Source organism: Flavobacterium sp. UW10123 (assembly GCF_040538975.1).
GTDB lineage: Bacteria > Bacteroidota > Bacteroidia > Flavobacteriales > Flavobacteriaceae > Flavobacterium.
In genome coordinates, this window is the sequence record NZ_JBEWQE010000014.1 from 57672 (window position 1) to 173014 (window position 115343).

General features: G+C 34.1%; 77 protein-coding genes (2 of these 77 cut by a window edge). 54 read left to right on the forward strand and 23 right to left on the reverse strand.

What is annotated here, in order from left to right; all coding sequences use genetic code 11:
• Together mgtE and proC are read left to right on the forward strand one after the other, a co-directional pair.
• A protein-coding gene (gene mgtE, locus ABXT06_RS16935; protein ID WP_354591789.1) for a magnesium transporter crosses the window boundary here: on the forward strand, window positions 1-614 show its 3' portion. Its footprint begins 736 nt before the window's first position; only the last 614 of its 1350 coding nucleotides appear in the window; its start codon lies off the left edge, out of view; its stop codon occupies window positions 612-614.
• A gap of 111 nt (window positions 615-725) precedes the next feature.
• Complete coding sequence (proC, locus tag ABXT06_RS16940; RefSeq protein WP_354591790.1) at window positions 726-1502, forward strand: pyrroline-5-carboxylate reductase; 777 nt, start codon at window positions 726-728, stop codon at window positions 1500-1502.
• A 62-nt stretch (window positions 1503-1564) separates the two neighbouring features.
• Here the strand turns inward: proC and ABXT06_RS16945 are convergent, their stop codons facing one another.
• Together ABXT06_RS16945 and nhaA are read right to left on the reverse strand one after the other, a co-directional pair.
• Window positions 1565-2146, reverse strand: a complete 582-nt coding sequence (locus tag ABXT06_RS16945; RefSeq protein ID WP_354591791.1) for a hypothetical protein — start codon at window positions 2144-2146, stop codon at window positions 1565-1567.
• 119 nt (window positions 2147-2265) lie between these two features.
• Window positions 2266-3405, reverse strand: a complete 1140-nt coding sequence (gene nhaA / locus ABXT06_RS16950; protein ID WP_354591792.1) for a Na+/H+ antiporter NhaA — start codon at window positions 3403-3405, stop codon at window positions 2266-2268.
• Window positions 3406-3649: 244 nt separating this feature from the next.
• On the opposite strand from nhaA, the gene ABXT06_RS16955 reads away from it, so the two are divergent.
• From ABXT06_RS16955 to ABXT06_RS16970, 4 genes are all read left to right on the forward strand, one after another.
• A complete protein-coding gene (locus ABXT06_RS16955) occupies window positions 3650-4600 on the forward strand; it encodes a 2-hydroxyacid dehydrogenase (RefSeq protein ID WP_354591793.1) in 951 nt (316 codons plus the stop codon).
• A 190-nt stretch (window positions 4601-4790) separates the two neighbouring features.
• Entirely contained in the window at window positions 4791-5168 is a 378-nt protein-coding gene (locus ABXT06_RS16960; RefSeq protein ID WP_354591794.1) for a DUF4234 domain-containing protein, read from the forward strand.
• On the forward strand, window positions 5143-5607 hold the full coding sequence (locus ABXT06_RS16965) for a DUF2752 domain-containing protein (protein WP_354591795.1): 465 nt from the start codon (window positions 5143-5145) through the stop codon (window positions 5605-5607). Before ABXT06_RS16960 ends, ABXT06_RS16965 begins: the two co-directional genes overlap by 26 nt.
• Window positions 5608-5682: 75 nt before the next feature.
• Window positions 5683-5955 carry a TM2 domain-containing protein gene (locus ABXT06_RS16970; RefSeq protein WP_354591796.1) on the forward strand — a complete coding sequence of 91 codons (273 nt, stop codon included), beginning with the start codon at window positions 5683-5685 and terminating at the stop codon, window positions 5953-5955.
• 68 nt (window positions 5956-6023) lie between these two features.
• On the opposite strand, the gene ABXT06_RS16975 is transcribed toward ABXT06_RS16970, so the two are convergent.
• The gene (locus ABXT06_RS16975; protein ID WP_354591797.1) at window positions 6024-7826 is read right to left on the reverse strand and encodes a GNAT family N-acyltransferase; all 1803 of its coding nucleotides are present in this window, start codon (window positions 7824-7826) and stop codon (window positions 6024-6026) included.
• 118 nt (window positions 7827-7944) lie between these two features.
• Here ABXT06_RS16975 and ABXT06_RS16980 point away from each other — a divergent pair, with 118 nt between their 5' ends.
• From ABXT06_RS16980 to ABXT06_RS16990, 3 genes are all read left to right on the forward strand, one after another.
• Window positions 7945-8706, forward strand: a complete 762-nt coding sequence (locus ABXT06_RS16980; protein WP_354591798.1) for an exodeoxyribonuclease III — start codon at window positions 7945-7947, stop codon at window positions 8704-8706.
• Window positions 8707-8822: 116 nt separating this feature from the next.
• Window positions 8823-9767: an OmpA family protein gene (locus ABXT06_RS16985; protein WP_354591866.1), complete on the forward strand. Its 945-nt coding sequence runs from the start codon at window positions 8823-8825 to the stop codon at window positions 9765-9767.
• Between the two features lie 169 nt (window positions 9768-9936).
• Window positions 9937-10974, forward strand: coding sequence for an aldo/keto reductase (locus ABXT06_RS16990; RefSeq protein WP_354591799.1), 1038 nt, complete (start codon window positions 9937-9939; stop codon window positions 10972-10974).
• 312 nt (window positions 10975-11286) lie between these two features.
• Here the strand turns inward: ABXT06_RS16990 and ABXT06_RS16995 are convergent, their stop codons facing one another.
• From ABXT06_RS16995 to panC, 5 genes are all read right to left on the reverse strand, one after another.
• Entirely contained in the window at window positions 11287-13251 is a 1965-nt protein-coding gene (locus tag ABXT06_RS16995) for a transglycosylase domain-containing protein (RefSeq protein WP_354591800.1), read from the reverse strand.
• A 20-nt stretch (window positions 13252-13271) separates the two neighbouring features.
• The gene (gene radA / locus ABXT06_RS17000) at window positions 13272-14633 is read right to left on the reverse strand and encodes a DNA repair protein RadA (protein ID WP_354591801.1); all 1362 of its coding nucleotides are present in this window, start codon (window positions 14631-14633) and stop codon (window positions 13272-13274) included.
• The gene (locus ABXT06_RS17005; protein WP_354591802.1) at window positions 14633-15787 is read right to left on the reverse strand and encodes an alpha/beta hydrolase; all 1155 of its coding nucleotides are present in this window, start codon (window positions 15785-15787) and stop codon (window positions 14633-14635) included. Before ABXT06_RS17005 ends, radA begins: the two co-directional genes overlap by 1 nt.
• Window positions 15788-15990: 203 nt before the next feature.
• Window positions 15991-16341: an aspartate 1-decarboxylase gene (panD, locus tag ABXT06_RS17010; RefSeq protein WP_008465481.1), complete on the reverse strand. Its 351-nt coding sequence runs from the start codon at window positions 16339-16341 to the stop codon at window positions 15991-15993.
• A 14-nt stretch (window positions 16342-16355) separates the two neighbouring features.
• Window positions 16356-17234, reverse strand: coding sequence for a pantoate--beta-alanine ligase (gene panC, locus ABXT06_RS17015; RefSeq protein WP_354591803.1), 879 nt, complete (start codon window positions 17232-17234; stop codon window positions 16356-16358).
• A 77-nt stretch (window positions 17235-17311) separates the two neighbouring features.
• On the opposite strand from panC, the gene ABXT06_RS17020 reads away from it, so the two are divergent.
• The 15 genes from ABXT06_RS17020 (at window position 17312) to ABXT06_RS17090 (ending at window position 40929) form a co-directional block, all read left to right on the forward strand.
• Entirely contained in the window at window positions 17312-18118 is an 807-nt protein-coding gene (locus tag ABXT06_RS17020) for a glycogen/starch synthase (RefSeq protein WP_008465476.1), read from the forward strand.
• A gap of 21 nt (window positions 18119-18139) precedes the next feature.
• On the forward strand, window positions 18140-19804 hold the full coding sequence (bamH, locus tag ABXT06_RS17025) for a BamH family beta-barrel-assembly machinery protein (RefSeq protein ID WP_354591804.1): 1665 nt from the start codon (window positions 18140-18142) through the stop codon (window positions 19802-19804).
• Between the two features lie 9 nt (window positions 19805-19813).
• The gene (gene glmS, locus ABXT06_RS17030; protein WP_354591805.1) at window positions 19814-21664 is read left to right on the forward strand and encodes a glutamine--fructose-6-phosphate transaminase (isomerizing); all 1851 of its coding nucleotides are present in this window, start codon (window positions 19814-19816) and stop codon (window positions 21662-21664) included.
• A gap of 144 nt (window positions 21665-21808) precedes the next feature.
• Window positions 21809-22255, forward strand: coding sequence for a T9SS type A sorting domain-containing protein (locus ABXT06_RS17035; protein ID WP_354591806.1), 447 nt, complete (start codon window positions 21809-21811; stop codon window positions 22253-22255).
• Window positions 22256-22261: 6 nt separating this feature from the next.
• The gene (locus ABXT06_RS17040; protein ID WP_354591807.1) at window positions 22262-28528 is read left to right on the forward strand and encodes an RHS repeat-associated core domain-containing protein; all 6267 of its coding nucleotides are present in this window, start codon (window positions 22262-22264) and stop codon (window positions 28526-28528) included.
• A gap of 552 nt (window positions 28529-29080) precedes the next feature.
• Window positions 29081-29905: a hypothetical protein gene (locus ABXT06_RS17045; RefSeq protein ID WP_354591808.1), complete on the forward strand. Its 825-nt coding sequence runs from the start codon at window positions 29081-29083 to the stop codon at window positions 29903-29905.
• A 1-nt stretch (window position 29906) separates the two neighbouring features.
• Entirely contained in the window at window positions 29907-30335 is a 429-nt protein-coding gene (locus ABXT06_RS17050; protein WP_354591809.1) for a hypothetical protein, read from the forward strand.
• Window positions 30336-30505: 170 nt separating this feature from the next.
• Window positions 30506-31072 (forward strand): REP-associated tyrosine transposase, encoded by a 567-nt coding sequence (locus tag ABXT06_RS17055; RefSeq protein WP_354591810.1) that lies wholly within the window; start codon window positions 30506-30508, stop codon window positions 31070-31072.
• A 149-nt stretch (window positions 31073-31221) separates the two neighbouring features.
• On the forward strand, window positions 31222-32085 hold the full coding sequence (locus tag ABXT06_RS17060; protein WP_354591811.1) for a hypothetical protein: 864 nt from the start codon (window positions 31222-31224) through the stop codon (window positions 32083-32085).
• A 304-nt stretch (window positions 32086-32389) separates the two neighbouring features.
• Window positions 32390-35218 (forward strand): TonB-dependent receptor domain-containing protein, encoded by a 2829-nt coding sequence (locus ABXT06_RS17065; RefSeq protein ID WP_354591812.1) that lies wholly within the window; start codon window positions 32390-32392, stop codon window positions 35216-35218.
• Between the two features lie 83 nt (window positions 35219-35301).
• Window positions 35302-36780, forward strand: a complete 1479-nt coding sequence (locus ABXT06_RS17070) for a G-D-S-L family lipolytic protein (RefSeq protein ID WP_354591813.1) — start codon at window positions 35302-35304, stop codon at window positions 36778-36780.
• 241 nt (window positions 36781-37021) lie between these two features.
• Window positions 37022-38533 (forward strand): F0F1 ATP synthase subunit beta, encoded by a 1512-nt coding sequence (gene atpD, locus ABXT06_RS17075; protein ID WP_177211683.1) that lies wholly within the window; start codon window positions 37022-37024, stop codon window positions 38531-38533.
• An 82-nt stretch (window positions 38534-38615) separates the two neighbouring features.
• Window positions 38616-38897 (forward strand): FoF1 ATP synthase subunit delta/epsilon, encoded by a 282-nt coding sequence (locus ABXT06_RS17080; protein WP_008465464.1) that lies wholly within the window; start codon window positions 38616-38618, stop codon window positions 38895-38897.
• Between the two features lie 188 nt (window positions 38898-39085).
• On the forward strand, window positions 39086-39724 hold the full coding sequence (locus ABXT06_RS17085; RefSeq protein ID WP_354591814.1) for an NAD(P)-dependent oxidoreductase: 639 nt from the start codon (window positions 39086-39088) through the stop codon (window positions 39722-39724).
• Between the two features lie 68 nt (window positions 39725-39792).
• Window positions 39793-40929, forward strand: a complete 1137-nt coding sequence (locus tag ABXT06_RS17090) for an aminotransferase class I/II-fold pyridoxal phosphate-dependent enzyme (protein ID WP_354591815.1) — start codon at window positions 39793-39795, stop codon at window positions 40927-40929.
• A 64-nt stretch (window positions 40930-40993) separates the two neighbouring features.
• On the opposite strand, the gene ABXT06_RS17095 is transcribed toward ABXT06_RS17090, so the two are convergent.
• Window positions 40994-45190: a RemA C-terminal-like gliding motility protein gene (locus ABXT06_RS17095; RefSeq protein ID WP_354591816.1), complete on the reverse strand. Its 4197-nt coding sequence runs from the start codon at window positions 45188-45190 to the stop codon at window positions 40994-40996.
• Window positions 45191-45597: 407 nt separating this feature from the next.
• Entirely contained in the window at window positions 45598-46080 is a 483-nt protein-coding gene (locus ABXT06_RS17100) for a regulatory protein RecX (protein ID WP_354591817.1), read from the reverse strand.
• 280 nt (window positions 46081-46360) lie between these two features.
• Between ABXT06_RS17100 and ABXT06_RS17105 the strand changes: the two genes are divergently transcribed.
• From ABXT06_RS17105 to ABXT06_RS17115, 3 genes are all read left to right on the forward strand, one after another.
• The gene (locus ABXT06_RS17105) at window positions 46361-52135 is read left to right on the forward strand and encodes a RemA C-terminal-like gliding motility protein (protein WP_354591818.1); all 5775 of its coding nucleotides are present in this window, start codon (window positions 46361-46363) and stop codon (window positions 52133-52135) included.
• A 96-nt stretch (window positions 52136-52231) separates the two neighbouring features.
• Window positions 52232-56158 carry a RemA C-terminal-like gliding motility protein gene (locus tag ABXT06_RS17110; RefSeq protein ID WP_354591819.1) on the forward strand — a complete coding sequence of 1309 codons (3927 nt, stop codon included), beginning with the start codon at window positions 52232-52234 and terminating at the stop codon, window positions 56156-56158.
• Window positions 56159-56622: 464 nt separating this feature from the next.
• Window positions 56623-61413: a RemA C-terminal-like gliding motility protein gene (locus ABXT06_RS17115; RefSeq protein WP_354591820.1), complete on the forward strand. Its 4791-nt coding sequence runs from the start codon at window positions 56623-56625 to the stop codon at window positions 61411-61413.
• Window positions 61414-61457: 44 nt separating this feature from the next.
• Here ABXT06_RS17115 and ABXT06_RS17120 read toward each other — a convergent pair whose 3' ends face one another.
• The 3 genes from ABXT06_RS17120 to ABXT06_RS17130 form a co-directional block, all read right to left on the reverse strand.
• On the reverse strand, window positions 61458-62324 hold the full coding sequence (locus tag ABXT06_RS17120; RefSeq protein WP_354591821.1) for a cupin-like domain-containing protein: 867 nt from the start codon (window positions 62322-62324) through the stop codon (window positions 61458-61460).
• Between the two features lie 134 nt (window positions 62325-62458).
• On the reverse strand, window positions 62459-62896 hold the full coding sequence (locus ABXT06_RS17125; protein WP_354591822.1) for a hypothetical protein: 438 nt from the start codon (window positions 62894-62896) through the stop codon (window positions 62459-62461).
• 98 nt (window positions 62897-62994) lie between these two features.
• Window positions 62995-63942, reverse strand: coding sequence for a bifunctional riboflavin kinase/FAD synthetase (locus tag ABXT06_RS17130; protein WP_354591823.1), 948 nt, complete (start codon window positions 63940-63942; stop codon window positions 62995-62997).
• 193 nt (window positions 63943-64135) lie between these two features.
• On the opposite strand from ABXT06_RS17130, the gene ABXT06_RS17135 reads away from it, so the two are divergent.
• Window positions 64136-66811, forward strand: coding sequence for a zinc-dependent metalloprotease (locus tag ABXT06_RS17135; protein WP_354591824.1), 2676 nt, complete (start codon window positions 64136-64138; stop codon window positions 66809-66811).
• Window positions 66812-66828: 17 nt separating this feature from the next.
• Here the strand turns inward: ABXT06_RS17135 and ABXT06_RS17140 are convergent, their stop codons facing one another.
• Complete coding sequence (locus ABXT06_RS17140; protein ID WP_354591825.1) at window positions 66829-67509, reverse strand: ComF family protein; 681 nt, start codon at window positions 67507-67509, stop codon at window positions 66829-66831.
• A gap of 98 nt (window positions 67510-67607) precedes the next feature.
• On the opposite strand from ABXT06_RS17140, the gene ABXT06_RS17145 reads away from it, so the two are divergent.
• From ABXT06_RS17145 to ABXT06_RS17165, 5 genes are all read left to right on the forward strand, one after another.
• Window positions 67608-69149 carry a glycine--tRNA ligase gene (locus tag ABXT06_RS17145; RefSeq protein ID WP_308067987.1) on the forward strand — a complete coding sequence of 514 codons (1542 nt, stop codon included), beginning with the start codon at window positions 67608-67610 and terminating at the stop codon, window positions 69147-69149.
• A 270-nt stretch (window positions 69150-69419) separates the two neighbouring features.
• Entirely contained in the window at window positions 69420-70238 is an 819-nt protein-coding gene (locus ABXT06_RS17150; RefSeq protein ID WP_354591826.1) for a LytR/AlgR family response regulator transcription factor, read from the forward strand.
• A gap of 177 nt (window positions 70239-70415) precedes the next feature.
• Window positions 70416-70661 (forward strand): hypothetical protein, encoded by a 246-nt coding sequence (locus ABXT06_RS17155; RefSeq protein WP_354591827.1) that lies wholly within the window; start codon window positions 70416-70418, stop codon window positions 70659-70661.
• A 101-nt stretch (window positions 70662-70762) separates the two neighbouring features.
• Entirely contained in the window at window positions 70763-72814 is a 2052-nt protein-coding gene (locus ABXT06_RS17160) for a tetratricopeptide repeat-containing sensor histidine kinase (protein WP_354591828.1), read from the forward strand.
• Window positions 72804-73502 carry a response regulator gene (locus tag ABXT06_RS17165; protein WP_354591829.1) on the forward strand — a complete coding sequence of 233 codons (699 nt, stop codon included), beginning with the start codon at window positions 72804-72806 and terminating at the stop codon, window positions 73500-73502. Before ABXT06_RS17160 ends, ABXT06_RS17165 begins: the two co-directional genes overlap by 11 nt.
• A gap of 146 nt (window positions 73503-73648) precedes the next feature.
• On the opposite strand, the gene thiL is transcribed toward ABXT06_RS17165, so the two are convergent.
• Entirely contained in the window at window positions 73649-74695 is a 1047-nt protein-coding gene (thiL, locus tag ABXT06_RS17170; protein WP_354591830.1) for a thiamine-phosphate kinase, read from the reverse strand.
• A 218-nt stretch (window positions 74696-74913) separates the two neighbouring features.
• Here thiL and ABXT06_RS17175 point away from each other — a divergent pair, with 218 nt between their 5' ends.
• Window positions 74914-75393 (forward strand): DinB family protein, encoded by a 480-nt coding sequence (locus ABXT06_RS17175; RefSeq protein WP_354591831.1) that lies wholly within the window; start codon window positions 74914-74916, stop codon window positions 75391-75393.
• A gap of 47 nt (window positions 75394-75440) precedes the next feature.
• The gene (locus tag ABXT06_RS17180) at window positions 75441-75938 is read left to right on the forward strand and encodes a DinB family protein (protein ID WP_354591832.1); all 498 of its coding nucleotides are present in this window, start codon (window positions 75441-75443) and stop codon (window positions 75936-75938) included.
• Between the two features lie 39 nt (window positions 75939-75977).
• Here the strand turns inward: ABXT06_RS17180 and ABXT06_RS17185 are convergent, their stop codons facing one another.
• The gene (locus ABXT06_RS17185) at window positions 75978-76937 is read right to left on the reverse strand and encodes a helix-turn-helix transcriptional regulator (protein ID WP_354591833.1); all 960 of its coding nucleotides are present in this window, start codon (window positions 76935-76937) and stop codon (window positions 75978-75980) included.
• Window positions 76938-77108: 171 nt separating this feature from the next.
• Between ABXT06_RS17185 and ABXT06_RS17190 the strand changes: the two genes are divergently transcribed.
• Genes ABXT06_RS17190 through ABXT06_RS17200 form a run of 3 tightly spaced genes read left to right on the forward strand, consistent with a single transcriptional unit; the run spans window position 77109 to window position 79436 of the window.
• Entirely contained in the window at window positions 77109-77852 is a 744-nt protein-coding gene (locus ABXT06_RS17190) for a prolipoprotein diacylglyceryl transferase (RefSeq protein WP_354591834.1), read from the forward strand.
• Window positions 77842-79233, forward strand: coding sequence for a radical SAM protein (locus ABXT06_RS17195; RefSeq protein WP_354591835.1), 1392 nt, complete (start codon window positions 77842-77844; stop codon window positions 79231-79233). The genes ABXT06_RS17190 and ABXT06_RS17195 overlap by 11 nt, the downstream gene beginning before the upstream one ends.
• A gap of 5 nt (window positions 79234-79238) precedes the next feature.
• The gene (locus tag ABXT06_RS17200) at window positions 79239-79436 is read left to right on the forward strand and encodes a hypothetical protein (RefSeq protein WP_354591836.1); all 198 of its coding nucleotides are present in this window, start codon (window positions 79239-79241) and stop codon (window positions 79434-79436) included.
• A gap of 57 nt (window positions 79437-79493) precedes the next feature.
• Here ABXT06_RS17200 and ABXT06_RS17205 read toward each other — a convergent pair whose 3' ends face one another.
• The gene (locus tag ABXT06_RS17205) at window positions 79494-80123 is read right to left on the reverse strand and encodes an outer membrane beta-barrel protein (RefSeq protein WP_354591837.1); all 630 of its coding nucleotides are present in this window, start codon (window positions 80121-80123) and stop codon (window positions 79494-79496) included.
• Between the two features lie 329 nt (window positions 80124-80452).
• On the opposite strand from ABXT06_RS17205, the gene ABXT06_RS17210 reads away from it, so the two are divergent.
• On the forward strand, window positions 80453-81592 hold the full coding sequence (locus ABXT06_RS17210) for a M12 family metallopeptidase (RefSeq protein WP_354591838.1): 1140 nt from the start codon (window positions 80453-80455) through the stop codon (window positions 81590-81592).
• 152 nt (window positions 81593-81744) lie between these two features.
• On the opposite strand, the gene lepA is transcribed toward ABXT06_RS17210, so the two are convergent.
• The 3 genes from lepA to ABXT06_RS17225 form a co-directional block, all read right to left on the reverse strand.
• A complete protein-coding gene (gene lepA / locus ABXT06_RS17215) occupies window positions 81745-83541 on the reverse strand; it encodes a translation elongation factor 4 (protein ID WP_274254687.1) in 1797 nt (598 codons plus the stop codon).
• 162 nt (window positions 83542-83703) lie between these two features.
• On the reverse strand, window positions 83704-84405 hold the full coding sequence (locus tag ABXT06_RS17220) for an NUDIX hydrolase (protein WP_354591839.1): 702 nt from the start codon (window positions 84403-84405) through the stop codon (window positions 83704-83706).
• Window positions 84406-84440: 35 nt separating this feature from the next.
• Window positions 84441-85157 carry an NUDIX hydrolase gene (locus ABXT06_RS17225; protein ID WP_354591840.1) on the reverse strand — a complete coding sequence of 239 codons (717 nt, stop codon included), beginning with the start codon at window positions 85155-85157 and terminating at the stop codon, window positions 84441-84443.
• Window positions 85158-85768: 611 nt separating this feature from the next.
• Between ABXT06_RS17225 and ABXT06_RS17230 the strand changes: the two genes are divergently transcribed.
• The 11 genes from ABXT06_RS17230 (at window position 85769) to ABXT06_RS17280 (ending at window position 109190) form a co-directional block, all read left to right on the forward strand.
• Window positions 85769-88858 carry a SusC/RagA family TonB-linked outer membrane protein gene (locus tag ABXT06_RS17230; RefSeq protein WP_354591841.1) on the forward strand — a complete coding sequence of 1030 codons (3090 nt, stop codon included), beginning with the start codon at window positions 85769-85771 and terminating at the stop codon, window positions 88856-88858.
• A 12-nt stretch (window positions 88859-88870) separates the two neighbouring features.
• Window positions 88871-90466: a RagB/SusD family nutrient uptake outer membrane protein gene (locus ABXT06_RS17235; RefSeq protein ID WP_354591842.1), complete on the forward strand. Its 1596-nt coding sequence runs from the start codon at window positions 88871-88873 to the stop codon at window positions 90464-90466.
• A 17-nt stretch (window positions 90467-90483) separates the two neighbouring features.
• Window positions 90484-91338: a hypothetical protein gene (locus tag ABXT06_RS17240; RefSeq protein ID WP_354591843.1), complete on the forward strand. Its 855-nt coding sequence runs from the start codon at window positions 90484-90486 to the stop codon at window positions 91336-91338.
• A gap of 138 nt (window positions 91339-91476) precedes the next feature.
• Complete coding sequence (locus ABXT06_RS17245) at window positions 91477-93963, forward strand: glycoside hydrolase family 2 TIM barrel-domain containing protein (RefSeq protein WP_354591844.1); 2487 nt, start codon at window positions 91477-91479, stop codon at window positions 93961-93963.
• A gap of 139 nt (window positions 93964-94102) precedes the next feature.
• The gene (locus ABXT06_RS17250) at window positions 94103-96502 is read left to right on the forward strand and encodes a glycoside hydrolase family 31 protein (protein WP_354591845.1); all 2400 of its coding nucleotides are present in this window, start codon (window positions 94103-94105) and stop codon (window positions 96500-96502) included.
• Window positions 96503-96704: 202 nt separating this feature from the next.
• Complete coding sequence (locus tag ABXT06_RS17255) at window positions 96705-98711, forward strand: glycoside hydrolase family 97 protein (RefSeq protein WP_354591846.1); 2007 nt, start codon at window positions 96705-96707, stop codon at window positions 98709-98711.
• A 273-nt stretch (window positions 98712-98984) separates the two neighbouring features.
• The gene (locus tag ABXT06_RS17260) at window positions 98985-100541 is read left to right on the forward strand and encodes a GH39 family glycosyl hydrolase (protein ID WP_354591847.1); all 1557 of its coding nucleotides are present in this window, start codon (window positions 98985-98987) and stop codon (window positions 100539-100541) included.
• Between the two features lie 87 nt (window positions 100542-100628).
• Entirely contained in the window at window positions 100629-102866 is a 2238-nt protein-coding gene (locus tag ABXT06_RS17265; RefSeq protein ID WP_354591848.1) for a glycoside hydrolase family 3 C-terminal domain-containing protein, read from the forward strand.
• A 96-nt stretch (window positions 102867-102962) separates the two neighbouring features.
• Window positions 102963-104453: a cellulase family glycosylhydrolase gene (locus ABXT06_RS17270; protein ID WP_354591849.1), complete on the forward strand. Its 1491-nt coding sequence runs from the start codon at window positions 102963-102965 to the stop codon at window positions 104451-104453.
• A gap of 114 nt (window positions 104454-104567) precedes the next feature.
• Window positions 104568-106514: a sialate O-acetylesterase gene (locus ABXT06_RS17275; RefSeq protein ID WP_354591850.1), complete on the forward strand. Its 1947-nt coding sequence runs from the start codon at window positions 104568-104570 to the stop codon at window positions 106512-106514.
• Window positions 106515-106793: 279 nt separating this feature from the next.
• On the forward strand, window positions 106794-109190 hold the full coding sequence (locus ABXT06_RS17280) for a glycoside hydrolase family 95 protein (RefSeq protein WP_354591851.1): 2397 nt from the start codon (window positions 106794-106796) through the stop codon (window positions 109188-109190).
• A gap of 255 nt (window positions 109191-109445) precedes the next feature.
• On the opposite strand, the gene ABXT06_RS17285 is transcribed toward ABXT06_RS17280, so the two are convergent.
• Window positions 109446-109991, reverse strand: coding sequence for a CvpA family protein (locus ABXT06_RS17285; protein WP_354591852.1), 546 nt, complete (start codon window positions 109989-109991; stop codon window positions 109446-109448).
• Window positions 109992-110234: 243 nt separating this feature from the next.
• On the opposite strand from ABXT06_RS17285, the gene ABXT06_RS17290 reads away from it, so the two are divergent.
• The 4 genes from ABXT06_RS17290 (at window position 110235) to ABXT06_RS17305 (ending at window position 112887) form a co-directional block, all read left to right on the forward strand.
• A complete protein-coding gene (locus ABXT06_RS17290; protein ID WP_354591853.1) occupies window positions 110235-110591 on the forward strand; it encodes a hypothetical protein in 357 nt (118 codons plus the stop codon).
• 172 nt (window positions 110592-110763) lie between these two features.
• Window positions 110764-111213 carry a hypothetical protein gene (locus ABXT06_RS17295; RefSeq protein ID WP_354591854.1) on the forward strand — a complete coding sequence of 150 codons (450 nt, stop codon included), beginning with the start codon at window positions 110764-110766 and terminating at the stop codon, window positions 111211-111213.
• An 84-nt stretch (window positions 111214-111297) separates the two neighbouring features.
• Entirely contained in the window at window positions 111298-112317 is a 1020-nt protein-coding gene (locus tag ABXT06_RS17300) for a phenylalanine--tRNA ligase subunit alpha (RefSeq protein ID WP_198855280.1), read from the forward strand.
• Window positions 112318-112479: 162 nt separating this feature from the next.
• Window positions 112480-112887 (forward strand): hypothetical protein, encoded by a 408-nt coding sequence (locus ABXT06_RS17305; protein WP_111365565.1) that lies wholly within the window; start codon window positions 112480-112482, stop codon window positions 112885-112887.
• A gap of 142 nt (window positions 112888-113029) precedes the next feature.
• Here the strand turns inward: ABXT06_RS17305 and ABXT06_RS17310 are convergent, their stop codons facing one another.
• Window positions 113030-114025, reverse strand: a complete 996-nt coding sequence (locus ABXT06_RS17310; protein ID WP_111365567.1) for an NAD(P)H-dependent glycerol-3-phosphate dehydrogenase — start codon at window positions 114023-114025, stop codon at window positions 113030-113032.
• 308 nt (window positions 114026-114333) lie between these two features.
• On the reverse strand, window positions 114334-115343 hold the 3' portion of the coding sequence (locus ABXT06_RS17315) for an iron-containing alcohol dehydrogenase (RefSeq protein WP_354591867.1). 148 nt of this gene lie beyond the right edge of the window; 1010 of the gene's 1158 nt are visible here — the last part of the coding sequence; its start codon lies off the right edge, out of view; its stop codon occupies window positions 114334-114336.

Consider the following 115343-nt stretch of genomic DNA (forward strand, 5'->3'; position numbering starts at 1 on the left):
CTATCGATGACATCGTTGACGTAATCAAGGAAGAAGCTGATAAAGATTACCAGTTAGCTGCGGGTATTACGCAAGACGTTGAATCGAATGACAGCGTTTACGAATTAACCAAAGCGCGTTTGCCTTGGCTTTTAATCGGAATGGTAATTGAAATTGTAGCTTCTTTTGTTTTGAAAGGAAACGAAGGAACCTTTCAGAAATATTCTACTTTAATCATATTTGTGCCTTTACTTTCTGCAACTGCAGGAAATATTGGGGTTCAGGCTTCGGCAATCGTGGTACAAGGTTTGGCAAACGGAACGCTGAAAGATTTCAGTCGTGCTTATTTTACTAAAGAGATTACTGTATCGATGATTTCAGGAAGTATTATTTCTCTGCTTTTATTGGGATATCATTCTATTATGTATCAGCAGTATTTGGTAGGATTTGCTATCTCAATTTCTATGATTGTTGTAATCCTTTTTGCTGCTACTTTAGGAACTTTAGTGCCACTTTTTCTGAACAAAAACAAAATTGATCCCGCGATCGCGACTGGTCCGTTTATTACAACGACTAATGACGTATTCGGAATCATGTTATACTTTGGTGTAGCAAATCTGATTCTTGGATTCTAGATTTTTGCCACAAATTAGCCTTTTACAGTGATTTAAAATCTCTAAAATCTGCGTAATTTGCAGGCGGTAAATGCTGTTTACCAGCTAGAAATAAATTAAAGCCAAACCAAAATGAAAGTACACATTATTGGAGGAGGAAACCTTGGGGTTTCTATTGCCTTAGGAATTGCTAAATTCTCGAAAAACAACCAAGTTACTGTTACTAGAAGAAACATTGCAAGTATTCAATATTTATCTGAGTACGGAATTACCGTTTCTAACGATAATAAACACAATATTCAGGAAGCTGATGTTGTAATTTTAACTATAAAGCCTTATCAGGTTGATACAGTTTTAGCCGAAATTCTGCCTGTTATTCAAAACAAAACCATTGCCTCGGCAGTAAGCGGATTGTCTTTGGATATGCTTCAAACAAAAACAAATTTTGAATATCCAGTGGTGCGCATTATGCCAAATATTGCAGCGCAGTTTGGCGAATCGGCAACCTGTATTTCTTTTCCAGAAAAATATGCAGTAAATGCTTCGCCAGTAGTTGATTTATTCCAGGATTTAGGAACGGCACCTGTAATTGACGAAAAATTAATGGATGCAGCGACTGTTTTGGGAGCTTGCGGAACTGCATACGCATTGCGTTATATTCGTGCTTCTATGCAGGCAGGAATCGAAATTGGATTTGATTCTAATACTGCACTTGCAATTGCTGCTCAAACCGTAAAAGGAGCAGCTAAAATGCTTTTAGAAGAACGAGTACACCCAGAACAATTAATCGACCGTGTAACAACGCCACAAGGCTGTACAATTGTTGGTTTAAATGAAATGGAGCACAATGGCTTCAGTTCATCTTTAATCAAAGGAATTAAGACTTCTTTGAAACAAATCAAAGGATAGATTTTAAAAAAAATCAATATTTTAAATTCCAAATTCCAATTCTTGCTGGAGTTTGGAATTTTTTATTTTTTGTTTAGTTTGATTTCTGTCCAATCGTTATTTGTTTTATAATTTTCAATTATTTCAATAAACTTTTGATTTTGTTCATCTGTAAATTCTATTATGTTTTCTCTGTATGAATCTTCAATCCATTTTTTTGGTTGTTTGTCTACATAGAATTCTCTAAATTGTTCTTCTAACTTATCTTTTGCAAACCATTGATATAGAACTTCAGAATTTGGGTTTTCTAGAAATTCGGTTGCCACTAGTTCTCTTTCCCAAAAACCATAACTATCTATAATTTCACCATTAAAAAATTTAATGATTCCAGCAGGACCCAGAATGAAATCAGGGGAACTGGCTATTGCAGTAAAATATTTTCCAGTATATTTTAGTGATACCTCTTTAATTGTCCAGTAAGGTAAGTATTTGCGACGTTCGTATGTGAAAATTATTGCTTTAGTTCCATCGCTACAAAATTTTGATTTCGCGAAGAAAAGCCCTGTGATGAAATTTTTATCGGATCCATATAAATCTAAAGCAATTTCTTTTTCCTCGTTTTGTATGTTTTCTACAAATATAATTATTTGTGTATCCCAACCCATTTCATTAATTTTAGAATTACAAAAATAAGGATTTTCTTTCTTTTTTAAAAGGGATTATTGCCATTCTGAGGAATGAAAAAATCACACAGATAATTTGTCAAAGTATTATAAGTGGAATTTTATTTCGATCTGTTCAGTATGTATTTCAAATAAACAAATCCCATAAGTCCAGCTAAGAAAGAAGCAATAAGAATCGCTATTTTAGAAAAAACAATAATTTCAGGATTTTTAAATGCAAGAACCGTAATAAAGATTGACATGGTGAAACCAATTCCGCCCAGCATTCCTGCGCCTAAAATATGAGCCCACTTTAAGTTCTTAGGCAACATGCACAAACCAGAAGTTACACCAACAGAAGAGAAGAGTAAAATTCCGAGGGGCTTACCTACTACAAGTCCAAGAATGATTCCGTATGTGTTAACATGATTAAGACCTTGGTGCCAGTTTTCTGTAATGGTTATAGCGGTATTTGCAATTGCAAACAGTGGCAGAATAAAAAAGGCAACAGGCTGATGTAAAAAATGCTGCAGTCTATACGAAGAAGTTTTTTCGCCGCCGTCGCCAAACGGAATTACAAATGCTAAAATTACTCCCGTAATGGTTGCGTGAACGCCTGAATTAAGCATAAAATACCACATTATTACGCCGCCTATTAAATACGGAATCAGATTATGAACCTTCATTCGGTTTAAGATAAATAATAAGCCCCAAATTCCAAGTGCAATTCCTAGATTCAAAAAAGAAATTGATGTAGTGTAAAACACAGCAATTACAATAATAGCGCCCAAATCGTCTATAACTGCCAAAGCAGTTAAAAAAACTTTCAAAGACGTAGGAACTCTTTTCCCTAGAAGTGATAAAATTCCGATTGCAAAAGCAATATCTGTTGCCATTGGAATTCCAGCTCCATTTTGTGTGGTTGTGCCATAATTTAAAGCCAGAAAGATTGCAGCAGGAACAAGCATTCCTCCAAAAGCAGCCATAATTGGCAGAGAAGCATTTTTAATATTGGATAATTCACCATGATAAATCTCACGTTCCAACTCCAATCCGATCAAAAGGAAGAAAATAGTCATCAATCCGTCGTTGATCCAATGGGTTATAGAATGTCCAGCAAATTCTTTTTCCCAAAAAGCCACGTACGGAACTTGAATAGAAGAATTAGCAAGATAAAGGGATAAAATCGTGACAAAGAGCAAGATGATTCCCCCAGATTTCTCGTTTTCAAAAAAGGCTTTAAAAGTCTTGGTAAGTTTCATTAGGGAAGATTTTCTGAAGATTTATATGATGGATTGCAGAATCCTTATTCTTTCAAAGTTAAAAAAAAATCTTAGCAATAAAAAGACATTTGCCACGAAGGACAAAGGCACGAAGTTTTTTTATGTTTTTTTGCTGTTAAATTATTTCTTCCTGACTTTGTGACTTTGCGAGATTAAAATGTATGGCTTAAAATGAAATCTTAAACATTTCCTGTATTTTTGTGTTTCTAAAAATTCTAAATAAATGAGCATAAAAATTCTTCATATCGACAGCAATAATCCGATTCTTTGGAATCAATTAGAAGAAGCTGGTTTTGAAAACCATGCCGATTTTAAATCTTCAAAAGAAGAAATAGAAGCAAAAATCCAAGAGTATAACGGAATTGTAATTAGAAGCCGTTTCAAGATTGATAAGACATTTTTAGACGCTGCAACAAAGTTGCAATTTATTGCAAGAGTTGGTGCAGGTTTGGAAAGTATTGATTGTGAGTATGCTTCTGCAAAAGGAATCCATCTAATCGCGGCTCCAGAGGGAAATCGCAATGCTGTTGCAGAACATTCTTTGGGGATGATTTTGTCGTTATTTAATAATCTAAACCAAGCTGATGCAGAAGTAAAAGCCGGACAGTGGAATCGCGAAAGCAATCGCGGTCATGAACTGGATTTAAAAACAGTAGGAATTATTGGTTACGGAAACATGGGAAAAGCTTTTGCTAAAAAATTAAAAGGTTTTGATTCAGAGGTTTTATGCTATGATATTTTGGATAATGTTGGAGACGAAAATGCGAAACAGGTTTCACTGGAAGAATTACGCGAAAAAGTCGATGTTTTAAGCCTTCACCTTCCTTGGACACCAGAAACAGATAAAATGGTCAACAAAGCGTTTATAAATGCCTTTAAAAAGCCGTTTTGGATTATAAATACCTCACGTGGTAAAAACATTGTTACGGCCGATTTGGTTGAAGCAATGAAAGAGAAAAAAGTTTTAGGTGCAGGTTTGGATGTTCTAGAATATGAAAAACTTTCGTTTGAAACCTTATTTCAAGAAAACAATACGCCAGAAGCACTGCAGTATCTCATGGAAGTTAAAAATGTCTTATTAACGCCTCATATTGCAGGTTGGACTTTTGAAAGCCATGAGCGATTAGCACAGGTGATTGTTGACAAAATTAAAGCGGTATACCATAAAAACTAGCCTACAGCCTTTAGAATTTAATAACGAGTTTTTTCTTGTAAATTTTATTTAGAGAGATTAGTTTTATTTGTTAATTTTTAATAATATTGTTTCCGAATTTTAAAAGAATGAGTCTAAATAGATTGTTTTTTTGAGTTTGGAGAAAGCCGAAAATCCGAAGAGTAGGAATTAATAAATTTTTTAAGCAAAGATGGAATTACAAGAAACATCGAATAATTTTGAAGAACAAATCCCAGTATTTAAGGTAGATCCTATTATGGTTTTACTATTTGGATTTTTAACCTGCGGATTGTATTTAATTTATTGGAATATTAAAGTAGCTGAGGTTTTTAACGCTGTGGCAAAAAGAGAAGTTATTTCGCAGCCAGTTGCAATTTTTGCAGGTTGCTGTATGCCAGTTAATATTTATTTCTACTACTTAGCTGGTAAAGATGCATTGCCTAAAGTTTATGAAAAAACTGGTGAGCTACAAAAAGACCAATCTACATTATTAATTATTTTAGGATTATTTTTTCCTATGGCGGCAGCAATGATTGTACAAGGTGATATCAACAGATTATATAAATAATACGCAAACAAGACGTAAAATTTACGGAATTATCGGTGCGGCAATTACACTGATAATTCCGTTTTTTCTAATGCTTCATAATCATAATGATCATTTGGAAACAGATCAATCATTATGCCCTTTTAAGATGCTGACAGGTTTTCCGTGTCCGGGATGCGGAATTACAAAGTCTCTAGTTTATTTTTATCAGGGAGATCTATACAAATCAATTTCTTATCACATTTTAGGTCCTTTTGTTATTGCTTTTTGTGCAGTAACGATTGTGGTTTTAATTACAGAATTGATTACCAAAAAAGAATATTTTACTGCACTTTTGTATAACAGGAAACTCGCTTACGGATTGGCTATTTTTCTGGGTGTTTATCATTTTATAAGATTGATTTTATTTGTGAGAAACAACTCTTTTGATGATATCTTACATCAGTCAATTTGGTTTTAATAAATCACGATCTGATTTCGCAACAATCAGATTTTTTGTTTAAGTACTATTTTAAGAATACTAAAAATTAAGATTATGGAAAATACAAAGAGAGAAGATTGGAACAATCCGCGTTATGGGCAGGAAAATAAAAAAGTGGTAGCAGGAATTCTCGCTATTTTATTAGGATATCTAGGAATCCATAAATTCTACTTAGGCTATACTAAAGAAGGAATAATTCAGCTTATTCTTGGTTTTGCATTTGGAATCGGTGGTATAATCGGAATTATCGAAGGAATTATATATTTGACCAAAAGCGATGAAGAGTTTTATCAAACTTATCAGATTGGTTATAAAGGTTGGTTTTAAATAATAAAAAATCCCATTTACTAATTAGGTATATGGGATTTTCTATTTGTTATATACTCAAAGATTTTTTAATCTTCCTTCTCAGATAATTTTTTTTCCAATTCAATCTGAAACTCTTCAATAACAGGTTTCATAGTGCTTTCTGGAATATCTGCGATTCTAATGTACATTAAACCATCAATAGCGTTATTGAATAATGGATCAACGTTAAAAGCTACTACTCTGGCGTTTTGTTTGATGTATTTCTTAATTAAAACAGGCAGACGTAAGTTTCCTGGTTCCAGTTCGTCAATAATCTTATCAAACTTATTCAAATCAGATTCTGCTTCGTCGAAGATAAAATCTTTATCAGCATCTTTCAGTTTAACTTTGTATGCTTTTTTCGGATGAATATATTGTGCGATATACGGATCGTAATAATTAGACTTCATAAACTCAATCATCAATGATTTAGAGAAATCAGAAAATTGATTACTGATACTTACACCACCAACCAAGTATTTGTGTTCAGGATGACGCAAAGTAGTATGGATAATACCTTTCCATAATAAGAATAAAGGCATTGGTTTTTGCTGATATTCTTTCACAATAAATGCACGACCCATTTCGATCGATTTGTGCATCATATCGTGAAGTTCTGGTTCAAATCTGAAAAGATCTGTTAAGTAGAAACCTTCAATTCCATATTTTGGATAGATTTCAGAACCTAATCCCATACGATATGCTCCTGCGATTTTTTTGGTTTCATCATCCCATAAAAACATATGGTGATAATATTGATCATATTCATCAATATCAATAGATTCATTTGTTCCTTCACCAACTTCACGGAAAGTGATTTCTCGTAAGCGTCCAATTTCGTGTAAAATATTCGGAATTTCTTTTGCACTTGCAAAGAAAACCTCGTAGTTTTTGCTTTGCAAAAATCTGCTGTCACTAATACGTAAAGCCTGAACTTCATCAATCAATTTTGATTCGCTTGCAGGCGTGACAATTTTTTTAGGTGCTTTAGGTATTTTAAGACTTGCTGTATCAATCAGTTTGGTGTCTTTCTCAAACGGATTTGCCAACATATAGGTTTTCTTTCTCAAGAATTCTGAATATTCTTCAAAAGATTCTATTTCATTTTGCTCGCTTACAGAAATTGGTTTTCCAATACGGACTTTAATTACGCGGTCTTTTTGAGTCAAAAGCTCAGAAGGTAATTTTGCAGTTCTTAAAGTATCGTCAATCTTAGAAAGCCAGTAAAATAATTTACTGTTTTTGGCATGAAAATAAATTGGAACTACAGGAACTTTTGCTTTTCTGATTAGTTTAAGAGCACCTTCTTCCCAAGGTTTGTCTACTACTAATTTACCATCTTTGTAAGTTGAAACTTCACCTGCTGGAAAAATACCCAAAGGTTTTCCATCACTCAAATGACGTAACGTTTCTTTAATGCCAATTACGCTCGATTTTGCATCCTTATGGTTTTCAAAAGGATTAACGGGCATAATGTATTTTTTCATCGGAGCAATTCTATGCAATAAGAAATTGGCAATGATTTTGAAATTTGGCTCTCTTTCAAGCATTAATTTCAATAATAAAATCCCATCAATTCCACCAAGAGGGTGATTAGAAATTGTTATATACGCGCCATCTTTTGGCAGACGTTTTAAATCTTCTTCTGGTATTTCGAACTTAATTTCCATTTCATCCAAAATTCCATTCAAAAAGTCAAGGTCTTCCAAATGTTTATTACGATCGTAAATTTTATTAAGGGTCGAGATCTTAAGAACCTTCATAAGAATCCAGCCAGAAAAGGTACCGAAAACTCCGTACTTTTCAACATTTATTGCCTTTGCAACTTCTTTCGCGGTAACTAAACCCATCTACTACTTTTAAATTATTAGAACAGCGAACAAAGATAACAAAAAAGTCTACTTTTCACTGTTTCCAAGACAAACTTTGCACTTTTTTATTACATTTGGAATCCTAAAAAAATCACTGATGAAAATTATTTCTTATAATGTAAACGGAATTAGAGCGGCAATAAACAAAGGGTTTATCGAGTGGCTGCAGCAAGCAAATCCTGATGTAATATGCCTTCAGGAAATAAAAGCAACACAGGATCAAATTCCAGTTGATGATATTACAGCAGCAGGTTATCCGTTTCAATATTACTATCCTGCAACCAAAAAAGGATATAGCGGAGTAGCGATTCTTTCTAAAACAAAACCGAACAATATTGTTTACGGAACAGGAATTCATCACATGGATTTTGAAGGAAGAAACCTTCGTGCAGATTTTGATGATGTTTCTGTAATGAGTTTATATCTTCCGTCTGGAACAAACATTGAAAGATTGGATCACAAATTCATGTTTATGGATGATTTTCAGAATTATATCAATGAATTGAAGCTTACGATTCCAAATTTAATTATATGCGGAGATTATAATATTTGTCACGAAGCGATAGATATTCACGATCCTGTTCGTAATAAAACGGTTTCTGGATTTCTTCCGGCTGAACGTGCTTGGCTGGATGGATTCATGAAATCTGGTTTTATTGATAGTTTCCGTCATTTTAATAAAGATCCGCACCATTATTCTTGGTGGAGCTACCGTGCGGGAGCAAGAGGAAACAACAAAGGTTGGCGTATCGATTATAATTTAGTTAGCAATGCATTAGAAGAGAGATTAAAGCGAGCTGTTATATTACCTGATGCTATGCATTCAGATCACTGTCCGATTTTAGTCGAAATTGATTAAATTTTGGTATTGTTCTTGTTGAGAAAATGTAAGTTTTAAAATTGATATTGCGATTGGCATTAAATTTTGAAATTTAAAAATTGTTAAATGCCCAAAATAAAAACCAATTAATGAAGATGATTAAAAAAGCCTCCATCGGATTATTGGCATTAGCCTTGTCCACAACGTCATGTGTTTCTAAGAAAATTTACAATGATCTTGAAACAAAATATTCTGATTTGAAAAAAGAAAACCGTTCTATTGCTGATGAAAATGAAAGTTTGAAGAAAGCGAAGAATCAGTTAGAAACCGATCGTGATAAATTGACTAAAGATTTAGCAAATGCTAATGATGATTTGGCAAAACAAAAAGCAGATCTTGCTGCTGAACAAAAGAAATATAAAGTACTTCAGGATTCGTACAATGCATTAGAGAAAAACAGCAATGATGCATTAGAGAAAAACATGGCTAAAAACCGTGAATTATTAGCACAATTGGAAGCGAAAGGAAAAGCTCTTGCAGATGAACAGGCTCGTTTGGATAAAACGGCCAATCGTTTGAAAGAACTGGAAGATATGATTGCTGCTAAAGAAGAGTCAATGCGTAAACTTAAAGAAACTTTATCTAAAGCGTTGAATGGTTTTGAAGGTAAAGGTTTGACTGTTGAACAGAAAAACGGAAAAGTATATGTTTCTATGGAAAACAAATTGCTTTTCAATTCAGGAAGCTGGGCAGTTGGTGTAGAAGGAAGAAAAGCGGTTGTAGAACTTGGAAAAGTTTTAGGCGATAATCCAGATCTTTCTGTTTTAATCGAAGGTCATACAGACGATGATCCGTATGCAGGTTCTGGGCCAATTGCAAACAACTGGGATTTATCGACTAAAAGAGCAACGGCAATCGTAGCGATTTTAAGCGAAAACCCAAAAATCAATAAACAAAAATTAACTGCAGCTGGAAGAAGTGAGTTTTCTCCATTAGCGAGTAACGCAACTCCGGAAGGAAAAGCTAAAAACCGCAGAATCGAAATTATCTTGACTCCAAGATTAGACGAGATTGCGGAGATGCTTAATAGTATAAACTAAGGTTCAAAGTTGCAAAGGTTCAAAGGCTCAAAGATTTTTACTTTTGAGCCTTTTTGTTTTCTATAAGGTTTCCAAAACCTTGTACTTTTTTTAACCTTTACCGCATTCCGATTTGAAAAATCCCTTTGTACCTTTGAGCCTTTGCAACTTTGAACCTTTAAAGAAAAAAATGAAATACACAACATTACCCAACACAGATATAAAAGTTAGTAAAATATGCCTTGGAACAATGACTTTCGGGCAGCAGAATACAGAAGCCGAAGGGCACGAACAAATGGATTACGCTCTTGAAAGAGGAATAAATTTCTTCGATACAGCTGAAATGTATTCAGTTCCTGCGAGTGAAGCGACTTACGGAAGCACAGAAAAAATTATTGGAACTTGGTTTAAGAAATCAGGAAATAGAGATAAAGTAATTTTAGCCTCTAAAATTGCTGGACCAAATCCGAATTTTGGATATATGCGTGAGAAACTGGATTTTTCTCCAGCAAGTATCAAATTTGCTGTTGAGCAAAGTTTAAAACGACTTCAGACAGATTACATCGATTTGTACCAAATGCACTGGCCAGAAAGAAAAACGAATAATTTTGGACAGCGCGCTTTTCACGGACACGATGATGTTTGGGAAGATAATTTTAGAGAAATATTAGAAACTTTCGACGGATTAATCAAAGAAGGTAAAATCAAACACATTGGAGTTTCTAATGAAAATGCTTGGGGAATGATGCGTCTTTTGGAAGAAAGCAAATACAACAATCTGCCAAGAATCAAAACCGTTCAAAATCCATATTCTTTATTGAATCGTTTGTTTGAAGTAAATTCAGCAGAAGTTTCAAAATATGAAAATGTTGGTTTGTTAGGCTATTCACCTTTAGCCTTTGGAGTTTTGACTGGAAAATTCTTAACTGGCGAAAGTCACCCAAAAGCAAGAATTAACCTTTTTCCGCAATACAAACGTTATAATAGCGATCAATGTACAGAAGCGACAAAATTGTATCAGGAAATCGCTAAAAAACACGGTTTAACGTTAACACAATTGGCAATGGGATTTGTGTTGCAACAACCGTTCCTTACAAGTGCGATTATTGGCGCTACAACTTTAGAACAATTAAAAGAAAACATTGATACGATTGATGTTGTGCTTTCTAAACAAATCTTAGCTGAGATTGATGCGGTTCAGACTATAATTCCTGATCCTGCTCCTTAATTTTTTTGCCACGAAGAAGATTTCTGCCACGAAGGCACTAAGACACGAAGTTTTTTTTAATCTCGCAAAGACGCAGAGTCGCAAAGTTTTTTTTTGAATAGCCCCTAGCTTAAGCTAGGGGATTATGATCGAAATAGAAAAGGGCTTTAGCCAAACTTTACACGTTTGGCTAAAGCCCTTTGATTTGCATTTATATTTCCACCCAGCTAAAGCTGGACGCTACTGAACTTAAAAAATTAACTTTGCGACTCTGCGTCTTTGCGAGATTAAAAAGAAAAAAACTTTGTGTCTTAGTGCCTTCGCGGCAGAAAATTACAAATCAAATTCATCATCAACAGCCAAAGAATCGGTTTTAATCGCTGTCGAATCAGGAACTTTGATTTTAATTAAAGATCGAGCATTTCCCGAAATATAAACTGGTAATATGCCAGTTGTATCTTCAGGAACTAGAAGTCCTCTTCTAAACATCAAATTCTTTAAGAATTTCTGGTTTTTAATAGCATAATCCTTCAAATTACCTTGATCGTTAAACTGATACATGAATTTTCTTGGTTTCGGAATAATCGTTGCCAAATACAAACATTCATCTACATTTAAGTCAGCTGGGCTTTTTTGGAAATAAAAGTGACTGGCTTCGCCGATTCCGTATACATTTGGTCCCCATTCAATAATATTGAAATACACTTCCAGCATTCTTTCTTTGCTTACAATTCGGTTGTTTTCTAAAATGTAAACTAGAAGGATTTCTTCCAGCTTTCGCGAAAGCGTCTTTTCTCTAGTAAGGAAAACATTCTTAATCAACTGCATGCTGATCGTGCTGGCACCGCGAGAGAATTTCTTCGTTCTGATGTTTTTTAGAATCGATTGTTTGAAAGCTTCGTTTATGAATCCACGATGTGAGAAGAAAGAAGGGTCTTCTGTAGTTAAAACGCATTTTCTCAGATAAGGAGAAATCTGATCCAAAGGTGTGTAATTTGGATTTGCGTTTCCGACCAAAACGGGTCTTTGCAACACATTCTGAATAATCGCACGGTAAACAAATTCACTATTTAGTTTATTTAAATCGGCTTCTCCATATTTTGTGATTCGTAAATCTTCTTTGTTCAGTTTGCTGTCAAAAACAAGTGTGTTTGGTTTGTTTTTGTTGAATTTGAAATCGAGTTTATAATCAAAATTTCCAGTAGCCTGCATTCCTTGAAAATGTGTAAATAATCCGTCAGGAAGCGAAACAATAAAATCCTGCGCTTTCATTTTAGGAATATCGACTTTCAAAGTATAAATCGTATCTTTTTCGGTATCGTAAGAAATATAAGGGCGAACCTTGATTTTGTTCAACTGCATAGTCGAAGTACTGTCAATCGAGATAAAGCTGTCTCCCAGTAAAAAGCGATAATCAAAGCGAGCATTTTTGATGATAACATCTTTGCTTGCAATTTTTGGGTGATTAATTTTAAGATTGGCAATAGAAGTATAACCATCTATGTGTAATTCGCTTCCGCTTTTATCAATATTCTGAACATTCAATCGAATAGAATCAAAACTTGCTTTTAAGTTATAACGCTGATCCAAATACGGAACGCGAATAGCACCTGTATCTAAATTGAAGAATCGAATGTCGGCTTTTTTGTTTCTTGGATCTGCAAATCCTTTAATGTTCCAACGCTGATCAAAATCTTTAGCTTGAACATGAAGGTTAGTTTCTAGTTGTTTATCGTTTAAAACTAGTTTGTCTACATCGATATGAGTTTGTTTTCCGTTATCGTCGATCTTGAATTTAAAATTCTTTAAATCCATATCAGTCGGAACTAAATTCAATACTTTCGAAATGATTCTGTAAGCAAATGAAGCATATTTTCGTTTTTCGTTTGACTCTGTTTCTTCGCTATCTCTTTTTAAGAAAGCATCAAAATTTCGTTTTTTGCCTTTTTTTACTAACTGAATATATCCATTGTCTACTTTTAGAGTTCCAACTTGAACATCTCCAATTAATAAATTGCTTAAACTAATGCTAGTTTCTACGTTTTTTATTTTGACAAGTGTGTCAGCATTTATTGGTGCCAGAACAACATCTGTCAATTTTATAGTGGATAAACCATCAAAAGAAGCCGATTCTACAGAAAAATTACTGTTGTACTGAACAGCCATTTTGTGGGTAACTTTTGCAATGGCCTGTTTTAAAAGTGAATTACGAAAATAATACAGTCCGATGCAAAGCACTAAAATTACTATTCCTAGTATTTTTAATGCCTTGTATATTTTTTGTTTTGGAAAATTCATAGGAGGAGTGGTATTTGAAATCAGCCAAAAAGGATACTTGCAACATCTTCAATTTTTGCAACAAGTTCAATTTTAATTCCTGTATTCTTTAAAGCTATTTTGTTGTATTTTGAAACAAAAATGGTATCGAAACCTAATTTTTCAGCTTCTTGAATACGCTGGTCTACACGATTAACAGGACGAATTTCGCCAGAAAGTCCAACCTCGCCAGCAAAACAAAAACCTTTCCCAACAGGAATATCTTCGTTGGAAGATAAAATTGCGGCAACAACGGCTAGATCAATTGCAGGATCATCAACAGAAATTCCACCAGTGACATTCAAGAAAACGTCTTTTGCGCCTAAACGGAATCCAGCTCTTTTTTCTAAAACAGCTAGAATCATATTTAGTCTTTTGGCGTTGTAACCCGTTGTGCTTCTTTGAGGCGTTCCGTAAACGGCTGTGCTGACCAAGGATTGAATTTCAATCATTAATGGGCGCATACCTTCAAGAGTTGTGGCAATTGCAGTTCCTGAAAGTTCTTCGTCTTTATGCGAAATCAGAATTTCAGAAGGATTGCTTACTTCTCTTAAACCACTGCCCAACATTTCGTAAATCCCAAGTTCTGATGTTGAGCCGAAACGGTTTTTGAGAGAACGTAAAATTCGATAAATATGATTTCTGTCGCCTTCAAATTGCAAAACGGTATCCACCATGTGCTCCAAAATTTTTGGACCAGCAATGTTTCCGTCTTTCGTAATATGTCCAATCAAGATTACTGGGATATTGCTTTCTTTGGCAAATTTGATGAGCTCGGCAGTTGTTTCGCGTATTTGAGAAATACTTCCTGCGGTCGATTCGATATAATCGGTATGCAGCGTCTGAATTGAATCAATAATGACTACTTCAGGCTGAATGGTTTCGATTTGTTTGAAAATGTTCTGCGTTTTGGTTTCCGTTAGAATATAACAGTTTTCGCTGTTTGGTGTAATTCTTTCCGCACGCATTTTGATCTGTTTCTGACTTTCTTCGCCTGAAACATATAAAGTTTTGTATGGTAATTTTAATGAAACTTGAAGTAAAAGTGTACTTTTTCCGATGCCGGGCTCACCGCCCAAAAGCGTTAAAGATCCAGGAACAAGTCCACCACCCAAAACACGATTCAATTCGCTGTCGGTTGTGTCCATTCGAACTTCCTGAGTAGAATCAATTTCATTAATTTTTAATGGTCTAGGAGCTTTGCTTGTTGGAGCAGATTCACTTTTCCAAGCCACTTTATCCTGTTTCTGAATAATTTCTTCGGCAATCGTATTCCATTCTTTGCACGCATTGCATTGCCCTTGCCATTTGGCATATTGGGTTCCGCAGTTTTGGCAGAAAAAGGAAGTTTTAACTTTTGACATTATTTACTTTTTTTAGCAAGTGTATTCATTTCATCAATTTTCTCATACATCATGTCTTTGTTCAAATCGCCAATTGGCTCCATTTGCGAAGCGTTTTGGTATTTTTTCGAAGCATGTTTAGGATCACCTTGTTTTTCATACATTAATCCTAATTCATATTCTCCCAACATGGCTTTTGGGTAATTTACATTTCCTATTTCAGCCATTTTTCCTAGTTCGCTATAGGCATTTCTTTTTAAAATAAGATTTTCTACTACTTTAAAATCGCTCATTCGAACAGGAATTTGAACTCCTAAAGCTTCAGACATTGTAGCGTATTTTTTTTCTAAATATTCTGCATAACCTTCTTGAAGAACCGCAATTTTGTCGTTGTATTCGGCAGAATTTATAGGTCTATATACTTCAAAAATCTGGTACAATGCGCTTGGTATAGAATGCAAAACTTCTGTATAATGTGTTGCACCTTTAAATACATCATATTTATAATTCACTAACGGATTATTAGCGATTTTAATATTGCTGTTTAATTTATCTATCGGTTCTTTAATTTTCTTAATATCGCCTTCTCCAGCAGAAAGGTAATAGAAAATAGGGCTTTTTATTTTTGCGAATTTCTCAGCAATACGCACTTCCATTTTTGGAGCAAGCTCTGGACTTAAGCAGATGTATGCATTAAAAAGCGGAATTTCTTTGTATAAATAAAAATTAGCAAAACTTGCCGTTACATCATGACCTGCAATAAGTCTGAAAGGCGTGGTGCGATATTTTTTTTCGATATAAGGAATTAATTCTGCTCCAATAAATTCGAAAAACTTTGCGCCTTTTTCAAAAGGAAGTCCCTCGTTTTGGTCGATTGTTGTGTCATCGTAGCGTTCTTCATCTTTGTTTTGATGAATTCCGATGATGATCATTTCTGGAATATCATCCCAATAAGTACCATAACTTACGGCTCCAGAAAATGGATCAAATAAGTAATCTCCATCTAATAAATAAAGAACAGGATATTTTTTGTCTTTGTTTGCTTCATAAGAAGCTGGAAGTCCGATCGTAATTCTACGTTCTTCTCCCAGTTTTTCTGATTTGATATTATCGTACGTTTTTTGGGCAAACGACGTGATAGAAATCAAAAGTGTTAGTAGGTAAACTTTTTTCATGATTTGTGGCATTTCAGTAAATTAAAAAAGTATTGAAAATAGTGTAGCAATATACTATTTTATTTGCTTCTTTGATAATTGAGGTAAAAATTGAAGCACAGTGTTTTAGCATCAGAACCGTTTTGGTTTGAGGCAAAAGAAAGGTGTTTTGTTCAAAAATGGCTTTTGACAAAGTAGGGAAATTCGGTAAGAAAAAGAAAATCTTAGGTTAAAGAATTGTCATTTTCATTAGGGAATATAATCCAAGGTTTGAAGGTTTTTGCTTCTTCAAAATCTAGGGTTGCATAAGAAATGATAATGATGATGTCATCTTTTTGAACTTTTCTTGCTGCAGGACCGTTTAAAGTGATTTCGCCTGAATTTTTTTCACCTTTAATAGCGTAAGTTTCAAAACGCTCGCCATTATTAATGTTAACAATAGATACCTTTTCGCCTTCAATAATATTTGAAGCCTCTAGTAGAGTTTCATCAATAGTAATACTGCCAATATAATTTAAATCGGCACCGGTTACTTTAACACGATGAATTTTTGATTTTATAACTTGAATTTGCATGATGCAAAGTTAGATTAATTTAATGAAATGGTGTCTATCAGTCTTATAGAATTAACAAATACTGCTATAAATGCTCGGTATTTTTTGTCATTCTCTTTTTGATCGATAGATAAAAGTGTAGATTCGTCAGCAATAACAAAATACTCTAGTTCGAACTCTTTATTGTCTTTGAAAGAATTTTCTACAAATTCGATTGTTTCTTGCGGACTGTGATTTTGAAAAATGTCTTTTGCCTCGGTTAAAGTTTTGTAAATGATCGAAGCGTCTTTTCTTTCTTCAGTTGTCAAACGTTCATTACGTGAACTCATCGCAAGTTGGTTTTCCTCTCTAAAAATAGGGCATCCGACAATGTTGACTGGCAATTCTGTTTTTTCAACTAATTTTTTAACAATCTGAAGCTGCTGAAAATCTTTTTCTCCAAAATAAGCATTTGTTGGAGTTACGATTTCAAATAACCTTTTAACAATTGTTCCGACGCCATTAAAATGACCAGGTCTGAATTTTCCTTCCATCTGGTTTTCTAATCCGTCGAAGTCAAAAGTCTGCGAAACAGTATTTCCTTCATAAATATCTTCAACCGAAGGTGCATATAAAATAATTTTATCACTTAATGTACGCATTTTCTTAACATCTTCTTCTAGTGTCCTAGGATATTTTGCTAAATCTTCTGGGTTATTAAATTGTGTTGGATTGACAAAAATGCTCACTACTGTGTCGTCGTTTTCTTTAAGCGAACGTTGCATTAAAGCCAAATGTCCTTGGTGTAAAGCGCCCATTGTTGGTACAAATCCGATAGTTGAATTTGCGGTTTTGATAGTTTTAAGATAGGCTATCAACGCTGCTTTACTGTAGAAAATATGCATTGAGGTATTATTAAAATTTAGTGCAAACATAATATATTAGTTATAAACTGCATAAATTTTTGTAATTTTGCGACGTTTTTATTACCAAAATTAAGTAAAATACTATTATGAAAGATAAGAGGATATTATACGTATCATCTGAAGTCGTGCCTTATTTGGCTGAAAATGAGGTTTCTTTAATGTCTTATGACGTTCCGAAAATGATTAATGACCAAGGCGGTCAGATAAGAATTTTCATGCCAAGATATGGGAATATCAATGAGAGAAGACACCAATTGCATGAAGTGATTAGACTTTCAGGGATGAATTTGGTAGTGAATGACTTAGATATGCCATTGATTATTAAAGTAGCATCAATTCCGAAAGAAAGAATCCAAGTTTATTTTATCGATAACGATGAATATTTCAAACGTAAAGCCACTTTTACAGATGAAGAAGGCGCTTTGTATCCTGATAATGACGAAAGAGCTATTTTCTTTGCAAAAGGTGTTGTAGAGACTGTAAAAAAATTAAACTGGGTTCCAGATATTATACATGTTCACGGCTGGCTTGCAGCAATGCTTCCAATTTATATGAAGCATTATTACAAACATGAAGCATTGTTTTCTGAAACTAAAATTATTACTTCTGTTTATGGACAGTCGTTTGATGAAAATTTAGATTTAGAGATGATCAATAAAGTTAAATTTGACGGCGTTCCGCATGAGGCTGTATCAGATTTAGAAACTCCAAATTACGAGAATGTTTTAAAAGCTAGCATCTTACATTCAGATGGTGTAATCATCGCGTCAGAAAATGTTTCTCCAAGTTTAACAAAATTTATAGAATCTTCAGGAAAACCTTTTTTACCTTTCGCCGGGAAAGATGGATTTGCAGATGCTTACACAAATTTCTACAGAACATTTGGACTTTAAATTTTAATTTTATTATTAGACATGTATAAAACTTCTTTTTTTAAGAAATCTCTTTTAGCTGTAATGGCTGTTTTTTTATATTCTTGTGACAAAGATTTTAATGCAATTGGTGATGGTTTGGTTGGAGATGACCACTTTGGACTTGAATCTCAAAAATATGATGTTTTAGCTTTTAATCAAGAAGTTACTTCTGTCCAGTCAAATAATATGACACCAAATGCGCTTGGTATTTTTAATAATCCGATTTTTGGGACTACGACTGCAAATTTTGTAACTCAAGTAGGGCTTGAATCTTATCCTCCAACTATTGGACTATCTCCTGTTATTGATAGTGTTAAAATAGAGATTCCTTATTTTAGCCATGTTATCTCTACTGATAAAGATGGGAACAGTACGTATGAGTTAGATTCTATTTACGGAGATAAAAATGGAAAACTAAAACTAAGTGTTTATGAATCTGGAATTCAGATGAGAAGTAGTACCTTTAATAATGGTTCTCAGCTGCCTCAGTTTTATTATACAAGTCAAAATACTCAATTTTTCAACGAAAAAGAAGGGGAAAGATTAAATAATGGTGGTGCTTTAGAGAATGATGAGTTTTATTTTAATTCAAAAGAAATTGTAATCAAAACGACTAATGCTGATAAAACTGTAACAACAGAAAGGAAAAAACCTCAGATGACACTACATCTTAAAAAAGAATTTTTTCAAGATAAAATTTTAAAAGTAGATGCTTCAAAACTTGCAGCTGAAGATGTTTTTCAGGAATATTTTAAAGGTTTATATTTTAATGTTGAAAAATCGGGTTCTAGTCCAAGTAACATGGCTCTGATAAATTTTAGCGAAGGTAAAATTACAATCTATTACAAAGCTAAAACAGAGGCTACATCAGATGCAGAAAACAAGAAAATCATATTGAATTTAAAAGGCCTTTCTGCAGGAACATCAAATACCGCCAATTTCCTTCAAGATACGAGAGATCCTAGTTATGAAAGCGCTATAACTACAAATGTGAATAAAAAAGATGGAGACGAAAAGCTTTATCTAAAAGGAGGGCAAGGGTCTTTGGCTGTGATAAGACTTTTTGATCAGACTGATGTGTTGAGTTATAACTCTAAAGGCGAAGTAGTAAACGGGGCGAATAAAGTCCCTGATCAATTAGATGAAATTAGAAATAATGCTACTTTCAAAAATTGGAAAGTTAACGAAGCCAATTTAGTGTTCTATATTGATGCTGCTAAAATGAAGGGTACAGATGAGCCAAATAGAATATATTTGTACGATTTGACAAATAATACTGTTTTAGTTGACTATTCTAGTGATGCTTCTTCTGCTTATGGAGGTTTGATTAATGTAGGTTCAGATAAAAGAGGAACTAGTTATAAAATTAGAATTACAAGTCACATCCGTAATTTAATTAAAGATGCAGCGGCTAAAAATGTTGATTTAGGGCTGGTTGTTTCTCAGAGTGCTACAACACTTACATTTAATGCGTTGGAGAACAAAATTCAATTGAATACGGATAAACCAGAAGAGCCTGCGATATATTTTTCTGCAGCACCAAGAACATCAGTTATGAATCCTTTGGGTACAGTCTTATTTGGAGGAAAAAAAGGTGGGACACCTGATTCTGAACAAGAAAAGAAAAGATTGAGACTCGAAGTATACTACACGAAACCAAATTAATAAATATATATGTGTGGAATTGTTGGATATATCGGTCACCGAGATGCCTATCCTATTGTAATAAAAGGATTAAAGCGTCTTGAGTACAGAGGATATGATAGTGCCGGCGTTATGTTGTATGACGAAGAGGCGGGCATTAAAGTTTGCAAAACAAAAGGTAAAGTTTCCGATCTTGAGGCTAAAGCCAATGAAGGTTTTACGACAAACGGAAATATTGGAATTGGACACACGCGTTGGGCAACTCATGGGGTCCCTAATGACGTGAACTCGCATCCTCATCTTTCTAATTCTGGAGATTTAGCGATCATTCATAACGGAATTATAGAGAATTATGCACCTTTGAAAGAGGAGCTTATCAAAAGAGGTTATACTTTTAAATCAGATACAGATACTGAAGTTTTAGTTAATTTAATAGAAGAAGTCCAAAAGAAAGAAAATATTAAATTAGGTAAAGCGGTTCAGATTGCCTTAAACCAAGTTGTTGGTGCATATGCAATTGCTGTTTTTGATAAAAAAAATCCAAACGAACTTGTTGCGGCAAGACTAGGAAGTCCGTTAGCAATTGGAGTTGGAGAAGGAGAGTATTTTGTTGCTTCTGATGCTTCACCATTTATTGAATATACTTCTAATGCAGTTTATTTGGAAGATGGCGAAATGGCAAATATCAGATTGCACAAGCCAATTAAAATTAGAAAAATCCAAGATGACTCTTTAGTAGATCCTTACATTCAAGAGCTTCAAATGAACTTGGAGCAGATTGAAAAAGGAGGCTATGATCATTTCATGCTAAAAGAAATCTACGAGCAGCCAAGTGTTATTAAAGATACTTACAGAGGAAGGCTTCATGCAAATGAAGGTATTGTTCAGATGGCTGGTGTTGAAGATAACTTAGAGAAATTCTTAAATGCAAAACGTATTTTAATCGTAGCGTGCGGAACTTCTTGGCATGCAGGCTTAGTAGCAGAATACATTTTTGAAGAGTTTACACGTATTCCTGTTGAAGTAGAATATGCTTCTGAGTTTAGATACAGAAATCCAATTATCAATAAAGATGACGTAGTTATTGCGATTTCACAATCTGGTGAAACGGCAGATACTATGGCGGCTATTAAATTGGCTAAAGAAAACGGAGCGTTTGTATTTGGAGTTTGCAACGTAGTTGGTTCTTCTATTTCTAGAGAAAGCCATGCAGGTGCTTATACACACGCAGGACCAGAAATTGGAGTAGCTTCTACAAAAGCATTTACTACTCAAATCACAGTTTTAACGATGATTGCTTTGCGTTTAGGAAAAGCAAAAGGAACGTTATCAAATACAGATTTCCACACGTATCTTCAAGAATTAGAAATTATTCCAGAGAAAGTATCTGAAGCTTTAGAAACAAATGATAAAGCAAAAGAGATTGCTGCTGCTTTTAAAGATTCGCCAAACTGTCTTTATTTAGGTAGAGGATATAATTTCCCAGTTGCTTTAGAAGGTGCATTGAAATTAAAAGAGATTTCATATATCCACGCAGAAGGTTATCCGGCTGCTGAGATGAAGCATGGTCCGATTGCTTTAATTGACGAATTAATGCCAGTTATTGTTATTGCTCCAAAACAAGGACATTACGATAAAATTGTAAGTAATATTCAGGAAATTAAATCAAGAAGCGGTAAAATTATTGCTGTAGTTACAAAGGGCGATACTCAAGTTCGTGAATTAGCAGATTATGTAATCGAAATTCCAGAAACTTCAGATGCATTGTCGCCATTAGTTACAACAATTCCGTTGCAATTACTTTCTTATTACATCGCTGTAATGAGAGGTTGTAATGTTGACCAGCCTCGTAACTTAGCGAAGTCGGTTACGGTAGAATAAGGTTTTATTTCAAAATATAAATATGTCAAAAAAGCGAGATTTAGGTCTCGCTTTTTTTATGCTCAAAAGTTAAAATTAAGATAAAATTTGTAAGAATATAATTATTTTATATGTTTGTAAGAAATATTTTAAATTTTACAAGCCGTGCAAAAAACTTTACTTCTTATTTTTCTTCACTGTTGTTTTTTCTCTATTGCTCAAACCAAGCTCAACTTCAGCTACGATCAAGCAGGTAATCAAATTACCAGAACGTTATGCATTAACTGTTTGGCTAAGTCTGCAAAAGATATTGTAGAACCAGAAGCCTTAACTGAAAATGATTTAGAAAAATTCTCTCCAGAAGATGTTATTTCTTACTACCCAAATCCTGTAAGAGAAGAATTGTATTTGCAGTGGGAATTGGCACATGATAATTATGTGTCTTTCGTACATGTTTATTCGATGACAGGACAAGTGTTGCGAACTTTCCAGATTAACGCTAGTGCAAATAATTTAAGCATTCCTTTTCAGCAATATCCTACAGGGGTTTATCTGGTGCTGCTTTCTTATAAAGATGGCGGAGAAAAGTCTATTAAAATTATTAAAAAGTAGTTCGTAATGAAGAAGTTTTATATCAGCCTATTGTTTTTATTAATTGGTTTATTTGGTTTTGGACAGTCAACAGAAGTGGGAATTACAGAAGGAGAGTTATCGGTCTCGCTTACTGGTGCAGCAACTTACAAAATTCCTATTGCAGTTCCTCCAGGAATCAAAGGAGTAGTACCACAAATAAGTTTGGTATATAATAGTCAAGGAAATAATGGCGTTCCTGGTTATGGCTGGAACATTGCAGGGATATCAAAAATTTCAAGAATACCATCAACGAGATATCATGATGGTGTAATCGATCCTGTTGATTTTAATGCTTTGGATCGATTTTCTTTAGATGGACAGCGATTAATAGTCAAAAACGGAACAAGTGGAGTATATGGAGCAAGTGGTACGGTTTATGAAACAGAAAGTTTTTCTAATATAAAAGTTACCTCTTATGGGGTTGATCCTTTGGGAGCAAAATATGGTCCCATGTATTTTATAGTAGAATATCCTGATGGTTCTAAAGCCTCTTATGGAAACTCTGCAGATTCACGTTCAGCAATGGATTGGGCAATTAACTATTGGGAGAACCCTCAAGGAGTTCGTATTAGTTATTATTATTCACTTTTATACAGTGTATTAGATATAGTTTCCATAAAATATGGAAGTTTAACAACGGGAACCCCAATTAACGAAATTCAATTTGTTTATAATGATAGACAGCGGTTAGAGCAAGCTTATGTTGGAGGATTAAGCATTATAAATAAGCGATTATTAAAAGAAATAAAAGTTATTGGCAATAATGTAGGGTTTAGAAATTATTCTTTAACTCATGATACATCTTCATTAGGTTATGAACGTCTTATTACAATCCAAGAGAAAAGTGGTGACGGAACTAAGAGTTATAGTCCCACGATTTTTAAATATGGTGGAGATATAGTAAAAAGCGGAATTACAAGTTTACCGCCAGTATATATTCAAGATCCTATTAATTATGGGAGTATCTATACGCCTAAAACAACTGTTGGTGATTTTGATGGTGATGGAGACTTGGATTTTATGGATGATTTTAATGTCTTATACACAGGAATCTATGATAATGGAAGTACGCCAAAAAAAGTTAATATTCCTGCTATAGATATTTGGGGGGATCATAAGAAGAGGTTTGTTGTTAAATGTGTAGAGAAAATCGAGAATGAATTTAAGGTAATGGATAGGGATGCATGGTGTAATCAATATTTTAAAAAAAATAATAATATATATACAGGAAAATTTGAGATATTTTCATTGGATTTATCAAGTAATCAAGTTAAAACGGAATATATAAAACAAATTGATATTCCAAACAACCCTTGGTTAGAGAATCTTACGAGTTTTAATGGGGATTTCAATGGCGACAACTTGACTGATATTATTGTAATAAAAAATGACTATACAGGTGTTAATTATGATGGAAGTAATTTGCATAGAGCTCAACTTTTTTTTGTAAATCTTGATAGGAGAAAAGAGTCAAATTATGTAAGAGATTTAGGATTTATTGAAAATGTACATCAAGACGAAAAATTTATTCAAACTGGAGATGTCAATGGTGATGGAAAAACTGATTTGATTTTTTTTAGAGGTGGCGTTGAAAATTCTATTGTTGTCTATACTTTAGATGAAAATGAAATGTTAGTTAAACTTTGGGAGACAAAATATCCTTTTATTCATTCAACATACCAAGGTAAAGATGTTATTTTTTATGAAAATATTCTTCCTGGTTTTAGTTATCCCATTTTAAGTGGAGATTTTAATGGAGATGGGAAAACTGATTTTATTCTTCCTGGTCTTGAAAGGGAAATATTATTTTCAACAGGGAATTCGTTTATTCGTGAGGCGCTTCCAACTACTTTTGTGCCATCTCGTGAGATAAGAACTATTTTAGCAATAGATTTTGATAATGATGGAAAGACTGATGTTTTGAATTTGACATCTAATCAAACAAGAGATCTTCAACCCCTAAGTGAAGTTACATTAACTACTAATTATTTAACAAGAAATACTTCAGGAGTTTGGATATCGAGCAAACAAACTTTCTCAAATCTAAATGCATATTTTTATACTTCGATTAATCCCATAATGATTAAAACTAGTAAATTATTTAGTGATAAACCAGAACTTTTAATATACGAACCGGAAACAATTTTGGGATATACTAACGGAGTAGCTACACAATCGTATCTTGAAAAATTTAAAGTTGGATTTTACGTAAATAATGATGCTTTGACTAATGCCGTAAGAAGTATAAAGTCTATTACTACTGGAAATGGAGTAAAAGAAACCATAACATATTCGTCATTGATAAATGATAAGAATGTTTATAGTTCTTCGGATTACTTGGAGAACTTTCCTAATGTTGATATCAAATCATTTCCTAGTTTTAAAGTAGTCTCACAAATAGAAAAACAAAGTAAAGATGTCTATAAGAAAAAAATGTTTTCTTATTATGGTGCGGTTACAAATGTTGAGGGCTTGGGACTTTTAGGTTTTAGAAGTAAAGTGCAAACAAATTGGCATGATAATACGTCACCAGTTATATCTTATATTTCAAAAAATGACATGTCATTACGTGGTGCTAATATCGAAAATTATACAGTATTAGGCTTGCATCAACCTTTGCGTGAATCTTCAAATCGGATAGCGTCTTCAATTATAAAAGAAAATGACTATACCGTTACAGGAAATGAAAATCTAGTCGCTTCTCAAAGTATTATTTTAAAACCCAATACTTGGATAAAGCCCGGTAGCACTTTTTCGGCAAAAATAAATACAGAAGGAACAAATACATCTATAAACGAACCGTCGACTTTTATAACAAAATCTGTATTGGCCTATGAAAGTGAATTGTTTTCTAATAAAGTGTTTAAACTAAAAAATATTTCCAATAAACAATTTAATGGATTGGAAAATACGAGCAGTGAAACTAAGACAGATTATGATGAGTATAATAATGCTATAAAAGTAAGAACTGAAATTAAAGAAGGTGCGACAACACAGCAGACAAATATTATAGATATAGCCTATCAAAATCAAACATCACCTTATATTATTGGAAGACCACTAAGCAAATCACAAGAGGTGACATTAGGCAGTGAAAAAATTAGAACTGAAGAAATCTATGGTTATGATGCTAGACAGTTGTTATCGAAGATAAAAAAGAAAGGCGATGCCTCAACTAACTATATCACAGAAGATCGTGCTTATGATTCTTTTGGAAATATCATAAAACGAACATTTCGAGGAGGACAAGACTCACGAGAATTTAATTATGAATATGATTTGTCCGGCCGATTTTTGAGTAAAGAAATAGATGCCGAAAAGCTAGTTACGAACTATCTGTATAATTCAAATGGAACATTAAAATCAATAACCAATCCTTTAGGGCAGACAACTTTGTTTGAGTACGATTCATGGTTCAAAAAAATAAACGAAACCAATTGTTTGGGTAATAAAGATGAATATAAGTATGTAAATAGTAATGGTAATACTATTTTAACTAAAACATATGCAGATGGAAATGTTGCCGAAGAAACATTTGATGATCTGGGACGTAAAATAAAATCTGGTTCAAAAAATATAATGGGAAGTTTTACTTATATTTCTTATGCATACGATATACAAGATCGAAATTATAAAGTAAGTGAGCCTTATATTGGGACGGCGCCATCACAGTGGAACGAAACGAAGTATGATGATTATGGAAGAGTAACCAGTCAAAATTTGTATACAGGAAAAATTATAAATATTGATAACAAGACACCACTTACAATAAAAGTAAATGACGGGACTATCTCCAAAACCTATAAAAAAGATGCTGTTGGTAACGTTGTTTCTATGTTTGATAGTCCTTCAAATGAAATTAGATATACTTATTTTGCAAATGGAAATTTAAAAGAAGTCAATTATGATGGAATAAAAACTAAGTTTTTGCAGGATGGCTGGGGTAGAAGAGTGCAAATGGAAGATCCCTCGGCAGGAGTTTTTAAATATGGATATAATGATTTTGGAGATCTTATAAATGAAGAAAACAAAAACGGGATAACGAGCTATAAATTAACTTCGGCAGGACGACTGGACGAAAAAACGATTTCAGGAATTTATAATTCTACAGCAAAATATATGTATGATGGAACGAATAAATTATTGCTAAGTACCCAATTTAATGATGGTGTAAATACAATTAAAAGCGATTATGCCTATGATGATAAAAAACGAATCGGGACAAAGATCGAATCAACACCATTTGCAGTATTTACTAAGGATTATAGATACGATTCTTACGGTCGTTTACTCACAGAAGCATCGATAGCTTCGAGATTAGGCGGTAAAGCCAGCAGTAAAACAGTAAAATACGGTTATAAAAATGGCATGCTTTATCAAATTTTTGACAATGGCACTAATGCTCTATTGTGGCAGACCAATACCATAAATGCCAAAGGGCAACTTTTGACCGCTCAAAACGGACCACTAACACAAACTAATGAATACGATAGTTATGGTTATAACAAACAGTTTAAGTTTGATAAAACCACACCATCGGTTAATATATTGTCTTTAGGAACTAGTTTTAATGCAACTACAGGAAATTTAGATAACCGTACCAACAATTTAATGGCGTGGAACGAAAGTTTTAAATATGATAATTTTGACCGATTAACAGAATTTATAGGAATTAGCGGTGCAAAAGAAACGCAGGCTTACGACGATAAAGGCAGGATTACCCAGAATAGTTTAGGTACATATACATACTCAAATGATAAACCATACCAAAATGCTTCGATTACAGTAAGTTCAGAGGCGTTGGAATATTATAAGGCAAAACCATCTCAAATTATAGACTATAATGTTTTTAAAAGTCCTGTCTTAATTAACGAGAAAGATGTCGACAAAGTAAGTTTCGATTATAACGATAATAACTATCGAACAGCCATGTTTTATGGGGATTTGCAGGATGACAAATTAAAAAGACCTTTCCGAAAATATTACAGTGCAGACGGTACTATGGAAATAAAAGAAAATAGAACAACAGGAGTTACAGATTTTGTTACCTATATAGGCGGAGACGGCTATACTGCACCAATAGTATTTAAAAGCAATGGAGATACAGACCAGAAATATTTATTTTTGCAAAGAGATTACCAAAATTCTATTGTAGCAATTACAGACCCATCTGGAACAGTTTTAGAAAAAAGAATTTTTGATGCTTGGGGTACTATTGCCAAAGTACAGGACGGAGCCGGAAACACATTGTCTGGACTGACTATTTTGGATAGGGGTTACACAGGACATGAGCATTTGCAGAGTGTAGGTTTGATTAATATGAATGCTCGTTTATATGACTCAAAACTGCATCGTTTTTTGCAGCCAGATAACAATATACAAGATCCATTTAATACGCAAAACTACAACCGTTATGGGTATGTAATGAATAATCCTTTACGATATACAGATGCCAGTGGAGAATCTTGGAATGTTGTTTTTGGCTATTTGTTTGCCGCATATGTAAAAGGAGCTTACGAAAGTGGAGGGCAATTAAACCCTGGAAAATGGACTTCTAATGCTTGGACAAGTGCTTTTGCAGGAGCTGCTTCAGGTGCAGCTTCCTCGTACACGACTGGAGTGGCAAATAATTACTTAGATAATTATAATAACAAGCCAGCTTTAGGAGCAAGCGCTATTGGAGAAGGTTATGATTTGCCTTCGTATATAGAAAATAAATCGAAAGGTGATTTTGATTTTAAAGCTGCAAATAATATTGAAGATACGAGACCATTAATACAGCAATATAGTGAGCATCCTAGAGTATCTTATCAGGAATATGATCCAATGGGAGGAATTCTAACAACTATAGCAACAGGTTTTGCACTTGTTGACTATAAAATGTTTAATAAAGATACATGGTATAGCATTAAAAAGATGAAAACATATAGTCAAAGTTTTAATGGTAATGGTTATACAGGAGGCAAAATTGCTTCCGCATCGAGAATATCAACTGGATTTAAAATAGCTGGATATGGTCTTGGGACTTATAATGCTTGGTCAATAAACAAGCAATATAATAATGGGGAATTAAGTACATCAAGTATGGTAATTGAGCAATCTTCTAATTTGTACTCAACTCTTGGAGGGACTTACGGAGTTGCTTGGGGTATCGGATGGGAAGGTGGTAGGACAATAACAAAAACTATTTGGTATCAGGATTGGAAAAATAATTATTGGTATCCTTTTAGAGAAGAGCATTTAGGCTATTAATAAAAAAAAAGATTTTATGGATGTTATTTATTATTATTACTATTTATTTTATACAAGAATACTTAAAGACAATGAGCCTCATTTATTGACTATCCTTGCTATTAGTGCTACGGAAGGATTTTTTCTGAATATGATTTTTGAGATTGTGCTAATTCTTTATGGATGTATTGAAACTAATATTATAATATGGTGGAGTATCATATTCATAATAAACATTTGTAATTATTTATATTTTTATAAATCTGGTAGGTCAATGAAAATAATCAAAGAAAAGCCGATGTTTTTTTCTAGCAGAAAAATTTCGATCTTTTTAACTCTTTTGTTTTTTATTGTTCTGGCAACATCAATAATTTGGGGTACAATTTTAACCAAATTTATTTTGCAAACTTATTGTAGATAATGAATAAGGTTTTTTGAATAAATTAAGATGAGGGGGTATCGTTACGTTTTTTTTAATATTTAAATTAATTAAAGCTGCATCGGTGTTTACAACTAGATAACAATATACAGGATCCTTTTAATACACAAAACTATAATCGTTATGGGTATGTGATGAATAATCCTTTGCGATATACAGATACCAGCGGAGAATTCTGGAATGTCGTTTTTGGCTATTTATTTGCTGCATATGTCAAAGGGGCTTATGAAAGTGGCGGGCAATTGAATCCTTTTAAATGGGATAATAATGCATGGACAAGTGTTTTCGCTGGTGCAGCATCTACTGTCGTTTCTCCTTATGCATCGTCGTACGCAACTAGTGTTACAAACAATTATTTAGAGAATTACAATAATAAACCTGCGTTAGAGCCAAGTGCTATTGGACCGGGATACAATTTTGAATCTTTTAGCAATAGTCAGGAAAACAATTTAGAAATAGGGGCAATTGGGGGGAATTTACAGAAAAATGATGACTCTGATTTTTCAAAAGAATTTCTAGCATTGAGTGTAGGAACTCTTAGTGAAAGTAAGTTTGAGGGAAGATATTATTTTAAAGGGACTACCAATACTTTTTTCGATTTAGGCAATGTTTCTAAATTTGGAACATATGGTTTAAATATTCTTGATGGCTATACTGTTTTTTCTGGATTCTATAATATTTTCCAAGCTAAATCGCACGAAGAAAAAATTGATGCAACTTATTCCCTAGGTTTTGACGGATTGATTATTGGAGCGGGACGCAAATGGCCATTAGTAGGAATAACAGTGGGGATTGGTAAGGTAGTTTCGACCACAGAGGTCTATAAACAAGGAATGATAGATGGAAGGAACAAGGCTTTTATTCAAGAGAATGGATATCCTGTAAACCATACAGCTACTATTAAACCCGACTCAGGAATGTATCGACAATGTGAAATATGCCCTTTAAAATTTAGATAAGATGAATGTTTATGATTATATTTTTTATAGAATGTATAAGTCAACTGCTAAAGTAAATGATTTATATCCTGAAATACCAACCATTATATTTCTCTCAGTTATGATATTCTTGAATTTAGGTTCCATTATGTTAGTTGCAGATGATTCTCTTGAAGATATAACGCTTAATGGGATATATTTTATTGGAACTGTGATAATGTTTTCTAATTTCTATTATTTTTTAAAAAATGATAAATATAAAGGGATAATAGAGGAATTTGATTCTAAAAAAAGAGTAGTACTGTTAGATATTTTAATTTTTATTTACCCTTTTGCATCTTTTTTTGTATGCTTTAAGTTGTTAAAAATGCCTAATGGTCCAATTAGTTTTACATTGATAGGCTTATTGTTGATTGAGATAATTAGTTTTTTTTGTGAAAAAAAGGAGTGAGTTGCTTTAGATAGAGGTTGATTTTATAGTAAGAATTACAGACCAAAAAGGAACTATTGTAAAAAAAAGATAGTTTGATGCCTGGGGTACCCCCCGCTCCCGCACGAATCCTTTCGTGTGGCATAATGGAAATAAATTGAAGTTTAAAATATGTAAGTACTTAAGAAAAAATGAGCAGAAATTATAAGTTTCATAATCCTGAAGGCTTGTATTTTATCAGTTTTGCAGTAGTGGGCTGGCTAGATGTGTTTACCAGAAATGAATATAAAGATTTGTTTTTGGAAAGTTTAGAGTTTTGCCAGAAAAAGAAGGGATTAGAAATTCATGCTTGGTGTATTATGACAAACCATGTGCATTTAGTTTTTCGAAGTATAACTGGACAAAATCCAGAATTATTGATTGGAGATTTGAAAAGATTTACTAGTCAATCTCTAGTCAAAAGTATACAAGAAAATCCAAGAGAAAGCAGACGGGAATTCTTGTTGGAGTTTTTTAAGAAAGAAGCAGAAAAAAGTTCCAATGTTAAGCATTATCAATTTTGGAGACATGATAATAAGCCAATAGAACTGTGGAGCAATAAAGTGATACGGCAAAAGATTGATTATGTTCACAATAATCCAGTTGAAGAAGGAATGGTTTATAAAGCAGAAGATTATGTGTACAGCAGTGCAATAGATTATTCTGGTCAAAAGGGACTTATTGATGATGTGGTAGTTTTTAGGATGTTTGATGTCTAACTGTTGTGCCACACGAAAGGATTCGTGCGGGAGCGGGGCTTAAGGAATTTAATAGTGCAAAGCTGGAATAGAAAGAATTAAAAGTTTGCTTTACTGGAAAGCTTAAAAATAATTTGTAAAATAATTTGTAAAATAAATAAACTAATAACATGAAAAGAATAAACTCAAAAATAATATCAACTTTATTTGTGTTGTTTTTTACCGCTTCAGTGTATTCACAAACTACTAATCATTTTGAATTTACATTAACAACACCAATGTTTGCAAACTCTATGCCCAATCAGGCAATAAATATTCAATTTCCAAGTGTTCGTTTATGGGGCTGGATTGAAGTTACGATTACTTCTTTTTATAATTCTCAATTGGGTACAGGAAAAGTTACAAAGCGATATGAGATTGGGCATAATGTAGGAGGGTATTTTAGTCAAAGTACTGAAATTCCAGAAGCATTTGGCGCTATTGCAACTCAATGGTACATAGGTGATTTTAATCATGATACTAATAGTATACCTATTTATCATTTAGTAAGCACAAATAATTTTTTAGTGATTAAGATTGAAGGTGTACTTACAGATCCAGTAAATATTGATTTAATTAAAACAACTACAACACTAAGTTCTATTGAAACAGCTGTATCTCCAAATGCTAGGCATTATAAGAGTATTATGCAAGATAGAGTGGGAATTGGAACAAATTCTCCAAAAAACAAACTTGATGTTAATGGTACAATTCATTCTAAAGAAGTAAAAGTGGATATGAATGATTGGTCAGATTTTGTGTTTAAAAAAGATTATAATTTGCCAACACTTGAAGAAGTTGAAAAACATATTGCAGAAAAAGGCTATTTAGAAAATATTCCAAGTGAAGCAGAAGTTTTGCAAAACGGAATTAATTTAGGAGAAATGAATGCTAAGCTGCTTCAAAAAATTGAAGAAATGACTTTGTACATCATAGAGCAAAACAGGCAAATTAATGACTTAAATAAAAGATTAAAAAAAGTAGAGTCAAAGTAATGTAAAACTACAAATATGTTAAAAAAGCGAGATTTAGGTCTCGCTTTTTTTTATTGTCAAAAATTTTTTTGAGTGTATGTATTTTTATGAATTTTTCAGTTTTTTGATAAAAATTTATATGTATGCATAGTAAATTGATTTTTCTTTACGTTTTCATTGTTTTTATTTTAATAAAATGAATTAGTGAATAGTTAAAATATTGTATAAAACTATGATAAATATCAATTTTATTTAACGTTTTTTTATGCATATTAAAATATTTATGTATTTTGGCTAGATATACTAACAAAAAAAACTAACCCTAATGAGAGTCTACTTGCTAATTATGTTGTTATTCAGCGGAATATCTTTTGCGCAGAATACAATAACAGGTTCGGTTACTGATGGTAACAAACAATCTATTCCAGGTGCTAATGTTGTTGTTGTAGGAGAAAATACTGGTTCTTCTACAGATTTTGACGGATCGTTTAAATTGACTACTAATGCTAAATTGCCTTTTTCGGTAAAGGTTTCTGCAGTAGGATTCGAATCTAAAACGGTAAGTATAACGGCGGCAAATCAAAAAGTAAATGTGATTTTAAAAGGTGAAGAAACGAAACTGGATGAAATTGTGGTTTCGGCGTCAAGAACACCAGAGAGAGTTTTGGAGTCTCCAGTAACCATTGAGAGAATGGGAGTTCAGGAAATTAAAAAAACAGCTTCTCCTTCATTTTATGATGGTTTGGAAAATATGAAAGAGGTTCAGATGAATACGAGCAGTATGTCGTTTAAGTCAATCAATACGAGAGGATTTGCTACGGTTGCAAATACTCGTTTCATGCAGCTGGTTGATGGAATGGATAATGCGTCTCCGTTATTGAACTTTGTTTTAGGAAATATGATCGGGGTTTCGGAAATTGATGTTCAAAGTGTGGAATTACTTCCTGGCGCATCTTCTGCTTTATACGGAGCCAATGCTTTTAATGGGATTTTATTTATGACAAGTAAAAGTCCATTTACAAATCAAGGTATTTCGACATATTTTAAATATGGTGCAACTTCGCAAGAAGCCGCGGGTACAAATAGTTTTTATGATTTTGGTATTCGATTCGCTCATGCTTTTAATAAATATTTTGCAGCTAAAGCAAACTTTACATACATGCAAGCTACAGACTGGTATGCTACAAATTATGATGATAAAACTAGAGCGGGTATAGACAGAACAGACCCTAGTTACGATGGAATAAACGTTTATGGTGATGAAGCTGCAACAAATATTAAAGGTGTGGGTCAGAAATTGGAAGCAATGGGATTGATTCCGGCTGGGGCATCAAATCTTTTGCCTAATTCTATGGTTAGTAGAACAGGGTATAATGAAATTGATTTGACAGATAACAAAGCAGCCAATAAGAAAATTGATTTCTCTTTGCACGGAAGACCTTTTGGAGATGAAAGATTAGAAATTATCTGGCAGAGTAAATTTGGAACTGGAAATGCAGTTTATCAGGGAGCAAATAGATATTATTTAAATGACTTTTTTATGCAACAGCATAAATTAGAATTTAAAGGGAAAAACTTCTTTTTAAGAGGTTATATGACTGGTGAAGATGGAGGCCACTCTTATGATATGATTTTTACAGGTATCAATGTAAATAGAAAATGGAAAGACGATAATACTTGGTTTGGTCAATATGCAGGAGCATTTATTCAGGGAACTTTGGCAGGTATGACGCCAGAACAAGCTCATGCAACTGCGAGATCTACGGCTGATACAGGTCGTTTTTTACCTGGTACGGCAGAGTTTAAAAATGCATTTAATCAGGTTATAAGTGATCCAGATGTTTTAACAGGGTCAAGATTGGTGGATAATTCGAAAATGTATCACTCAGATGCAAATTATAATTTCAGAGATATAATAAAATTTGCTGAAATTCAGGTTGGAGGTTCTTTTAGAGCGTATGAGCTAAACTCTCACGGAAGAATCTATACTGATGCCAATAGTCAGATAAATTATAATGAATATGGTGCATATGCGCAATTGATGAAGAAATTTATGGATGATAGATTGAAGTTTACGGGATCTCTTCGTTATGATAAATCTAAAAACTTTGATGGTAATTATTCTCCGCGTTTATCTCTTGTTTATTCTGCTGGAGAAAAAAGAAATCATAATTTCAGAGGATCTTTCCAGACTGGATTTAGAAATCCAACAACTCAGGATCAATACATAGGATTTAATATCGGGAATGCAGTATTACTTGGCTCTGCTCCTGATAACTTAACAAGATTTAATGAGACTTTTAATCTTAGTGCAGAAGGACAGGCGTATACGGGAAGTCAAACAAAAGTTATGAATGGTAATGATGCTTATGGGAATTCTTACATAGCAAGTTCGGTAACTGCATTTTCTGCAATGGCAGGAACAGATCCAGTTGCAGCAGCAGCACTGTTAAAAAAATCGAGAGCGAATTATGTGAAACCTGAAGAAGTAAAAGCCTTTGAGTTAGGATATCGTTCTGTTTTTGAAGGTACATCGATAGATCTTAATGGTTACTATAATATATATAACGATTTTATTGGTAATTTAAATGTAGTTTCTCCTTTCTACGGAACTGCTCAAGATAATCCGAATATAGCTGCAGGAACTTCTGATCCAGGTGTTCAGTCCATTAGAGCACTTCAAAACGGAGAATATAGAGCATATCAATTATATACTAATTCAGATGTAGAGATACATTCATTAGGCTTTGGAGTTGGGCTTTCTAGAAAAATAATTTCTGACTTTGAATTAGGGGTAAATTACAATTATGCTCAGTTTGATTTTGATCAAGCAAAAGATCCAAGTTTTGAGCCTGGGTTTAATACACCGAAACATAGAGTTAAAATGTCAATTGGAAATGATAAGCTGTTTAAGAATTTCGGATTTAATGTAAGCGGAAGATGGAACAGTGAATATTTATGGCAAGCTGGTTTTGCTGATGGTATAATTAAAGAGGCAACTGTAATTGATGCTCAGATAAATTATGGAATTCCAAAATTAAAATCAGTAGTAAAACTAGGAGCAGCTAATATTGGCGGAAAAGAATATTACCAAGTAATTGGAGCTGGATTAATCGGACAGCAGTATTTTGCTTCTTGGACTATTAACCCATAATCAATTGTAGTTCTAAGTCAAATTCATTATTTATGTTTCTAGACGCTTAGTTTGGAGGCAGATAATTATAAAAATTATAAATTATGATAAAAAATTTCAAGTGGCTTTTATTGGTTTCGTTAACCTTTATGGCTTGTAATAGTGATGATAATACCTCAGAAGTAATTGACTCGACTGATGGTTTGCCTTTAACTTCCGGTTCGGCTGATTTTGCTAAATATGTTGCTTTGGGTGATTCCTTTGCGGCGGGTTTTAGTGATAATGCTTTGTTTATCAAAGGCCAGCAAGGAGCATATACTAATGTCATTGCGCACCAATTTGCTTTAATAACTAATGCGACTTTTAATACGCCATTAACCAATGATAATATAGGAGGGTTGTTGTTAGGGGGGAATGTTATTAGTGGGCCACGTTTGTATTTTAATGGGAAAGCTCCTGTTCCTGTAGATGGAGTGCCAACAACAGAAGTTACTACGCATCTTTCGGGTGCTTTTAATAATTTGGGAGTTCCTGGTGCGAGAAGTTATCATTTGGTTGCTCCTGGTTATGGTAATGTGGCTGGAGTAGCAACAGGGAAGGCTAATCCGTATTTTGCAAGATTCGCAAGCTCTCCAACTACAACAGTCTTGGCTGATGCAATTGCACAATCTCCTACTTTCTTTTCTTTATGGATTGGAGGAAATGATGTTTTAGGATATGCTACATCAGGAGGTACAGGAAAAGACCAAACAGGTAACATGGATCCGTCAACTTATTCGGGCAGTGATATTACAGATCCCACAGTTTTCAAAATGGTTTATACCAATATAATCAATGGATTAACAGCAAAGGGAGCAAAAGGCGTAATAGCAAACTTGCCAAACATTACATCGTTGCCTTATTTTACAACTGTTCCATATAATCCTGTAGGGTTAACCGCAGAGAAAGCTGCTCAATTAAATGCGGGATATGCAACTTACAATGGAGGCTTGCAGCAATTGAAAGCTTTAGGATTAATAGGTGCTGACGAAGTTGCAAAAAGAACAATAAACTTTGTAGTTGGAAACAATGCTGTAGTGATTGAGGATAGTTATTTAACTAATCTGTCAGCTTATGGGCTTCCTTCGTACAGACAGGCGACAAAAGATGATTTAGTAGTTTTAACTGCTATGAACTTTATAGGGACACTTGTTGGTGAAGATCCAACAAAAGTTAATGGGGTTTCGGTGCCTTTAGCAGATAAATGGGTATTGAGTAAAGATGAAATTGCGGAAGTGGCTAAGGCTACTAAATCTTACAATGAAACTATTGTCGAAGTGGCTGTAGCTAAAAATTTAGCTATTTTAGATACGGAAACTCTAATGAAGCAAATTGCAGGCGCTGGAATTACGGCTAATGGCTTTACAATGAAGTCTACATTTGTTACAGGTGGTACATTTTCTTTAGACGGGGTTCATCCGTCGCCAAGAGGATATGCCTTGATTGCTAATAAATTCATTGAAGCTATCAATGCTAAGTACGGATCAAACTTAAATGGAGTAAACATAGGTAACTATCCGGTTATGTTTCCTAAAGTGTTATAATTATAATAAAGCCAATTTTTTTAGTAAAAAAGTCACTCATTTTTAAAATATGGTGACTTTTTTTATTATGTTAAAATTTGCTTTTTTAGTTGTTTGGACCCCAACTTTTATGAATCAAACAAAATCATGCTATTTTTTATGAAAAAAAAATTGATTTTATATTTTAAAAAATTATCTTTGCGCTCTGAAAAAAGAGGTATTTTCGATAAACCTAAATAGCTATTTAATAAATACATAAGTAATGTCAAAAGTAATAGGAAAAGTTGCTCAAATCATTGGACCAGTAGTAGACGTAGTTTTCAACGGTAAAGATGTTGAACTTCCAAAAATTTATGATTCACTAGAAGTCACTAAAAAAGACGGAACAATTTTAGTTCTTGAAGTACAATCTCACATTGGAGAAAACACTGTTCGTACGATCTCTATGGACTCTACAGACGGTTTGTCTAGAGGATATGAAGTAGTTGGAACTGGAAATCCAATCCAAATGCCAATCGGTCCAGACGTATATGGACGTTTATTTAATGTTGTTGGAGATGCAATTGATGGTTTAGGTGATTTGCCAAAAACTGGAGAAAACGGTCTGCCAATTCACAGACCAGCACCAAAATTTGAAGATTTATCAACTTCATCTGAAGTTTTATTCACAGGTATCAAAGTAATCGATTTGATCGAGCCTTACGCAAAAGGAGGTAAAATTGGATTGTTTGGTGGTGCTGGTGTTGGTAAAACAGTATTGATTCAGGAGTTGATCAACAATATCGCAAAAGGTCACGGTGGACTTTCTGTATTCGCTGGAGTAGGTGAAAGAACACGTGAAGGAAATGACTTGCTTCGTGAGATGTTAGAGTCAGGAATTATTAAATACGGTGATGATTTCATGCACTCTATGGAAAATGGAGGATGGGATTTATCTAAAGTAGATATGCCAGGAATGAGAGAGTCTAAAGCTACTTTCGTTTTCGGACAAATGAATGAGCCACCTGGAGCTCGTGCACGTGTGGCGCTTTCAGGATTATCTATCGCTGAGTATTTCCGTGATGGAGCTGGATCAGACCAAGGAAAAGATGTATTATTCTTCGTTGATAACATCTTCCGTTTTACTCAAGCAGGTTCTGAGGTATCAGCACTTTTAGGACGTATGCCATCTGCGGTAGGTTACCAACCAACATTAGCAACTGAGATGGGAGCTATGCAAGAGCGTATTACATCTACAAACAAAGGATCTATTACATCTGTACAAGCGGTTTACGTTCCTGCGGATGACTTAACTGACCCTGCGCCAGCTACAACTTTCGCGCACTTAGATGCTACAACTGTATTGTCTCGTAAAATTGCTGAGTTAGGTATCTATCCTGCGGTTGACCCGTTAGATTCTACTTCAAGAATTTTAACTCCACACATCTTAGGTGATGAGCACTATAACTGTGCACAAAGAGTTAAAGAAATTCTTCAAAAATACAAACAATTACAAGATATTATCGCGATCCTGGGTATGGAAGAGTTATCAGAAGATGATAAACTTGCAGTATCTAGAGCACGTCGTGTACAACGTTTCTTGTCTCAGCCATTCCACGTAGCAGAGCAATTTACAGGTATTCCAGGTGTATTAGTTGATATTAAAGATACTATCAAAGGATTCAACATGATTATCGATGGTGAGTTAGATCACCTTCCGGAAGCAGCTTTCAACTTGAAAGGTTCTATTCAAGATGCAATCGAAGCTGGAGAGAAAATGTTAGCTGAAGCTTAATATAAATTATGAATTATGAGTTATAAATTATGAGTTTCTGCTCACTTATAACTCATAACTTATAACTCATAACTCAAAAAAAATGATTTTAGAAATAGTATCACCAGAAGCGAAATTATTTTCAGGAGAGGTAACATCAGTTAGCTTACCAGGAGTTAATGGAAGCTTTCAGATTTTAAATCATCACGCCCCAATTGTCTCAATTCTAGAAGAAGGGACAATTAAAATTGCAGCTCCAAGCTTCAGTTTTTCTAAAGAGGCTGCTGATAAGTTTACGAGAGTTAATGACCAAACTTATACTTTAGGGATTAAGTCAGGAACAATCGAGATGAAAAACAATAAGATAATTGTTTTAGTTGACTAAAACAATTTCAAAATAAGCTAAAAAGCCAGACAGTATTGTCTGGCTTTTTTTATTTTCTTACTTTTGAACTATTAGAATCTCTTTATAAAATATTTGGTCAATTGTAAAGGCTAAGGAAGCTTTTACGCTTTGTTGCATCTTTAATGATGTAACATGATTTTTTATGTCAAATTTTATAAAGAAAATATATGAAAAATATATCAAAAGTTGCTGTTCTTGGCGGTAACGGAAGAACAGGGAGATATCTAGTAAATCAGTTACTAGAGAACGGATTTAATGTAAAACTTCTATTAAGAAATCCGAACAATTTTACTATTCAAAATTCAAAAATAGAAATCATCAAAGGTGATGCAATCGATAGTGAGTCTATAAATTTACTGCTCAAGGATTGTCAAGCAGTGATATGTACTATTGGTCAGAGGCTAGGAGAACCCATGGTAGCAAGTCAGGCAACAAAGAATGTTCTAAATGCTATGAATACATATGGAATTGAGAGATATGTTCTACTTGCTGGACTGAATATAGATACTCCATTCGATAAAAAGAGTTCAAAAACAATGATGGCAACCGAATGGATGAAAACTAATTTTCCTGAAATTCAGAGAGACCGACAATTTACTTATGATCTTTTAAATAGCAGTACGGCTAATTGGACACAGGTTCGTGTTCCGCTAATTATTTTTTCTGATGATAGTCATGAAATCTCTGTGAATCTTGAAGATTGTTTAGGAGATAAAATTACGGCTTTTGATATTTCGAAGTTTCTTGTCAAAGAATTGGTTGAGTCAAATTATGTTAGACAGTCACCTTTTATTAGTGCTATTTAAATTTAGAAAATGGCGGGTTGCTTATAATCCGCCATTTATTCTAATTAGAATTGCATAACTTTGTTTTTATGGAACTGCCTGAAAATCTTAAATGTAAAATAGAAAGCTATAAACAGAAAAATCTGTTTAGAAAATTGCCTGTGTTTAATAATCTAGTTGATTTTTCTTCTAATGATTATTTAGGATTCTCTAAATCGGAAACTATTTATAAACATACTCATGCTTACTTGTTAGAAAACGAAATTTTTCAAAGCGGGGCTACGGGATCAAGATTGACGACGGGAAATCATTCGATTTATCAAATTACGGAAACTTTTATAGCGCAATTTCATGAAGCAGAATCAGCTTTAATCTTTAATTCGGGTTACAATGCCAATTTAGGTTTTTTTAGTGCTGTACCGCAAGAAAATGATCTTGTTTTGTATGATGAATTGTGTCATGCTTCTATAAAAGATGGAATTGGGATGTCTAGTGCTAAATCGTATCATTTTATCCATAACGATTTTGAAGATTTGGAAAAGTATATTCTTAAATTTCCAGATACAACAATATACATTGTAACAGAAACTGTTTTTTCTATGGATGGTGATAGTCCGAATTTAGAAGAGTTGGTGCAGCTTTCAGAAAAATACAATTGCTATTTGGTTGTTGATGAAGCTCATGCTTTGGGGGTTTTTGGTGAAAAAGGAGAAGGACTGGCTCAGTATCTGAAATTGCATAACAAGATTTTTGCTCGAATTGTAACTTTTGGAAAGGCTCTAGGTTGCCAAGGCGCGGCAATTTTAGGAAATATTGAGCTGAAAGATTATCTAGTTAATTTTGCTCGAAGCTTTATATATACAACTGCTTTGTCTCCTCATGTTATTACAACAATCTTTACAGCATATCAGCAATTGGAAATTGAAAAAGAGTCTCTTGAAAAGCTTCGTAAGAATATTGTGTTTTTTAATCAGCAGAAAAATTTACTGGGATTAAAACCAATGTTCGTTCACAGTAAATCTTCAATACATTCTGCAATTGTTCCAGGGAATGATAATGTTGGAAAGTTAGCAGAAGAACTTCAAGATAAGGGATTTGATGTGCAAGCCATTCTTTCGCCAATTGTTCCAGAAAATCAGGAGCGAATACGTTTTTGCATTCACAGTTATAATTCACAGGAAGAAATAAATGAAGTTTTAGAGTTAGTTAGAGATTTTGTTTTTTAATTATGAGCGAAAATTTAAAAGTAGCATAAAATAAGAAACCCATCTTTGCGATGGGTTTCTATTATTAATTAAATATGATTTTCTTTGTGACAACGTGACCATTTTCAAGAATCACTTTTACAATTAAAACTTGATTGCTAGAGTGTAAGTTTTTAATTTCTAATTCTTTTTCCTCAATTTTAGCGTTGTTGTAAAGCGATTGGCCACCGATTGTATAGATTTTTACTTCTTTAATGTTTTCAGTTCCGCTAGTCACATGTATTACTTTTGATTTTACAGCAACCAGTACACCATCTGCCGTATTTTCAAAATCACCTGTTCCTAATGTTTTATTTGTATAGCGTAATACGAAACGATCAGGAAAGGTTCCAATAGTTGTTGTAAAAGTGTAATTAGAAGCACGTAAATCAGTTATAATACCTGTTATTTTGTCTTCTAGATACACTGCCTGAGTGTTAAAGAAACCGTCGGCATGGTCAATAGAAATTGTAAGTTGGCTTTCGGCAACCGCTTTATAGCCAAGAGGAATTATTTCAGTATTGTCAAAAGGTAAGGCTCTTGCTTGAATCGATAATCTTTTTGTTTCATTTATGGTGTAAAAATCTACATACGAATTACTAGACAATGTTGTAGCGTCATAGTTATAATCGAAACTGTTTGTTGCGCCTTCTGCATACCCAATTAGTAATTGTTTAAATGCATCTTCATCATTGCTTAAATTTAACCAAAGACGATTTACCTCGCCTTCATCTTGTTTTGCTGTGGTTTTGAAAAACTGTGTGTTTTGTGCTTTCACACGCTGGTCATTGCGAAACACAAGAGAAGTTACTTTTGGTTTTACAATAAATCCTTGTCCAACACCAATGTAGCCCGAAGGAGCCTCGCCTCCAGTTGTAGCTTTTGTTGATCCAAATAATGTTAAAATTGCATAATCTGGACTGCTGTATCTGTAGGTGTTACTGCCATTTTCTTTTTTTGGAAGCGAAACATGTGTCCAGAAATATAATGGTCCCACATCTCCGTTATCTCTAATAAATTTTCGCCCGTCTATAGCAGACGGATAAGGATTTCCGATAAGGTGGTGTTTGTCTGCAGTTGTCGCAATTGGGAAATCTCCATTGTTTGGTGTCCCATAGAATTTTCCCGTAAAATCAGAAGCAATCTGAGTGTCAAAATACTGTGGCCCCCTAATACTGTATCCTTTGGTTGGTTCCATTATCATGACTCCATATAGGTTAGTAGCCCATTTAAAATCTGAAGTAAAGTAGAAATATTTGTCAAATAAAGTTTCTGGAGACAATGTTTTCATTGCAAAATCTTTGTTATTTACAGGCGTAGACCAGTACGTTAAATCCATTCGGCGTACTTTGGTTATTCTTTGTATTTCAAAAGATTTATCACTTCCTGTAAACATATCTTTACTTGTTGAAGTTTGAAGTAATGCGCCTCCATCTAAAATTAATAATTTTCCTTTCCCAAGAACATTTATGTCTTCGTCAATAGTTAGTGTGACATCTTTTTTAACGGTTAATGTCGCGCCATCATTAATTGTGCAAGAACAAACAGTAAGATCTGAATTTAGTTCTGTATTTTCATTTATTTCTAAAGTGCTGCCGGTTCCATCACCAGTTCCATTATTTGGAATATTTATAAAAATTACAGAAGATTTTGCTCCACCTCCATTTTCTTTTAAACGTATTTCTACTTTAGTTTTGCTGTTTAAAGAAAAAATTTGACCTTTTTTGACTAATACAGCAGTATCTGTGTTTCCTTTTTCGTAGAAAACTTCAGTTCCGTCTACAAAAATTTGAAGATCATCATCATAATTTGCAACTTGTATCTGATATTGACCACAAGCAAAACCTTTACGTTTAGAAACTACTGTAAAATAATCATTAAGCATTGTTGAACCTTGCCAGTTAATTGCTGCAGCTGGCGATTTAGTTGTTGGCCAATATGCAGTTGAATTGGCATTTGGATTTGTATCAATATAATATCCTGCATAGCCAGCAGTTGTTAATGTAATGTCATTGCCGTTGTAGCCGTAAACATTCCAAACCTTGTCTCCAAATTCAGTAGGGTCTCCTTTGGTTAAACCAAATGAGAAAGAGGCTCTAGCGTTAGCTGCTAATTCATAATATTCGATAACAAAATCGTAATTTCTATCTGCTTCAAGTTTATAAAGTGAGGATTTTACAGCATAACTTCCTCCGCTCCATCTTTCTAAAACAATTTCACCATCGATATACAATCTGATAGCATCATCACCTCCAATCAAAAAATTGTAAAGTCCAGTTTCTGTTACTTTAGTTCGCATTCTATAGCGCACCAAGAAATAATCAGAAGGGGCAACTTCGCAAGGAAAGTTTGAGGTAACGCCTGTAATAGCGCCACTATCGACGTCTCTGTCAAAATTTTTATTTTCAGTCACTGTTCCAACATAAGTCGCAATTGCGGTATTAGGTGTATCGTTATAACCAATAGTTGGCACAGGATTGTCTTTTGGGTATTTGTATACATACCCAATCCATTTATCATTTTCAAATACGGTAGGATCTTCGGCGGGAGCACAAGGCGCAGGGGTAACATCCACACTTACAGTTGCCGACGAGTATAAAGTTCCATTAGAAATTGTATAAGTAAAATTAGACATTCCAACAAATCCTGGTGTAGGAATAAAAGTAACATCTGTGATTCCATTTTTTACAACCGTTCCGCCTGTTGTGGGTTGAGTAACCTCAATATTTTGAACAGGAGTACTTCCAACTACGTCATTGGCTAAAATTGAAATATTAATACTTTTGTTAGAAGGAGTTGTTGCAAAATCACTATATGCGGCAAACACGTTAGGATCTTTTATGTTTCCTGTAATATTTATTTTTGTTCTAAACTGAAATTCTTCGTTCGAATTATAAACATAAAGACGAATGTACATAGTTTTTCCCGGGAGCAAATAATTTAAGTCTGAGCTAAAAGGAGCACTGATGCTTTTCCAAGATCCAGTAGTACTTGTTTCTGCTAATAACGTTTTTCTATTGGTCGTGAATGTAGGATCATTTGTGTATTCAATTTTGAATTTTTGGCCATTCCCACCTTGATTTCTAAACATGAAATTAAGAGCAGTTAAGTTTACACGATGCGAGTTATCTGCTGTTATTGTAAATTCTATGTATTTAGTATCACTAGCAACTCCTGATGGCCAGCCTGCAGTTTGAAAAAACGGATTTTTTGCATCTTCATTAATGTTGTGATTTATAGATACATTCTTGTTTCCTATATTGCCTGATGTTACATATGGAGACAATACAGTTGCTTCAACTCTATTCGAAGCATTTCGTCCGTACCAGATAACTAAACTTTCAGGTGTTTCCTCACCAACAGTTGCTTGTATTTTAGCTTCCGATGTAAGATTTGAAGCATCTTTTATTGTGTATTTAAATGTCGAGACTCCTGTAAAATTGGCTGCAGGATTAAAAGTGATCGTATTATCTGGATTCACTGTTGCTGTTCCCTGAGACGCTGGCGGAGGAGAAGAAATTGTCACAGAAGCAACATTTTCTTTTTTAACATCATTATTTAACGGAGAAATATTTAAAGTAGTATTCTTTATGGCTTTAACATAGTCATTGATAGCCAAAATTTTGTTCGGATCAAAATCTGAAACGCTTCCCGTAATTGTAGTAGCTGTTTGTGGATTTGAATCGGGTTTACCAATTTTAATATGGAAGGCATTGTTTGAATTGTAAACATATAAACGGACATAAACAGTCTGACCAGGTAAAACCGGATTAATTTCTTCTGAAAAAGAAGGGTTTATTGAGACCCAGCTGTCTACACTAGTTCTTTCTGGGACTAAAACTTTTATGTCTTTTTGAAATTTTTCATCTTTAGTGTATAAGATCGTAAATTTTTCTGTGGAACCACCGCCTTGACTTTTGAATGTCAAATTGAAAGTTGTTAAATCGAGCTTTTTCCCAGAGATAGGGGTAACTTTAAATTCTACATATTTTGCAGGATCGTATTCGCCTTCATTTTGCTGACCAGTTGGCCAGCCGCTGCAGATAAAAAAAGGCTCTGGTTCCCAACCATTATTATATTTAACTTGTACCTCAGAAGAAGTTAGATAAGATAAAGCAACGTTTGGGTTAACGGTAGGTTTGTTTTCATCGTTTGGGATTGTTGCATTCCACTTGATTAAATCGACATTTTGAGCAAATCCAAAAAAAGGCAATAATAAGAATAAAAGTAAAGTTTTTTTCATGTTAAATGTTTTCTATCAATTTGTTATGCTGGCATAGGACTTTTTGAACCGCGGCAAAGATAGATACATCTACGAGCTAGAATTTGTTAGGGTTTTGAGAACCCCGATATAATCGATGAATTGATCGAATAGTCGATAAACTGCATTAAAAATTTTAATGTTCGGCAAGTATTCTTATAAAATGCTTAAATTTATTATAAGAATAATTGTAAAAAAGAAGGTTTTTTAAGACTGTTTTTTGAGGTTTTAGGTCAAAAAACGTCGAATTTGCTATAAATCTTTCAAAAATAGAATAATTTACAACCAAAAGTTGTTGGGATTTATGTAGGTAATTTTATCTAGATTTTGAAGAAAATCAAGTGGATCTTCGAGAGATAAAAAAGCATTTTTTAAGATAAAGTGGAATTTTAGTTTTCTTCTAATTCCTTAACTTTTTCATAAACCAAATTACTCTCATAACCTCTTCGAAGCATATAGTCGCAGAACTTTTTGCGCTTTTTAAGCTGATTGGTTTCAGAAATACCATTCCAGCATCTTTCTGCTAAATTTTCGAAAGTTTCAAAATATTCTTCAGGAGAAATTTCTTTTAGAGCCAAGGTGATATTTGTTGACGAAATATTTCTCACTTTAAGTTCATTTGTAATCCTAATTTTCCCCCAATGTTTGATTCTATGTTTGCCTCTGGCAAAGTTGCAGGCAAAACGAGTCTCATTCAGAAAATTTCCTTCAATAAGCTGTACGACAATACTGTCAATCTCGTCGCGAGTCATTTTTAGGGTATATAACTTAGCAACTACTTCATCATGACAACGTTCTTGATAGGCACAAAAGTGCTCTAACTTTTGTAAAGCTTCTTTGATGGTAAAAGTGCTGTTCGTCGGGTTTTTCATGCGTTTTAACGTTTAAATGAAGTAATGGTGAAATAGTTATAAATTAATTCTGAAATTTGTTAATATTTTACAAAAAGAAATAAATTATAACCTTGTGTATTAGGCTAATTTAAATATTTTTGTACGGAAATTTAACATTTTTAAATTTTGGCTTAAAGCCTAGAATTTAACATTTTGGATTCCAATATAATACCAAAAGAATATTTGTTCTTTTACAAAGAATGCCTTTTTTGCTTTAAGCAAACCAAAAACAAATTTAAAAACAAATACCTACTGTTATATGATGAGAAAATTACTTTACTCGTTTTTATTTTTCATTTCCTCTAAATCTTTCCTCAAAAGATTAAATTCACCAAGTTTAGGATTACTGTGTGTTGGGATGTTTTTTGTGGTTTCTTTTGCTTATGCGGCAACAATTACAAGTACTGCTACGGGAGGGAACTGGAATAATAGTTCCACATGGATTGGGAATGCTCAACCTGGAACTGGAGATATAGTTGTTATTGCAACAACAAATGGTAATTCAGTTAACACAAATGGAAATCGTACCTGCGCAGGACTAATAATAAATGCTAATGCTATATTGGATATGGCAAATGGAAATGTTCTCACTGTGAACGGAAGTGTAACTGGATCAGGTAATTGGACTACAGGAGGAGGAACTAGGACAATTTCGTTAACAGGTGATTGGTCTTTTAATGGAACATCATCGGGATCAGGAGCAACAGTTATTTTTACTGGTAATTTAAATCAAAATCTTTCAGGACACATATCTTCTTCTTCTATAGGTTCATTAATTAATAATAAAACAGGAGGGAGCGTTTTGCTAAACAATTCAATTTCAGTAGCAAATTTTACTAATACAGCTGGAGTTTTTGATGCAAATACATTTCTTTTGACTGTTTCGAATTCACCTACTTTAACTGCAGGAGAATTACGTTTAGGAGCAGCTTTGTGGTCTAATAATTATAGTTTTACTCCAGGGACATTATCTTCCGGATTCACTATAGATTATTATAATAATAGTCCAGTAATCAATGGCTCTATTACATATCAAAACTTAGAATTTAGTGGCTCAGGAACAACAGCGAATCCTAGTGCAAATATAATAGTACAAGGTAATTTACTGAATATTGGAAGTGGTATTCTAAATTTCGCAGCACGAAATGTAACTATATCAGGAGGAAATACACAAAACATCACAGGCTTTACAACGACAGGAACAGTTTCAATGAATAAGACTGGAGGAACAGTAGCAACATTTACGGGAAATGTAAATGGAGGAAATCTGACAATAGCTGGAGCTACAAATGCAACTACTTTAAATTTAGGTTCTGGCTTAACACATTCTTTTTCTGGAAACTGGACAAGGACAAGTGGTACGTTAAATGGAGGATCAAGCATATTAAAGATTGGTGGAGATGTATCGGGTACTGGTGGGACTTTTACGTCAAATACAAGTACTGTTGAGTATAATAAAGCAGGAGATCAAAATTTAGGGTCAAGTGCTCTTACATATTATAATTTAACAACGTCAGGGAGTGGTGCCAAAATTTTTGGTGCTGCTACAACTGTTAGTAATAACTTAACTATAGGTTCAGGAACTACATTAGACGTATCAACTAATAATTATGCGCTAAATATAGGTGGGAGCTTTACTAATAACGGAACATTTACTCCCAGATTAGGAACAGTGACACTAAATGGCTCAGGAACACAATCTTTCAATGTTTCAAATTTCTATAATTTAACATTGGCTGGGACTGGTGCAAAAAGTTTTACTGCCTCAACAACTATAGTTAATGCTTTAGTCATAAATTCGTCGGCAAATTTAGGTACTCAAAATCATAGTGCTGCTTCTCTAACTTATGGAGGAACAAGTGCTACACCTTCTTCTTGGGGTAGTACAGCATCTGCAGCAAAGCGTACAAATAATACTTACTTTGGCAGTACAGCAACTGGAATATTAAATGTGACATGTGCTTTTTTTAGCAGTGTTAATCCAATTACAGATGTTATATTAAATACTTTGCACAAAACTAGTCCTAATCTTACTACAGGTTTAACATATGAAGATTTTACTGCTGAAACTCCTACCACACTTGTTAAGGGGGAGAAGTATGCTTTGACGGTAAAAGGAAATACAACTGGCTATACAAATGGCTATTATACCGCTTATTTTGATTGGAATAATAATGGGGTTTTTACAGATGCTACTGAAAGTTTTACAATAGGAACAATTTATAATTCAACAGGGGCAGATGGTCGTGCAGCATCTGTTTATTTAACAATTCCTACAGCAGCAGTGGCAGGAAATATTAAAATGAGGATTGTGGGAAGAATGGGAGATTACTCTGGTGGTCCATGTGTTGCAAGTGATAGTGCAGGGCAAATTGAAGAATATACTGTTACCATTTTGAATTCTTGTTCAGGAAATCCAACTTCAAGCACGACGGTTTCTTCAGTGCCATCGGTATGTCCTAATGAGCCTTTTGTATTGTCTTTGGGAAGCTCGTTCGTTGATGGTTCGACATATGTTTGGGAAAAGTCGACAGATGGAACGAATTGGTCAAATACGACACCGACACCGATAAATTTTTTCTCTAGTAATTTTTCTACTGCCCAATCTCCAAACAGCTCAAGTTCAGATGGAATTATAGTGCTATCTGGTGCCGATTGTTTAATAAACGGAACCGAGTTAGTTCTAACAGGAACAACTGAAGGGGGCCATAATAGTGGATTCTTTATAAACAAGTCTCCAAATGCTAACATAAATGCCTTTACAGCAGCTTTTAAATTTAGAATTTGGGATACAACTACAGGAGGTAAAGGAGCAGATGGTATGAGTTTTAGTTATGGTAACAATGTTAACGCTGGAGCAGGGGGAGGAGAAAATGGTGAAGGTGATGGTATTATTATTCAATTAGATACTTATGATAATGAAGGTTTAAATGGAGGAAGTCGTGTAAGAGTGTTGTATAATAATGTAATGTATTTTACTTCTGCAATCAATGTAGTTCCATTGAGAAATGCATCTTACCAAAATTTAGTTTTAAGAGTTGATGCAAATGCAAAATTATCTTTGGTAATTGCAGGTACAACTGTTGTTTCAGAGCTTTTCTTGCCAGGTTATGGTGCAGCAGATAAATCTGCGTGGAAATTCAAATTTTCAGCACGAACAGGAGGTGAAAATGATAGACACAGTATAGATGATTTATCAATTGATTTTCTAGATACAACAGGTTCAAAATCTACATTTTCTACTTCTCAGACAGTAAAAACTTATTATCATGCAAAAATAAGCTGTGGAGGAAATACGATAGTTACTTCATCACCAGTTGTGGTAGACGTAACATCAGCAACAATTGATCCAATGGCAAGTAATGCATGTACGGGAGTTGAGTTTTCTGTTACACCAACAAATGGAACAATTCCAAATAATACAAAGTATACCTGGACGGCACCATCTCTTTCAACGGGATTAAGTGGCGGAGCGGCAAATACAGTTGCGACAGATATTATAACAGGTACATTAGTGAATAGCTTAGCAACAGCTCAAACAGCAACTTATACAGTTACTCCAATTACAGGAAGTTGTACAGGTGTGCCTTTTATATTAACTATAACGGTAAATCCAAATCCGACGGCCAATGCAGGATCAGCTTTATCTGCAATCTGCCAAGGAGCGACATCAGCGGCTATGGGAGGATCAGTTGGAGGCGGAGCCACAGGCGGAACATGGGGCGGAGGATCAGGAATATGGACAAACCCTAATGATCCAGCAAATGCTACGTATAGAGCCGGAGCATCAGAATCGGGAAGCATCACATTGACATTGACTACTTCTGGCGGTTCATGCGGAACTGCAACGGCATCTAAAACCATAACAGTAAATCCAAATCCGACGGCCAATGCAGGATCAGCTTTATCGGCAATCTGCCAAGGAGCGACATCAGCGGCTATGGGCGGATCAGTTGGAGGCGGAGCTACGGGCGGAACATGGGGCGGAGGATCAGGAATATGGACAAACCCTAGTGATCCAGCAAATGCTACGTATACTGCAGGAGCATTAGAATTTGGAAGCATCACATTGACATTGACAACTTCAGGCGGTTCATGCAATACAGTATCAGTTAGTAAAACTATTACAGTAATTAAAGCACCAACACCATCAATTGTAAAAAACACTGATGTGTCTTGTGGCAGTTTTGGAAGCATAACAATAGATGCTTTGCCAGCAGATTGGATAATTAACCAAACGGGATCAACTACTTTGCCAGAGACATATTCTGGTACAATATCTACTTTACCTATTCAAAATTTAACAGCAGATACTTATAGTTTTACTGTTACAGATAATGCTACAGGTTGTACCTCTAGTTTAGCAACTATTACAATAGATGATATTAGTTCGTTTACAGAATGGAATGGTTCAGCATGGACAAATGATGAGCCAGACGGAAGTAAAAGTGTTATCATTTCTTCGGTTTTGCCAAATCAGCCTTTCTCAAATGTTATACCTTTATCAAAAACAAATATAGACGCATGTTCATTAGAAATTAGAGTTCCAGATGGATCAGAAGTAATTATTCCATCTGGTTTGACTTTGACGATAACAAATGAAGTAACAAGTAATGGTAGATTGGTATTTAGGAATGGTTCAAGTTTAATACAAAAAACAGATATACAAAATTCAGGAAACATAGTTTATGAGAGGGAAACTAGCGTACGCCGATTTGATTTGACGTATTGGTCAAGTCCAGTTACAGTGTCACCAGATCTTGGGCCAAAGATGAATGAACTTTCACCTACGACTCTTTTTGACAAGTATTTTTATTTTGAACCAATTGCAGGATGGAAAACTAACTTGTATGGAGGAATGTCCATGAAAGTAGGAAATGGTTACAGTATTAGAGGACCACAGGGATTTGATACTGCTGTACCAGGTATTTTTACAGGAAAATTTGTTGGGGTTCCAAATAATGGAAACATAACGGTAAAATCTGTAGTTGCCGATAAATATTTCTTTTTTGGGAATCCATATCCATCAGCAGTAGATGCAGATGCATTAATAGAGACTAATAAAGATGTATTAGGAACAATTTATCTTTGGACGCATGTTACCTCTCCGCAAAAAGCACCTGGAGATAACACCTATCGTTATACAAGTGATGATTATATAGCTTATAATACTTCTGGAACAACCAGTGTTGGTAATAATGGCGCACCAGCTAAACCATTTGACGGATTTATTGCCGCAGGACAAGGATTCCTTGCTAGACCAAAAACAACAGAAATACTTTTTAATAACGCAATGCGTGTTGAAGCAAATAATGGACAATTCCTTAAAACAGCTAAAAGTAGTATAGAAAAAAATCGTATATGGTTGAATATTACAAATACTCAAGGTGCTTTTAAGCAAATATTGGTTGGTTATATTCAAGGTGCAACTAATAGTGTAGACATTAATTACGATGCTTTTAGCGCTGCTGGTAATTCATTTATTGATTTTTATAGTATAAATGAAACCAAAAAATTAACAATTCAAGGGCGTGCTCTTCCATTTGATAATAGTGACTTGGTTCCGTTAGGATATAAAACTTCAATAGAAGGAGAGTTTACAATTGCAATAGATCATGGGGATGGATTCTTTAATGAGCAAGAAGTTTATTTAGAAGACAAATCAACAGGAAAGATCACTAACTTACGTAATGAAAACTATACATTCAGTACATTAACTGGAACTTTTCCAGATCGTTTTGTTCTTCGATATACAAATAAAACGTTAGGAACAGGTGATTTTGAAAATCTTGAAAGCAGTGTTTTGGTTTCTATAAAAAATAAAGTAATAAGCATTACTTCTTCTAAAGAAACGATAAAAGAGGTGAATATTTTTGATGTAGGAGCACAATCGTTATACAGCAAGAAAAAAGTTAATTCGTCAGAATTACAGATTACTAATTTACATTCTAGCGATCAGGTTTTATTAGTTAAGGTGACTTTAGAAAACGGCTCTATAATAATTACTAAAAAAGTTGTTTTTTCAAATTTGTAACTAAAAAATAGATTATATAAAAGTCCATTCTTTATAAAGAATGGACTTTTTTTATGTCTAAAATATCCCTAAATCTTGGTATTGTGTTTTTAATTAATGCTTTATAATTTTAACTTAATTCTTACAAATATTAACTTGGATTATTCTGTTTTGATTAAAAATTTATTTTATACATTAATTTTGATTTCGTTTTCAGTCCAAACAATTTTCTCACAACAGGGTAAAGTTGACAGCTCCTTCAATGTTTTCGACGATGGACAAATTGGTGATGGATTTGATAATACTTTGCGGACACTTTTGATGCTGAAAGATGGCACCTTGCTTGTAGGAGGTGATTATTTAAGTTTGAATGGAACACCCGCTTCTTATCTTACTCGATTAAATCCAGATGGTTCTATTGATGAAAGCTTCAATATTGGAACTGGTTTTAATGGTAAAATCTATGCTTCTTATTTGCAGTCTGATGGCAAAATTATATTGGGAGGTAATTTCACAAGTTTTAATGGCATCAACGCAGGAAGAATAATTCGTTTAAATGTAGATGGTTCATATGATGAGACTTTTAATACAACAATTGGAGCTACTACTGGTATAGTATACGATATTGACTCGCAGTCAGACGGAAAAATAATTATTGTTGGAAGTTTTACAAAATACAATAATACTACAGTTAACAGAGTAGCGCGTTTATTGCCAAACGGATTACTCGATTCGACATTTCTTACTGGTTCTGGATCTGCATTAAATATTACACATGCAAAAGTTTTATCAGATCAGAAAGTACTCCTTACGGGTAATTTTATAGCATTTAACGGTACTTCAGCTAATCATATAATTCGGTTAAATTCTAATGGAACTTTTGACTCTACCTTCAACTGTGGAGTAGGTTTTAATGATAACGTTAATGCGATCGCGTTACAGTCTGATGGGAAAATGGTTTTAGGCGGCAATTTTACTCTTTTTAATGACACTGTAGCTAATCGAATTATTCGCTTGAATGAAGATGGGACTAAAGATGAGAATTTTTTAATTGGTACAGGTTTTAGTAGAGAAGGAGTCCAAACAATCAAAATCAATAAGAATGGAGAGATAATGGTTGGCGGCTCATTTGTAGGTTTTTACAATACTACGGAAGTTACAAGGTTAATTTTTCTCCAACCAGATGGAAGCATAAAACCTAACTTTGACATTGGTTCTGGACCCGCATCAGCTTCGGTACTTGCTTTAGAATTTGATGAAGAAGGTTCATGGTTTGTTGGTGGCTCATTTTCTGTTTTTAACAGTCAAAATCAAGGAAGACTAGTGAAAATTAGTACTGAAGGAGAACAAGATATTTCTTATCTAGTATCTGGAATTGGTTTTGATAATTCTGTTCTTACTATTTTGCCTCTTCTAAACAAAAAAGCAATAATTGGTGGCAATTTTAAAAAGTTTAATGGAGAGACAGCCTCTAAGATAACCTGTCTGTTAGAAAATGGGAAAATCGATCCAGTTTTCAACATAACAAATGTGGGAAGTAATGGTTTGATAAAAACATCAGGATTACAAACTGATGGAAAAATTATTTTAGGTGGCAATTTTACAAAATACAATGATCTTATCAATAATCGTATTGTTAGGATATTTCCAAATGGAGAGATTGATGGTTCTTTTGGTAGCGGAGATGGATTTAACGCACAAGTTTATGCGTTGGCAGTTCAGTCAGATCAAAAAATAATTGTTGGTGGAGCTTTTACAAAATACAATGGATCACCGGTTAATGCAGGTAGAATTATTAGGATATTGCCAGATGGTACAAAAGACCCTGATTTTATCACTGGTTTTGGTGCCGATGGCATTATAGAAAGTATAGTTGTTCAATTAGATGGGAAGATTCTTGTAGGAGGTCATTTTAAAAAGTTTAATGATGTCCCTTCTGCAGGATTGGTACGGTTAAATTCGAACGGAAGTATTGATGAAAACTTTGGTATTGGAAATGGTTTCGATAAATATGTTTATGCAATTGCACTACAATCCGACCAGAAGATACTTGTTGGAGGTTCTTTTTTGACGTTTAATGGTACTTCGCAAAAACGAATTATTAGATTAAATATTGACGGATCTTTTGATAGAACATTTGATGTCGGAGCTGGTTTCAGCAAAGGAGATGTTCGTGCTATATTAGTACAGCCAGATAGCAGGATTTTAGTCGGAGGAACTTTTTCGGGAACATATAATACTCTTCCTTCCTCTAGATTGATTCGATTATTGTCCTCAGGATCTTACGATAATACATTTACAGCGTCATTAAATAATACGCTGTATGCAATGAATTTTACTGAAGATTATAAATTGGTCATAGGAGGAAATTTTAATTCAATTTCAGGTATTTCAAAGCATAGAATCGCTCGTTTAAAACTTTGTGTTAATAAAACAATCTGGGATGGAATTTCATGGTCGAATGGTTATCCTTCCGCAGGAAAAGATGTTTATTTTGAAGAAAGCTTTCCAAGCTTAACTACAACCAATATTTGCGGCTGTAACATCGAAAAAGGAAAAACGGTTACCTTACTTGAAAAACAAACACTTGGAATTGAGTTTTCTTATACTGGTAGCGGAATTCTCGTCTTAGAAGATTCTGCTAGTTTATATCAAGATGATGATGATATGGTAAACACAGGAATAGTCCATGTAAAAAGAAAAACAAAACCAGTAATTCGATTCGATCTAACCTATTGGTCTTCCCCAGTAGCCGATGTGAAATTATACGATTTTTCACCTGAGACACTTTTTGATAAATATTTCTGGTATGATCCAATTCTAGGATGGAAAACAAATCTTAATGGAACTATGACAATGACTTTGGGGAATGGATATAGTATAAGAGCTCCGCAAAGTTTTTCTACTGCTGAACGAGCAACGTTTGAAGGTGTTTTTAAAGGGATTCCAAATAATGGTAAAATAGAAGTTGAATTTGTTGCTGCTGATCGATTTTATTTGGTTGGAAATCCATACCCTTGTGCAATAAGCGCAGATGATTTCCTAATAGAAAATACTCCAAAGACAAAAGGAGCACTATATTTTTGGACGCATAACACTCCGCCTAGAATAACAATACCAGGAACTAATACCTATAGATATACTAATGATGATTTTGCAGTTTATAATTTATTAGGAGGTGTTGGTACGAGATCAGCACTAAGTTCTGGAGCGAATAATGATGCTCCAGATGGTAAAATTGCTTCTGGGCAAGCATTTTTTGTAAAAAGCACTCAAAAAGGTTATTTAGAGTTTAATAATAGTATGAGAATTCGGGATAATAATAATTCTTTTTTTCGTCCCGCTTTAAATTCTGAAATAAAATCTATCCAAGAAAAGCATAGGTTTTGGTTAAATGTAAAAAGTGATAATGAATTTAAACAGATTTTACTTGGTTATGCGGCTGGTGCGTCAAATGCTTTAGATTTAAATTATGATGCTGAATATTTAAGTTCTGGGGCGACATTAGATTTTTATAGTATAAGTGAGAATAAAAAATTAGTGATTCAAGGTCGTGAACTGCCATTTTTGGAAAGTGATTCAATCTCTTTAGGTTATAAAACTACAATCAGAGATAATTTCGAATTTGAAATAGATCATCAAGATATTTTTTTTAATAATAAATCTATTTTTTTAGTAGATAAAAATCTAAATAAGATCCATAATCTTTCTCTAGAGCCATATAAATTTGATTCTGAAGTAGGAACTTTTAATGATCGTTTTATTATAATTTTTAGTAATTCAACATTAGATAGTAATGTTTTTGAAAAGGAAGAAAATGGAATTGTTATATCCATTAGAAATAAGATTATTACAGTTGATTCAGTAAATTACAATCTAAAGGAAGTTTCAGTGTTTGATATTTCTGGTAAATGTTTGTATAAAAAAGAAAAATTAGAAACAAAAAAGGCTTTTATTGAAAACTTGTTTTCTTCTCATCAGGTTTTAATAATAAAAGTAGTTTGTGAGAATGGCAATTTAACTTCCAGAAAGATAATATTTTGATATATAAGCCAAAGAGTTGTTTTTTAAAATATTATATGAAAACCTCTTTATTTTGTGTTAATTCATTGTAAATCAGTAAAATGCTTGTCATGTATTCTTAAATTAACAGTTTTTTCTTATTTTTTTATTTTTTAGGCGTTTAGGTGTTAAATTTTGAGTTTAATACTATAATAACAGATGTTCTGTAAATAAAATCGTACCTTGTAGTAAGATTTTGTCGATTAAAAACAATTTAAATCGATAAAGTGTAATTTTCTATAAGCCTTTTAAATACATTTTTTTCTTCTAAATGACAGTTTAAAAAACTGTCATTTTATCTGCCTCTACTGATTGCAAAATTGTGGTGCATTCTTAATTCTATATAAACATTCGTTTTGTAGTTTACAATAGTAAGCCTCCTTCGATTTTGCGGTTATTCTTGTTTTGAGTTTGAATTTATTTTTCAATTACTAAAATGCCACAAGATGAAAAGAGAAATACTTACTATGCTGAATTTTTCCAGCAATTTGACATCCACTGATACCGATAAGCTATTAAAATTTATTCTCATTTTAGCTTTATCTTTTTTTTATACAGCAGCGAACGCACAAACTATACCTCATTCGGTTTCGGCTTCTAATCCATCTTTTCCTCTTCCTGCTGGTATGGACGAAGTTACTGTTGAAGCTTGGGGAGCAGGTGGAGCAGGTGGAGCAGCGAATCTCGGACGAGGTTTAGCGCGAGGTGCTGCTGGTGGAGGCGGAGGAACTTACGCCAAAGGAAAAATTACTGGTATAACCGCACAAACTTTAAATGTTGTTGTTGCGACTATTACTGCAGGAGGTACAGGAAATGGTGCTACTGGTGGAGCATCTTATATAGCAGGTTACACAGGTGTTTTTAACGCACCAGGAGGCCCAGGCGGCACTGCCAATCTTGTGTCTGGTGCTGCACCAGCAGGTGTGTCAGGTGGAAGTGGGGCCATTGGAAGCATAACTACCTTAAATGGTGCTCCTTCAGGAGGTGGATCAAATTCTTTATTAAGTCTGGGGCTTTCATCAGGTAGTGGTGGTAATGGAGCGAATTATGGTTCTGGCGGTGGGCCTGGAGGAGTCGGGGTTGCTAGTCTAATTGGCGCAAATGAAGCGGGAAAAGCGGGGGGTGATTATGGAGGCGGTGGCTCGGGAGCAGCAAGTTCTAGTAGTTTACGAAATGGAGGTGCTGGAGCAAGGGGCCAAGTTAATATTACGTACACATGTAAAACATATAGTTTTACTGGAATATCTGCAACAAATGTTTGCACAACCACTGGAACGACTTCACAAGTACAGTTAACAGGTACGGCAGCGACACTGCCCGCGGGAACATATACAGTAACTTATGATAGAAGTAGTCCGGCATTTACAGGTTTAACGGCAACAATGACAATAACAAACCCTGGATCAGGAAGTTTTACCGCGGTAGGCTTTAATACTTTAGGAACAAGCAGAATTACAGTTACTTCTTTAACCTCTGTAGATTGTATCTCTACAATTTCTTCAAATAATTATGTAGATATTGTAGTTGGTGCGCAACCAACATTAACATTGGGCGCCGCAACAGCAGTTTGCGCAAGTTCTAATCTGCAAAGTACAACATTGCCATATAGTAATGTTACCAATACGCCTTCTACTTATAGCATAACTTGGAATGCAAGTCCAGCAAATAGTTTTTTACCGGTTACGAATGCAGTTTTAACGGCAAGTCCAATTAATATCCAAATACCTGCTAATACGCCAGCGGGCACTTATACTGGAAATTTAACAGTAGGAAATACTGCCGGTTGTACATCGATAGTATATAATTTTACAGTAACGGTAAATCCGTTACCTGCAATTACGTTAGGCACTATTGCTGGAATATGTACAAATACAAGCTTACAAAATGTAGCATTGCCTTACACAGCCCCAGCCAATTCACCAACAAGTTATAGTATTGTTTGGAATACAAGTCCAGCTAATAACTTCGGAACAATTACAGATGCAAGTTTAACAGCCAATTCAATCAATATTGCAGTTCCTGCTGGAACAGCCGCAGGAACTTATACAGGGACATTAACTGTAAAAAATGCAAATAGCTGTGTTTCTGCACCTAGTAATTTTACATTAACCGTTAATCCATTGCCTTCAATTACACTTGGAACTGCGAATGCGGTTTGTTTTAGCACTGGAGTCCAGACTGCTAGTTTGAGTTATAGTGCTGCGACAAATTCACCAACAAGTTATAGTATAGTTTGGAATGCAAGTCCTGCTAATAATTTTTTAGCGGTTACAGATGCAGTTTTAACTTCCAGTCCTATCAGTATTTCGGTTCCAGCGGGAACAGCTGCGGGAACTTATATGGGAACGTTAACTGTAAAAAATACAAATGGCTGTGTTTCTGTACCAAGTAATTTTGCAGTGACAGTTAATCCTTTACCAGCTATTGTGCTTGGATCAGCTCCAGCAGTCTGTTTTAGCTCTGCATCCCAGACAACCAATTTGAGTTATAGCGCAGCAACCAATTTACCAATTTCTTATAGCATTGTCTGGAACGCGAGTCCGTCCAATAATTTTTTGGCAGTTACAGATGCGCCTTTAACTTCCAGTCCGATTAGTATTGCAGTTCCTGCTGGAACATTAGCGGGAACCTACACAGGAACATTAAGTATAAAAAATGCAAATGGATGTGTATCTGCAAATAATAGTTTTACAGTAACAGTTAATGCAACGCCTACAATTACTACATCAGGAAATTTAACTCCTGTTTGTCAAAATACATCTTTGCAAATGGCCTCTTTGCCATATTCTGCTACAACAGGTTCGCCAATTAGCTACTCAATAGATTGGGCGACATTAAATGATCAAGGTACTACTGCTTTCTCTTTTGATTCTGGAGCAGGAAACATCAACAATATTCTTATTCCTGCTAATACTGCCGCAGGAGCTTACAACGGGATAATGACAATTTTTACATCAAATGGTTGCCAAACAATACAAGCAGTTTCTTTAACAATTAATGCTCTTCCGACCATAAGTACAACGGGAATTTTTACTCCTGTTTGTCAAAGTTTATCTGCACAGACCACTACATTAAGTTATAATTCAACAACAGGCTCACCAACTAATTATGCAATTGATTGGATTGCTTTGACAGATCAAGGAACAACTCCATTTCCTTTTAGTTCAGGATCGGGAGATATTATAAATGTGAATGTTCCAGCAAATACGACCTCAGGTACTTATAACGGTATAATGACTATTACAACTTCAGGCGGTTGCCAAGCGACTCAAAACGTTTCTTTAACTGTTAATACAGTTGTAGCTGCTCCAACAGTATCTGTGACTCAACTACCTACCTGTGTAAATAATACAGGTGCTATCACCATTACTTCACCAGCATCAGGGACTGGATATAATTATAGCATTGATGGAGTGGATTTTAGCAATAACACAGGAATATTTACAGGTTTGTCTTCTGGAGTTTATAGTGTGCAAGTGAAAAACAATACAACAGGCTGCGAATCGGAGCCAACACCAATTTCAATAAATGCTTTTGTCACTAAAGCATGGAACGGAAGTGTTGATGCCAATTGGGGAAATCCTGCAAATTGGACACCCGCAGGAGTTCCTATTGCTTCTGATTGTGTAGATATTCCAGACATAGCTGTAGATCCTATTATTTCTGGAACTAATGCCAGTTTTTTTGCCAGCAGATTAACGGTTCAGAATAATGGATCTCTAATAGTAAATGAGACAAATACAATAACCGTGACAAATGAAGTAAATGTGATTGGCAATGGGGCTTTAATTTTTGAGAACAATTCAAGTCTGGTTCAAATTGCAGATGTAGCTAATGCTGGAAATATAACTTATAGAAGAAAAACATCTGTAAGACGAATGGATCTCACTTATTGGTCTTCGCCAGTAACGAGAGATCCGGGTTTAACTTTACATGATTTTTCCCCAAATACATTGTTTGATAAATATTTTAAATTTTCTGCCGCTGGAGCTTGGGCAACTATATATAATGGAGCAGAAGAAATGCTGGCAGGAAATGGTTATAGTATTAGGGGGCCACAGTATTTTGATACTGGGGTACCTGCAGTTTTTTTAGGAGAATTTGTTGGAGTTCCGAATAATGGAACAATTCAAGGACCTCCAGCTATTGCAGAAAAATATTGTTTTTTTGGAAATCCATATCCTTCGGCAATATATGCAGATCAATTTATTTATGATAATGCAGCCAATTTTTATGGTACATTATATTTTTGGACACACAATACACTTCCTAAAATAACCGTGCCAGGAACTAATACATATCGTTACACTAATGATGATTATGCATTTTACAACTTATCAGGAGATACAACGATTGGTAGTTTAGTAGGAAGTGGTGCAACATCTCCAGGAAATCAAACTCCTCCGGCAGGATATATTGCTGCAGGACAAGGATTTTTTGCAAAATCAAAAACAGGACAAAGAGGTGTTTTTACAAATTCTATGAGAGTTCCAGGGTCTAATGGTCAATTTTATAAATCAGCACGAACAGCTGTGATTGAAAAGCATCGAGTATGGTTAAATTTTACAAATACAGAAGGCGCTTTTAAACAAATATTGATTGGATATATTGCAGGAGCAACAAATTCTTATGATTATAATTATGATGCAGTTACAATGAATGCAAATCCTTATGTTGATTTTTATAGTATAAATGAGGGTAAAAAATTAGTTATTCAAGGGAGAGCATTGCCTTTTGTTGTTTCTGATACAATTCCTTTAGGATATAAATCAACTATTCCAGAAGGTAATTTTACAATAGCTATAGATCATACTGATGGGAACTTGAATGGTCAGAATATTTATCTGCAGGATAATGTAACAAACACTATTCACAACCTTAAAACAGGAAGTTATACGTTTACATCTGCTCCAGGAACTTTTCTTAATCGTTTTGTATTACGTTATACAAACCAAGATGTAGGTAAAACACTAGGTAACGAGGATTTTGATAATCAGAATCAGAAAATTATTGTTTCTGTTAAGGATAAGAATATCAAACTGCAATCTATTTCTGAACAGGAAAATCTTCAAGAAGTTGCTATTTATGATATAGGAGGGAAATTGTTATACATTAAAAAACAGATTGGAAATAAGGAATGGCTCGTGACAAATTTTCAATCTGGACCTCAAGTTTTAGTTGTTAAAATGACTTTAGATAACGGAAAAACAGTTACAAGAAAAGTAATATTCAGATAAAACAAAAAAGCGGTTGAAATTTTAAAATCTCAACCGCTTTTATATTACAGGGTACGCTGTAAATTTTGATGCGTATTTTTAACAGCTTTTTCATTTTTATAATCAATCCATTTTTGACCTTGAATTTTCCGCATCATAATATCAAAGTGACGCATAATAAAAACATTATAAGCTGCTTTTGATAAATTGACAATATTTTTTGGAAAAGAACGAAGGCTCATTGAAAATCCAGGCGTTAGATATTTCATATAATGCCAGTATCCCTCTGGCATGTACAGCATTTCACCATGTTTTAAATTAGTGATATAACCTTCGACATTTTTAAGCGCTGGAAATTTTTCATAATCTGGATTGTCAAAATCAATGTCCTCTCTTGAAATTAAGGCGTGAGGCACTTTATACATAAATTTTGATTGACTTGGAGGAAAAATCATGCATTGTTTTTCGCCATGAAAATGAAAATGAAGAATATTTGAATAATCAATATCATAATGCATAAAAACTCTTGAATTTTCTCCCCCAAAAAATAACATTGGCATCTGCTTGACTAGCTTTAAGCCAATATCTGGCCATAAAAAGTCGTTTTTTAATGATGGAACCTCTTTCATTAAATTGTAAAGAAAAATACGGTAATTGGTAGGCTTTTCTTCTAATAAGTCGATATAGTCACTCATCTTCATTGTTGTATGTGCCTCATTAAAGCCGTCTTCGTGATTTACAGGTCTGTTATCGTATAAAGGAACGACTGAATCTCCTGCTATTTCTTTTATATAAGATAATTTCCATTTGTTGTAAGCAGGCCAATCTTCTGTCAATTCTTCGATTACAACCGGAATTTGTTTTTTTACATATTGGGAAACAAAATCTTTTTTTGAGATTTTTATGACCCTTTCTATTTGTTTTAATTTCATTTTATTAAATAAAAAAATTGCTTATAGCTCTGAGCTACAAGCAATTTAGAATTTTTTGTTGAAATTTGCGAACTCTTTAGACTAATTTTTTAATCTAATCGATTTCAAAATAATATTATTTGTGAATTTCAAAATCAATCCGCTACGTACTTATTATTCCAATATAGCATCATCATTAAAGTAACAATTACAGAAGAAGCAATTCCTTCAAATAAGAGACAGATGCAATAAGTTGGCACTGACGGATTTCCTCCAAACATAAATGTTTCAGATAAAGTTTTTACATAAGCATCTCCGCCTCGAGCATAACTATAAACCAATAAGCCAAAAATGCTTAGTGCGACACCAACTACAGAAGTTGCCATTGCAGAAACAGCATTAGAAACAAAATTGGTTTCTCCTTCGTGGAGGTTCATCTGCATTGTTCTGTTAACACCGTAGAATATAAAGAAAACGTTGAGTGTTCTCAAATAAAACAAATCTGCTAAACCTAGTACATTCATTAATAAAAAATAAATGCCTATTCCGAGGAATATCAAAAACCCGTTGGTAATTTCTTTAGGTAATTTCATAGTGGTTATTTTTTAGAAGTTAATAGTAAATATTTGAAAAACAGTGTTCTATCAAATTTACTAAAAAAATAACAACGATGATTTAAAAACAGTAAAAACTATGTAGTCTGATTTTTTAATGTAGAGTTTATAAAAGCCAAAGAATCGATCTGATCTTGATGAAGCTGAGTTTTTAAGGCATCTACTGAGCTAAATTTTTGTTCCTCACGAATATAATGAAGTAAAGAGACTTCAATTTTTTGATCGTAAATGTCTTTATCAAAATTAAACAAGTGGACTTCAATAGTTTGTTTTTCACCATTAACAGTCGGATTAAAACCAATATTCATCATGCCATAAACAGTCGTCTCACTCACAAAAGCTTTTACAACATAAACACCAATCTTTGGTATCAGTTTGTAATCTTCTTCAATTTGAATATTTGCTGTAGGGAAACCAATGGTTCTTCCCAGTTGTTTTCCTTTTTCTACTATTCCGTTTAGGAAATAGCTGTAGCCTAAATATTCGTTGGCTAAAGCCATATTACCTTCATTTAAAGCTTTTCTGATTTTGGTTGAACTAACCGAAACATCCTGGATTTCTTCAGCTGAAATCTGCTCTACCTCAAATCCATATTCTAATCCAAAAGCAATTAAATCATCAATATTTGCAGTTCTATTGCGACCAAAACGATGATCATGCCCAATGATTATTTTTTGAATCCGGAACTTCTCTACTAAAATTGTACGAACGAATTCCTCAGCGGTTAATCTTGAAAAACTTTCGTTAAAAGGGTGAACAACCAGATTTTCTATACCAGTTGCTTCCAAAAGCCTTATTTTTTCATCAATAGTGTTGAGTAATCTTATTTCGGATTTTTCCTGAAGAACCATTCTCGGGTGAGGAAAAAAGGTCAGAACCAAACTTTCATATTTTCCATTTTCAGTATTCTGAGTAATTCGTTCCAGAATTTTTTTATGACCAATATGCACGCCATCAAAGGTGCCAAGAGTTAAAATTGTTTTCTTGGTTGACTGAAAATCGTTTATAGAATGAAAGAGCTTCAAAACAAATTATTTAAGATGCTGCAAATTTATACTATTCTCTTTGAAATTTAATACTATGCTAAATCGAATTTTAACCTATACTATATCTTTTTGTAAAAATAAGACGACTCATCGATTAAAAAACAATAATTGTCGTATAGATAATATGATTTCAAATTAATTGAAGTAATTTTGATTATTATATTTTAAGAGTATGAAAAAACAACTACTTTATATATTTTTAATTTTTTGTTCTGCAAATATTAATGCACAAGATGTTTTATGGCAGAAAGTAACTTCTTCATCGGTTTTGCGAAAAACAGATGGCTCAAGTTCTAGTAAATTATATTATAAATTAAATGCAAATCTCCTTAGTTCTAAGCTAGCTTCAGTATCAAATAAAACAGCAAAAAATATTACTTCAGAAATTACAATTCCAAATACTGATGGAATTTTAGAGCGTTTTTCGGTTTGGGAATCCTCTAACTTTGATCCGGAATTGCAAGCAAAATACCCAGAAATCAGATCTTATGAAGGCCGAGGAATAGACGATAAAAATGCGAAAATACATTTTAGTGTTGCTCCAATCGGAATGCAAACTATGGTTTTTAGAACAGCAAAACCGACAGAATATATTGAGCAAAATCCTGATAACAAATCTGAATATGTTTTGTTTAAAGCAGAAGATAATGCAGATTCAAAAAAGTTTTTAGATTGTAAAACAACACATTTAATTTCTGAAAATAAATTTGCTGCCACAGCTAAAACAGCTTCTAATACTCAACAATTTAAAACACTCAGATTAGCATTATCCTGTACAGGAGAATACGCAGCTTATTTTGGTGGAACAATTGATGGAGCCTTGGCAGGAATGAATGCTACTTTAACTCGAGTTAATGGTATTTTTAATAGAGACCTTGCAGTGCAATTAATTTTAATTGCAAATAATGAGTCTGTTATTTATACAAATGCATCCACAGATCCTTATTCTATTCCGTCAATTGGTGCTGTAGATGGCGGAACTTGGCCGAGTGAGGTACAGACAACATTAACCAATGTAATAGGTGAGGGGAATTATGATATTGGTCATTTATTTGGTGGTTCCGGTGGTGGTGGAAATGCAAGTTGTATTGGGTGTGTATGTGAAAGCCCAACCGCAAATCAGCCTATAGGAAAAGGAAGTGCATTTACATCTCCTGCAGACGCAAAACCAGAAGGAGATAATTTTGATATTGATTTTGTTGCTCATGAAATGGGGCATCAGCTCGGAGGTACACATACTTTCTCTTTCCAAAATGAAGGTTATGGAACATGTTATGAACCTGGAAGCGGTTCAACTATTATGGGATATGCTGGTGTGACAAAAGGTTATAACATACAAGATCATTCTGATGATTATTTTTCTTATGCAAGTATTAGTCAAATACAAAATAATTTAGCTGGAAAAACTTGCCCAGTATCTACGCCTATAGCTGATAATAATCCGCCTACAATAAATGCGGGTTCAGATTATACAATTCCGATTAGTACACCATTTATTTTAACAGGAACAGGTTCTGATCCTGAAGGGAATTCCATAACATACGCATGGGAGCAGTTTGATAGCGCAACAACGGCTTTTGCCGGTAATAGTTTCGCTTCTGCGACAAAACAAGATGGACCAATGTTTAGATCTTTGCCGCCAACAACTTCGCCAGTTCGTTATATGCCAGCATTAAATTCGGTATTAAATAATCAATTAACGACAACTTGGGAATCTGTTTCTTCTATTGCAAAGACAATGAATTTTACTCTTACCGCAAGAGACAATGCCAGTGAAGGAAAGGCACAAACCAATACAGATGCAATGGTTGTAACTGTAAATGCTGCTACAGGACCATTTGCAGTTACTTCACAGAATGATGATAATCTTGGATGGGCAAAAGGATCTGCACAAACCATTGCTTGGAGTGTAAATAACACAAATACACTTCCAGGGTCATCAAACGTAAATATAAAATTATCGCTAGATGGTGGAGCAACATTTCCGATAATTTTAGCTGCTAATACTCCGAATGATGGGACAGAAACAATTTTGATTCCGTCTGAAATTGATAACTCAACCAACTGCAGACTTTTGATAGAGCCAGTTAACAATATCTATTACGCTGTCAATAGTAAGCCATTTGCAATAGGATACACGGTTTCAACAAATTGCTCAACTTATAATTTTGAAAGTAGCTATTCAATAGGTACAAGTACGACTTTTATAAATAAAACAGTTACAGTGCCAGCTTCAACGGGAACTATCTCAGATGTAAATGTTTCGGTTAATGTTACGCATGAAAGATTTGAAGATCTTGAAATGCAAATTGTAAGCCCAAACGGAACAGTAGTATCTTTATTTAATAAAAGCTGCGGTACAACAAATTCTACACTTGCTCTGCAGTTTGATGATAGCGGATCTGTTTTAAATTGTGGCACAACCACTAGTCAAATTGTAATTCCTGCAAGTGTCTTAAGTGCTTTTAATGGAGAAAATCCGCAAGGCAACTGGATTTTTAAAGTCCGTGATGCTGTTGTGGGAATGTTCGGAAAAATAAATTCGGCATCGATAAATATTTGTTCTAAAACATATACATTAGGAAATGAAGATTTTGAAAATGTTGATTTTATCGCGTACCCAAACCCAAATAAAGGAAGTTTTACAGTACAATTTGATAGAGATTCGGTAAGCGAGATTAAAGTTTACGTAAATGATATTTCAGGAAAATATGTTTATGATAAAACTTTTCAAGGTTCAGGATATTTCATTCAGGAAATTCAATTGCCAAATGTGCCTTCCGGACTTTATTTTGTAACGGTCACTGATGGGAACAAAAAAGAAGTAAAAAAGATATTGGTGAATTAATTGTTAATATTCTGATTTTAATGTGCCATTGCCATACAAATTATACTAATCTTAGCGCCAGGTATTTTTAGTAAAGCTTTTGAGCATGCTTCAAGTGTTGCACCTGTTGTAAGTACGTCGTCAACAATTAGAAAATGCTTGTTATGATCAGATTTGCTGAAATTGACATCAAAAATATTTTCAATATTTTCAGATCTCCCTAAAAGGTTTTTCTTGGATTGTGTTTTAGAATATATTTTTCGGATTAAAATATTTTCTATTAAAGGAATCTCAAAACCCGATGCAATTGCTTTTCCAAAAGTCGTAACTTGATTATAGCCTCGTTCCTTAAATTTTCTTTTATGAAGAGGAACAGGAATTACAGCATCAAAAGGAATTTCCAGTTGGAGATCTTTTAAATCTTCAGCATACCAATTTCCTAAAATAGTTCCGATTTCCTGATGTCCTTTGTATTTTAAATTGTGTATTAATTCTTGAACCATTCCTTTTTTATTGAAATACAAAAAAGCAGATGCAAATTGAACATCAATTTTGCCATAAAACTTTTTTACAGCTTCATTTTTAGGATTTAAATGATATTGGGTCAGAGGCATTTCGTGTCGGCAGATGGTGCAGAAAACTGTTTCATTCTGAAGCAAAAGTGAATGGCATCCGCTACAGACTTTAGGGAAAAATAGATTTATTAGATAATTAATCACAAAAAGAGAGATTTTATTTACAAAAGTAACAAAATCGAAGCTTCAATCTTTATATTTTTTCTTTTTTATAAAGCTAGTTTTTATATTTTTGCATCACTATGGCAAAACAAGAAGATATATTTAAGAATGTGGTTTCGCACGCAAAAGAGTACGGATTTATTTTTCCGTCAAGCGAAGTTTACGATGGTTTAAGTGCTGTATACGATTACGCACAAAACGGTGTCGAATTAAAAAAGAATATCCGTGAATATTGGTGGAAATCAATGGTTCAGATGAATGAAAATATTGTCGGCCTTGATGCTGCAATATTGATGCATCCAACAACTTGGAAAGCTTCTGGTCACGTTGATGCTTTCAATGATCCATTAATTGATAATAAAGATTCTAAAAAGAGATATAGAGCTGACGTTTTGGTTGAAGATTTTGCTGAAAAAATTCACCAAAAAGCTCAAAAAGAAATTGACAAAGCAAAAGCTCGTTTTGGCGATGCATTCAACGAACAAGAGTTTATTACTACAAATGCTCGTGTTATTGAATATTTAGCTAAAGAAAAAGAAATCAGAGAGCGTTTAGGGCGTTCTTTGGGAGCTGGAGATTTAGCAGATGTTAAAGCTTTGATCGAAGAACTTGAAATTGCTGATCCTGAAACAGGTTCTAAAAACTGGACAGAGGTAAAACAGTTTAACTTGATGTTCGGAACAAAATTAGGTGCATCTGCAGAGAACGCGATGGATTTATATTTACGTCCAGAAACGGCTCAAGGTATTTTTGTGAACTTCTTAAACGTTCAGAAATCAGGCCGTATGAAAGTTCCTTTCGGAATTGCTCAAACAGGTAAAGCATTCAGAAATGAGATTGTTGCAAGACAATTTATCTTCCGTATGCGTGAGTTCGAACAAATGGAAATGCAATTTTTTGTGCGTCCAGGAGAAGAAATGAAGTCATACGAATACTGGAAAGAGACTCGTTTGAAATGGCATTTATCTTTAGGATTAGGAAAAGAAAACTACCGTTTCCATGATCACGAGAAATTGGCGCACTATGCAAACGCAGCAGCTGATATCGAATTTAATTTCCCATTCGGATTTAAAGAATTAGAAGGTATTCACTCTCGTACAGATTTTGACTTAAAAGCGCACGAAGAATATTCTGGAAGAAAATTACAATATTTTGATCCAGAACTAAACGAAAACTATGTTCCTTACGTAGTAGAAACATCTGTAGGTTTAGATCGTATGTTCTTGGCAGTTTTTGCAACTTCATTAAAAGAAGAAACATTAGAAGATGGTTCTACAAGAACAGTTTTAAAATTGCCAGCAGTTTTAGCACCAACAAAAGCAGCCGTATTGCCATTGGTTAAAAAAGATGGTTTACCAGAAGTTTCAAGAAAAATCATTGAAGATTTGAAATGGGATTTCAATGTGGCTTATGATGAAAAAGACGCTGTAGGACGTCGTTATAGAAGACAAGATGCTTTAGGAACGCCTTTCTGTATTACAGTAGATCATCAGACTCTTGAAGACGAAACGGTAACAATTCGTCATAGAGATACAATGAAACAAGACCGTGTAAAAATTACTGAATTAAGAGGTATTATCGAAAATGAAGTTTCGATGAAAAACTGGTTAATGAAAATGTAATCTTTACAGTTTATTATAGAAATCCCAAATTCCATAAAGGAGTTTGGGATTTTTGATTTTAAAAAACAGGTATTTAATCGGCTTTTTTTGCATTTCATCCTTATGTATCAACATTTTGGCGTAATGTGTTAACAATGAGGTTTTTAAAATGTTTAAATGCGTAATTTTAAATTCATATCACCAAAAAGAATAATATTTTCTTTCATTACCGCAATTTAAAGCTATTTTTTGATTATGATTGCGCCGTGAGAAAACCAACAAGACCCTAAATTGAAAAAGTATTCGTATATTATAATTGATGATGATGCTGAGAGTATTTTGAAAACCAAAACAACCGCTTCAGGTTTTTCAGAATTATCTTTTACGGCTTCGGCTTCAAATTTTCAAGAAGGTTTAGATTTGGTTTTAGAACACAAACCAGCTTTGATTTTTCTCGAAATCGAACCCAAAAATCTGTCAAGTCATTTGTCTTTGGCTTTTATTAGTGAATTGCACCGTTTTTTTCAGGAAACGCCAAAAATCATTATCACAACAAATACAAAAGACAAAGCGTTTGATGCAATTCAGTACAGTGTCTTTGATTATCTTTTAAAACCTGTTACTCATATTGATCTTCTAAAAACAGTTTTAAAGCTTAAAAAAGCCAATTTAGAGTCAAAAACTATAAGTTCAATAGAAGAGCAGACTTCAATTGTAATAGATAATGTCAATAACGTAACGATTCCTCAAAATGTAGAGAAACCATTAACAATTTGTATAAAATCGTATGGCGATTACCGTTATTTAAATGCAGAAGATATCTGCTATTTTCAAGCCGATAATAACTCGACCGATATTTATTTGAATACTGGCGAAATGATTACAGCGTTTAAAACATTAAAGCATTTTGAAAGTGTTTTGACGTATCCTTTTATACGCATTCATAACAGTTATGTGATCAATCGAAATTATATTTCAAGGATTCATAGCGGAAACTCAATCTGTTACATAAAAAACTCCACAAAAAAGATTCCTTTTTCTAAAACCTATAGAGCAAATGTTGAGCAGATTATTGCCGATTTTGCAGCAGGGAATTATATAGAAGTCTAAAAATTAGATATTTACATTGATTTGCTATCCATTGACTATCAATTGGGTATGATTGACCACAAACCTAATTTTTCGTATAAATTTTTTTTCATCCTAGTGTTAGTTTTACACTCTGATTCGCAAGCAAACTGTGAATCATCTCCAAAAAAATAATACAAAACATTAAAACCTCAGGTCATGAAAAAAACAGCTTTAACATTCGGATTATTCTCATTAGCAATTGTTGCAACTTCATTTGTATTGCCAACTTCAACAACTTTTTCTAATGAAAAATTAGGTGTAGTTACTCCTGTAGATGGTTCTACTGGAGGAGGAAGAAAACAAGATCCACGTATTGCTAATAATAAGATAGTAGTTAAAAACAACGAATTAGGTTTTGCTAAAATCAACCAATCTTTTGGTGATTCTAAGAAAATAGACTAATTAAAAGAAAATATTTACAAGGTCACTTGGGCTGTCAATTTTTTGGCAGCCTTTTTTTATGTTTGTAGTTTTAGTATTTTTGGTAAAATTCAAAATTCGTATTGAAAAGATATTTTCTAATATTATTGTTTTTATTATTGATTTTTTCAGGTTGTACCCAAAAGAAAAAATCAGATGAACTAACTTCAGTGCAGGATAGTCTTCCTGTTTATTTGTCATTGGCAAATGATATTCAGATAAATTTTGACCTTAAACAAAAATACGCTCAAAAGGCATTTTCTATAGTAGTTAAGCAAAAGAACGATTCTATTAGTAGAGTTAATTTGTTTAAAATTGCCAATAGGTATTATAATATGAATGATTTTAAATCATATCATGCAATTTCACAATTGGTCTTGGATAGGTCTATAAGCAGTAAAGATTCAGCAAGTATTGCAAAAGCTTACATCTATTTAGGGGATTATTATAGTTCAAAAGCGATTTCTGATAGTGCTTTTAGAAATTATTTTCTAGCGCAGAAGATTTATTTGCAGATTAACGATCAATATAATTTGGCAAAAACTTTATTAAGCAAAGCAAGTCTACAATATAACGAGTCAGATTTTTTTGAAAGCGAAATATCCGTATTCAAAGCTTTAAGTATTCTAAAAAACAAAAAAAATGTAAATGACCAACTTTACGAATGTTATAATCTGTTGGGTATTTTGTATAATGAAAGGGAAGAATATGAAAAAGCATTGGAATATCAGAATAAAGCTTTAAATACTTTAAATGATAAATCGATTCCAGCTGATCTTCAGCTAAAGGCGACCTCTTTAAACAATATCGGGTTTGTTTACATGCGTATGAAAAACTATAAACAAGCCATTATTTATTTTGAAAAAGGGCTTCAAGAAAGAAACCTGTTCGAAGAAAAAACTATTTTATACGCCATGCTGCTTGATAATCTGGCTTATTCAAAATTGAAATCAAAACGATTAGACGGGCTTCCGGATCAATTTTACAGGTCTCTAAAAATCAGAGATAGCTTGGGATTGAAAATGACTAAGGTTTCCAATCAGATTCATTTGTCTGAGTATTATGCATTTAAAAGAGATACTTTCAGAGCTATACAGTTTTCTAAACAAGCTTTGGTTCTTTCGCGTTCTTCAGATAAATTAGCGAATACTTTACTTGCTTTAAAGCAAATCGCTGTAGTAGATCCTCGAAATGCATCTAAATATTCAAAAGAATATATTCAATTAAATGATAAAATGCTCAAGGCAGAGCGAAATATGGGAGAGAAATTTTCTAGAATAGAATACGAAACCAACGAAATTAAAGATCAAAATTCTAATCTTCAAGAAAAAAATAAAACTTTGGTTTATGTATTTAGTATTTGTACATTGCTTGGATTGTTTTTCTATGTTTACAAAACGCAGCAGGCCAAAAATCGTGAACTTCTTTTTAAACAGCAACAACAGATTGCAAACGAAGATATTTACAATTTGATGATTTCGCAGCAAAATGAAATTGAGCTTACAAGAATAAAAGAGAAGAAAAAAGTAGCGCAGGAATTGCATGATGGTGTCTTAGGACGAATGTTTGGGATTAGAATAAGTTTGGATAGTCTCGATAAATTAGACGAATCTGAAGCGATTGCTAAAAGAAAAAAATATCTTGACGAATTGAAAAATGTTGAACAGGATATTCGGGAAATTTCGCATGACTTAAATAGAGAAAAATCGGAATTAATTAATAATTTTGTTTCGATTTTGAATAAACTATTTGAAGATCAAAGAAATACATATAGTTCGAAATTGATCACTGTTTATGATCCTGAGATTAAGTGGGATATGATAACCAACATTGTAAAAATCAATCTATATAGAATTGTTCAGGAAGGACTCCAGAATTGTAATAAATATGCTGAGGCAGATATTATAAAAGTCGAGTTTAAAAATGAAAATAATAATTTGATTTTAACAATAGAAGATGACGGAATTGGGTTTAATGCCAATAAGACTAAAAATGGAATTGGTTTGCATAATATAGAATATAGAACAACAGAGTGTAAGGGCACAGTTACGATAAAATCTGCCAAAGGAGAAGGAACAATTCTCACCATAAAAGTCCCAATAGAGCCAAATAATAACCTGCATAATGACATTTGATTTAACAGCTTCAGTTCCACAATTAGTTAAAAAGAATATTTTAATAGTAGATGACCATCCGTTTATTATTGAGGGATATAAAAATGCTATAACTCGTTATATTCCAAATAAATATGAGTTTTTGATTTCACAGGCGCATGATTGCAGATCGGGTTATGATATAATAGAAAATAATAACACGCCAAGTTTTGATATTGCTTTTTTGGATATCAGTATGCCTGCTTATGAAGAAAAAGAAATTTTTTCTGGTGAAGATCTGGCAAAATTACTTTTGAAAAAAATGCCTTCCTGCAAGATTATTCTTTTGACGATGTATACCGAATTGCTGAAAATTAAAACCATTATCAGAACAATTCAGCCCAATGGTTTAATCATTAAAAATGATCTTACATTTGATGAATTGCTTCTGGCTTTTGATAAAGTAATGAATAATGAGAAATATTACAGTCAATCAGTTGTAAAAATGCTGAATCAATCGACGCACAATGCAATTGAGATTGATCAATACGATAAACAGATATTAATTCATTTAGGAAAAGGAACTCCAATTCATGAAATGCTGCAGAATATTCCAATTTCTTTAAATGCCATCGAAAAGCGAAAAAAACATTTAATGGAATTGTTAAAAATAAAAAGCGGTTCTGATCAAGATTTAGTTAAAGAAGCTAAAAGCAAAGGACTGTTTTAAAATTTTAGATTTTAGATTTTAGAGTTCAGATTTTAGATTTTTAGAACAAAACTTCGTAATAAAAAATCCTATCAGATTTCAAGAACCTGATAGGATTTTTAATTTATTCTACTGTTGCGTACTGCGACCGTGACCGAAAACTCAAACTATTCTGTCAATGCATCCCATCCGCGGGCTTTTAAAGCAATTTTTGTATTGGCACGGGTTACAAGATGGATTCCTTCATTTTCTTCTGCCATGTGACCTATAACAGAGAAATTCGGATTTCCTTTTATTTTGTCAAAATCATTAATGTCAATTGTAAATAAAAGCTCGTAATCTTCACCGCCGTTTATGGCAACCGTTGTGCTGTCAATATTAAATTCTTCGCAAGTAGAAATAAACTGTGGATCTAATGGCAATTTATCTTCATACAAATTACAGCCAACTTTAGATTGCTTACAGATATGAATAATCTCAGAAGATAATCCGTCTGAAATATCAATCATTGCGGTTGGTTTTATATCTAAAGCATGCAGTAATGTGCGAACATCTTTTCGTGCTTCAGGTTTCAATTGACGCTCTACCAAATAAGTATAAGGATCTAAATCGGGCTGATTGTTTGGGTTAACCTGAAAAACCTGTTTTTCGCGTTCTAAAACCTGCAGTCCCATATAAGCAGCACCAAGATCGCCCGTAACGACTAATAAATCGGTTTGTTTGGCTCCGTTTCTGTAAACCAATTCATCTTCATCAGCTTCTCCGATTGCAGTTATGCTTATAATTAATCCTTTTTGAGATGAGGTCGTGTCTCCGCCAATAACATCAACTTTATATTCTTTTGCAGCGTGTGTAATTCCTGCAAACAATTCTTCTAAAGCTTCGAGCGGGAAACGATTAGAAACTGCAACCGAAACCGTAATTTGAGTCGGTTTTGCATTCATCGCACAAATATCAGAAACATTTACCACAACTGCTTTGTATCCTAAATGTTTCAACGGCATGTAAGCCAAATCAAAATGAACTCCTTCAATTAATAAATCGGTAGAAACTACTACTTTTTTGTCTTTAAAATCAAGAACAGCAGCGTCATCTCCAATACTTTTTAAAGTCGATTCCTGAGTAACATCAAAGTTTTTGGTTAAATGGTCAATTAAACCGAATTCGCCCAATTGCGCTATACTAGTTCTCTGCTGATTTTTATCTTCTATCATTTCTGTTAAGTTCCAAAGTTATTAAGGTGTAAAGGTACAAAGGATTTTTCTTTTTAAGTTACAAAGATGCAAAGGTTCAAAGATGCAAAGTTTTTTTGTGTTTCTACATTGTTTGTCAGCAGCAAAAAATAAATGAAAAATATTTTTTGCTGCTGACAAACTGTTGTCACCAGCCCATTTTACTTTTGAAGTATTAAAAATATTTAAACTTTAAAACCATGAAAACATTAGAAGCACAAGTTATTACTTCAGAAGATTTATTGAAACATTGGCAAGGTCACAGAGCTCTTACACGCCGTTTAATTGAAATTTTTCCAGAGAAAGATTTCTTCGAATTTTCAATTGGCGGAATGAGAACTTTTTCAAAATTAGTAGATGAGCTTTTGGCTATTGCAGTTCCAGGTTTAAAAGGAATTGTAACGAAAGAAACTGCACCATTCTCAGAAGGAGCTGAAAAATTGATTTTTAAGGCACAATATCTTGAAAAATGGGATGAAGCTACAGAAGAAATTAATAAATATTGGGAACAACTATCAGTTGAAGATTTTAGCGAGACCTTTAACCTTTTTGGACAATATGAATTTCCTGTAATTCAGAATATCTTATATTTTATCGATAATGAAGTACACCACCGCGGACAAGCTTATGTGTATTTAAGAGCTTTAAATATCGAACCTCCATTTTTCTGGGAAAGATAATTCGTAAATTTTTACTAACTTAATATCAGAAATCTAAAACTAAGAAAATGAGTTTAAAAAAGATAATGTCCAATTTTGCAGATTACAATTTATGGGTAAACCAACAATTTGTAAACTGGCTTTCGCCAAAAGCTGATGAATTGCTTTATGCAGAAGTTCAATCGAGTTTCTCTACTATTATGAAAACGCTAGATCATATCTGGTCTACAGAAGAATATTGGTTTTCTGTAATTTCTGAAAATGAAATGACTGTAAAGAAGCCAGAAAGCGAATTGTCAAAAGAAGAAATATTTGAAGGATTGCTCAATTCATCTACAAGATTGAAACATCTTATCAACTCATTGGCAGAAGAAGATTTGATAAAAGAAGTTAAAATTACAAATCCATGGTTTGAGTGCGAATTGCCAATTTCTGAATATTTAATTCAGGTTATCAATCATGGAACTTATCATCGAGGACAAATTGTAACCATGGGAAGAAATATTGGAATTACAGATGCCTCGAACACAGATTACAATTTTTATAATGTTATAAAACAGAAATAAATGAAAAAAACTCCTGAGATATTGCTCTCAGGAGTTTTTTTATAAAAGTCTTTTTCTGTTGATTTCCAATAATTGCAGGACATTGGTTTTTAGTATTTCAGGTTCGAGAATTTCTGCGTAATCACCATACATCAAAAACCATCTCGGAAAGGCATTGTTAATATCTTTGGACATAAAAGTCATTTCGATTTTTTCGCCAACCTCTTTTTGCGATATAAAACCATGATATTTTCTTTCAGTTGCTAAATATCTGGCGATTTTTCGGTCAATTAAAATACGAACTTTTGTTGTTGGATGGGTTTCAGTTTTAGTCAAATAAGTTTCAAGAGCATCGTGTTCGATTGTAAAATCAGCATCTGTTTTTTTAATGCCTTGAATTCTGTCGGTTCTAAACTGACGGTAATCTTTCCTAAGATGACAATATCCCAGAAAATACCAATTATTATTGTCATGAAAAACTCCTACAGGCTCAAGATTGCGTTCTGTAGTTTCGTCTTTTTCAAAAGTTTTATAGGTTAAAAGAATCTGTTTTTTCTCTGCAATTCCTTCAAAAAGAACCGCCAAAGTATTAGGTGAATTATCATTAAACATTGGTTCTGCATCTTGCATGACAATTCTAGATTCGATGTTCGAAAGATAATCTTTGTCGTTACTCCTTAAAACGGCTTTCAGTTTGTACATCGCAGATGCATAATGTGTTCCCAAAGAAGGATCGGTAAATTTTTGCATTAGTTTTTCGGCAGCAATAAAACTGCTAACTTCTTCGCGAGTGAACATAACTGGCGGAAGACGATAACCATCCATCAATGCGTAACCAACTCCAGCTTCACTATATATAGGAACGCCAGAAGCTTCAAGAGTTCTAATATCTCTATAAATAGTCCTTAAACTGCACTCAAAACGATCTGCCAATTCTTGTGCTTTTACAATCTTTTTAGATTGCAATTGAATAAGAATGGCTACAATTCTGTCAAATCGTTTTGGGCTTTCGTCGAGCATTTTTTCTTTTTTAGGTTCAAAGGTTAGAGATTCAAAGTTACAAAGGTTTAGTGTTTTAAGAATAAAAAAAGCTGTTCCAAATTGAAACAGCTTTAACTTTATAAGACAAATGAATTTAAACATTTTTTTTGCATCTTTACAGAATTATAGTATTAAATTTTCAGATAAAGAATGAAACTTCCTTTTGAGTCAGTTATTTTTGGTTATGAAATTAACATCCATTTAGTTTTAGAATATCTGGCATTTTTTTTAGGATATCGATATTATGTTTTTTCGAGAAAAAGAACAAAAGATACTATTGTTTCTGCCAATAGATTATCAATTATATTGGGAGCAGCAATTGGAGCTTTTTTAGGTTCTAGAATTATGGGCTTTCTAGAGAATCCTGTTTTTCATTCTGATGTCAAATCTATTTTAGAACTCTTCAATGCCAAAACAATTATGGGAGGATTGTTTGGCGGACTTTTGGGCGTTGAAATTGCTAAGAAGATTATTGGTGAAAAAGAATCATCGGGTGATTTATTTGTCTTTCCGATTATTGTGGGAATTTTTATTGGAAGAATTGGCTGTTTTTTATCGGGAACCAATGAGTTTACATATGGAAAAGAAACGACCTTTTTTACGGGGATGAATCTTGGAGATAATATTAAAAGACATCCAATTGCCTTATACGAATTAATTTTTTTGATTATTTTGTTTTTTGTTCTGAAGCAATTGAAAACAAGAAATCTTAAAAACGGTTTGCTATTTCAGTATTTTATGATTGCCTATTTTACGTTTCGCTTTTTCGTAGAATTTCTGAAACCCAATTATTTCCTGATTTTTGGAATAAGTTCCATTCAGATCTTATGTTTAATTTGTCTGCTTTATTATAACAAAACAATTTTAAATTTATTTGTAAAAAATGCCAGTTAGAAAATATACTTATTATGATTTTACATTAAGCCTTTGTCCAGAATGCTTAAAGAGAATTGATGCTAAAATTGTTTTTGAAGACGAGAATGTCTACATGCTTAAAAGATGTCCGGAACATGGAAGTTCTAAGGTTTTAATTGCTGACGATATTCAGTACTACAAAAATATCCGAAACTATAATAAACCATCTGAGATGCCGTATACTTTTAATACAAAAACGCATTATGGCTGTCCGTACGATTGTGGTTTATGTCCAGATCATGAACAGCATTCTTGTCTTACAGTTGTTGAGGTTACAGATCGTTGCAATCTGACATGTCCGACTTGTTATGCTGGTTCATCGCCTAGTTATGGTAGACACAGAACCCTTGAAGAAATAAAAGCAATGCTCGATACGGTTGTTAAAAACGAAAAAGAACCAGATGTGGTGCAGATTAGCGGAGGAGAACCAACGATACATCCCGAGTTTTTTGAAATTTTGGATTATGCAAAATCAATTCCGATAAAGCATTTAATGCTAAACACAAATGGAATCAAAATTGCAAAAGACAAAGAATTCGTTCAGAGACTAAAAAGCTATTCTCCAGATTTTGAAATCTATCTTCAGTTTGATTCTTTTGAAGATAGTGTGCTGCAAGAACTGCGTGGTGCAGATTTAAGTGAAATACGAAAACAAGCTTTAGAAAATCTAAATGAAGTTAATTTGTCTACCACTTTAGTTGTCACGCTCCAGAAAGGATTAAACGATCATGAAATTGGTAAAATTATTGAGTTTGCACTAAAGCAAAAATGTGTTCGAGGCGTTACATTTCAGCCGACTCAAATTGCGGGTAGATTGGAGAATTTTAACTTAGAAACCGATCGCATGACATTAACAGAAGTAAGAAGAAAAATTTTGGAGCAGACTACAGTTTTTAATTCAGATGATTTACTTCCTGTTCCCTGTAATCCAGATGCTTTAGTTATGGGTTATGCTTTGAAACTGGGAGACGAAGTTTTTCCGCTGACACGATATATTAATCCAAATGATTTATTGGATAATAGCAAAAACACTATTATTTACGAGCAGGATGAAGTGCTTCGCGGCAAAATGATAGATCTGTTTAGCACAGGAAATTCTGTAGAAGTAGCGCAAGAAAACTTGAAATCGATTTTATGTTGCCTTCCTAATATTGATGCACCAGAATTAGGTTACGACAATCTCTTTAGAATTATTATCATGCAGTTTATCGATGCATATAATTTTGACGTGAGAGCAATAAAAAAATCTTGTGTTCATATTGTCAATAAGGACAATAAAATAATTCCGTTTGAAACAATGAATTTATTTTACAGAGATGATAAAGTAAAGCGACTAGAAGAATTAAGAAGTAATGTATAAAGCATATGATAAGATTAGAAGTTGGTAATTTAAGTGGTTTGATTGCATTTTTTATAGCGATTATGGTGGGACCGCCAATTTTAATGGCAATTATTGGTTTTGCAATCAAGAAAAACAGTCCGAATGGAGCAAAGATTTGCTTTATTATTGGAGCGCTATATTTAATTATTGGATTAGGAATATGCGGAACACTTATGTCTTAAGAAAAACCCTCAATAAACTAAATTATTGAGGGTCTTAAAGTATATTATTAAAGTGGATTAAAATTTATACAGTAGTCCAAATTTTGGTTGTGCAAAAACATTATTAAATAAATTTATGTTTAATTCAAAACTACTTGATGAAGCACCATTTTCAGGATTGGCATTGTTATAGGTTAAAATATCTGCAAGGGTAAAAGTTGCTGCGAATTTTTTACTGAAGAAGTAATTTACACCGATAGTAATATTTGCTTTTATTCCATTCGTAGTATTATCATATCTTCCGCCTCCAACAACGTTTCCTTGTTCTCTAAAGTGACTATAACCAAATCCTAAGTCACCATAGGCTTTGAAACGTTTCTTATCGGCCTCGAAAAAATAATATCTTGCAAAAGCACCAATTCCAAAAAAGTTTGTTTTGGCGTCGTTAGCATCGACTTTACTACCGCCAAAATCTAAATCTCCACCAACTGCAAAGTTGTCTGCAATTAGATATCCAAACTTAGGATTAATAGAATAAGCATTTTCTCCATCACTAGTACTAAGAGAAATTCCACCTTCAATAAACATATCACCTTTTTTAAAAGTAACGCCTTTAGCCGAATGCATTTCTGATTCAACTTCTTCCTGTTGAGCATTTGCTAAAGAAAATGTAAATAAGGCTAAAATAATACAAAATTTGGTTTTCATAATATTAGAATTTAAAGTTGTAAGAATAAAAATACTTTTTTTATCTTAAAACTGATTGTTTTTTTTTTAAAAGTGCTCATATACAATATATTAATGTTGTTTTTTTATAAATTGTAGGTTTTTGCTTATTTAAATTTTCAGCATAAGAGGAGTTTATTATAGATTAGATATTTACATTAAAATCCTAGCTAACCCTTTATTTATAAGAGATTATATTTATGATTATTAGAACAATCTTACAGTTTTATAAAATTTAACAACAAAAAATAAGTTTATACCTACTTTTAGATAAACTTTTGATTACATTTATTTACTTAAAAAATTTAATTATGAAAAAATATCTTACTTTATTATGCATTGTGTTTTTCTTTTCGTGTTCAAAAGATAGTGAGGATCTATCAAATAACAGTGAAGCAAAAATTTCATTCAGATCTTGTACAACAATAGAACCTGCTGTTGAAGCGAGTCCAACAGGAAGGGTATCCTATAAAAGTAGTTATTGGATGCCAGGACAGACAATAAGAATCAAATTTTTGAATGGAGACGCTTATCTTCAAAACAAGGTAAAGCAATTTGCTAATCAATGGTTGCAATATTCAAATTTAAAATATGAATGGGTAACTAGCGGGCAGACTGCTGCCATCAAAATTGCTTTCAAATGGAATGGTGATGCTGGGTCTTGGTCGAATATTGGGAATAATTGTTATAAAATTGCTCAAAATTCACCGTCAATGAACTTTGGGTGGTTTGATAATAATACATCAGATGAAGAATTTAGTCGTGTTGTTATTCATGAGTTTGGCCATGCTTTAGGATTTGGTCATGAACATCAAAATCCTACTTCACCGATACAATGGAATGTCCCGGAAGTTTACAATTATTATGCGTCGATAGGCTGGGACAAGGAAAAAGTTGATAATAATATTTTGAATAAGTTTTCACCGTCAACAGTTGACTATACTAATTTTGATGTTGAATCAATAATGTTATACTATTTCCCTAGTTATTTAACTTTAAATGGGTATTCGTTTCCATTAAACACCGTTTTGTCTAATGAAGATAAAGCATCTGCGACTGTATTGTATCCCCAACCTCCAGCATCAGATCCATTTAGAGTCAAATTAGTTTCTGGAGAAGTCTTGAAATCAGGTGCGTACTTTATGACAAATAATTATAAGTATACTTTAAGAATGAAAAGTGATGGAAATCTTGAAATTTCTGAAAATACTGGAAAAGTAATATGGCACACTAAAACATATGGTAACCCTGGGGCATATGCAGTTATGCAAACAGATGGTAATTTTGTTGTAAGAAGTGTTTCAGGAGCAGTTTTATGGAGTACAGGAACTACGGGAAAAATAGGAGCTTATATTTATTTAGAGTTTACAGGAGATTTAAGACTTAATAATTATTTAGGACAAAATATATGGTCTTCTAAAGCCGGGTTGTCGAATTCACCATTTATTTAGAAGCTAGGTTGAAAACTTATTAAATGAAGGTAATATAGAATAAAAACATATTTAATCTTTTTCTGTAATTATTTAAAAAGACGAACCCAATAACTTTCGTCATTGGGTTTCGTCTTTATTCTTGTTTCTTTCTTTTATTTAAAAGAAAAGACTTAGTCATTCAATTTCAAAACAGCCATAAATGCTTCTTGCGGAATCTCAACGTTTCCTACCTGACGCATACGTTTTTTACCTTTTTTCTGTTTTTCAAGAAGTTTACGCTTACGCGAAATATCTCCACCATAACATTTTGCGGTAACGTCTTTACGAAGTGCTTTAATAGTTTCACGAGCAATAATTTTAGCTCCAATTGCAGCTTGAATCGGAATATCAAATTGCTGTCTTGGGATAAGTTCACGTAATTTCTCGGTCATTTTTTTACCGATGTTATATGCGTTGTCTTCGTGAATCAATGCAGAAAGCGCATCAACTGTTTGAGCATTTAGAAGAACGTCAAGTTTAACTAATTTAGAAGTACGCATTCCGATTGGAGAGTAGTCGAAAGAAGCATAACCTTTAGAAACGGTTTTCAAACGATCGTAGAAGTCGAATACAATTTCCGCCAAAGGCATGTCAAAATTCAATTCAACACGTTCAGTTGTTAGGTATGTTTGATTGGTAATTAAACCGCGTTTTTCGATACATAAACTCATTACGTTTCCAACAAAGTCAGATTTTGTAATGATCGTAGCTTTAATAAATGGTTCTTCAACTCGATCCAATTTTGAAGGCTCTGGTAAATCTGATGGGTTGTTTACAACAATAGCTTTTTCTGGCTCTTTTTTAGTATAAGCCAAATACGAAACGTTAGGAACTGTTGTAATTACAGTCATATCGAACTCACGCTCTAAACGTTCCTGGATAATTTCCATGTGAAGCATTCCTAAGAATCCGCAACGGAAACCAAATCCTAATGCCGCAGAACTTTCAGGAGTAAAAACTAATGAAGCATCATTCAATTGTAATTTTTCCATTGAAGAACGCAAATCTTCATAGTCTTCTGTATCTACAGGATAAATACCTGCAAATACCATTGGTTTTACATCCTCAAAACCAGCAACCATATTTGTTGTTGGAACTTTTGCATCTGTAATCGTATCACCAACTTTTACTTCGCGAGCTTCTTTAATTCCAGAAATCAAATAACCAACATCTCCAGCCGAAACTACATTTTTAGGAACTTGATTTAATTTTAAAGTTCCAATTTCGTCAGCAAAATATTCATTATCTGTAGCCATAAATTTAATTTTTTGGCCTTTTTTGATTTCACCATTTACAACTCTAAAGATTACTTCAATTCCGCGAAATGGATTGTAAACAGAGTCGAAAATTAAAGCTTGCAACGGCTCTTCTGGATCTCCTTTTGGAGCAGGAATTTTTTCGATAATGGCAGCAAGAATGTTTTCTACACCAAAACCAGTTTTTCCTGAAGCATGAATAATATCTTCTAATTTACATCCTAATAAATCGATAATATCATCACTAACTTCTTCAGGGTTTGCACTTGGTAAATCGACTTTATTCAAAACCGGAATGATTTCTAAGTCGTTTTCAAGTGCTAAATATAAATTTGAAATTGTTTGTGCTTGAATACTTTGTGCAGCATCAACAATCAAAAGTGCACCTTCGCAGGCAGCAATAGATCTTGAAACTTCGTATGAAAAGTCAACGTGCCCAGGAGTATCAATTAAGTTTAAGATATATTCTTCGCCCTTGTATTTGTATTCCATCTGAATGGCATGACTCTTAATGGTAATTCCACGCTCGCGCTCCAGATCCATGTTGTCAAGCAATTGTGCTTTTTCTTCACGAGCTGTAACAGTTTGTGTTGCGCCTAGTAATCTATCCGCCAATGTACTTTTACCGTGGTCAATGTGTGCAATAATGCAAAAGTTACGTATCTTCTTCATTTGTATATATCAGTTCTCTAAAACGAGTTTAAGTATTTTTGGGTATAAAACAGGCTAAAGCAATTGCTATAAAGCATGTTATTAAGGCGCAAAGATAGCGCAAAGTTTTGGATTCTGGAATCTAGATATAGGATAGTTGATTGTAAAGAATTAAAAATGGCATTAAAATTCAAAATTAAATCCTTTTTCTGTTAATTTCTTATACATTTCAGGGTCAAATTTGTAAAGTTTTGCTGCTCTATGCGAGACATCTTTTTGCTTTTCATCCAATGCGGTAAGCAGTTTCATGTGAAGCACTTTTCTTCTAAAATTAGATTTATCCAATTCGATTCCTAAAATTTCTTCATACAGATGCATTAATTGCAATAAAGTAAATTTTTCAGGAAGAAGATTAAATCCAATTGGTGCCTGACGAACACGGTTTCTTAGTTGTGCTAAACTGAAATCAAGAATTTCATTGTGATCAAAAATCAGCTCAGGAACATCTTTGATTTTGTACCATTTTGCTTCAATAACCCTTAAACTGGCTTTAATATTATAGTCTTCTCTGTTGACTAAAGTATAGTAACCAATCGTCACAACACGTCTTTCCAGAACACGTTGCGGATTTGTAAATGCCTTCAGCTGTTCTAGATAAATATCTTCAAGACCTGTAAGTTCTTGTAAAATGCGCTGTGCGGCATTATCAGCACTTTCATCTATTTGAAGCCATCCGCCAAGTAAACCCCATTTGCCTTTACTTTCTCCTTGAGCGTGCTGAACCAAGAGAACTTCAAGACTCTCTTTGTTAAACCCGAAGAAAACGCAGTCAATTGTGATTCCGTCTACGGCTGGTTTGTGGTGGTTATTAGTTATTTCAGTCAATTTATTGTTGTCGTGTTAGTAATTTGTATTGAAAATTAGAACTCAAAATTGAATCCTTTTTCAGTCAGTTTTTCATAGATTTCTGGATCAAACTTGTACAATTGAGCCGCTCTATGTGATACATCTTGTTGTTTTTCGTCTAATGCGACCAAAAGTTTCATGTGAAGAATTTTTCTTCTAAAGTTAGGTTTGTCCATTTCGATTCCTAAAATTTCTCCATACAAATGCATTAATTGTAATAGTGTAAATTTTTCTGGCAGTAAATTAAAACCAATTGGAGTCTGGCGAACTTTATTTCTTAGATGTTTTATACTGTAATCTAAAATTTCATTATGATCGTAAATCAAATCTGGAATTTCATTGATTTTATACCATTGCGCATCCGAAGCTGTAAAACCTGCTTTAATATTATAATCTTCTCTTTTTACAAGCGCATAATATCCGATTGTGATAACGCGTCGAAGCGGAAAACGATCTGGATCTCCGAATGCTTTCAGTTGTTCCAGATAAATATTATCAAGACCTGTAAGCTCATTCAATAAACGATGAGCGGCATTGTCTGTGCTTTCTTTTTTATAAATCCATCCACCCGGAAGTCCCCATTTTCCTTTGCTGATACCTTCGGCGTGTTGTACCAAAAGTACTTCAAGACTGCCTTTGTCAAAACCAAAAATAACACAGTCAATCGTGATGGCATTCATCGCACTGTTTTCATTTTTTTGAGCAGTTTTGTCGTCTACATTTTCAACCATATATGAGATAAATTTTGACAAATTAAATAAATAAAATCATTATTAACCTTTTTGAAGGCCTTATATTTTTTTTAACGAAACAAATTTTTGATAATCAGCTATTTAAAAATGTGCTAAAAAAGGATCTTTTTTAAAGTAATCCTTAAATGGCTGATTGTCAATTTTATAAAACGTTGATTTTTCAATATTTTTTATTTCAATTCTGATTAAGATTTTACAACATTAATAAAAATGAATTAGGATTAATCAGAATCGAAAAAAAATAACCCTAATATTTTGTTAATATAGAAAATTTGTTTTACACTTGTAGTCAAATTTACCATAAGATAAATTCAAACTGACTATAAGTAAAAAAAGAACAAACTTACACTTAACTTAAACTTACCACAAATGTTTTTTATAAAAATTGATTTAAATAGCTTTTTGATGAGATTACCATCATCAAATTTTGCAGGAAGAATTGATTTTGAAGTTGTTTATAGTCTGCAAGTACTAAATGTTGGAAATGAGATTCAGGCCCTCATTTTTGGCATGACCTGCTTGGGAAATTTTCCGGATTTCTCTTAGGGTAAAAAACACTAACTATAACTTAAACTTAATCAATTCTTATTATGAAAAGCAAAAATTGTATTAAAACAACAAAGCTTCCATATTTTATGGCGGTGCTGCTTAGCGTATTTATGATGCAGTTTGGATTTGCTCAAGAATCCAAAACTGTAAGTGGGACAATTACCTCTTCCGAAGACGGATTTGGAGTTCCAGGAGCAACTGTACAAGTACAGGGAACAAAATCGAGTACTGTTACCGATTTTGATGGAAAATATAAAGTGGAGGCTAAAACGGGAGATGTTTTAGTGATCACTTTCGTAGGATTCAAAACACAAAATATTACTGTTGGTGCTCAAAAAACGGTGAATGTAGTTTTAAATCCAGAAACTGCAGAACTTAAAGAAATTGTAGTAATCGGTTACGGTACTCAAAAGAAGAAAGTAAATACTGCGGCAACTTCTTTGGTGTCTGGAAAAGACATCCAGCAGGTTGCGAGTCTTGATGTTGTAAATGCTTTACAAGGTCAAGCTTCTGGGGTTTCTGTAACTTCATCTTCTGGTCAGCCGGGAGCGAATATGGTGGTAAATATTCGTGGAGCGGGTACAGCAGGAAACAGTGATCCTCTTTATGTGGTTGATGGTGTAGTGGTAGATAACGGAATTGGATATCTTGATCCATCTGTTATTGAAAGGGTTGACGTTTTAAAAGATGCTTCTGCAGCATCTATCTACGGAGCAAGAGCAGCAAACGGAGTTATCTTGGTTACAACAAAAAAAGGAAAAGATGGTAAAATGAATGTGTCTTTCAGTTCTTACACAGGTTTTCAGCAGATTGCTAAAAAACTGGATTTAATGAATACACAGGAATATACAACAATCATGAACGAAGCTCGTGTAAATTCTGGATATGCTCCCTTATACACAAAAGAGCAAATTGCTTCATTTCCTGATCATGACTGGCAAAAAGATTTGTTTAACGAAGGTGCAATGAAACAAAATCATTCTCTTTTGATTACGGGTGGTGACGAAAAATCTACCATTGCAACTGGTTTATCTTACTACGGACAAGAAGGTATGATTGGCGGATCTACAAATCAATCTCAATATGATCGTGTTACTTTTACAGTAAACTCTACTTCTGAAGTAATTAAAGGATATTTGAAAATTGGTGAAAACTTCACTTTGTCAAATATTAAATCTAGTGGTGTTGCAGATGATGGTATTTACAGCAATGCAATTAGAAGTTTCTTAAATGCTGCTCCAATTGATCAAGCATATGATGAAAATGGAGATTTTGCTCATTCTATTATTTCTCAGGATATCAGCAATCCAGTTGGATCTTTATACTACAACAACTTCAATCAGACTAAAACAAATCGTTATGTAGGTAATATTTTTGCTGAATTGAAATTTGCAAAAAACTTTACTTTCAGAACAAGTTATGGTGTTGATATGACAGATAGCAATTACCGTTCTTTCAGACCAGTTTATTCTCTTTCTTCAAATGATAATAATACTGTTTCTAGCGTAACGCAAAGTGCTACAAAATCTTTAGGATGGATTTTTGAGAATACACTTCAATACAAATTCAATATTGCCGATGCTCATAATTTTGATGTATTAGTGGGTACTTCTGCAAAAAAGAATACAGCAGATTATATGGAAGGTCAAGGAAGAAACTTGATTTTTGATGATTTCGAACATGCTTATTTAGATAATGCAAAAGATCCGACATCAAATGTGGTAAAAGGAAATCGTAAAGATTATTCTATTCAATCTTACTTCGGACGTTTATTGTACGATTACAACAATAAATATTTATTCTCTGCAACAGTTCGTCGTGACGGCTCATCAGAATTTGGTCCAGATAATAAATACGCTATTTTTCCATCGTTCTCTGCAGGATGGAATTTAGATAAAGAAGCTTTCTTTAAAGAAAATAAAGTTTTAAATACTTTCAAATTAAGAGCGAGCTGGGGACAAAATGGAAACGACCAGTTTGCTAGAAGATTTGCTTATATGTCAACTGTAAATTCTACAGATAAAACATATCATTTCGGAACTGGTGACGAAACTCTTTTAGTAGGTTCAAGCCCTGACCAATTAGCAAACCGTAACTTAAAATGGGAAACTTCTGAGCAGTTAGACTTAGGTTTTGATGCTACATTGTTTACCAACTTTACTTTAACTTTTGATTACTATGACAAGAAAACAAAAGATTGGTTAGTATTGGCATCTATCCCAACTTATGCTGGGGCAACTGCACCTTACATTAATGGTGGTGACGTAAGCAACAAAGGTTTTGAAATTGGTTTATCTTACCGTACACGTTTTGGAAAAGATTGGAATTTTGCAATCAATGCAAACCTTTCTCGTAACCAAAACGAGGTGTTGAAAATTGCTAACAATGAAGGAATCATTCATGGAGAATCAAACGTATTGTTCCAAGGTTTAGACGAGATGAACCGTGTTGAGGTTGGAAAACCAATGGGGTATTTCTACGGATTAAAAACTGACGGAATTTTCCAAAATGCTACTGAAGTTGCAGCAGGTGTTCAGCCAAATGCACAGCCAGGAGATGTTCGTTTCGTAGATTTAAATAATGACGGAAAAATCGATGCAAACGATAAAACTCAAATTGGTGACCCAAATCCAGATATTAACTACGGTGTTAATTTAGAATTATCATACAAAGCTTTTGATTTTTCTATTAATACTTACGGTATTGCTGGAGGACAAAACGTTTTTGGAGTTCACGATTATACACGTGCTTACACAAACAACACTACAGATGTGTTAGGAAGATGGACAACCGAAGGAACTTCTAACAGAATTCCAAGAGTAACTTACGGAACTGATGCAAACGGGAACTATACTAAATTCTCAGATTTATATATTCAGGATTCAGATTTCTTCAGAATTAAAAATGCTACAATCGGATGTGATTTAACAAAGCTTACAACAAAACTGAGTTTCTTCAGTAAATTCAGATTATATGTTGCAGGAAATAACCTTTATACATTCACAAAGTACAAAGGAATGGATCCAGAAATTGGTTTCGGAAACGTAAATCAGTCTTGGGCTAAAGGGATAGATGTTGGATATTATCCTCAGCCAAGAACCTATTTGATGGGTCTGAATGTTAACTTTTAAAATTTGAAAATCATGAAAAGATATATAAAATTATTTGCACTTTCAAGCTTACTTATTTTAGGTGCTTGTTCGGAAGATTTTTTGGAAAACGAACCATATACAGATAAGGTAACCGAAAATTTTTATAAAACACCTTCTGATGCTTTTGAAGGACTTATAGCTGTTTACGATGTTTTACAGCGTGAGGCTTACGGCGGACCTTTATTAATTAGCGAACAAGCTTCTGACAATTGTTTTGGAGGTTATGGTATCGCTGATGCTCAAACCGATATCGAATGGGATCGTTTCTTGTATGTTTCAGACAAAGACATGAACAAAGATGTTTGGGCTAATGCTTATTTAGGAATTTACAGAGCTAATATTTTATTAGAAAATATCGGTAAAGTAAACTGGGGTTCTGATACTGCTTTGAAAACTCGTTACGAAGCTGAAGCACGTTTCTTAAGAGCACATTTTCATTTTACAGCTGCTAAAATGTTTGGAGATATTATTCCTCTTGATCATACAGTTACAACAAGTGAGTTCGAATTGCCAAGACAAGCTCCAGAAGTTACTTACGCTTTAATTGCAAGCGATTTAAAATTTGCTGCTGATAATTTAGGTCCAGAAAACTATTCACAAGCAGGAAATGCTAATTATGGTCGTATTACAAAATGGGCTGCAGAAGCTTATTTGGCTAGAACATTCTTATTTTATACGGGAACATATGGCAAAGCAGATTTAGCTGGAGTAGTTTCTAAAGCAGAAGCTACAGCTTATATTAACGATGCAGTTAATAACAGCGGACATGGTTTAGTTGCTGATTTTGCTAATCTTTGGTTGGCAGCTTCTTTCGAAAACTTTGCTGGAGAAGATAATACAGAAATGGTTTGGGCTGTTCGTTTTAACGGTTCAGGAAAAGGAAACTGGGATCTTCATGAAGGAAACCGTTTTCAGGTAAACATTGCGCCGCGTGGAGGTTCAATCGGAAAATATGCAACAGGATGGGGAGGAGCTACGGTTAATCCTAAATTGGTAGATTCTTACGAAGCAGGTGACACTAGAAAAGCAGCTTCATTTATTGATTATGCTAATGAAACATATAATGGACAGCCTTTGAATTTTGATCCGCAAGCTAGAGAACAGCGTCAGTACACTGGATATTCTTGGAAAAAATATTGTCCAATTACAAATGCGGCAGGAACAGCTGTTGTAGAAGCAAACGGAGGAAACTTCCAAATTGACAACTACCAAGATTATGCTATTATTCGTTTTTCAGATGTATTGTTAATGGCTGCTGAATTGAATTTACAGTCTAACCCAGCTTTAGCACAAGCAGATTTTGATAGAGTGCGTGACCGTGCGTTTAAAAATACAACTCACAGAAAAACAGCTAGTATAGAAAACATCATGAAAGAGCGTCAGTTAGAATTGGCCCTTGAAGGACTTCGTTATTTTGACTTAATCAGACAAGGAATGCCTGCAATGAAAGCAGCTATTGATAACACTACTGGAGGTTCTCAGTTTGCAGTTACTTTTAGAACAGAAACTCAAGGCTGGTTCCCATTGCCTCAATCGCAGATCATTCTTTCAAATGGTACAATAACTCAAAATCCAGGTTGGAATTAATTCAAAACAAAATGACTATGAAACGTATATTATATATTTTAATAGCAGCTGTTACAATTGGTTCGCTGTTATTTTCTTGTGAGGCAACTGAGGATCGCGAAAGCCTTCCAGCAGTTACTTTGACACCAGAAACACTTAAGTTTTCTATAACGCAAGATGCTACAAACAAAAATCTTGTAAATTTTAAAAGTGACGATCCGACTGTTATTCCATTTTGGAAATATGTAGATGCAGCAGGAAATGAATTAGGACATTCTAACAAAAGCAGCGATCAAGTAGTTCTGCCTTTTGCAGGAAAATATACTATTTATTACACTGCTTACACAAGAGGAGGTTCTGTAGAAGCTGCTCCGGTTGTGGTTAATATTGCCGAAAATGACGAAACTTATTTTAGAGATCCAAAATGGCAAATGCTGACAAATGGTGTTGACGGAAAAACTTGGGTTTTAGATTTTACAGATCCTGTTGGATGGGCAGGTTTAGATTATCCAGCTACATCTGGTGATAACTGGAGCTGGTTGCCAGATTACGCAAGCAACTCTTGGGTAATGGCTAATAAAGATTGGGGGCAAATGTATTTTGATTTAAATGGAAATTACAATACATCGGTTACTCAGACAGCGATTGCAAACAACAATCAAACTACAAAAAAAGGAACCTATTCATTTGATATTGCAAATAATAAATTGGTTTTTAACGGTGGAGTACAAATGCTTTACGGTGGAGACTATTATGGAGACTGCAGCAACTGGATTAGCGTAAAAGTGGTTGAGCTAACGGCGACATCTTTAAGATTAGCAGTAGTGCGTGATCAGAGCAGAACTGGTGAAGGAGTTTGTCTAATTGTATTCCACTACAAGCCGAAATCGTAAGTTAGTTAGTTTTGAAGTCTCAGTCCTAAAAGCATTTTGTAATGTTCTTTAAGACTGAGACTTAAATTATTTTATGAGGAAATAAATGAAACCGTTTTTTATTTCTATCTTCAAATTCCAAAAAAAATAAAAGTACCTATGCATATTAGAAAAAACATAAAAAATATAAGTTTATGGGCGGTTGCAGCTGGAGTTTTTTTTCTGAATTCCTGCACTAAAAAAGAAGATGCATTTGTAAACCGAAAAGTTTCTTTTAATGAAGACTGGAGTTTTCATCTTAATGATAGCATTATTGATAAAGACACTATTGGGACTTCGACAAAATGGAGAACTTTAGACGTTCCTCATGATTGGAGCATCGAAGGAAAATTTGACGAAAAAAGTCCCGGCGGTTATGGCGGAGGATCTCTTAATGGAGGTTTAGGCTGGTACAAAAAAACATTTAAAGTAGCTGCAGAAGACAGTACAAAAGTTACTTCAATCACTTTTGATGGCGTTTATAGAAACAGCGAAGTTTGGATAAACGGACATTATTTAGGAAAACGTCCAAACGGATATATTGGTTTTCAATATGAAATTACTCCATACTTAAATTACGGAGACAAAAACAACGAAATAATTGTTAAAGTTGACAATTCTAAACAACCTAATTCACGTTGGTATTCAGGTTCAGGAATTTTTAGAAATGTCTGGATCGAAACAACAGATAAACTTCACGTTGGAAAATGGGGAACGTATATTACAACTCCAAAAGTTATGGCTGAAAAAGCTTCGGTAAGTATTGAAACTACAATTAAAAATCAATATGCAGAAGGTAAAAAAGCAACAGTAACGACAACTATTTTTAAAGAAGATAAAAAAGTAACATCAGTTACTCAAGATATAACAATCAATGCAAATGGAAATCAAACTTTAAACCAATCGGCTGAGGTTGAAAATCCGGCATTATGGTCAGATGAAAACCCTGAATTGTATACGGCAGTTACAGAAATTTCGCTTGACGATACAATCATTGACCAATACAAAACCACTTTTGGAATCAGAGATTTCAAATTCGACTTGAACAAAGGTTTTATTCTGAATGGAAAACAAGTCAAAATAAAAGGGGTTTGTATGCACCACGATTTAGGTCCGTTAGGTTCTGCAATTAATACTCGCGCCATCGAACGTCAGTTAGAGATTTTGAAAGAAATGGGTGTAAACGGAATCAGAACTTCTCATAATCCGCCTGCACCTGAACTTTTAGATCTTTGCGACAAGATGGGTTTCATTGTTATGGATGAAGCTTTCGATATGTGGAAACAAAACAAAACCAAATATGATTATGCAAATGATTGGGATAAATGGCACAAACAAGATTTAATTGATCAGTTGTTACGCGACCGAAATCATGCGAGCATTTTTATGTGGAGCATCGGAAACGAAATTCCAGAACAATGGAGCGAAACAGGTGTTGAAATTGCCAAAGAATTGGCAGCAATTACTCGTAAATACGATAAAACACGTCCGCTTACAGCTGGAATGAATCCGCCTGTAAATATGAATATTGATGCGGTAACTTTACAATTTGAGAAAAAAGATGTCTCGATTAATCCGCTTGCTGGATCTGGAGTTTTAGATTTAATTGGATACAATTACGCACATCAAACATTCGAACATCATTTAAAGAACTTCCCAAAAACACCTTTTATCGCGACGGAAACTACTTCAGGTTTGCAGACAAGAGGTTATTATGACGCTGTTTCAGACACTATCAAAAAATGGCCAGTAAGATGGGATCTTAAATTCACAGAAGGAAATCCAGGAAATACCGTTTCGGCTTACGATCAAGTACAAACTCCGTGGGGCTCAACGCACGAAGCCACTTGGAAAATCATTAAAAAACATGATTTCTTAGCCGGAATGTATGTTTGGACAGGTTTTGATTATATCGGAGAACCAACGCCTTACGAATGGCCGTCAGTAAGTTCATATTTCGGAATTGTAGATTTAGCTGGTTTCCCGAAAGACGTGTATTATATGTACCAAAGTGAGTGGACAGACAAAACCGTTCTTCATATTTTCCCACATTGGAACTGGAAAGCAGGACAAACAGTTGATGTTTGGGCATACTACAATAAAGCCGATGAGGTAGAACTTTTCGTAAACGGAAAATCAGTTGGAAAAAGAAGTAAAAAAGGAGACGATTTACACGTAATGTGGAGAATTCCTTTTGAAGCAGGAACTTTAAAAGCAGTTTCTCGTAAAGACGGAAAAGTAGTTTTAGAAAAAGAAATTAAAACCGCTGGAAATCCTTCTCAATTAAAATTGACAGCAGACAGAAATACCATTAAAGCAGATAAAAATGATTTGTCATTTATTACAGCTGATATTTTAGATGCTAATGGAACGATAGCTCCAAATGCTAATAATGAAATCAACTTCTCTTTAAAAGGAAACGGAAAAATAGTAGGCGTTTGCAGCGGAGATCCAGTAAGTCACGAACCGTACAAAGGAACAAAACATACCGCTTTGGCTGGAAAATGTTTGGTGATTGTTCAATCTGGAGATAAATCGGGAAGATTGGAATTAACTGCAAAAGCAAACGGATTAAAACAATCCACAATTGTAATTACAACAGAATAATTTTTGAAATTTTAAATATAGCCACAGATTAAAAGGATTAAAAAAATTTAAATCCGCATGATCTGCTAAATCTGCGAGAGAAAAGAAAAAAATCCTTTCGAATCCTTTTAATCTGTGGCAAAAAAATAAAAACTAACCCATGAAAAACTCACAATTAACCGCATTAGTTTCTGCTTTTGTTTTGGGATTTCTAGCTGTGCCAAAAGCCTCAGCTCAAATTCAAAACGCAGATGTACTAAATGTGCCAATCGATATCAGTAAAGATTTTCAGAACTATCTGAATACGTTTTACTTTGCAGACGAACTGGCTTCTTTTGATCTTGCAACGGGAAAAGGAACCATCAAATATTTAAGATACAATTATAAAACACGTCAGGCTTTCAACAACATGATGATGAAGCCAGATGTAGAAAAAGCAAACGAATTCCCAACAACAGAATACGCAGAATCTCCTGTTCTGCCTTTCGAAATTCAGTTTGTTTCAGATAGAACAGTTCGTATCAAAACGACTTCTGGACCACAATTTCATCCACAAAAAGAATCTTTGATGCTGGTTGATGGCGTTGCGCCAAATCATCCAGAATTATGGAAATATGCTAAAATCGAAGGAGGCCATAGTTACACCAGTAAACACGGAAAAGTGGAGATTTTGACAAAACCTTGGCACGTGAAAATCTACGATGAAAAAGGAAAACTGCTAACAAGCACGCTTCACGATACTGATTTTAAAAATACCTATACGCCAACACTTCCGTTTTCTTATGTTCGTAGAAATAGCGATTACTCAAGAAGTATGGGCGCTGCGTTCAGTTTAGAACCAGACGAAAAAATATTTGGTTGCGGAGAATCATTCACACAATTCAACAAACGCGGTTCAAAAGTAGTTTTATGGACGGATGATGCAAACGGAATCCAAAATGAAACCATGTACAAACCGATTCCGTTTTACATGAGCAGCCGTGGTTATGGAGTTTTCATGCATCATTCAACTCCGATTACCGTTGACTTCGGAAAGTATTTTTCAAGTGCAAACGAAATGTATATTGGAGATGACGAAGCCGATTTATTTTTCTTCATTGGAGAACCAAAAGATATTTTAGACCAATACACTAATTTGACTGGAAAAGCTGCTATGCCGCCACTTTGGTCATTTGGTTTTTGGATGAGCCGTATTACCTATTTCTCAGAAAAAGAAGGAAGAGATGTTGCAAGGGATTTACGTAAATATAAAATCCCAACTGACGTTATTCACTTTGATACTGGCTGGTTTGATGTAGATTGGAGAAACAATTATGAGTTTGCCAAATCTCGTTTCCCAGACGCTACAAAAATGATGGCTGATTTGAAGAAAGACGGTTTTCAGGTTTGTCTTTGGCAATTACCATATTTCACGCCAAAGAACACTTTGTTCCCTGAGATTATGGATAAAAACTTAGCCGTAAGAGACAGAAAAGGAAATCTTCCTTATGAAGATGCAGTTTTAGATTTCTCAAATCCAGAAACGATTTCTTGGTACCAAGGAAAATTGAAAAAGTTGTTTGACGAAGGCGTTGCAGTTTTCAAAGTAGATTTTGGAGAAGCTGCTCCGCCAGACGGAATTTATCATTCGGGAAGAACAGGTTTCTACGAGCACAATTTATATCCGTTACGTTACAATAAAGCTGTTGCAGAAATTACTCAGAAAGAAAAAGGATATACTTTAATCTGGGCAAGAAGTACTTGGGCAGGATCTCAGCGTTATCCGTTACATTGGGGAGGAGATTCTGAAACTACAAACGGCGCAATGTCGGCAGAATTACGCGGCGGACTTTCATTAGGTCTTAGTGGATTCAGCTTTTGGAGTCATGACGTCGGAGGTTTCGCAACAAAATCTCCTGAGAATATTTACAGAAGATGGACACCATTCGGAATGTTTACTTCGCACGTAAGAAGCCACGGAGAACCGCCTCGCGAACCTTGGTTGTACAGCAAAGAATTCTTAGAAGGATTTAGAAAAGCAGATAATATGCGTTACGAATTAATGCCATATATCTACGCTCAGGCAAAAGAAAGTTCTCAAAAAGGATTACCAATGATGCGTGCGTTATTTGTGGAATATCCAAACGATCCGGGAGCTTGGTTAGTTGACAATGAATATTTGTTTGGATCAAGTATGTTGGTGGCACCACTTTTTGAAGAGGTTGAAGAAAGAGACGTTTACCTTCCAGAAGGAACTTGGATCGATTATCAAACTAAAAAAGTGTACCAATCTGGGTGGCATAAAATCAAAGCGGGCGAAGTGCCAATTGTAGTTTTGGTAAAAGACGGAACTGCAATTCCACACATCGGTTTAGCGCAGTCTACAAAAGATATGGATTGGAGCAAACTGACATTAAAAGTATTTGCAAGCGATAAAACCACTTCGGCAACAGCCAAAGTATTTTTACCAGAAGGCGATGCTGTTCAAGAAATAAAAGTGAACAAAAGCGGAAGTAATTTCGATGTAGTCGCAAATCCATTAAACGGAAAAACCACTTTTAAAACCGAGTGGGCAAAATAAAAAGTTAGCCACTAATTGCACGAATTTCCACGAATTGAATTTGTGATAATTGGTGTAATTCGTGGCGAAAAAAAAATATAGCCACAGATTTAAAGGATTAAAAAGATTAAAAAAAAATCTGCAGAATCTGCGTGAAACAATCATGAGGAGAAAACCTTTTGAATCCTTTAAATCTGTGGCAAAAAACATAATACCAAAAAACATGAAAAACTATCTAATTCTCCCAGCCGTATTGTTTTCAATAGCAGTTGGCTACAGTCAAAAAACAAAAAACGCTTACGAACTGGCATCGCCAAACGGACAAAATAAAATCAAATTTGAGCTGGTAAAAAATGCTCCAAAATACGCAGTTTCTCACGGAAAGACAGAAGTAATTACTCCATCTGACATGGGATTCGTATTGAAAGGAAATGAAGATTTAAGTACCAATTTTGAAATAAAAGGAGCAAAAACTTCTACGTTTGACGAAACGTGGGAACAAGTTTGGGGAGAAAAGAAAAACATTAGAAATCACTACAATCAGTTGGTAGTTGATTTACAGCAAAAAACAGGAAACAAAAGAAAATTACAGATTCAGTTTCGTGCTTTTGACGATGGAGTAGCTTTTAGATACGTTTATCCAAAACAAAATGTAAAAGACAGTATTTTCATCATGGATGAAAAAACGACTTTTAACTTAAAAGAAGATGGAAAAGCATGGTGGATTCCTGCAAACCGACCAGACCGTGACGAATATTTATTCAAAGATGCTCCGGTAAGTACATTAGATACTGTTTTAACTCCATTAACAATCGAAAGCAAAAGCGGATTAGCGTTAAGTTTCCACGAAGCAAATCTGATCGATTTTGCAAGTATGACTTTGGTAAACACAAAAGGAACAGAGTTAAAATCTGATCTTGTGCCGTGGGCAGATGGTGTAAAAGTTCGAGTAAAAGATTCATTTACTTCTTCTTGGAGAACGATTCAGATTGGAGAAAATGCAGGAGAATTGATTACTTCTTATTTGGTTTTAAATTTAAACGAACCAAACAAATTAAAAAATACCAATAACTATTTCAAACCTTATAAATACTTAGGAATTTGGTGGGGAATGCACATCGGAAAATATACTTTCTGGGAAAGCGACAAACAAGGTGCAACAACCAAACATGCCGAAGAATATATTGATTTTACAGCAAAAGAAGGTTTCAACCATTTATTGATTGAAGGCTGGAACAAAGGTTGGACGCCAGCTTGGTATGAAAACCGCATGCACATGTTCAGCTTTACAAAAAGTGCTGACAATTTCGATTTAGAAAAAGTGGTTGAGTACGGAAAGAAAAAGAATATCGAATTAATCGGATACCACGAAACAGGTTCAAACCTAATTAACTATTTAAAAGAAGTTGACGAAGGTTTTGCTTTATACAAAAAATTAGGAATTCATACCGTAAAAATCGGTCACGTAGGTTCTAAATTGAATATGAAACAAATGCACTTCGGGCAGTTTGGAGTGAACTATTTCAGATATATTTTGGAAAAAGCGGCACAATATGATTTAGCAGTTTTATATCACGAATCAATTAAAGATACAGGAGAAAGAAGAACTTTTCCAAACATGGTTTCGAGAGAAGCGGCGCGTGGACAAGAATACAACGCTTGGAGCGAAGGAAATCCGCCAAATCACTTGACTATTATTCCGTTTACAAGATTACTTTCTGGTCCAATGGATTTTACGCCTGGAATTTTTGATGTTGAGGTAAAACAAGGTTATCCAGGGAAAAGAATTCAAGGAACAGTTGGACAGCAATTGGCATTATATGTTACGATTTATTCTCCAATCCAGATGTTAGCCGATCTTCCAGAAAATTACGAAGGAAAACCAGCTTTACAATTCTTAAAAGATGTTCCGACTGATTGGGAAGACACTAAAATCTTAGAAGGAAAAATCGGTGAATACATTACAACAGCAAGAAAAGACAGAAATAGCGCAGATTGGTATTTAGGAGCTTTAACAAATGAAAAACCTAGAAATGTTGAGGTTTCATTATCATTCTTAGATCCAAATGCGACTTATGAAGCACAGATTTATGTTGATGCTGAAGGAACAGATCAAGCACATAATCCAGAAGCAGTTGCAATTTCTAAGAAAACAGTAAAAGCTTCAGACAAATTACAATTGAAATTAGGAGGAGCTGGCGGTGGAGCAGTGAGATTTAAAAAATTGTAATAAAGGTTAGAAGTTAAATGTTAGACGTTAGGTGTTAAACCCGATAGGTTTTTAAAACCTGTCAGGTTTACTCAACACAACGATTATACACAACGTAATCTGTAGAGACACACCGCAGTGCGTCTAACATATAATTAGAAAATAAAATATTTAGCCACAGATTAAAATGATTAAAAAGATTTAAATCCGTATGATTTGCTAAATCTGTGAAAAAAAAAATCCTTTAGAATCCTTTTAATCTGTGGCAAAAAAAATAAACAAAACCATTTTCAAATGAAAAAACTTTTAATAGCAGCAGTTTTATTTAGTTCAGTCCATTTGGTGGCACAAAACCGAACAATAAAAGTTGATTATAAAAAAGAAGCAGGAAAAATAAACACCATGTTTAAAGAATGCATCGGAGCCGGAAGAGCAAACGAAGGTCTTCGTGCAGATTGGCAGCAGCAATTGGCATTGGTTAAAAAAGAATGCGATTTTAAATACATTCGTTTTCATGGTTTATTGACAGATGATATGGCCGTTTATCGTGAAGACGAAAAAGGAAATCCAGAATACAATTACCAATATGTAGATGTTTTATTCGATTTTATTGTAAGTCTGAAAATGAAACCATTTGTAGAATTAGGTTTTATGCCGAATGCTTTGGCAAGTGGAAAAGAAACTATTTTTTGGTGGAAAGGGAACGTAACACCTCCAAAAGATTATAAAAAATGGGAAGATTTAGTTCGAAATTTAACCCAGCATTTTAAAGAACGTTACGGAGACGAAGAAGTAAAAACTTGGTATTTTGAAGTTTGGAACGAACCGAATCTTTCACCTGGATTTTGGAGCAGCACACAAGAAGAATATTATAAATTATACGATTATGCAGCTCGCGGTGTAAAAGCAGTAAATCCAGCTTACAAAGTCGGCGGACCGGCAACGGCAGGTTCGGCTTGGGTTTCAGAAACTATTGATTTTTGTGCGAAGAATAATGTTCCAATCGATTTTGTTTCGACACATACTTATGGAGTAAAACATGGTTATCTGGACGAATTTGGAACTTCGGGAACTATTTTGAATCAGGATGAATGGAGTGTAAGTGGTGAAATTATCAATTCTAGAAAATTGATTACTAATTCGGCTAAACCAAATCTGGAATTGCATTATACAGAATGGAGCACGTCTTATACACCAGCAGATCCAATTCACGACAGTTATCATTCAGCAGCTTATATTTTGCAGAAAATAAAACAAGTTGGCAATGCCGCAAACTCGATGTCGTATTGGGTTTTTACTGATATCTTTGAAGAAGCTGGCCCAAGATTTACGCCATTTCATGGTGGTTTCGGATTATTGAACACGCAGGGAATTAAAAAACCAGCCTATTTCTCTTATTATTTAATGAATAAATTAGGAGAAACAGAACTTCAAAATTCAGATAAAGCTTCTTGGACATCTAAAAATGCAAAAGGAGATGTTCAGGTTTTATTGTGGGATTTTACCAATACACATCCGGGAGATAAAGAACTGAATCAAACCTATTACATAAAAGATCTTCCATCAAAAGAAAAAGGAAAAGTAAAAGTGGAAATTGACGGAATGCAGAAAGGAAAATATCTTTTAGAAATTTACAAAGTCGGCTATAAAGTAAATGACGCTTACGCGGATTATTTAGCAATGAATAAACCAAGTCAGCTAACACGTGAGCAAGTTAATTCTTTAAAAGAGAAAAACAACGGAGCGCCGATTGCGACAGAAAAAATCACAATTGACGGAAAAGGAACTTTTAGCAAGGAATTTAAAATCAATGAAAATGATGTTGTTTTTCTCAATTTGATAAAACAATAAACTAAAAACCACAAACATATAATATTAACGGTATTTAGAGATAATTTGTGAGGCTCATAATCTTTAAATCAAAACACCTAACTATCTATGAAAAACAAAATGATATTCCTTTCATCAGCTTTGGTTTTTGCATTTTTTACTTCTTGTAAAAATGATGCACAGACGTTAGCTTCAAATTCGGCACAAACCGAAGAATACGTTGGAAAAGAAATAAGTACAGATCATGATGCCGAAATCGACAAACTGATTTCGCAAATGACATTAGAAGAAAAAATAGGAATGCTTCACGGAAACAGTATGTTTGCAAACGCAGGCGTAAAACGTTTAGGAATTCCAGAATTAAAAATGGCTGATGGTCCGTTGGGAGTTCGTGAAGAAATCTCAAGAGACAATTGGGCTCCTGCGGGATGGACAAATGATTTTGCAACTTATTATCCTGCGGGCGGTGCATTGGCTGCAACTTGGAACGCAGAAATGGCACATACTTTTGGAACCAGTTTAGGAGAAGAATTACGTGCAAGAGACAAAGATATGTTGCTTTCGCCAGCGATCAATATGGTAAGAACGCCGCTTGGAGGAAGAACCTACGAATACATGTCTGAAGATCCGTTTTTGAATAAAAAAATCGCCGTGCCTTTGATTGTTGGTTTACAGGAAAAAGATGTAATGGCTTGCGTAAAACATTACGCAGCTAACAATCAAGAAACTAATCGTGATTTTGTTGACGTACAAATTGACGAGCGTACACTTCGCGAAATTTATCTTCCAGCTTTTGAAGCTTCGGTAAAAGAAGCAAAAGCGTATAGTATCATGGGAGCTTACAATAAATTCAGAGGAGAATATTTATGTGAGAACGATTATATGCTGAATAAAATCCTTCGTGACGAATGGGGATTCAAAGGTGTAGTAGTTTCTGACTGGGCTGCGGTGCATTCTACAGCAAAATCTTTGAAAAGTGGTTTAGATATTGAAATGGGAACACCAAAACCTTTCAATGAATTTTTCTTGGCAGATAAATTAATCGCTGCAGTTAAATCTGGAGAAGTTTCTGAGAAAGAAATTGATCTTCATGTAAAACGTATTTTAAGAGTTTTATTCCAAGTAAAAGCAATGGGCGGAGGCGAGCGTGCTAAAGGAAGCATCGCAACCGAAGCGCATTATCAAGACGCATACAAAATTGCTGCTGAAGCAATCGTATTGTTGAAAAACGAAAACAATGCATTGCCATTAAAATTAGACGGAGTTAAATCTATTGCTGTTATTGGAAACAATGCGACAAAGAAAAATGCTCTTGGCGGATTTGGAGCTGGAGTAAAAACAAAAAGAGAAGTTACGCCTCTTGAAGGTCTTAAAAACAGATTACCTTCTTCAATTAAAATCAATTATGCTGAAGGATATTTAGAGCGTTACGATAAGAAGAACAGAGGAAACTTAGGAAATATTACGGCAAATGGGCCAGTTACAATCGATGAGCTAGATCCAGCAAAAGTTAAAGAAGCAGTAGAAGCAGCTAAAAACTCTGATGTGGCGATTATTTTTGCGGGTTCAAACCGTGATTATGAAACAGAAGCTTCAGACCGTAGAGATTTACACCTGCCATTTGGACAAGAAGAATTAATCAAACAAGTATTGGCTGTTAATCCAAAAACTATTGTAGTGATGGTTGCTGGAGCACCATTTGATATTAATGAAGTGAGCCAAAAAACTTCAGCTTTAGTGTGGAGCTGGTTCAATGGATCTGAAGGTGGAAATGCTTTAGCAGATGTCATTTTAGGAAAAGTAAATCCGTCAGGAAAATTACCTTGGACAATGCCGGCTGCTTTAAAAGATTCTCCTGCACATGCTACAAACAGTTTTCCTGGAGATAAAACCGTAAATTATGCTGAAGGACTTTTGATTGGATACCGTTGGTTTGATACTAAAAATGTGGCGCCACTTTATCCTTTTGGTTACGGGTTATCATATACTAATTTTGCTTTTGGAAATCCAAAAACTAATAAAACAGATTATTCTTTAACAGATGTAATTGAAGTTTCTTTAGAGGTTAAAAATGTAGGGAATGTTGATGGTAAAGAGGTTGTTCAATTGTACACTTCAAAATCAGATTCTAAAATAACTCGTGCCAAACATGAATTAAAAGGTTTCAAAAAAGTTGCTGTTAAAGCTGGCGGTTCAGAAAATGTAATTATTAAAGTTCCTGTAAAAGAATTAGCATATTACGATGTTGCTGCTAAAAAATGGACAGTTGAGCCAGGAAAATATACTTTGAATGTAGGAAACTCTTCTAGAGATTTAAAATTCAAAATTGATGTAACAGTTAAATAAATCTGTTATTGCTATAAAATAACCAAACTCTCAACGCCAGCCCAATAAAAGCTGGCGTTGATTTTAAAAACTTACACTTAACTTAAACCAAACCAAATGAAAAAAACAATCCAAGATTATCTCTTATCTTTTATTTTATGCTTTGCTTTTTTGGGAGTTTCAGCTTGCAGTTCAGATAAAGAAGAAAATCCTCCGACCATAAAAACACTTTCTTCTACTACAAGTAAAATTGATTTTGAAAGCAAAGAAAATACAATTGAAATAACAATTAATTCGAATGGTGTCGCTTGGACTTTGAGTAATTCTGCCAGTTGGATAAAATTAAGTCAGACTACTGGAACATCGGGACAAACAGTGGTAAAAATTACGGCTTTAGAAAATACAACTACAGATCTTCGAAATGCAGTGATTACGCTAAGTGGAGGTGAACTTGCCTCAGAAGCAATTTCAGTTTCACAGGCAGCAGGAAGTTTATACCCAAGTTACAACACTAATCCAATTGCTGCTGATGCCTCTGGAATGGGAAGTTCTGCGGTTGAATTGGCAACAAAAATTAAATTAGGTTGGAATATCGGAAATACTTTAGAAGCAACTGGTGGCGAAACCGCATGGGGAAATCCAAAAGTGACCAAAGCGTTAATCGATGCTGTAAAAGCAAACGGATTTAATGCGATCAGAATTCCGTGTTCTTGGAATCAGAATTTGGAAAACGCCACAACAGCAAAAATCAAAACAGATTGGTTGAACCGAGTGAAAGAAGTAGTGCAATATTGCGTAGACAATGATATGTACGTTGTGGTAAACATTCACTGGGACGGCGGTTGGCTGGAAAACAATATTACTGAAGCTAAAAAAGTAGAAAATAACGCGAAACAAAAAGCTTTCTGGGAACAAATCGCAACGCATTTAAGAGGTTTCGACGAACATTTACTTTTTGCAAGTGCTAACGAACCAGCGGTTGAAGATGCAACTCAAATGGCAGTTTTAAATTCGTATCATCAAACTTTTATCGATGCTGTTCGTTCAACGGGAGGAAAAAATGCGACACGTGTTTTAGTAGTTCAGGGACCAACAACAGATATCGAAAAAACAAACAAATTAATGACTACATTGCCAGTAGATAAAGTAACAGGAAGAATGATGGTCGAAGTTCATTATTATTCTCCTTGGAATTTTGCTGGTTTAACCAAAGACGAAACTTGGGGCAAAATGTTTTATTATTGGGGAAATGGTTTCCATTCGACAACCGATACAGAACGAAATGCAAGCTGGGGTGAAGAAGCCGATTTAGAAAAGAATTTCAAATTGATGAAAACCCAATTTGTAGACAAAGGAATTCCAGTTTTATTGGGAGAATTTGGAGCCATCCGAAGAACAACTTTAACAGGAGACGCTCTGACTTTACATTTAAATTCAAGAGCCTATTATCTAAAAACGGTAGTCAAAACAGCAAAAGCAAACGGATTATTACCTTTTTATTGGGACGAAGGAAGCTTAGGAAGCAACGGTTTCGGAATCATGAATAGAACTAATAATACCGTCTTCGATACACAAGCTTTAAACGCTTTAATAGACGGATTAAAGTAAAAAAAATAGTTTAAACCATATAAGTGATATAAGTAAATTTAAGCGCATTGCTAAATGAAAACTTAAAATATCTTATATCACTTGTGTGATCCAAAAAATATTTAAATCAAAAAAATGAAAAAGAGTATAATATTTATTTTTCTGTTAATTAGTGTTTTAGCTAATGCTAATATCAGAATGCCTTTAATATTCTCTGACGGAATGGTGCTCCAAAGAGACAAACAAATTCCGATTTGGGGTTTTGCTGATGCAAATGAAAACGTAGAAATTCATTTCAACAAACAAATTAAGAAAACAACAGCCGATAAAAACGGAAAATGGATGGTAAATTTAAATGCTGAAAAAGCAGGCGGACCATTCGAATTGATTATCATCGGAAAAAATAAAATTACGATCAAAAATGTTCTGGTTGGCGAAGTTTGGATTTGCAGCGGACAATCGAATATGGAATTTCAAGTTTTCAAAACCATGAATTCCGAAAAAGAAATTACAGATGCTAATTATCCAATGATTCGTCATTTTGGTGTTGCCCAAGATTTAAGCGGAACTCCAAAAGACGATTTAAAACAAGGAAAATGGGAAGTTGCCAATAAAGAAAATGTAGGCAATTTTACAGCAGTTGGCTATTATTTCGCTAGAAAATTATATTCAGAGTTAAAAATTCCAATCGGAATTATCAATACTTCTTGGGGCGGAACCAATGTAGAAACTTGGACGAGCCGTGAAGCTTTCGAAAACAGTCCCGATTTTAAAGCCATGATTGCCGATGTTCCAACTGTAGATATCAATGCTATTTTTGAAACGTATAAAAAATCGGTTTTAGACAATCTAAAAAAAGTGCAAGGTTTTGATGTTTCAATGGAAAACGAAGAGCAATTTAAAAACCCAAATCTCCAAGACAAAAACTGGCCTGAAATAAAAGTGCCATCACTTTGGGAAAACCAGCAAATTGGCAATATCGACGGAATTGTCTGGATGCGAAAAACCATTGTTTTAACAGCAGAACAAGCCAAAAAAGAAGCCATTTTACATTTAGCAAAAGTCGATGACGAAGACCAAACATTTATAAATGGCGTTCAAATTGGAACAAATAATCTTTGGGATGCCAAAAGAATTTACAAAATTCCAGCAAATGTTCTTAAAGAAGGAACAAACGTAATCGCAGTAAGAATTACAGATTACAGTGGCGGCGGCGGAATCTATGGCGATCCAGAAGATTTAAAAATCGATTTTAAAGATTCAAGTCTTCCACTTGAAGGACTTTGGAAATTCAATGTCGTAAAAGTGAGAATAGAAGTTTCGCCAAACAGTTATCCGTCATTATTGTACAATGCGATGGTAAATCCGCTGGTTCCTTATGCTATTCAAGGTACTTTATGGTATCAAGGAGAAGCGAATGTTTGGAGAGCAGCAGAGTACAAAAAATCATTTCCGTTAATGATCAACGATTGGCGAACCAAATTCAAACAAGGAAATTTTCCTTTTTATTTTGTTCAATTATCCACTTTCGATGAATTTGGAGGCAACAGTCAAAAAGGAAGCCGTTGGGCAGAACTTCGTGAAGCACAATCTGAAACTTTAAAATTAACAAACACCGGAATGGCCGTTACAACCGATATCGGTAATGCCAAAGACATTCACCCAACCAACAAACAAGATATTGGTTTACGTTTGGCAGCCGTTGCCATGAACAATCTTTACGGCAAAAAACAAGTTCACAGCGGACCAACTTATAAATCTCAAACAATAAAAGGAAACGAAATTATCCTTACTTTCGATAACATCGGCAGCGGATTATCAACGCCAAATAATGAGGAATTGAAAGGTTTCGAAATTGCAGGTGCAGACAAAGTTTTCCATTCCGCGAAAGCGATAATTAAAGACAACAAAATAATCGTTTCCAGCGATAAAGTTCAAAATCCATCAGCAGTACATTACGGTTGGGCGGATGACGATACAGCAATTAATCTTTTCAATAAAGAAAAATTCCCTGCATCACCATTTAGAACAGATAATTGGGAAATGCTAACAGCGAATGAAAAATATAAAGTGAGCAAGTAGTTTTTAAGTAATTAGTGATTATTCCCTAGTAAATAGCTAAATAATCCGCAACGATATATGTTCCGCTAGGAACATTTCATCGGTAGCAAAGGATGAAATCCGTTGATGAAAAAATAAACGTCCCATAATAATGTTCCATAGGAACATCTGATTGATTATAGGTTTTTATCCTAACAGGTTTCCAAAACCTGTTAGGTATCACTAGATTTTTTTATTAGTTTAGATAAAAAATAAATACCTAACAGGTTTCCAAAACCTGTTAGGATAAGATAACCAAATATGATAAAAAAAACATTTTTCATTTTACTTCTCACATCTTACTATACAACCATTTCAGCACAATCCAAAAATGTTTTATGGTACAAACAGCCCGCAGAATTCTTTGAAGAAACTCTAGTTTTAGGAAACGGAAAAATGGGAGCAACCGTTTTTGGAGGCGCCAATTCAGATAAAATTTATTTGAATGATATTACGCTTTGGTCGGGCGAACCCGTAAATGCCAATATGAGTCCAGAAGCTTATAAAAACATTCCTGCCATTCGTGAAGCTTTAAACAAAGAGGATTATAAACTGGCAGAAGAACTAAATAAAAAAGTTCAGGGAAAAAACTCAGAATCTTATGCGCCTTTAGGAACATTAGAAATCAATAATTCTGAAAAAGGAAAAGCCGTAAATTACCATCGTGAATTGGATCTTTCGAATGCCATTTCAAAAGTAAGTTACGAAATGGCGGGCATAAAATATACACGCGAATATTTCGTATCGGCTCCAGATAAAGTAATGATTATCAAATTGACAGCTGATCAAAAAGGAGCTTTAAATTTTGATATTAATCTAAAAAGTCTTTTACAATCAAATGTTGAAGTGCGAAATAATATTTTGGTGTTAAAAGGTTCTGCGCCAATTCATGAGAATGCAGGATATAACGTTCCCCAAAAATATTTGAGCTTAAAAGAAAGAGGAACAAGGTTTACAGGTTTAGTACAAATCAAAAAAACCGACGGAAAAATCACGAGTTCAAGAGAATCATTGACTTTAACAGATGCAACCGAAGCGATAATCTTTGTTTCTGTTGCAACAAGTTTTAATGGTTTTGATAAAAATCCGGCATCAGAAGGTTTAGATGATGTATCAATCGCTTTGCAGAATTTGAATAATGCTTACGCAAAAGCATTCGATAAATTAAAAGAAAATCACATTGACGATTATCAAAAATTCTTTAATCGTGTCAATTTAGATTTGGGAAAAACAACCGCTCCAGATTTACCAACAGACGAACGTTTATTGCGTTACGCTGACGGAAAAGAAGATAAAAACCTAGAAATTCTGTATTTCAATTTTGGACGATATTTATTAATCAGTTCGTCAAGAACTTTGGGCGTTCCAGCCAATTTGCAAGGACTTTGGAATCCGTATGTGAATCCGCCTTGGAGCAGTAATTATACGATGAATATCAACTTGGAAGAAAATTATTGGCTGGCAGAAAACACCAATCTTTCCGAAATGCATTCGTCACTTTTAAGTTTCATTAAAAATCTTTCAGTAACAGGAAAAGTTACAGCCAAAACTTTTTACGGAGTAGATAAAGGCTGGGCTGCAGCGCATAATTCAGATATTTGGGCAATGACCAATCCAGTTGGACAGTTTGGAAAAGAAGATCCGATGTGGGCGTGCTGGCCAATGGCGCAAGCTTGGTTGAGTACTCATATTTGGGAACATTATACTTTTACACAAGATTTAGGGTATTTAAAAAAAGAAGGTTATCCGTTAATGAAAGGCGCGGCCGAATTTTGTTTAGGCTGGTTGGTTACGGATAAAAACGGAAACTTAATTACTTCGCCATCGACTTCGCCAGAAAATCAATATAAATTGTCAGATGGTTTTGTTGGCGCAACATTCTACGGAGGAACTGCAGATTTAGCTATGATTCGCGAATGTTTTGACAAAACCATAAAAGCGTCAAAAGTGCTAAATACTGATGCTGGTTTCAGAAAAGAACTGGAAACAGCACTTTCAAAATTACATCCGTATCAAATTGGAAAAAAAGGAAATCTGCAGGAATGGTATTTTGATTGGGATGATAATGAACCAAAACATCGTCACCAATCACACTTATTCGGACTTTTTCCTGGCGATCATATTACGCCTATAAAAACTCCAGGTTTAGCAGAAGCTTCAAAGAAAACATTAGAAATAAAAGGCGACGAAACCACAGGCTGGTCAAAAGGTTGGAGAATTAATCTTTGGGCGAGACTTTGGGACGGAAATCGTGCTTATAAAATGTATCGTGAATTATTGCGCTACGTAGATCCCGACGGAAAGAAGACAGACAAACCAAGAAGAGGAGGAGGAACGTACCCGAATTTATTCGATGCGCATCCGCCATTTCAAATTGATGGAAATTTTGGAGGCGCAGCTGCGGTTGCAGAAATGTTAGTGCAATCTGATGAAAACGAAATCCGATTACTTCCTGCTTTGCCAGATGCTTGGTCTGAAGGTTCTGTAAAAGGAATCTGTGCCAGAGGTGGGTTTGAAATTGAAATAAACTGGAATAATAAAAAACCAGAAAAAGTTATTGTTTCTTCTAAAAATGGAGGAAAAACGACTTTGATTTTTGGCGATAAAAAACAAGAGATTGTTTTAAATAAAGGAGAGAAAAAAGAAATCGATTTTTAAAAATAGTATTTTACTTTATAGGTAGATAAGCTTCGGAGAAGCTAAATATTTATAGAATAAAATAAACATTTACAATGTAAAGAGCTCTAGGGGAGCGACATATAAATTATTTACAATTCAATATTTCGCTCCGCTGGAGCTCTTTATATTAGGACGGTTTAATTTCTATAAATATATCGCCTCGCTGAGGCTTTTTAATAGCAAACCCGACAGGTTTTTAAAACCTGTCGGGTTTAATTATAAACGATGGAGCTATTATTTTTCCGTCTGTTCTTTTTCTTCTTCTGGTTTCTCAGAATGTTCCTTTTTAAAAGTTTCGTACCATTTTTCAATAGATGGATACACAAAAGCAGCAACTTTTTTCACTGGATTATAAAAAATGTAATTATCTAAAGTTTCTTTTTTAGCGAAAGTATTATTGAAATTGATTTTTTCAAACAAAGCAATAAAAATACTCAAAATCAGAATGGTCTTTAAAACCCTGAAAAAACCGCCTCCGAGTTTATTCATCCAGCCTAACATGGCAAAATCGGCAATTCCCGTTAAAATTTTTGCTAAGAAATAAACGCCAATTACAACTAAAATAAAAGTTAGGATAAAAGCTGTAATCTGAATATTAGTCGGATTCCAGGAAACGTGTTTTGAAATCATTCCAGTCATTAAAGACGAAAATTTAATCGCTAAATAAATTCCTAATAATAGCGAAATAAAAGAAGCTACTTCTACAAAAAGGCCATTTTTAATGCCTTTATACAAACTGTATCCTAAAAGCGCGGCTACAATAATATCAAAAAAACTCATGTTTGGTTTTGTGTTTAATGAGGCGCAAAGATAGGTTTTTTTTGAGGTTCAAAGGTTCAGAGTGGCAAAGGTTCAAAGGTTTTTTAGAGCTTTCTTTTTTCTGTGTATTTATTTTTTGGGTGCAATGTATTGAACTATGTATCTTTGCAAATCAAAATTTAGAGTTCAGATTGCGATTCTGCCCCCTCAGAATAGATTTCTTAATCAGCAATCTAAAATCTACAATCAAAAATCATAAATTAAATGTCTAGAGATACACAATTAAAAGAGCGATGGGAAAAGCTCGTTGATATACTTTCAAATCAATTTTCGCAAGGCGAAGATTTAGATTTGGATGCTATAATTTACTTAATCGGAGTTCAGGAATACGGAAAAGTACATCGAGAATACAAGAAAGATGAAAAACTAAATTTGATGCATATTGCAATCTGTCGATTGTTAGAACCATATGGTTTTTACGAATTCGAATATTTCGACGATGAAGGTTGGCCTCATTACAGAGTAAAAGAAAATTTGCCACCTTTAAAAGCTGGCGAACAATCGGTCTTAATGAAAGAAGCTATTGTGAGTTATTTTTTAGAAAGAAAACTTATTGACTAGATTTTTTTAGTGTTAAATATTCAGTTGCCTAGTGTTCAGCATTGTAAACGGAATATTGACCACTAAAAACCCTGACCACTGATCACTAAAAAAAATGTGCAGATACGCAATGACATCTTATAAACCTCATTACGCTTGTTTTAATTGTCGAAAGACATTTAAAAGAAGATTGATGGTTGATATAAAAAAAGGAGAAACATCGGTTTTTGAAGCCAAATGTCCGCAATGTGGGGAGTTTATGGCCAATATGGGACTGGATTTCGAATCGCCTAAAAAAGACGATGTCAAAAAGTGGGAGCATATTAAAAGTTTATTTTCTGTCGGTATTACATTTCATTCTTGCGGATGCAGCGGACCAGGCTATATTCCGAATTCAAAAGAAAAATTAATTGAATATTTTGAAGTGATAAAAAAGACCTATTTTAAAAATATGGATTTTTGGCGAACCAGAATTGAACCTTCTACAAAACAAGAAAAAGAACGGGATTCAAATAAAAACTGGCATGAATTAAACCGCATTTCTTCGAATTTTAGAAAGGAAACAGTAACCAATCAGGAAGGTTTAGATTATTGGCATGTAAAGATCAAACAAGTTGAAGAAAAGTTAAATCTGATAAAATAATTTACGGAAAACCTAAAACTGCGACTGTGACCGCACACTTTCAACTAAAAACACTAAATTTGTACTCTCAATTATCGAAGGAAAATGATAGATAAGATTAAACAGCATATAGAGGAAGCTAAAGCCTTTAATGAGAAAAATAAAGAGTCGTTAGAACAATTCCGTATTAAATATTTAGGAAGTAAAGGTTTGCTGAAAGAACTTTTTACTGAATTTAAAAATATTCCAAATGACCAGAAAAAGGATTTTGGTCAAGTAATCAATACTTTAAAAGCTGTTGCTGAAGAAAAAGTAAGAGTTATTCAGGAAGAACTTGAAAGCAAAGAAGAGTCTAAAGGAATTTTTGGCGATTTAACGCGTGCTGCAGAGCCAGTAATTATTGGTTCGCGCCACCCGATTTCTATCGTTAAAAATCAGATTATAGATATTTTTGCTAATATCGGATTCAACGTTTCTGAAGGACCAGAAATCGAAGACGATTGGCATAACTTTACAGCATTGAACTTGCCAGAATATCACCCAGCACGTGATATGCAGGATACATTTTTCATTCAGACCAATCCTGATGTGTTGTTGCGTACGCATACATCATCTGTTCAGGTGCGTTATATGGAAAATCATAAACCGCCAATTCGTACGATTTCTCCAGGACGTGTTTTCCGTAATGAAGCAATTTCATCTCGTTCTCACTGTATTTTCCATCAAGTGGAAGGATTGTACATTGACAAAGATGTTTCTTTCGCCGATTTGAAGCAGACTTTATTGTATTTCACAAAAGAAATGTTCGGAAAATCTAAAATCCGTCTTCGTCCATCTTATTTCCCATTTACAGAACCAAGTGCCGAAATTGATATTTATTGGGGACTAAAAACAGAAACCGATTACCGTATCACAAAAGGAACAGGCTGGTTGGAAATTGGAGGTTGCGGAATGGTAGATCCAAACGTTTTGAAAAACTGTGATATCAATCCAGATGAATACAACGGATTTGCGTTCGGAATGGGAGTAGAGCGTATTGCAATGCTTTTATATCAAATTGGAGATATTCGTATGTTCTACGAAAATGATGTTCGTTTCTTAGAGCAGTTTAAAGCAAATATTTAGGAGCTATTTCCTGCTGTCCGCTGTATCTTTTGTTTTTTAAAGAAAAAAACAAAAGGATGCCGCTTCCATCAGGGCTAGGGCTTTATGTTATAAATTACCTTTACAATAAACAAACCTTTGTTGAAGCTTCAGGCTTTGACAAAGGTTTTTAAAATTTAATAGATGAAAAAAGATATAATAATTCCAGAAGTCGAAAACGTATTTCTTGCAGCGGTGCAGGAATGGAGCGATGATTTTATGGAAAAAGTGTGGTACGCTTATTTAGTTAATGATAGTGATTTTAACTTAGACAGTGTAATGGTGGTTTCAAAAGCATTTGGAACTATTGATGGAGAAATGAAAAAAACGTCAATTTTGCGTCATGCTTTTGTTGAGGTTCCTTCGGTTTCTGTGGTAAAGATAGAATTGGTAGAAAAGAGCCTTTTAGCGCTAAATAACGAATTCATGGTAACTTTCTTCATCGGAAACACTTTGTACGATAAGAAGTTTATCTTTAAAGCCAATTCGCTTGACGAAAACAATACGGAAGAAGTGCCGATTTTGTTTGTTGAAGGGATCATGGTGAAGTAGAGTTTTCAAGAAGAAAGAAGCAAGAGCCAAGACTTTTTAGAAAATAGAATAAAAAGAGAAAGAGCCAAGACTGAAATTCAGTTTGGCTCTTTTTTTATTCAGTACAGAAGTCTTGGCTCTTGCTTCTTTTAACTAAAAAAGACTAATCTAAAGACTCCGTCAATTTCTTGAAAACTGTTTTAGCGTCTTTTCCTTCGTATAAAACCGCATAAACTGCATCAATAATTGGCGTTTTAGCACCGTAGCCTTGATTTAGTTTATAAGCACTTTTTGTTGCGTAATATCCTTCGGCAACCATGCTCATTTCCATCATAGCACTTTTTACGGTGTATCCTTTTCCGATCATATTTCCGAACATTCTATTTCTAGAGAAAACTGAATATCCTGTAACCAACAAATCGCCCAAATAAGCCGAATCGTTAATGTTACGTTTCATTTTATGCACTTTTCTGATGAATTTCTTCATTTCGCGAATCGCATTACTCATTAAAACTGACTGGAAGTTGTCGCCATAACCTAAGCCGTGGGCAATTCCGGCAGCAATAGAGTAAATGTTTTTCAGCATCGCAGCATATTCAGTTCCGATAATGTCGTCTGAAATTTTGGCTTTGATATAATTTCCAGAAAGTGATTTTGCTACGGTACAAGCTTTTTCTGGATCACCACATGCAATTGTTAAGTAAGAAAGTCTTTCTAAAGCAACTTCTTCAGCGTGGCAAGGTCCCGTGATAACTCCAATATTGTAATATGGAATGTCATATTGAATGTGGAAATGTTCGCCAACAATTAAACTCGTTTCCGGAACAATACCTTTAATAGCAGAAAAAATGATTTTATCGGATAAAGAAACCGTCATATTTTTTAACTCGGCATCTAAGAAGGCTGATGGAATTGCAAAAATAATGTAATCTGCATATTCAATCGCTTCGTTTATATTGCTTGTCAGTTTAAGTTTGTTAGTGTCAAATTCAACAGAACTTAAATAGTTGGGATTGTGTTTGTATTTCTGAAGATGTTCAATTGCAGACTCATTACGCATATACCACGCAATTTCCGAAAGATTCACACATAGCATTTTGGCAATTGCCGTTGCCCAACTTCCTCCTCCAATTACTGCAAATTTTAACTTTTCGCTCATTATTTTATTAATTTGAAACAAAAGTACTTAATAATGTGCTAATAAAGCAAAATCTGCTTTAAGAAATTTGGCAAACCTCTTTAATTGCAATGACTTTCAAGATGTTTAAGCGTAAAATATTTTTTTAATCAACCAACAATAAAATTATATCAGGTACCGTTATAACAATTTATAAATTAGAATTTTAATGAATTTAAAAAAAATTGAGTTAGTTAGTTTTGTTTTAGTATTTTGAAAAGGCGTTCCTAAACTTGTTAAGAACGCCTTTTTTATGAAATTTCAATACGTCTAATATTGGAATTTATAATTTAGTAACTAAGTTCTACAATAGATCTTACTTTGTCTAGAGTTATCAATTGGTTTTCTCCTAAACCTTTCCAGCCTCTTTCGTCAAAACGTTTTACGATAAAATCTGCTGTTTTTGAATAATCTTCTGTGTATTGAGAAAGTTTAGTGTCCATTCCCATTGTATGGAAAAATTCAACCGTTTTGTTGATGGCTTCTTTTGCTACTTCTTCATCAGAACCTGTTAGGTTGAAGATTCTTCTTCCGTATTGTGCCAGTTTTGCTTTTTTAGTTTCGAACATTACTTTGTATAAATTCGGACCAATAACAGCTAATGTTCTAGCGTGGTCGATTTCATAAAGAGCAGTCAATTCGTGACCAATCATATGTGTTGCCCAATCGCTTGGAACACCTTTCTGGATTAATCCGTTCAAAGCCATTGTACAGCTCCACATAAAATTGGAAGCCAAAGTATAATCGGTTGGGTTTTGTACAACCCCAGGACCAACTTCAATTAAAGTCTGTAAAATTCCTTCGGCAATTCTATCTTGAAGAAAAGCATCGGTTGGATACGTTAAATATTGCTCCATAACGTGTGTGTAAGCGTCTACAACACCATTTTCGATTTGTCTTTTTGGTAAAGAAGAAATTACAGTTGGATCACAAATCGAGAATTGTGGGAATAAAGCACTTCCGCCAGAAGATAATTTTTCCTGAGTCGCTTCAATTGTTACCACATATCCAGAATTCATTTCGCTTCCTGTTGCAGGTAGCGTTAAAACAGTCCCGAATGGCATTGCATTTTCTTTAATTAAAATTCTTTTTTGAAGAATGTCGATCGGATTTCCTTCAAAATTAACAGCTGCCGAAATAAATTTAACGCCATCAATTACAGATCCGCCACCAACAGCCAAAATAAAGTCGATTTTTTCTTCTTTGATAATATCAACAGCTTTCATCAGAGTTTCAAATCTTGGGTTTGGTTCAATTCCGCCAAATTCTACAATTTCAAAACCTTTTAGATTGTTGATTA

Bases quoted from the DNA above. Each gene is read 5' to 3' on its own strand.
- ABXT06_RS17145 (WP_308067987.1), top strand. From the start codon at position 67,608: ATGGCAAAACAAGAAGATATATTTAAGAATGTGGTTTCGCACGCAAAA.
- bamH (WP_354591804.1), top strand. From the start codon at position 18,140: ATGTATAAAACTTCTTTTTTTAAGAAATCTCTTTTAGCTGTAATGGCT.
- ABXT06_RS17285 (WP_354591852.1), bottom strand. From the start codon at position 109,991: ATGAGTTTTTTTGATATTATTGTAGCCGCGCTTTTAGGATACAGTTTG.
- ABXT06_RS17055 (WP_354591810.1), top strand. From the start codon at position 30,506: ATGAGCAGAAATTATAAGTTTCATAATCCTGAAGGCTTGTATTTTATC.
- ABXT06_RS17295 (WP_354591854.1), top strand. From the start codon at position 110,764: ATGGTTGATATAAAAAAAGGAGAAACATCGGTTTTTGAAGCCAAATGT.
- ABXT06_RS17100 (WP_354591817.1), bottom strand. From the start codon at position 46,080: ATGAAAAACCCGACGAACAGCACTTTTACCATCAAAGAAGCTTTACAA.
- ABXT06_RS17250 (WP_354591845.1), top strand. From the start codon at position 94,103: ATGAAAAACTCACAATTAACCGCATTAGTTTCTGCTTTTGTTTTGGGA.
- ABXT06_RS16960 (WP_354591794.1), top strand. From the start codon at position 4,791: ATGGAATTACAAGAAACATCGAATAATTTTGAAGAACAAATCCCAGTA.
- ABXT06_RS17060 (WP_354591811.1), top strand. From the start codon at position 31,222: ATGAAAAGAATAAACTCAAAAATAATATCAACTTTATTTGTGTTGTTT.
- ABXT06_RS17230 (WP_354591841.1), top strand. From the start codon at position 85,769: ATGAAAAGCAAAAATTGTATTAAAACAACAAAGCTTCCATATTTTATG.
- ABXT06_RS17300 (WP_198855280.1), top strand. From the start codon at position 111,298: ATGATAGATAAGATTAAACAGCATATAGAGGAAGCTAAAGCCTTTAAT.
- ABXT06_RS17065 (WP_354591812.1), top strand. From the start codon at position 32,390: ATGAGAGTCTACTTGCTAATTATGTTGTTATTCAGCGGAATATCTTTT.
- ABXT06_RS16955 (WP_354591793.1), top strand. From the start codon at position 3,650: ATGAGCATAAAAATTCTTCATATCGACAGCAATAATCCGATTCTTTGG.
- ABXT06_RS17090 (WP_354591815.1), top strand. From the start codon at position 39,793: ATGGAACTGCCTGAAAATCTTAAATGTAAAATAGAAAGCTATAAACAG.
- ABXT06_RS17040 (WP_354591807.1), top strand. From the start codon at position 22,262: ATGAAGAAGTTTTATATCAGCCTATTGTTTTTATTAATTGGTTTATTT.
- ABXT06_RS17165 (WP_354591829.1), top strand. From the start codon at position 72,804: ATGACATTTGATTTAACAGCTTCAGTTCCACAATTAGTTAAAAAGAAT.
- ABXT06_RS17155 (WP_354591827.1), top strand. From the start codon at position 70,416: ATGAAAAAAACAGCTTTAACATTCGGATTATTCTCATTAGCAATTGTT.
- ABXT06_RS16945 (WP_354591791.1), bottom strand. From the start codon at position 2,146: ATGGGTTGGGATACACAAATAATTATATTTGTAGAAAACATACAAAAC.
- ABXT06_RS17105 (WP_354591818.1), top strand. From the start codon at position 46,361: ATGATGAGAAAATTACTTTACTCGTTTTTATTTTTCATTTCCTCTAAA.
- ABXT06_RS16970 (WP_354591796.1), top strand. From the start codon at position 5,683: ATGGAAAATACAAAGAGAGAAGATTGGAACAATCCGCGTTATGGGCAG.
- lepA (WP_274254687.1), bottom strand. From the start codon at position 83,541: ATGAAGAAGATACGTAACTTTTGCATTATTGCACACATTGACCACGGT.
- ABXT06_RS17135 (WP_354591824.1), top strand. From the start codon at position 64,136: ATGAAAAAACAACTACTTTATATATTTTTAATTTTTTGTTCTGCAAAT.
- ABXT06_RS17180 (WP_354591832.1), top strand. From the start codon at position 75,441: ATGAGTTTAAAAAAGATAATGTCCAATTTTGCAGATTACAATTTATGG.
- panD (WP_008465481.1), bottom strand. From the start codon at position 16,341: ATGCAAATTCAAGTTATAAAATCAAAAATTCATCGTGTTAAAGTAACC.
- proC (WP_354591790.1), top strand. From the start codon at position 726: ATGAAAGTACACATTATTGGAGGAGGAAACCTTGGGGTTTCTATTGCC.
- ABXT06_RS16985 (WP_354591866.1), top strand. From the start codon at position 8,823: ATGATTAAAAAAGCCTCCATCGGATTATTGGCATTAGCCTTGTCCACA.
- ABXT06_RS17080 (WP_008465464.1), top strand. From the start codon at position 38,616: ATGATTTTAGAAATAGTATCACCAGAAGCGAAATTATTTTCAGGAGAG.
- ABXT06_RS17070 (WP_354591813.1), top strand. From the start codon at position 35,302: ATGATAAAAAATTTCAAGTGGCTTTTATTGGTTTCGTTAACCTTTATG.
- ABXT06_RS17195 (WP_354591835.1), top strand. From the start codon at position 77,842: ATGCCAGTTAGAAAATATACTTATTATGATTTTACATTAAGCCTTTGT.
- nhaA (WP_354591792.1), bottom strand. From the start codon at position 3,405: ATGAAACTTACCAAGACTTTTAAAGCCTTTTTTGAAAACGAGAAATCT.
- ABXT06_RS17225 (WP_354591840.1), bottom strand. From the start codon at position 85,157: ATGGTTGAAAATGTAGACGACAAAACTGCTCAAAAAAATGAAAACAGT.
- ABXT06_RS17245 (WP_354591844.1), top strand. From the start codon at position 91,477: ATGCATATTAGAAAAAACATAAAAAATATAAGTTTATGGGCGGTTGCA.
- ABXT06_RS17255 (WP_354591846.1), top strand. From the start codon at position 96,705: ATGAAAAACTATCTAATTCTCCCAGCCGTATTGTTTTCAATAGCAGTT.
- ABXT06_RS17305 (WP_111365565.1), top strand. From the start codon at position 112,480: ATGAAAAAAGATATAATAATTCCAGAAGTCGAAAACGTATTTCTTGCA.
- ABXT06_RS16975 (WP_354591797.1), bottom strand. From the start codon at position 7,826: ATGGGTTTAGTTACCGCGAAAGAAGTTGCAAAGGCAATAAATGTTGAA.
- ABXT06_RS17085 (WP_354591814.1), top strand. From the start codon at position 39,086: ATGAAAAATATATCAAAAGTTGCTGTTCTTGGCGGTAACGGAAGAACA.
- ABXT06_RS17260 (WP_354591847.1), top strand. From the start codon at position 98,985: ATGAAAAAACTTTTAATAGCAGCAGTTTTATTTAGTTCAGTCCATTTG.
- thiL (WP_354591830.1), bottom strand. From the start codon at position 74,695: ATGATAGAAGATAAAAATCAGCAGAGAACTAGTATAGCGCAATTGGGC.
- ABXT06_RS17290 (WP_354591853.1), top strand. From the start codon at position 110,235: ATGTCTAGAGATACACAATTAAAAGAGCGATGGGAAAAGCTCGTTGAT.
- ABXT06_RS17200 (WP_354591836.1), top strand. From the start codon at position 79,239: ATGATAAGATTAGAAGTTGGTAATTTAAGTGGTTTGATTGCATTTTTT.
- ABXT06_RS16995 (WP_354591800.1), bottom strand. From the start codon at position 13,251: ATGAATTTTCCAAAACAAAAAATATACAAGGCATTAAAAATACTAGGA.
- ABXT06_RS16990 (WP_354591799.1), top strand. From the start codon at position 9,937: ATGAAATACACAACATTACCCAACACAGATATAAAAGTTAGTAAAATA.
- ABXT06_RS17265 (WP_354591848.1), top strand. From the start codon at position 100,629: ATGAAAAACAAAATGATATTCCTTTCATCAGCTTTGGTTTTTGCATTT.
- ABXT06_RS17050 (WP_354591809.1), top strand. From the start codon at position 29,907: ATGAATGTTTATGATTATATTTTTTATAGAATGTATAAGTCAACTGCT.
- ABXT06_RS17005 (WP_354591802.1), bottom strand. From the start codon at position 15,787: ATGAAAAAAGTTTACCTACTAACACTTTTGATTTCTATCACGTCGTTT.
- ABXT06_RS17185 (WP_354591833.1), bottom strand. From the start codon at position 76,937: ATGCTCGACGAAAGCCCAAAACGATTTGACAGAATTGTAGCCATTCTT.
- ABXT06_RS17280 (WP_354591851.1), top strand. From the start codon at position 106,794: ATGATAAAAAAAACATTTTTCATTTTACTTCTCACATCTTACTATACA.
- ABXT06_RS17095 (WP_354591816.1), bottom strand. From the start codon at position 45,190: ATGAAAAAAACTTTACTTTTATTCTTATTATTGCCTTTTTTTGGATTT.
- ABXT06_RS17310 (WP_111365567.1), bottom strand. From the start codon at position 114,025: ATGAGCGAAAAGTTAAAATTTGCAGTAATTGGAGGAGGAAGTTGGGCA.
- ABXT06_RS17235 (WP_354591842.1), top strand. From the start codon at position 88,871: ATGAAAAGATATATAAAATTATTTGCACTTTCAAGCTTACTTATTTTA.
- ABXT06_RS17275 (WP_354591850.1), top strand. From the start codon at position 104,568: ATGAAAAAGAGTATAATATTTATTTTTCTGTTAATTAGTGTTTTAGCT.
- ABXT06_RS17110 (WP_354591819.1), top strand. From the start codon at position 52,232: ATGCTTTATAATTTTAACTTAATTCTTACAAATATTAACTTGGATTAT.
- ABXT06_RS17045 (WP_354591808.1), top strand. From the start codon at position 29,081: ATGAATAATCCTTTGCGATATACAGATACCAGCGGAGAATTCTGGAAT.
- ABXT06_RS16980 (WP_354591798.1), top strand. From the start codon at position 7,945: ATGAAAATTATTTCTTATAATGTAAACGGAATTAGAGCGGCAATAAAC.
- ABXT06_RS17120 (WP_354591821.1), bottom strand. From the start codon at position 62,324: ATGAAATTAAAACAAATAGAAAGGGTCATAAAAATCTCAAAAAAAGAT.
- ABXT06_RS17175 (WP_354591831.1), top strand. From the start codon at position 74,914: ATGAAAACATTAGAAGCACAAGTTATTACTTCAGAAGATTTATTGAAA.
- ABXT06_RS17240 (WP_354591843.1), top strand. From the start codon at position 90,484: ATGAAACGTATATTATATATTTTAATAGCAGCTGTTACAATTGGTTCG.
- ABXT06_RS17115 (WP_354591820.1), top strand. From the start codon at position 56,623: ATGAAAAGAGAAATACTTACTATGCTGAATTTTTCCAGCAATTTGACA.
- radA (WP_354591801.1), bottom strand. From the start codon at position 14,633: ATGTCAAAAGTTAAAACTTCCTTTTTCTGCCAAAACTGCGGAACCCAA.
- ABXT06_RS17205 (WP_354591837.1), bottom strand. From the start codon at position 80,123: ATGAAAACCAAATTTTGTATTATTTTAGCCTTATTTACATTTTCTTTA.
- atpD (WP_177211683.1), top strand. From the start codon at position 37,022: ATGTCAAAAGTAATAGGAAAAGTTGCTCAAATCATTGGACCAGTAGTA.
- glmS (WP_354591805.1), top strand. From the start codon at position 19,814: ATGTGTGGAATTGTTGGATATATCGGTCACCGAGATGCCTATCCTATT.
- ABXT06_RS17125 (WP_354591822.1), bottom strand. From the start codon at position 62,896: ATGAAATTACCTAAAGAAATTACCAACGGGTTTTTGATATTCCTCGGA.
- ABXT06_RS17020 (WP_008465476.1), top strand. From the start codon at position 17,312: ATGAAAGATAAGAGGATATTATACGTATCATCTGAAGTCGTGCCTTAT.
- ABXT06_RS17210 (WP_354591838.1), top strand. From the start codon at position 80,453: ATGAAAAAATATCTTACTTTATTATGCATTGTGTTTTTCTTTTCGTGT.
- panC (WP_354591803.1), bottom strand. From the start codon at position 17,234: ATGTTTGCACTAAATTTTAATAATACCTCAATGCATATTTTCTACAGT.
- ABXT06_RS17190 (WP_354591834.1), top strand. From the start codon at position 77,109: ATGAAACTTCCTTTTGAGTCAGTTATTTTTGGTTATGAAATTAACATC.
- ABXT06_RS17270 (WP_354591849.1), top strand. From the start codon at position 102,963: ATGAAAAAAACAATCCAAGATTATCTCTTATCTTTTATTTTATGCTTT.